Here is a 113,684-nt window from a genome sequence, read left to right on the forward strand (position 1 = left end):
ATGTCTTCGGGGACGCGGATACCCCGCTCGCGAAGCCGTTGGAGCATCCCGATCGCCAGCAGGTCATTGAACACAATGCACGCGGTGGCCCCGGTTCGCACCGCAGCATCTGCCGCCGCCGCACCGGACGTCGTCTTCGGAGTGAAGGGGCCGATGCGGTGCGTCTCCATGCCTCGATGCGCGGACTCCTCCTCAAAGACGTTCCAACGCATCCGATTGGACCAGGACGTTGGCGGACCACTGACATAGCAAACCCGGTGGTGGCCCAGTGAGGCCAGGTGCTCCAGGGCCTGTACAACGGCCGACGGTGTGTCTATCACCACTGTGGGAGCGCTGGTGGACGCCCGGTTGATTGTCACCAGCGGCTGGGTCTCAGACACCTCGGTCAGTTGCTGGTCCGTCAGGCGGGAAGCTGCAAGGATAAAGCCGTCGGCAGAACGTCGCATCTTGTGAAGAGCTTCAAGCTCCATCTCGTTGGACTCTTCCGTATCCACAAGGAGTTGTGTGTATCCCGCAGCCTTGAGCTGGTGCTGGGTGCCGCGGATGATGTCGAAGTAGAACGGGTTGGTGATGTCAGGCACGAGGACGGCGACCGCATTAGTGCGCCCTGAGCTGAGTCCCTGGGCCTGGGAGCTTGGCACGTAATTTAATTGTGCCGCTGCTTCTTCGATCCTTTCCCTGGTATGGCGGTTTACGCGGTCCGGTTTGGACAGTGCCCGGGAAACCGTCGACGTTGCTACCCCTGCGAGCTGGGCAACGTCCCGGATGGTGGGCACCTTTTCCTGGCCGGTGCGTCCAGGTGAATCCCGTGCCGCCCCCGATCCAGCTGTAGCCGAGGCCATGGCCCATTCCTTTCGCCCGGCCAGCGCCGGTCAGGGGGTGAGAGGCGTCCCGGAAGCGGAACGTGTCTTCAATAGAACATCTTTTGGCAACTTTTGGCAACCGCTTGCCGCAACCGTTGCCTTGTTCCTAGACTGAGTCCCGAATCGCCTGCAGTGATATGCGCCACTTGACGTTGTGGCCATGTGGGTGTCCAAGAGGAGAAAACAATGAGGTTTACATCGTCTTCAGGGCTCGCAGCAATCGTTACGGCTGCGGCATTGGCATTGACAGGCTGCGGTGGCGGCTCAGGAACCACTGGCACTGCCACAAACGCGGATGGGAAAGTGGACGGAACGGGCAAGACCCTGAACGTCCTCGTGAACGTGCTGAGCCAGTATCCCGAACAGCAGAAGCAGTGGCAGAGTGACATTGCCGCCAAGTTCAAGGCTGAAACCGGGGCCGACGTGAAGTTTGAAACCTTCGCGTCCGCCAACGATGAGCTCACCCGCATCCAGACCTCCGTAGTATCGGGCCAAGGCCCGGACGTCTACAGCCTCGGCACCACCTTTACCCCCACCGCCTATGCCACTAAGGCCTTTGTCACCCTTTCCGACGATGACTGGAAGGCTGTCGGCGGCAAAGACCGTTTCAACCCGGCCGCGCTGGGTATCTCCGGACCGGATAAGGATCACCAGGCCGGCATTCCCTTTGTCAGCCGTCCCTTCGTGATGGCCTATAACAAGGACCTGCTGGCAGCGGCCGGCATCGAGAAGCCCGCCACCAGCTGGGACGAGCTTGCCGAACAGGCCAAGAAAATGACCAAGGACGGCACCTTCGGCATCGCCACAGGCTACAAGGACAACTTCGACCCGTGGAAGTTCATCTGGGCCATGTCTGTCCAGGCCGGCAACCCCCTGGTGGACGGAAACAAGTTCAAGCTGGATGACCCCACCGTGAAGAAGGCCTACGAGACCTACTTCGGCTGGCTGACCGAAGACAAGGTGGTGGACCCGGCTTCGGTGGGCTGGAGCAACAGCAATGCCGTAGCAGCCTTCGCAAGCGGTAAGGCCGGCTACCTGATGATGACCACTTCCAGTTCCATTCCCACCCTGGACAAGTCGGAAGTGGCCGGCAAATACGAATACGCCCTGATGCCCACTATCGCCCCGGGTGAGACGAAGTCCAAGTCTGACGGCGATGCCGCAAGCATCCTCTCCGGCGACAACATCGTGGTTGCCGATTACTCAAAGCAAAAGGACCTCGCCTTCGCCTACATCAAGCTGATCACCTCCAAGGACGAGCAGCTGAACTACCAGAAGATTTTCGGCGACCTTCCCGCCAACGCAGAAGCTCTTGCAACTCTGACCGACCCGAAGCTCAAGCCGCTGGCCGAGGCTGCCGGGAAGTCCAAGGCGACGCCTTTCACCGGTGCATGGGGTGACATGCAACTTGGCCTCCTCAACGTCACGGTCCAGTCCGTTCCGGACCTGGCCGCCGGGAAGGTGGACGAAGCGGCCCTCGAGTCAAGGATCAAGGACTCACAGAACAAGGGCCAGGCCTCCCTGGACCGGGCCTCCAAGGGATAAGTCCCATGTCAACTGACGCCTCCAACGAAGTCCGGCTTGCGGCGGAGTCCGCCGCAAGCCGGGCGGCCCGCTCGGCCGCTGACGTTTCCAGCCAGGAGCCCAACGGGCAGAGCAGCCCGCGCCGCAAAGGCCTGAGCGAACGCAACCGGCCACTCTGGATGCTGATCCCTGGCGGGGTCCTGATGATCATCATCATCGTGGTGCCCCTCCTGCTGGGCATCTTCATGTCCGCCCTCAACCTGGACCAGTACACGTTGCGCAAATGGGTCAGCGCGCCGTTCATCGGAGTTGAAAACTTCGTTGAAGCAATGACCAGTTCTCCGCTCCTGCACTCTGTCTGGCTGAGTGTCAGCTACTCACTGCTCGCTATGGTGGTCACGCTTCCGCTGGGCATCGCTGCGGCTGTAGCAACCCAGAACGCCTTCAAGGGACGGGCCGTCATCAGGTCAATTTTCCTGATTCCGTACGTCCTGCCTTCGTTCGTTGTGGCAACGGTGTGGCGCACCATGTTGCAGCCTGACGGCATCGTGGACAGGGCCCTCGGAACGGTGGGGATCGACGTCGGACTCTGGCTGAACGGGCCACAGACATTCTGGACCCTGGTACTGGTCCAGATCTGGGCATCGTGGCCGTTCATTTACCTGCTGGCGCTCTCAGGACTCCAGGCCGTGGACCATGAGGTGCACGAGGCCTCGGCTCTAGACGGCGCCCTGTGGTGGAACAAGCTCCGGTATGTCGTGTTCCCCTACCTGAAGGGGCCCCTGTCGCTCGCCTTCCTGATTGGAATGCTGCACCACATCAACAACTTCACGCTGCCATTCGTCCTGTTCGGTGTCCCGGCCCCGGCTGACGTGGAAGTCCTGCCCATCCTTACGTATGTCACCAGTTTCCAGAGCTTCCGGTTCGGCTTGAGCGCGGCCATGGCCTTCATCTCCCTGGTACTGATTGCCATCCCGCTGTTCGTCTACCTCCGTGCTGTCAAACTCGACGACGCAGAAACACCAGGAGCCAAGAAATGAGCACCTCGACAGCCACCCGGCGGAGTACGGCAACCGCGGACCTTCCCCGTCCGGGTTCAAGGCGCCAGCACGAAGTCCTGCGGTTGCTCCCGGGACCCTTGCTTGCCATCATCCTGGTCTTCCTGGGCGCCCTGGTCCTGATTCCCGTCCTGTACATTTTCCTGGCGTCGGTGAACTCGGACATCGGCGTCGCCAACGGCGAATTCTGGCCGTCAAGCTTCACCCTTGAGAACTACTCGAAGATCTGGACCAGCGTCGGCCTTGCTACCGGGCTGGCCAACAGCGTTTTGGTGGCAGGTACGACGGCGGTTGTCTCGGCAGCCCTGTCGGTTTCGACCGCGTTCGTCCTGGTCCGCTACAGTTTCCGGGGCCGGCTCACTATCCTGCGCGGGCTCCTTGCACTGCAGTCAGTGCCAGGGACCCTGATGGTCCTTCCCGTTTTCGTGCTGTTCTCGTCGGCGTCAACATATCTGGGCATCCAGGTCATCGGGACGCAGTGGGGACTCTTCGTGACCTACCTGACGTTCGCCATGCCGTTCTCCACCTGGGTGATGGTCACCTACCTGCGCGGGCTTCCCAAGGAACTTGAAGAAGCGGCCAAGATCGACGGCGCCAGCAACCTCGGTGTCCTGTTCAAGATCGTCCTGCCCCTGAGCTGGCCCGGCATCGTGGTCTCCGGCATCTTCGCTTTCCTCCTGGGATGGAACGACGTCCTGTTTGCCTCCGTCATGACCCGGCCGGAAAGCCAGACCGCCGCCGTAGCCCTGCAAATCTTCGGTGCCTCCCAGGAGGGCGGCGCCATCCCGTTCTACGGCCAGATGATGGCGTCAGCACTGGTATGCGCCGCTCCCGTGGTCATTCTTTACCTGATTTTCCAGCGTTATCTAGTTGGCGGGCTCACCGCCGGAGGAGTTAAATAACCATGGTTTCAGCCACCCAAACCTCGTGGGCCCTGTCCGGGTTCGGCGACGAGATCGACGACGACCCTGCCGTGCAGATCGCCGTCCTGCAGGCGCTCGGCGCGAGCTACATTGAGGTGCGCAGCGCGTGGGGCACGAACATCGTGGACCTGTCCGAAGACCAGCTCGCCGCCCTGGCCAAGTTGCTCGACGAGAAAGCCATGCGGGTTTCCGCGATCGCTTCGCCGATCGGGAAGGTGGATGTCAGCCTTCCCGTGGAGCATGAAGTGGAGCGCCTGCGCCGTGCGGTCAATGCCGCCAAGGTCCTGGATGCAAAATACATCCGCATTTTCTCCTTCTACTACGGCGAATCCGTTCCTGTGGACAGCATCCGCGATGCAGTCATCGAACGTATGCGCGCGCTCGCCGCCGTCGCCGAACAGGAAGGTGTGGTTCTGCTGCACGAAAACGAAAAGGATATCTTCGGGGATGTCCCGGACCGTGTGCTGGACATCATCGAAAGCGTCAATTCGCCGGCCTTGAAAGTGGCATGGGACGCAGCCAACTTCGTGCAGGTGGGCGTCAAGCCGTTTGATGAGGCCTATGAAAAGCTGCGCCCGCACCTGGAGTACCTGCAGGTCAAGGACGCGCTCTTTTCCAATGGACATGTCGTTCCCGCAGGGGAGGGCGACGGCGATGTCCAGCGGACCGTGGAAGCGCTCAAGGCGGACGGCTTCACCGGCTTCGCCTCCCTGGAGCCGCACCTCGCGGGAGCCCACGGCCTCGGCGGATTCTCCGGCCCCACAGCGTTCGGCATCGCTGCCCGCGCATTTGCAAAAGTCACATCAGAAGCAGGAGTCCAGACAGTATGAGTGAGATATTGAAGGTCGCCATCACGGGTTGTGGCGTCATTGGCCGAACCCATGCGGCCGCCCTGCATGAGTTTCCTGGAGCCACCATCGTCGCGCTCGTGGACGCGATCCCGGATGCCGCTGAATCCCTTGCTGACTTCATCCAAAAGAGCGGCCGCCCGAGGCCCTCGGTGCATGCGTCCCTGCAAGAGGCTTTTGCTGCCACCGACATTGACCTGGTGGCTTTGGCCACCCCCAGCGGATTGCACATCCAGCAGGGTCTTGAAGTCCTTGCGGCCGGCAAGCACGTCGTCATCGAAAAGCCGCTGGATGTAGACCTGAGCCGGGCACAGGAAATTGAGGCTGCCGCAAACGAGGCCGCGAGCCGGGGAATCGTCGCCTCGGTGATCAGCCAGCACCGGTTTGACCAAGCCAGCGTTGCTGTGGCAGACGCTGTCGCCAAAGGACGGTTTGGGAGGCTGACCTCGGCCATAGCCTCGGTCGCGTGGTGGCGCGGCCAGGCGTACTACGATTCCGGTGACTGGCGCGGCACGTGGTCCATGGACGGCGGCGGAGCCCTGATGAACCAGGGCGTCCACACGGTTGACCTGCTGCTGTGGTTCATGGGCCGGCCGGTGGAGATCCACGCACACACCGCGCGTTTGGCACACGAACGCATCGAGGTGGAGGACACCGCCGTGGCTACCGTAACCTTCGAGAACGGCGGCATGGCCGTGCTGCACGCCACGACAGCCGCCTACCCCGGCCTGACCGTTCGGGTCCAGCTGATGGGGTCGGAAGGCTCCGCAGTGGTGGACAACGATCAGCTGCACTATTTCCACACCAGGGACGCCGGCGGCGTTTCCGCAGACATGGGGCTGCAGGGCGGGGGAAACCAGGCCTCGGAAGAACTGGCAAAGTACCCCGCAGAGGATTACGAGGCCAAAGATCCCACCGTGTATCCCGCGGGGCATATACGCCAGTACCGCGACATCATCACCGCCATCACCGAAGGCCGCCAGCCCGGAGTCACCGTCAGCGACGCCGTCAATGCCCTCGCCACCGTGCGGGCGGTCTACGTGTCAGCGACGCTCAACCAGGCAGTACTTTTCGACGATGTCCTGGCCGGCAAGTACAACGACCTCGAAGTCCGCACGGGCAACACTGCGGCAGAAAGCGCCTGAAGCCATGAAATTCTCAGTTTTCACAGCCTCCACACCTGACTGGACTCCCGAAGAAGCGGTCAGCCACCTTTCGGCCCAGGGCTGGGACGGAATAGAGTGGCGGATCACGGACCAGGCCGAGGCGGCTGAGGCCGGTTTCTGGGCCGGAAACAAGGCGACCGTCCCCCTGACAGGCCTTGAAGACAACCTTCAGCGGGTAGCCACTATCACCCGCGACGCCGGCTTGGAGTTCTCCGGTCTGGGCGGCTATGCGCGGTGCGACAACCATGCCGACGTCGATCGCATGTTGGCCGCAACGGCAGCACTGGGAGCGGGCCAGGTACGTGTCACCACCCTTCCGCTGGGGACGGCGGAATGGGGAGGCGAAAAGCCCAGCGGGATTGCCTATCCTGTCCTGTTCGAGGCGGCCCGACGTGACTTCGAATGGGTGGCTGAACGCGCCGCCCACCATGGCGTCAAAGCGCTGGTGGAACTGCACCACCGCACCATCACTGCGTCTGCTTCTTCTGCCCGGCGCCTGGTGGAAGGCCTGGACCCCAAGCACGTCGGGGTCATCCACGACCTCGGCAATCTGCTGATCGAGGGCCAGGAAGACTACCTTCCGGCCTTCGAACTTCTGGGGGAGTACCTGGCCCACATCCACGTCAAGAACGCCGTGTGGACACGTCAGGATGCGACTGACGAATCCGGCGCCGCAGTGTTCCGGAACGAGTGGGCGCCGCTGCAATCCGGACAGGGGAGCGTCCTGGAATACTTCAAGGCGCTGGCTGCCCATGGCTACGACGGCTGGGTCACAGTGGAAGACTTTTCCACAGAGCTTCCCTTGGCCGAACGGACGGCCGGCAATCTTGATTACCTGCGGCGTACGGCGGCTCTCGCCGGGCTCACCGCAGGCGCCGGAGCGCGTTGAGACCATGGCGCAGTCGATAGCAGCACACCCCGACCGGCTCCTGCCGGCAGAACCTGGCGTGCGGGAGATAGCCCGTTCCCTTTACAACCTCGTAGCCGGCCTGCCCATCATCTCTCCGCATGGTCACGTGGATGCAGGGGTCATCGAAAACAACCTGCCGTTTCCCGACCCGGCCGCGCTCCTGGTCACACCGGACCACTACGTGACCCGGTTGATCCACGCCGGCGGTGTCCCGATGGAGGAGTTGGGGCTCGGCGATTCGCCGGCCGGCTCGCGCCAGGTCTGGCACAACTTTTGTGCCGCATGGCCTGCCTTTGAGGGCACAGCCTCCGGGTACTGGATACGGCAGGAATTCGAGCATGTGTTCGGGCTTCACGAAGAGCCCACGGCGGAGAACGCGGACAGGATCTACGACGCAATCTCGGCCAGGCTCGCCGAGCCCGGCTTCCGGCCACGGCAACTGTTCAAGGAATTCAACATCGAGGTGCTGGCCACCACGGACGATCCGCTGGACGCCCTGGACAGCCACGCAGCGCTGGCGCAGGACCCGGCCTTCGCCGGCCGCGTCCTGCCCACCTTCCGGCCGGACAAGTACCTCGACATTGCCCATCCAGCCTGGCTGGACAATGTGGAACGCCTCATCGCCGCCGGTTCGAGTGGTTCGGGATACGCCGGTTACATCAGTGCACTGGAGGCCCGGCGGCGCCATTTCGTAGCAAACGGCGCTGTGTCTGCCGACCATGGGGTCCGCTCGCCTGCCACGCTGAAGCTGGATCAGTCAGACGCAGAGCGGCTCTTCGACCGTGCCCGCGCGGGCAAAGCCACCCCGGAGGACCGTGAAGCCTTCGAAGCCCACATGATGTACCAGATGGCCCGGATGTCAGTGGAGGACGGGTTGGTCATGACGATCCACCCCGGTTCGTACCGAAATCATCACGGTCCCACTTTCGAGGCTTTTGGGGCGGATACCGGCCACGACATCCCCTTCGCCGTGAACTACACGGAGGCCATCCGGCCGCTGCTGCAGGACTTCGGCACGGCCAAGGATTTCCACCTGGTGCTGTTCACGCTGGACGAAACGGTGTTCTCGCGCGAACTGGCGCCTTTGGCCGGCTTCTACCCGTCGGTCTACATAGGCGCCCCCTGGTGGTTCCTGGATGCGCCGGACGCGATGCTCCGTTTCCGTTCCGCAGTCACGGAAACGGCCGGCTTCTCACGGTCCTCGGGATTCATCGATGACACCCGGGCGTTCTGCTCCATCCCCGCACGGCACGATACGTCGCGCCGGATCGAGTCAGCCTTCCTGGCACGACTGGTAGCAGAACACCGGATCAGCGAAGAACGGGCGCACGAACTGATCGTGGACATAGTGGATTCTTCCCCGAGAAGGGTCTTTAAGCTGTGAGCGCCAACAAGGTACCCGGGCTGAACCGGGCCCAGGTCGGCCTGCCAAAGGCTCCGGTTCGGATCGTCCACCTTGGACTTGGAGCATTCCACCGGTCACACGAAGCCTGGTATACACAACACGCCGGCGACGGCGGGGAGTGGGGAATCGCCGCTTTCACGGGGAGGCGGCCGGATGCAGCCCTGGCGCTGGCCGCCCAGGACGGTCTGTTCACTCTCATTGAGCGCTCCGGCGACGGGGACGCTTTCGAAGTCATTGGAAGCATTGTCGAAGCGGTTGACGGCGCCGACGTCCGGCGCCTGCAGGAACTTGTTTCAGCCCCGGAAACCGTGATGGTCACCCTGACCATCACGGAAGCGGCTTACGGGCTGGACTCCACCGGTTCCTTTGACGCATCAGGCTTTGCCGGCGACCTTGCGGTCCTGGCAAGCGCAGCCGGTGCCGGCGGAACGCTGACGACGCCGCTGGGCCGGCTCGTTTCTGCCCTCGCCGCCCGCAGGGAGTCCGCTGCCGGACCGATCGCCGTCGTTAGTTGCGACAACCTGTCCGGTAACGGAGAGGTTGCCCGGCGCGCCATCACAGGACTGGCGGAAGCTTGGGACGCGGGGCTTGCACGATGGATCGAGAAGAACGTCAGCTTCGTCAGCACGTCCGTGGACCGGATCACCCCGCGGACCACCGAAGCCGACATCGCCGAGGTGGAGGAGTCCTGCGGATACCGTGACAGCTCGCCCGTGGTGGCAGAACCCTTCCGTGACTGGGTCATCAGTGGGAATTTCCCGAAGGGCAGGCCCCGCTGGGAGGACGCCGGCGCCGTAGTGGTGGACGACCTCGAACCGTATGAGAACCGCAAGCTGTGGTTGCTCAACGGCGCCCATTCGCTTCTCGCCTACGCGGGCCAGTTGCGGGGACACACCACCGTGGCGCAGGCGTTGGAGGATCCGTCCTGCAGGAATGCTGTGGAGGCCTTCTGGGGCGAAGCCGCGGAGCACCTGCACGGACAGGACCTGCGCATCCCCGAATACCTGGAAGCACTCCGCGCCCGTTTTGCCAACGGACGGATCGCTCACAATTTGTCCCAGATCGCCGCGGATGGTTCCACGAAGCTCCGGATGAGGGCCGTGCCGGTCCTCGCAGCTGAAAGGTCACAGGGCCGGTCTGGTGCCGGCAGTTCCCTGATGCTTGCCGCGTGGATCGACTACGTGGCCGAACAGAAAGAACTTAAGGATCCGAGGTCCGATTCAATCGCCGCTGCGAATCGGGCACAAGGAGCCGAAAGGATTGCCGCACTCCTCAATCTTGTCAGCGAGGGGCTTGGGGAAGATCCCCGGATCGTCGCCCTCGTCGCCCGCCAAAGCAGTACCTTCGCCAAAGACTCAACCACCGCCGCCGCCACGGCCGGACCCGCCCACTTGGTTCCTGAAAGGAACAGCTGAATTTCATGAAGATTGTCGCAGCAGACGTTTTTGTCACCAGTCCCTCCCGGAATTTCGTGACGCTCCGGATCACTACCGAGGATGGTGTGACCGGTATTGGTGACGCCACCCTGAACGGGCGTGAGCTGGCTGTGGCCGCGTATTTGAAGGAGCACGTGGCGCAGTTGCTGATCGGCAAGGACCCGCACCGGATTGAGGACACGTGGCAGTTCCTGTACCGGTCCTCGTACTGGCGGCGTGGCCCGGTGACGATGGCGGCGATTGCCGCGGTGGACATGGCGTTGTGGGATATCAAGGGCAAGATGGCGGGCATGCCGGTGTACCAGCTGTTGGGCGGGGCGTCCCGGAACGGGTTGCGCGCGTACGGGCACGCCTCAGGCGCGGACCTGCCGTCACTGTTTGACTCCGTGCGGGGGCACCTGGAGCTCGGGTACAAGTCGATCCGGATCCAGACCGCCGTCCCCGGGATCAAGGCCGTGTACGGGGTGGCCGCGCAGGCCCAGGCGTCGGGGGAGCGGTACGACTACGAGCCCGCCGGGCGCGGCGCATTCCCGGTGGAGGAGGACTGGGACACCCGCGCCTACCTGCGTCACTTGCCGACGGTGTTTGAGGCGGTCCGGAACGAGTTCGGCCCGGAGATCCCGCTGCTGCACGACGGGCACCACCGCATGACGCCCATCCAGGCCGCCAAGCTGGGCAAAGCCTTGGAACCGTATGACCTGTTCTGGCTGGAGGACTGCACCCCGGCCGAAAACCAGGAGGGCCTGCGCCTGGTCCGCCAGCACACCACGACCCCGCTGGCCATCGGGGAGATCTTCAACACCGTGTACGACTACCAGACCCTGATCAAGGAACAGCTGATCGACTACGTCCGGGCAGCGTCCACGCACTTCGGCGGAATCAGCCCGTTGAAGAAGGTCATGGACTTCGCCGCGCAGTACCAGATCAAGTCCGGCTTCCACGGCCCCACCGACATCTCGCCCGTGGGCTTCGCCGCGCAACTGCATGTGGGCCTGGCCATCCATAACTACGGCATCCAGGAATACATGCAGCACTCGGACAAGACCAACGAGGTCTTCCACCAGTCCATGACCTTCGTGGACGGCTACCTGCACCCGGGCAACGAACCGGGCATCGGCGTCGAATTCAACGCAGAAGCCGCAGCCGCCTACCCCTACCAGCAGGCCTACCTGCCCTACAACCGCCTCATCGACGGAACGGTCCACGACTGGTGAGCACTTCCAAGACAGCAGCAACCGGCAAGCTCCGCATCGTCGTGATGGGAGTGTCCGGCTGCGGCAAGACCACCATCGGCGACCTTGTGGCACGGGAGCTCGGCGTCCCGTTCCTCGACGGCGACTCCCTCCACCCGGTAGAAAACGTCGCCAAAATGGCGGCGGGCACACCCCTGACGGATGAAGACCGCTGGCCCTGGCTCGCCACAGTCGGCGCCCAGCTGGCCAACGCGGGCGACGGCGGCATAGTCCTCGCCTGCTCAGCCCTGCGCCGCAGCTACCGCGACGCCATCCGCGCCCAGGCCCCGGACACCATCTTCCTGCACCTGCACGGCACCAGAGAGGTCCTGCGGGCGCGTACTGAAGGGCGCACCGGCCACTTCATGCCGCCTGCCCTCCTCGAATCCCAGCTCGCCACGCTGGAACCGCTGGACGCAAGTGAAACCGGCGTTATCGTCGACATTTCTGCCCCGGTCAGGCAGGTGGTCCGGGAGGCACTCGCCGGGATTGCCGCCGTCGGGGGTCCTGCTGACGTTTCCGGCACTGCCGGTGCCGCCAGCACCCGGCCGCGGCAGTTCGACGTCGACCTTCAGGCCGCGCCGTTCAATCTCGACGGCGACGCTGTCACCTGGGTGGAATCCACCATCGCCGGCATGACCCTCGAGGAAAAGATCGGCCAGCTGTTCATCAACCACAACAACGACTACTCCCCGGAGTACCTCGATGCTGTGCTGGAGGACTTCCACGTGGGCGGCATGCGGTACCGGCCCGGGCCCTCGGCCGCGGTGCAGGAGCATATCCGCTACGCGCAGTCCAAGACCCGGATCCCGCTGCTGGTGGCTTCCAACCCGGAAATGGGGGGAGCCGGAAGCTGCGACGACGGAACGTTTGTGTCCACACACCTGCAGGCCGGCTCGCATCCGGACAAGTCCATCGCCCGGCAGATGGGGCAGGTAGCCGGGGTGGAAACCGCCGCGCTGGGCTGCAACTGGGCCTTCGCCCCGATCGTGGACATCCACTACAACTGGCGGAACACGGTCATCTCCACCCGCGCCTTCGGCAACACCCCGGAAATTGTGGTGGAGCGGGCCAAGGAATACTTCGAAGGCATCAGCGAATCACCCACGGTATGCGCCATGAAGCACTTCCCCGGCGACGGCGTGGACGAGCGTGACCAGCACGTGGTCACTTCCTACAACACCTTCACCTATGAGGAATGGAACCGGACCTACGGGCACGTGTACCGCGAGATGATCGGCCACGGCGTGCAGTCCATCATGGTGGGGCACATCGGGGCGCCTGACCTGTCCCGGCACTTCCGGCCCGGCCTGGCGGACAGGGAGATCCTTCCCGCGACGCTGGCGCCCGAACTGCTGCAGGACCTGCTCCGCGGCGAACTCGGCTTCAACGGGCTGGTGCTCACCGACGCGTCGCAGATGGTGGGCCTCACCCAGGCCAGAAAGCGCAAGGACCTGGTGCCGGCCACCATCGCGGCCGGCTGTGACATGTTCCTGTTCTTCCGCAACCCCGCGGAGGACTTCGGGTACATGCTGGACGGCTACAAGTCCGGCGTCATCACCGAACAGCGCCTGCACGACGCACTGCGCAGGATCCTTGGGCTGAAGGCTTCCCTGGGGCTGCACCGTAAGTCCGCGGACCAGCTGGTTCCGCCTGCTGAGGCGCTCGCCGTGATCGGCAGCGACGCGCACCGGGCTATTGCGGCGCAGATCGCGGACAAGACCGTCACCTTGGTCAAGGACACTGCGAACAACCTCCCCATCACTCCACAGATGCATCCCCGGATCCGCCTGTACGGGATTTCCGGCGGTTCAGATTTCACCCGCGCCGACCCGCTGGCCTACCTGGAGACTGTCAAGGAAGAGCTCGAAGCCGCCGGCTTTGAAGTACACGTTTTCAAGACTGCGGAGCAGCGCGAAGCGGCGGGCGAGACCGGCATGAACTTCATGCGGGTCCTGTCGGAGGAAGCCACCGGCGATTACGCAGCGAAGTACGACGCCGCGTTTGTGTTCGCCAACGTAAAGGGCTTTGCCCAGGAGGCAGCCATCCGGATCAAGTGGTCCTCGCCAATGGCCGCGGAGATCCCGTGGTACGTCACTGAAGTGCCTACGGTGTTTGTTTCGCTCAACCAGCCCAACCACCTGATTGATGTGCCCATGGTCAAGACGGCGATCCATGCGCACGCCGGGTCCCGGGAAGCCATCCGGGCCACCGTTGCCAAGATCCAGGGCAAGTCTGAGTTCCAGGGCACGTTCAACGACAACGTGTTCTGCGGTTCGTTCGACACCCGGCTCTAGGCGGAACCTTTAGCGGCCAACACAACAATGGCGGCCAGCGAGATTCGCTGGCCGCCATTGTTGTGTCCTGTCTGGTTGGCTGTGCTTAGCCTGCCTGCCCTTGCGCCGCGCGGGTGGTGAACGGGAGGACGAGCCGGGACGGGTGGCCGGCGTCGCGGTAGATCTTGTGGACGAACGCTGACAAACCCGTTTCTGCAACCGCAGGGAGACGGTGCATTAACAAAGAAGGCCCCTCAGCGAGGGGCCTTCCTGTGGTTCGCCTACTGCTGCCCACCCTGGTGGCCTAAATCCACTTCGGCGGAGCCGGGACCTGGTTCTGTTCCTGGGTGCTTTCTGCTGTGCCGGGTCCGGTAGCCGTGACTCCGTGGGTGCCGCGGCCTGCTGCCCATTGGACGACGGCGGGGAGGGGTCCGGTGATGATCGTCGGGTTGGTGGCGGTGGTGTCGCCGAACGTCAGGCCGGTGCCGGTGACTTTGATGAGGAGCCCGGTGTCGGTGCCGCGGGTGTGCCAGGCGCCGGTGATGTCCTTGAGCAGGCGTTCCAGCACGGGGGCCGGGAGGTCGCTGAAGGTGGCGCCGTTGGCCAGGTCCACGGCGTGGAGCCAGACTTCCCGGGTGCGCATCCACACGGTTTCCTCGGCCGGGATGGTCCGGCCCTGTGCGGTCTTGACCTTGTGGTGCCAGGCCTCGGCGGGCAGGTCGCGCCATTCAACGTTCAGGTGCACGGCGGAGTGGTCGAAGAGGTGCCGCAGGGCAATTGGGGAGAGGGTGGCGCCGAATTCGATCTCGTGGTTCCGCGCCTCCGGGGAGGAATACATGGGGGTTTCTATGCCGGTTGCGGCCCATTCGATCAGGCGGGCGATGGCGCGGGCGTTGTAGCCCACGTGTGCCACGACGTGCCGGCGGGTCCAGCCGGGCAGCAGCGAGTCCCCGTCGAGCCCTGCGTCGGGGAGTTCGTTCAGCTTGCGGGCGAAGAACGCGGTGCCCCGGCGCGCCTGCAGCAGGGACTGCAGGAGCACCGGGTCGGTGGTTTGGTCGGTGCGGGCAACCATCAGGCTTCCTTGATGACGCGGTTCTTCAGCTGGCCGAGGCCCTCGATGGTGGTGACCAGGACCTGGCCGTCCTGCAGGTAGCGTTTAGGGTCCTGCGCGTGGCCCACGCCGCCGGGGGTGCCGGTGGCGATCACGTCGCCGGGGTTCAGCGTGATGATGGTGGAGATGTAGGAGACCAGGAACTCCGGGGTGAACACCAGGTCCGAGGTGGGGGTGGCCTGCTGAACGTCCCCGTCCACGGCCGAGGTCATCAGCGGGCCGGGGGTGAATTCGTCCCGGGTGACCAGGGCCGGTCCGAACGGCGTGGACTTCTCCCAGGTTTTGCCCTGCAGCCACTGGATGGTGCGGAACTGGTAGTCCCGCATGGATACGTCGTTCAGGACGGCGTAGCCGGCGATGTGCGCGGGCGCGTCTGCTTCACTGATACGGCGGCCCTGCTTGCCAATCACGACGGCGAGTTCGGCTTCCCAGTCCACGGTGTCGGATTCCTGCGGCAGGGCCAGGTCATCGTTCGGGCCGATCAGGGACTCGGCGTACTTGGCGAACAGGGTGGGGTGGTCGGGGACTTCCCGGCCCATTTCCTTGATGTGGTTGCGGTAGTTGTGGCCCACGCAGATGATCTTCCCCGGGGCGGGGACGACGGCGGCGAGGTCCGCGCCGTCCACGGCGTGGGTTGCGCCGCTGGCTGCCTTCGCGGTGGTTTCCCAGTTGGGGTCCTGCAGCAGGGCGCCGACGTCGGCGAACCCGGGGATCTCGGTGAGCGTGTCCCCGTCCTGACGGACCGCCACCGTGCTCTTGCCGTTGCCGGTGCTGTCGTTCAGGCGGAGGGTGAGGAGTTTCATTACTTGGTGCGTCCTTCGGTGTAGGTGCGGTTGAAGTTCAGACGCTCGAAGATCGGGGCGTCGCTGAAACGGAAGAGATCAAACCCGGTGTCGGCCTGGAGGGACCAGGCGGCCCAGGAGGGAACGACGAAGAGGTCGCCCTTGGCCAGGTGCTTTGTTTCGCCGTTCAGGACCACGGACCCCGTGCCTTCGAAGACCTGCCAGACGCTGGAGCCCACCTCGTGAATGGTGTCCGTGGTGGCGCCGGCGCGGAGGCGGTGGAACTCGGCCCGGATGGTGGGCATCACGTCCCCGCCGGTGGTCGGGTTGGTGAACCGGACGGCGGCGTGGCCTTGGGAGACGGTGGCGGGGTGGCCCTCGTCCTCCAGGAGCAGCTGCTCGGTCAGGGCGGCGTCGGTGTGCTTCCAGCGGTACGCGGCGATGGGGGAGCTGGTGGTGTCATCCAGGCCCGAGAGGGGGCGCAGGCCGGGGTGGGCCCAGAGCCGTTCGGAGCGGGAGATGTCCGGGGTCGCTTCGTCGGTGACGCGTTCGGTGCCGAACTCGAAGAACCCGGCGTCGGCGTAGTGGACGAACGGGATGTCCAGCCCGTCGATCCAGGCCATCGGCTCATCGGTGTCGTTGTGGTGGCCGTGGAAGTTCCAGCCCGGGGTCAGCAGGAAATCCCCGCGGGACATCCGCACGGGGTCCCCGTTCACCACGGTCCACACACCCTCGCCTTCGACCACGAACCGGAACGCGTTCTGTGAGTGCCGGTGCTCGGGGGCGGTTTCCCGACCGCCCAGGTACTGGATCGCGGCCCACAATGTCGGGGTGGCGTAGGGGGTGCCGGCCAGGCCGGGGTTCGCCAGGGCGATGGCCCGGCGTTCCCCGCCGCGGCCCACCGGCACCAGGTCACCGGCCCGGGCAGCCAACGGGTACAGGTCATTCCACCGCCACACATGCGGCACGGCCTTCGGGCTTGGGACCATCGGCATCAAATCGCCGATTTCCGTCCACAACGGAACCAGGTTCTCCTTGCCGAAATCCTTGTACAGCTGCTCCAGCTGTACAGCCTCCTCCGGTGTGGGCTCCGGCAGGGCATGGCTCGCGGCCACTGACTCATGGGTCGCGTTCTCGGCGCTGATCGACACGAAAGGCCTCCTGGATAGGTCCGAACAGTTTTGGCGTAGTTCGACCCTATGGAGGGACGGCATGTGATCGCGAGCATATTCTGCTCTACAGAATTAGCGGGGTTGGAAGTAATCAGTCCGGCTCGGCCGGGTTTGCTGCAATGTCGATCTCCAGCTGCCGGCAGGTCTCGTGCAGGGCGGCCACCAGGCCGCGGTCGAACACTGTGCGGAACCGGGTGGCAGGAGTGGCGACGCTGATCGCCCCCACCACGTTGCCGTGCCGGTTGTGCAGTGCGATGCCGAGGGCGCTCACGCCGTCCTCGGTGCCTTCGAAATTGGCGGCGAAGCCGTTGCTGCGGACGGAATCAAGTTCGCGCAGGAAGGCCGGATAGTCCTCCTCGGCAATGGTGTCGCCGCTGATCTCGGCATTGTTGCTGCGAAAGAGCTGCTGGATCATGGACGGATCCAGCTCGGCGAGGATCGCCTTGCCGCCGGAGGTCCTGCTGGCTGGCAGCACCGTCCCCTGCCGGTCGCCTACCCGCAGCACGTTGTTTCCTTCCACCGTGGCGAGGAAACGCACTTTGGTGCCCACGCGCACCATGAGGTTGACGGTTTCGTTGAGCTGCGCCGAGAGCAGTTCCATGTGGGGCTGGGCCAGCGAACGCAGCAGCCGGGTCCAGCTCAATCCGGCCGGACCCACGCCCATGGCGGGGCCGGGGACGTAGCGCCGGGTTTCATCCTGGACTGCAAAACCCCGGTAGACCAGCATCGCCAGGAGCCGGTGGGCGGTGGAAGGCGCAACCTCCAGTTCCTCCGCCGCGTCCTTCAGCCGCAGCGTCCCGCCGTCGCGCAGCAGCTGGAGGAGTTGCAGCGCGTTGTCCACGGCCTCGATGGAGTACGTGGGCCGCTTCTGTACGGGCTTTTTCTCCGCAGGCTTCCGCCGCGGACCCGCAGGAGGGGCGGGACTGGACTTTTTCTGCACATCAGAATTGTATTGTGGTTCACCTTGCGCGGCCACGACAGTGGTGGGATGAATCACACACTTCCCGCTGCAGAGACGCAATGGTCTTCACCCGGAGCACCTGGCACCCCGTCTGGCGACAGGCACGGCCGGTTCCCCAAAGCTTCGGCCCTGGCGGTCCTGGTCTGCTGGCTGCTGGTCGTCTTCGACGGCTATGACCTCATCGTCTACGGCACGGTCCAGTCCTCACTTATTTCCGAGACCGGTTGGGGGCTGACCAAGGCCACTGCCGGAACCATTGGGTCGATGGCGTTCCTGGGCATGATGATTGGCGCCATCTTCGCCGGCCGCATGGCCGACTCGTGGGGCCGCCGCCGCACCATCCTCGGTTGTGCCGTCGTCTTCTCCGTCTTCACTGTCCTGTGCGCCTTCGCCCCCAGCGCCGCCATTTTCGGCGTCCTTCGGCTCCTGGCAGGAATCGGGCTCGGCGGGCTGGTTCCCTCCGCGAACGCCCTGGTGGCTGAACTGGTTCCCACGAAGTGGCGGTCCACCATTGCCACCTTGATGATGTCCGGTGTCCCGATCGGCGGCTCCATCGCTGCCCTCGTGGGTATCCAGCTGATCCCGGCCTTCGGCTGGCAGGCAATGTTCCTGGTGGCCGTGCTGGCACTGGTGGTTGTGGTGCCGCTCGGGCTGAAATTCCTGCCGGAGACGCTGGCTTCGGAACAGGACGCCCGGAAGCCGGAACAGGACGCCCGTGATCGGCCCGCTGCCGCTGAACCCAGGGCCCGTGCCGGCTTCTCCTCGCTGCTCCGCGCCCCCTACCTCGGCATCAGTATGCTCTTCGCAGTTGCCACCATCGCCACGCTGTTCGCCTGGTATGGCCTGGGCACCTGGCTGCCCAACCTGATGCAGTTGGCCGGCTACAACCTCGGCTCCGCACTGACCTTCGCGCTGGCACTGAACCTGGGCGCGGTGGCAGGTTCGGTCATCACGGCATGGGCCGGCACCCGCTTTGGACCCGTTCCCACCGCCATCGCTGCGGCCGCCGTCGCCGCTGGTGCACTGGTGGTCCTCGTGACCGGACCCGCCGTGACGGTGGTGTACCTCATGCTGGTGCTTGCCGGGGTCGGAACCCACGGAACGCAGTGCCTCATCATCGCCGCCGTCGCCAACCACTATCCCGCGCACCTGCGGGGCACAGCGCTGGGCTGGGCACTGGGCACGGGACGGATCGGCGCCGTCATGGCACCCCAGGCGGGAGGCCTGCTACTGGCCGCTGGGCTGGGAGTCAGCTCCAATTTCCTGGCCTTCGCCGGGGCCGCCGCCATCGCCGCGGTGCTGCTGGCCGCCGTCGGCCTTCACCTCAAAGCCAAAACCACTTTCCCAACACCAACAACCACAGGAGCACACAATGTCTGAGCACGCCACGTCCACCGATGTCCTGGTGATCGGAGGGGGCATGGCCGGACTGGCCGGAGCCCTCGCACTGCGGGAAAACGGCGCCAACGTGACCCTGGTGGAGCGGGCGCCGGAATTCGGCGAGGTGGGTGCCGGACTGCAGATGGCCCCCAATGCCTCCCGCGTGCTGAAGCGCTGGGGCCTGCTGGAAAAGGCGCTGGAGATCGGGGTGCAGCCCAAGCACCTTGTGTTCCGCGACGCCGTCACCGGCGAGGAGCTCACCCGTCAGACGCTTGGCGGGGAGTTCGCTGAGCGGTACGGCGCGCCCTACGTTGTGATCCACCGCAGCGACCTGCACCGGGTCCTGCTCGAAGGCTGCGAAGCCGCTGGCGTCAAACTCGTCAACGACGTGATGGTCGAGAGCGTGGAAACCGTCAACGGCCGCGGTGTCGCACACACCGCCGCCGGCGTGGACTACGAGGCCGACGTGGTGATCGGTGCCGACGGACTCAAGTCCACGCTCCGCCCGCTCGTGGCCAAGGACGAGCCCGTTTCCTCCGCCTACGTGGCCTACCGCGGCACCGTCCCCATCACTGAAAACACCCCCAAGGCGGACCTCGAGGACGTCATCGTCTACCTGGGCCCGGACTGCCACCTGGTCCAGTACCCGCTGCGCAAGGGGGAACTGCTCAACACCGTGGCCGTCTTCAAGTCCGCCTCCTTTGAACGCGGCGAGGAGCAGTACGGGGGAGTGGACGAGCTCCAGGCCGCCTACAAGGACTGTGTCCCCGCGGTCCAGGAGGCGCTCAAGAACCTCGCCACCGGCATCCGCTGGCCCATGTACGACCGCGACCCCATCGAGAACTGGGTTGCCGGCAGGATGGTGCTGATGGGCGACGCCGCACATCCCATGCTGCAGTACCTCGCCCAGGGCGCATGCCAGGCACTTGAGGACGCCGCCGCACTGCAGGACTCTTCGACCGGTACTGTGTTTACCGCCGAGGGAATTAATCCCGAGGCATGGGATGAGGCCATTCGCGAGTTCAACAGCGACCGCGCCGCCCGTACCGCGCGTGTCCAGCGCACCGCACGTGTATGGGGTGAATCCTGGCACGTTTCGGGCCTGGCCCGGACGCTGCGGAACCTCCTGTTCAAGAGCCGTAAGGACAACAACTTCCAGTACAACGACTGGCTGTACGGGCAGGATGGCGACGGCGTCCCTGCCGTCACGCCCAAGAAGGTTACGGAGAGCGTGCCGGCGTAGTCAGTCCCCACCCAACTACAGCGGGCGACGGCGGGACCTCCCGCCGTCGTCCGCTGCTGTCTGTTACTGCCCTGCTGAGTCCGCGCGGCTGCGGCGCGCCTCTTTTCCCTTAGTAGGCCTTCACGCGTTGCTCGACGATGAGGTGGATCAGGGCGAAGACGCCGTCCTGGTCGATGGCGGCGAACGCGGCATCAAGTGCGGCCGGAATCTCAGTGTCCTCAGTGACAGTGATGCCAAGACCGCCGAAGGCCCTGGCCATCAGGCCGAAGTCGGGATTCTTCAGCTGGGTGCCGGAGACGCGCGACGGATAGTGCCGCTCCTGGTGGGTTCGGATGGTGCCGTATTCCTGGTTGTCCATCACCACCACCAGGGGAGTGGCGCCGTACTGGGCAGCGGTGGCCAGCTCCTGCCCGTTCATCAGGAACTCCCCGTCGCCGGCGATGGTGACCACCCGGCGTGCGGGATCGGCCAGGGAAGCCGCGATGGCCGACGGCACTGAGTACCCCATGGAGCCGTTGCGGGCGCTGATCATGGAAGCGTAGCGGCGGGTGGGGAAGTAGCGGTGGGCCCAGTTGGTGTGTTCGCCTGCGCCGAAGGTCACCATGGCATCCTCGGGCAGCCTTGGCACAAGGTTCGCCATCAGGGTGTCCATCCTGGCCTGCCCCGCTGCCGGTGCGGCCGGGGGCAGCGCGGCGAACTCCTCCTGCTCGCCCCGCATCCGCGCCGTCCATGCCTTCCACTCTTCCTTCACCGGCAGGTCAATGCCGGCCAGGTCCCGCACAAAGGCCTCGGGCTTGGCCAGGATCTGCCGCGACACCGGACCCGACCGGCCGCGAAGCGAGGGGTCCACAGTGACCAGGAAGTTCTTTTTGTTCCAGTCCTGCCGGCAAACGAAGCCGTCTGTGATGACGTCCCCCGGGACTGTTCCCACGAATACCAGCAGGTCGGTTTCTTCAAGCAGGTCGTAGGTGGGCCGGGGCCGGCCGTAGCCAATGGGGCCCACGTAGGACGGTGAATCGAAGGACACCGTTCCCTGCGTCCGCCATTCAGCTGCTGCCGGTATCTGGTGGCGTTCCAGCCAGCCGGTGAGCTGGTCCGCTGCTGCCTGGGTCCAGTCATTGCCCCCGGTGACGAACAGCGGCTTGCTGGATTCTGCCAGTGCCGCCTGGAGTGCGGCTGCGTCCGTGCTGCTCATGCCGCCGGCTGCCACAGGAATGGCGGGATGCAGCGCGGGGTCGATCTGCTGGCGGATGATGTCCTCCGGCAGGCCCACTACCACCGGGCCGGGCCGTCCGCTCATGGCGGCAAATACCGCCTCGGCCACAATTTCGGACGCCCGCTCCGCATGGTCCAGGACCATCACGCGCTTGGCGCCGGTGTCGAACCAGGCTTTGATGTCGAACTCCTGGAATGCCTCGCGGTCCCGGTGGGCGAAGGGGATCAGGCCCACAAACAGCAGCATGGGAGTGGAGTCCTGCCATGCCGTGTGCAGGCCCACGTGGGCGTTGGCGGCACCGGGGCCGCGGGTCACCATGGCCACTCCGGGGCGCTGGTTCATCTTGCCGTCGGCTTCGGCCATGTAGGCGGCACCGCCCTCATGCCTGCAGACAATGGTTTCGATATCAGAGGCGTGCAGGCCATCCAGCACGTCCAGGAAGCTCTCGCCCGGCACCACATACGTGCGTTCCACGCCATGGGCCGCCAGCGAGTCAACAATGACGTGCCCCGCGGACCTGGTTGCTGGTTGGGGCTTCTGCGTATGGTTCGCCTGCGGGTTGTCCTGCTGGGAAAGTTCGACGGCGGCGGGCCGGGTGTGTGATGCGGTCAGGGTTGCTGCGGGTTCCGTTGTCATGGTCTTTCTTTGTTGTTCGGGCGTGCGTGGCGGTTGTTATCGGGAATACCTGATGGGTGTCCGGTTGGCGATGACCGGGGAGAGGCCGGTGTGGCCTTCGCGGGTTTCGGCGATTTCGTGGATGCGTTTGCGGCAGGCGTACCAGCCGAAGACCATGAGGACGGAGGCGATGGCGGTGACGAGCATGGTGAGGGGGGATTCGATGAACACCATGACCAGCACGCCGATGAGGAAGAGGAGGGAGAGGTAGCCGGTGTAGGGGGCGCCGAACATCCGGAAGGACGGGCGGGCCAGCCAGCCTTTGTCGGCCCAGCGTTTGAGCTGGATTTGGCAGAGGACGATGGTGGCCCAGGTCATGATGATGCCGACGGAGGCGACGTTGAGGACGATTTCGAAGGCCTCGGCCGGGACGAGGTAGTTCAGCGGGACGCCCAGGAGGGACACGCCGGCGGTGATGGCGATGCCGCCGTAGGGGACGCCGGCTTTGTTCATGCGGGAGGCGAATTTTGGTGCGGAGCCGTTGACGGACATGGAGCGGAGGATCCGGCCGGTGGAGTAGAGCCCGGCGTTCAGGGAGGACAGGGCGGCGGTGAGGACGACGAGGTTCATGATGACGTCCACGCCCTGGATGCCGATGGAGCCGAAGAAGGTCACGAAGGGGCTGACGCCTTTGACGTAGGAGGTGTAGGGCAGGAGCAGGGCCAGGAGGATGACGGAGCCGACGTAGAACACGGCGATGCGGAAGACCACGGAGTTGATGGCTTTGGGCATGATCTTTTCGGGGTTTTCGGTTTCGCCGGCGGCGGTGCCGACCAGTTCGATGGAGGCGTAGGCGAACAGGACGCCCTGCATGAGGATGATCATGGGCAGCAGGCCGTTGGGGAAGATCCCGCCGTTGTCGGTCAGGAGGCTGATACCGACCGGTTGGCCGTCCACGGGGGTGCCGAAGATGACGAAGTAGGTGCCGGCGATGAGGAAGATGACCAGGGCGGCGACCTTGATCAGGGCGAACCAGAATTCCATTTCGCCGAAGACCTTGACCGAGACGAGGTTCAGGGCGAGGACGACGACGAGGGCGGTCAGGGCCCAGGCCCACTGCGGGACGTCGGCCATCCAGGGGATGTAGTTGCCGAAGAAGTGCATGTAGAGGGCCGCGGCGGTGATGTCCACGATGGTGGTGGTGGCCCAGTTGATCCAGTAGAACCAGCCGGAGACGAACGCGGCTTTTTCGCCGAAGAATTCGCGGGCGTAGGAGACGAAGGAGCCTGAGGAGGGGCGGTGGAGGACGAGTTCGCCCAGGGCGCGGAGGATCAGGAACGCGAAGAATCCGCAGACGGCGTAGGCGATGACCAGGGACGGTCCGGCGGCGTTGAGCCGGCCGCCGGCGCCCAGGAACAGGCCGGTGCCGATCGCACCGCCGATCGCGATCATCTGGATCTGCCGGGGCTTGAGGTTCTTGTGGTAGCCCTTGTCCTCCGCGTGCAGGGAAGTCTCGGACGCGTGCGCGTGCCCGCCGTCAATTTGGTCTGCTGCAACCTCGTCATTGGGGTTGTTGGGCATGGTTGATCCTTTCGATCCGGGGAAGATCTAACTGGGGTTGGGGGAAGTTGGGGATTCGGGAAATCCGGCAGCTTTAGAAGACGGACCAGCCGGTGCGGTCGGAAAGGTCAGCGAGCGCGGCAGTTCCTGCAACGGAATTACCTTTGGCGTCCAGCCGGGGGCTCCAGACGCAAATGGCGCACTCACCGGGCACAATGACCAGGATGCCGCCGCCCACACCGCTTTTACCGGGAAGGCCCACCCGGTACGCGAACTCTCCGGCGGCGTCGTACATGCCGCACGTCAGCATGATGGAACCGACGCGTTTGGCAGCGCTGGGCGACAGGACGGGGCCCAGCCTTCCGTGGCCTTCCCGGGCCAGGAAGAGCCCGGCTTTGGCGAGTTCAACGCAAGTCATCATGATGGAGCATTGGCGGACGTAGTTTTCCACCACTGATTCCGCCGGGCGCTTCAGGTTGCCAAAATCCTTGAGGAAGTGTGCCAGAGCCAGGTTCCGGCTGCTGCCCGAAAGCTCGCTGGACGCTGCCGCCTCATCGACGTACAACCCGCTGCTGCCCGCTTGTTCGGTCAGGAACCGCAAAACCCGAGTGGCGGCGTCGGACGTTTCTTCCATGAGGTGGTCCGTGACCACCAGGGCGCCGGCGTTGATGAAGGGGTTCCGCGGGATCCCGTGTTCCACCTCCAGCTGGACCAGCGAGTTGAACGCGGTCCCGGAGGGTTCACGGAGGACGCGGGTCCACAGTGTTCCCGCGGTGTCGCCTTGGAGCGCCATGGCCAGCGTGAACACCTTGGAAATGCTCTGGATGGAGAAGGGGATGTCGGCGTCACCGGAACTGAAGACCTGGCCTGACGTGGTGGCAACGGCTATCCCGAACTTGTCGAAGGGGACTTTTGCCAGGAACGGGATGTTCGCCGGCACGGACCCGGTTTCCCGCTGCGGCCGGTGGCTGCCGACGAGGTCGTCGAGGAGGGGACCGAGTGGTGGTGCCTCGAGTGTTGTGGTCATTTCCCGTCCGATTGTTGTATGGATGTTCCGGCCCGTTCCTGGATATGGAGCAAGGCCACCAGCGAGTCGCGGGGGTTGCCGAAGTCCAGGCCGGTCACCCTGGATGCCTTGCTGATCCGGTAGTAGACCGTGTTCTTGTGCAGCTTCATCCGCTGGGCGCATTCGGCAACGTCAAGGGAAGATTCGAAGTAAATCCGCAGGGTTTCCGCGAGCTCAGCGTCCTCCTGCAGGAGGATCGAGAGGCCGCGGTGCCGGAAGGTCGAGGATGAGAAATTCTGGACTGCCTCGCGGAAGAGGATCTCTCCTTCGAAGTCGTCGACGGTGGCCACGGAGGTTTGCGACGACCTGCCCAGGCAGCTCAGGAGTGCTTCGGTGATGCGGGTGATGGAGTGGATGGACAGCAGGTCCGGGACTACCGGGCCTACGGCCGCAAACGGGGTAATGCCCAGGTGCTTGCGCGCATCCCGGGCGATGGATTCGGCCAGTCCACGGAGTCCCGGCTCTGCTGCTGCGGACTGCAGGCCGGGGACGATCACGGCGGTGTCCCCTTTGAATTGCCCCACGATTGCCGAGGCTTTGTAGGCGGCGGCATGGATGGAAGCCAGGTTGGCAAGCTCGCCATGCTTCAGCGCGGCGTCGTCGGCCTGTGCTTCGACGTCGGAAATTCCGATCAGGATCAGCGCGGCCGGGCGGTCTGCGGGAATCTTTTCGCTGTGCGCGCTGGCTGCGGCCTCGGCCGGGCCGGAGAGGATCCGGGCAATGCGGTCTTCGCGCATGTGCACGGACTGCTGGTTGCGGTAACGGATCAGCTCGGCTGAGGTGCGGGCGGCCGAACCTTTCAACACGTGGTCAACGTCGGGGCCGAAGCCGTCGCCGGTTTCCTGCAGCCAGATGTAGCCCATGATCCGGTCCCCGGCGAAGAGGGTGATGGCCACCCGTTCCCGCAGCCCGTCCTGGGGCCTGGCCGGTACGCGCACCGGGAGCCGTGTTCCGTGGAGTTCGCGGTAGGCGCCCAGGTCCTTCAACAGCAGCTCGTATTTCCGTGGACCCCGGCGGGCCAGAATGGAGGCTTTCCGAAGCTCGTCAATGTCGTTGGAGACGGTGGAGTAGGCCAGGACCTTGTTGGCAGCGTCCTCGATCACCACATGGCTCGACGTGAGCCGGGCCGTGGTTTGCGCGACGGCAAAGAGATCTTCTTCCAGTAGGGTGAGGACTTCACTCTGGTAGCTGCGCGGTTGGATCCTGTCCTTGGCGATGGACAACAGGCGGTCCCAGTCGGCGGCCGGGTTCACGAGGAGCAGGCCGGTCCCGGCGCCGCGGAGCAGCTCTTCGGCCTCGGAGAGCTCGTCGCGGCTGCCTTTAACTGCGACCACGGGCGGCGGGTTCTGCAGGAGCCGCCGCAACGCGGGCAAAGCCGACCTCCCGCGGACGCCTATCAACAGGACAAAGGCGCCGTCGCCGTCGGGCGTCTCATCCTCAGCATCGGCGATAAGGAAGCGTTCGATCGTGGAACCGTTCGCCGGCCGGAGGATCAGGCTTGCGAACCCCAGGGGGAGATCCGAGAGGATGTCGTCCACCGTCACGGCAGTCATGGGTTCCTTCTGGGTAGATCGGGCCGGACGGCTCTGTCCGGTCAGATCATGGTATCCAGCCTTGATTCCGCAAAATTTGTGAGGGAACCCCAATTCGATGGCGGTTTTTCGGGTCGTTGTCCAAGCCGGGAAGCTGGATCATCCCCTATGCCACCGGCGCCGGTGGCATAGGGGAGCCGATTGAATGAGTGAGCGTCAGCGCCAGAACTCCGCGAGCTGGCCTGCAAGGGCTTTGCCCTGCTCGAAGCCTGCCCGGGCGGCGCGCGGACGCAGCGAAAAATCCATCGCGTTGGCACCAAACATGTGCTCCGCGCTACTGTCCGGGAAGATCGTCTCCACTTTGCTGCCGTAGGCCCGCAGCTCGTCGACCTGCGCCGCGAGCTGTACGCCCCAATCCAGCGGCGCCAGTGATCTCCCACCGAACGGGGACAGCACCAGCACCCTCCCGTAGCCGGCTGCCAGATCCGCATTCTCGGCATTGGAGCGGTAGCCGCCGTCGATATATTTGTTGTCCCCGATCCTGTAGGGGAGCCCGCTTGAGCAGCTGGCGGCTACGGCGTCCGCCAGGTCGATTCCGCTGCAGCGGTCGAATACTGCCGGTTGGCCGGTACGGGCGTCGACCGCCGTGATGAGCACTGTCCGCTGCGGCCAGTCTTGGTTGGGCAGCCGCGACGCGACGGTGGCGCGCCACTGTGTTTGCCAGGAGCCGTCCGACGCCGCCTCCATGTCCAGTGCCGCTGCGCCCATTCTCCGGCGCATGTCAGCCGCATCCTCGGAGGAGGCGATGATTTTGTTGATCCTTTCCAGATGGTCCACCACCGGCTTGGTGCGCACGCCTCCGCGGTCGGATCCAACTGGAACGGGCCGCTGTTGGGGCGCAGCGGCAAGGATGGCGGCCAGCAGCTCCGTTGGTGTTGCGCCGGCTATCTGGGCTGCGGCGGTGGAGCCGGCCGACGTTCCGATGGTGAGGTCGGCTGTGGTGACGTCCAGCCCGGCGTCGTAGAGCCCGGCCACGACGCCGATCAGCCAGGCATTGCCTGTCGAGCCGCCGCCTCCGAGGACCAGCGCCCGTCCGCACGCGGCGTGCGCCTGCTTTGCGGCGTCCGCCCGCGGCTGATCCTGGCCGGAGCCCGGCGGCTCGGAGGCCGTCGTCGAAATGGAGTGCAGGGGTGAAGAAGATGATGAGTTCATGGGAGTCGCCTTTCGCGAATTGCCTGTCGCGGCGCTCCCGGTCGCGACTAGTTCTGTCGCGCGATCGTGGACTGCAGGGGAGCGCCCATTGCGGGTACTGCGTTCATGGGACTCACCTCCTGCCGATAGGTCACGATCACCCGAAAAGTACCACGCCGACGAAGGGTGCACAACGGCATCCTGCCGGGGCCGCCATGCGGCGATAAAATGTGGGCACGTCATGCGCGTCATCACGCAAAGGTCTCGGCGGCTTTTCTGCGGTGATCGGAGCAAATCATGAGGACCAGGCCAGCCCGCCTTGAGCACGTGGCCGGATTCAACATTGACGTCGTGGCTGCGGCTGCGGACCGGAACCCTGACATGCTCCGGCTTGAGAACCTCGACACGGACCTTCGGCCGCCCGCACCTGCCATTGCGGCGTCACGCGCCGCCGTCGGCCTCGACTCCGCCAATTCGTACCTGCCGTTCACCGGCCAGCTGGCTGCGAAGAAGGCGATCGCCAGCCGGGTTGCTGCACGGAGCGGTATCAACTATGACCCCGAAACGGAGGTCGTGGTCACAGCGAGCGACGGCGACTGCCTCCTGGACGCGCTCCTGGCACTCAGCGATCCCGGCGACGAAGTCATCCTCACGGATCCCACCTACGCAGGCATGCTCAACCGTGTACGCCTGGCCGGTGGCGTGCCGCGGCTGGTCCCCATGGCGGTTCGGGACGGCGAATGGCGCATGGATCTCGATGCCCTGCGGAGGTCCGTCTCACCGCGCACGCGGGCCGTCTTCCTGCAGAACCCGTCTTTCCCTTCCGGCTACGTCCTCAGTCACGAAGAATGGTCCGCTGTCACATCCCTCTGCATCGAGAATGACCTGTGGCTGCTGTACTGGTCGTATATGGAGGGCATCCTGTACGACGGGCGGAAGGTGATCAGCCCGGCGTCGTTTCCGGGGATGCGGGAGCGGACAGTGATCATGGGAACTGCGTCGGTGGAGCAGCGGATGATCGGGTGGCGGGTTGGATGGATCGTGGCGCCTGCCGCCGTCATGCCCGACCTTTCAGTGGTGCATATCTACAACGGCATCACTGCGGGTGGAATTGCGCAGGCAGGACTGATCGCAGCGCTTGAGGCGGCCGACGACGGCCTGGCCGAATGCGTCCTTGAATGGCAGCATCGCCGAGACGCCGTCACTGCTGCCCTTGAGGGCTATGCAATGGTCCCGGCGGCCGGTGGCTGGTCCCAGATCGTGGATACGGTGCAGCACGGCGTGGAGCCGGCGGACGTTTCGCGGTCCCTGCTGCAGCACGGCGTCGCGGCGACAGCCATGACGGGCTGGGGCGGGGAAATCGCGAACCGTCACCTCCGTCTGGTTTTCAGCAATGAGCCGGTGGAACGGCTGGAGCTGCTGGGTGACAGGTTCCGCGCCGCAATGACCGACCTCGGCGCCCGCGTCTAAGCAGATCAGGGTCAAAGGTGCCGTCCATGTCTGCTGGGGGACATGGCAGAAGGCCCCTGTTTCCTTGTAAACAAGGGAACAGGGGCCTTCTTATTTGGCGGTGACGGTGGGATTTGAACCCTGCCTGCAGCCCGCGTCAATGCGGCAAAAGTCGCGGAATATAGCGGATTTTCATGGCCTGAGATAGCGCAATTTAACGCCTCTTCCGGGGTCAGTGTTGCCAAGATGTTGCCACGGAATCTGCCACACGTTATGGCATTCTGCTGACACAGGGTTAGATAAGGGCAATGGGGAGAATCTGGGGGACATTGGCGGTTGCCGCTTTGGCGTTGACGAGTTGCGGGACAGCGGCGTCGGATGCCACGCCAGCGCAAAGTTCGGGGCCACCTGCGGCGGCGGCATCACCGGCGCCCACGGCCAAAGCGAAAATCGGCGAGTCCGTCTGCAAGGACGTTGCAGGCGACTCCGCATCAAAAACCGTCGACCTGGACCAAGTGCGGCTGCTCAGTGACGGCAGCCTCATGTTCGTGACCTTCACGACGGCCGCTAACGTTCCCACCACCGGCACCGTTCTCTACTCCGTGACCGCCTGGTCCTCGGAGGGGAAGACCGGCTACCAGCTTGGCTCCAAGTTCCAGAACGGCAAGGAAATCGCCAACTTTGTCTACAACCTCACGACGAACAAACAGGAGAACATCACCAACGGGGCCGTCGCCGCCGACAAGACGGTCAGCACCCGGTACCCGCTGGCCAAGCTCGCTGGACTGGGGGACACGTTCGGATGGTCCGGGACCGTGACGGTGGACGGCACGGACGTCGACCGCTGCCCTGACGGAAATGCGAAGACTCAGTTCCCCAGCAGCTAACCACCAGCGATTCCAACCTGGAAGGACGGGAAGGATAGCCTTTGAACACGCCGATGCTTCCACTCGCTCTCCAAGGTTTCCGCGAAGCGCACGCACGGCACGCGAGCCTTCGCCTGACCGGCGATCCCACGAGTTTGTATGTCTCGGCGGCTGAATGCGTCTACTGGGCCGCGACCATTGACGAGCAAATCCGGGGGCGGAAGGGCTACATGAAGTTCAAGGCCAACCACCCCTGCGGCCAGTTGCTGCCCGGAGTGCGATATGTGCGGAACGCCAAGACCCATAGCCTGCCGATGACCATGCAGAAGATCGCAGGCAAGATCTACCCCATCGTGTATCCGCTGCCGGGCTTTGAGGTCGTTTGGCTTCCCCTTGATTCTTTGCCAAGGCCCAAAGCAAACCAACACACGCAAGAGCAAGCCGATTCCTACGCCCAGCTCATGGCGGGACAACCCACACGGCTGACTTTCCAGCGCCTAGCCGAGGGCTTCGCGTACTTGGAGACGGTTGAAGGCTCTCCGTTATCGGCGCTCATTCCTCCCACGTAGACGTGCAACGGCCCGTCTACATGGCGGGGACGGACCGTTGCCTCGTGTCGGACATTCCTCCGCCGCCATGACCCTGGACATCTACGCCGACCTCTTCGACGAGGACCTGGACGCTGTTGCCGACGCCCTCGATGCTGTGGTTTCACAGATGAGTGTTGCCAAAGTGTTGCCACGGGAACAAGAAAGGCCCGTAATTCCGCGAAAACTAGCGGAATTACGGGCCTTCTTATTTGGCGGTGACGGTGGGATTTGAACCCACGTTGGCTTTTACACCAAACAACATTTCGAGTGTTGCACCTTCGGCCGCTCGGACACGTCACCAACCTCAATAGGGTACCGGAGCGAGACGCCCATTCCCAAAACGGGACGGATGGCAGAGGACCCTATCCGATCTTCAGTCTTGCTCATGTTGCCTTTGCTGCTGGATTTTGACGGCTGTGAAGTGCCGCCGGCGCACCCATCACATATGTCTGGTGTGGCTGGCTATGTGGTTGAAAGAGCCGCCAAAAAAAGTTTGAAGAAATTTTGCAAGGGCTGGTTCAGGGACCCTGTTTTGTCAGACCCCCTCACGATGATGGAGGTATGGAAAAGAACCCGGCGGTGGTGCAGGCGGAGGAAGCGGTTGAGGCTGCTGTTGCTGCGTTCATGGCTGCGCTGGCGGGTAGTGAATCTGCCGGTTCCGGTGCTGCAGGCGCTGGTTCTGGCGAGCTGGATGATGATCCGGTGCAGCGGGTTGCTGATAGGGCGTTGGATGTTCTTGCCGTGGTGCGGCGGTCTGAAGCGAAAATCGCGGCGGTGAAGGCGGAGGCGGTGGCGGTGTTTGCTGCGGCCACTGCGGTTTTGAATGGTGCGGCTTCGTCGCCACAGGAGGCTACGGCGCAGGACCGGTCCCTGGTGGCTGAGGTCGGGTGTGTGCTGGCGATCGGCGACCGGGCCGCGGGGGCGCTGCTGGCCGAATCGCATGCTTTGACCACGTCGCTGCCGCGGTGCCTGGCGGCGCTGCAGTCCGGGACGATGTCCTGGGCGCATGCACGGACGATGGTGGAGCAGACCGCGAGCCTTGACCGGGCGGCAGCTGCCATCATGGAGGCGCATTTCCTGGACGCGGACGCGCCGGACGCGGCTCGCGGGTGCCCGGTGGGGGAGATGCCGGCGTACCGGTTCAAGGCCAAGGCCCGGGGATGGCGGGAACGCCACCACCCGGAGAGCCTGGAGAAGCGGCATGCCAAGGGTGTGGCGGACCGGCGGGTGGAGTTCTGGCCGGACAGTGACGGGATGGCCTGGGTCGCCGGGTACCTGCCCGCGGCCCAGGCCTCCGCGATCCGCAACCGGCTCAGCGCGATCGCCCGGGGGATGCAGGGCCCGAACGAGCCCCGCACCATGCCCGAGTTGTGCGCCGACATCTTCTCCGACGGACTCCTGAACAGCGGGGCCGGGATCAACCCTGGAAACAGTTCCAAAAGCGGCGAGCCACACAGTCCCGACGGCGGGGAGGGACCAGCGTCCGGTCCGTCTTCGTCGGGGATTCGGGCGCAGGTGCTGGTGACCGTGCCCGTGTTCTCGCTGATGGGTCTGACGGAGGAGCCGGCGGTGCTGGACGGGTTCGGTCCGATCCCGCCGTCGATGGCACGCAAACTCCTCGCTGAAGGTGCTGATTCGTTTTACCGCGTGCTGGTTGACCCCAGGGACGGGGCGCCGCTGGAAATCGGACGCACCAGCTACCGGGTGGGCAAGGCGATGCGGAACTGGCTCAGGTTGCGGGACGGCAAATGCCCGTTCCCGGGCTGCAACAACAGCTCCCTGGACAACGACGCAGACCACATCCTCGCCTGGCATCAGGGCGGCACCACCGGGGTATCGAACCTGGGACAGCCCTGCCCGAAACACCACAAGCTCCGGCACACCAGCGGCTGGAAACCCACCCCCGCCACCAAAACGGAACCACCCGGCTGGACCTCACCCACCGGACGGCACTACAAAAGCGAACACCAGGACTGGGAACCACCACACTGGCCAGACTCCGCCGTGCCCGAGAGCATCCGCGCCTTTGATGATCTCCTGGAATTGTGGCCATCGCCCGATGACCCTTCCGAGCTGTCGCTCCCGCACGGAGACGTTCCTGATGGTTGGGCTCCGGCGGACGATTCGTCTCTTCAGGACCTATTCCCGCATGACGAGGTTCCCGAAGACACCTTTGCTGACTGGTTCGTGCCAGGATACCGCCAGCCCGAGGACCCACTTCCAGAAGAGCTCTGGCGGGAGGCGCCGTTCGACGCAAACGCCGGCATCACTTGATGAAGCCCCTGATGACAGATGGAGACTGAGCGTGACGTGGGGGATCGATCGTGCCGCGGGAAACCTTTGTGGTGCCGATAGAACCTGCCGTGCGGATCAGTCTGACGGTGGGGGTCAAGCTTGCCGGACAGATGAAGTGCCGCAGCGCGCCAAGAACCGCTCCCCAACTTTCCTCAGCGCACGCGGGCCGCTAGATTCATCAGCAAGATGACTAATTCACGTGCGCCAATTCATGCAACGGCTTACTGGACCACAGCCCGGGAGCACGGCGAGCTCCGGCCCGAGGAACTGCCCCTGCCCGGCAAGGGTGAGGCCCTGGTTCGCACCCTGTACTCCGGCATCAGCAAAGGGACCGAGATGGTGGTCCACCACGGCTCGGTTCCGCCCCGGGTTGCCGAAGAGATGCGGGCCCCGCACCAGGAGGGACACTTCCCGGGCCCGGTGAAGTTCGGCTACCTTTCCGTAGGCGTTGTGGAACAGGGACCGGCGGAGTGGATAGGCCAGCGCGTGTTCTGCCTGAACCCGCATCAGGACCGGTACGTGGTGGAGTTGGCTGGGCTGACCAGAATTCCGGATGACGTACCTTCTCCGCGTGCAGTTCTCACCGGGACCGTGGAAACAGCGGTCAATGCGCTCTGGGAGGCCGGCCCGCGCCTTGGTGATCGCGTCGCCGTTGTTGGTGCTGGCCTCGTTGGCGGCATGGTTGCCACCCTGCTGAGGACCTTCCCGCTGCAGCGCCTTCAACTCGTGGACCTGGATCCGGGACGGAAACAGCTGGCGGACACCGTGGGTGTTGAGTTCAGCCACCCGGATGACGCCCTCGCCGATTGCGACATCGTGTTTCACTGTTCGGCTTCGCAGGAGGGGCTGGAGCGCAGCTTGCAGCTCGTCGGCGATGAGGGAGACGTTATTGAGATGTCGTGGTACGCCAACCGGGAGGTCACGCTGCCGCTGGGTGAGGACTTCCACGCCCGCCGCCTGTCCATCAGGGCCAGTCAGGTAGGGGTAGTGGCGCGGGCGCGGCGGCATCGCAGGACCAACGCCGACCGCCTGGACCTGGCCGTGTCGCTCCTGGCGGATCCGGTGTTCGATGCGTTCCTGACCGGATCCTCACCGTTCTCCGCACTGCCGCACGTGGTGCAGGAACTGGCAGACGGCAGCCTGGACGCACTGTGCCACGTCATTGAGTATCCCCAGGACGAAAACTCCCAGGAATCCAACCCCCAAAACCAGAGCCGCAAAGCAGCCCCCGAAGACCAGAGGTAGCCAAATGTTCAGCCTGACCGTCCGCCGCCATTTTATGATCGCCCACAGCCTTCCCCGGGAGGCTTTCGGCCCGGCCCAGGCCCTGCACGGGGCCACGTTTGTCGCGGAGGTCGCGTTCCGCCGTCGGACCCTCAATGACAACGCGATTGTCCTGGACATCGGCGCCGCGGGAACCATCATCGAGGAGGTGTTGGCCGGCCTGAACTACCGCAACCTGGACGAACACCCGGATTTCGAAGGCAAGCTCAGCACCACCGAGGCGCTGGCGGAGTACATTGCACGGTCCGTGGCGGAAAAGGTGAAGGATGACCACGACGGCGGCCACTTGGCCGGTATCGACGTCACCTTGCGGGAGAACCCCGACGCCTGGGCAACATACTCGTTGGACCTTACCGCCGCCTGATCCATGCGCCACCTTCGGCTGCTTGTGCCCGCCAACATCCGCCATAACTCCGGCGGCAATGCCTACAACGCGCAGCTGGTGGCGGGACTGCGGGCTTTGGGTGCCGAAGTGGAAGTGCTTCCCGTCGAAGGTTCCTGGCCGGAGTCCACTGCAAAAGAACGACGGCGGCTGGGCAGCCTCATCGGCGCCTGGGGACCGGAAGCGGGACCAGAGGCCGCAGTGGCCATGGTGGACGGGCTCGTCGCCGTGGCCGTCCCCGACGAGCTGGAATTTGCGGCAAAGGCGGGGCAGGAAACGTGGGTGCTGGTCCACATGCCCGTGCCTGAAGAGTCGGGTGCCGAATCCTTGGAACGCGAGGCCCGGGCCCTTCGCGCGGCAGCGGGAGTGATCTGCACCAGCAGTTGGGCGGCCGACATCCTGGCAGCACGGCACGGGCTGCGGGGGCTTCGCGTCGCCCTGCCCGGGACTGACAGCGCGCGGCTGGCGCAAGGCTCGGCTCCGCCGCACATCCTTACCGTGGCCGCGCTCCTGCCGAACAAGGAGCAGGTGCTTGTGGTCGAAGCTTTGGCCCGCATCCAGGAACTCGCATGGTCGGCATCGCTGGTTGGATCAGACGAGGCGGACCCCGAATATGCAGGGCTTGTGCGCGCAGCTGTGGCCGCCCACGGGCTGGAAGGCCGGGTGCGCATAACCGGTGAACTGAAGGGCCAGGCTCTCGAAGACGAGTGGAACCGCGCAGACCTCAGCGTTCTGGTTTCCAGGGCTGAGGCCTTCGGCATGGTGGTCACGGAATCGCTGGCACACGGGATTCCGGTGGCGGTGCGGGCAGGGACCGGCGCTGTCGAGGCCCTGAGCTTTGCAGCACCGGACAAAGGCAACAGCGGACGGCTGCCCGGAACGGCAGTGCATTTTGCGGGAAGTGATGACCCGGAAAACCCCGCCTTGCTGGCTGGGGTGCTGCGGGACTGGCTGCAGGACGGCGGCACCAGGGACACGTGGCGGGCGGCAGCCCTACAAACAAGGAACAGACTGCCGGGGTGGGACCAGACGGCCGCGCTTGTGCTCGACGCAGTATCCAAACCCGCAAGCTCTAAGGACCCGGCGCAGGAGTGATAACAGCGGGATGCCCGTGCCCGCACAGGAAGACAAGAGCAGCACGCACTCAGTAACAGCGTGCGGAAAGCCAGCCCGACAAACAGCAGAGGCCTAAATCTGCGTGCGGTGCCCCATAAAAAAGTCCCGCAGCAGCCCGCCGCATTCGGCTTCGCGCACCCCGGCGTAAACCTCAACCCAGTGATTGAGCCGCCGCTCACGGAGGACGTCGAACACCGAGCCCGCGGCGCCGGCCTTCTCGTCCCAGGCCCCAAAAATTACGCGGGGGATCCTCGCCAGGACTATCGCGCCGGCACACATGGCGCATGGTTCCAGCGTCACCACCAAGGTACAGTCCGCCAGCCGCCAGCCGTCTCCGCTGCCGCCCTCGGCCATCCGCGTCTCCCGCAGCCGGGCAGCCGCCTCTCGGATGGCAACCACCTCGGCATGGGCGGTAGGGTCTCCCAGTTCCTCGCGCTGGTTCCGTCCCGAACCCAGCACGCCGCCGTCGGGCCCGATCACGACGGCGCCGATCGGCACATCCTCGGTCATCAGGGCACGGCGTGCCTCCGCCAGGGCAAGGCCCATCCACGCATCTTGATCCTTTTCTGCGGAGACCATGGCTCAATGATAGTTTCGAAGGATACCTTGAGCCCGTGACGTACATCCGCCGGGAGGCATAATGAGCTCCGTCCGAGACCGCGTGGACCTGTGGATCAAGCCTTATGCCGCGCTGTGGCTGACCATGATCATCGGCGGGGCAGTGGTTCTCACCCTGGCCCTGCTGGGCGCCGAGGTGTATTCCAACGTGGTGGATGACGAAGGGCTGGCCAACCTGGATATTCCTGCCCTGGAATACTCACAAACCCTGCGGAGTCCGGACGTGGATGCCTTCGTCACCGGGTTCACCAACGTGGGCGGCGGAATCGGAATGCCCATCTTCGCCAGTATCCTCACCGCGTGGCTGACATTCCTGAGCCGGACCTGGCGCCCCATCGTCCTGGTGGGCGGTGCAGCGCTGGTTTCCACCCTCGCCACGACGCTCGGCAAGCGGCTGGTAGGCAGGACCCGTCCCGACCACTCAGAAGCAGTCCCGCCGTACGAGTCAACGCCATCCTTCCCGAGCGGCCACACCCTGAATACCACCGTGGTGATTGGTGTCCTGGTCTACATCACGTGCCTGCAGTTCCAGATCCTCTGGGCCAGGATCACGGCCATCACCGCCGGCGTCATCTTCATCATCGCGATGGGATTGAGCCGCGTCTTCCTGGGGCACCACTGGCTCACAGACGTGATGGCCGGGTGGTTCCTCGGGCTCGCCTGGGTGTGCATGGTGATCCTGGCCCACCGGCTGTTCCATCTCATCCGGAGGCGGGAGCACGCCGGGCCGGCCCCCACGTTCGAGCATCCCGTCATCCGCGAGGACCATACCGGCGAGACCCAGCAGGGCACGGACACTAGGGCAGGGTACGACGGCGGCACCTCAGGAAGGAGCGACGGCGGCACCTCAGGAAGGAGCGACGGCGGCACCTCAGGAAGGAGCGACGGCGGCACCTCAGGAAGGAGCGACGGCGGCACCTCAGGAAGGAGCGACGGCGGCACCTCCCGGTCCGGCACAGGCGGTTGACGGGCAGGCAAGTGCCCAACAACCGGGTGATAGTTTTGACCCATGCGCACTCTCGTTGTGGACCACCCCCTGGTCGCCCATAAGCTCACCGTCCTCCGGGACAAAAACACTCCGTCCCCGGTCTTCCGGCAGTTGACGGAAGAGCTGGTCACCCTGCTCGCTTATGAGGCCACCCGCGAGGTCCGCACCGAACCCGTCACCATCGAAACTCCGGTCAGCACCACCGTGGGTACCGCATTCACCAAGCCCACACCGCTGGTGGTCCCCATCCTGCGGGCCGGGCTGGGCATGCTCGAGGGCATGACCAAACTCGTTCCCACCGCGGAGGTCGGCTTTCTTGGCATGGCCCGGGACGAGGAGACCCTGGACATCATCACCTACGCCGAACGCCTTCCGGAGAACCTCACGGACCGGCAGATCTTCGTCCTGGACCCGATGCTGGCCACCGGCGGGACCCTGCGCGAAGCCATCAAGTTCCTCTTCAAGCGCGGCGCCTCCGACGTGACCTGCATCTGCCTCCTGGCCGCCCCGGAAGGCCTGGCCAAGCTGGAGGAAGAACTGTCCGGCGCGAACGTCACCATCGTCCTGGCTTCCATCGACGAAAAGCTGAACGAGAAGTCGTACATCGTTCCCGGCCTCGGGGACGCCGGCGACAGGCTTTACGGCATCGCAGGGTAGCGCTCAAGCCTTTTCCATTCCGCGTCCCGCCGCTAGCCTGTGCGGATGGACTGGAAACTGGAACTTGTGTTTGTCCCTGTGTCGGACGTGGACCGCGCCAAGGATTTCTACGTCAACAAGGTGGGATTCAATGCGGACTTCGATGAGCGTCCCTCTGACTCCATCCGCTTTGTCCAGCTGACGCCCCGCGGCTCAGCCTGCTCGATCTGCATCGGGGAAGGGCTCACGGACGCGCCTCCCGGCACCGGTTCGAATCTCCAGCTGGTGGTCAGCGACATCCACGCCGCGCACCAGTACCTGAAAAACAACGGGGTGGACGTCAGCGACGTGGACGTGCAGGCCTGGGGCCACTTCGTGTACTTTGCTGATCCCGACGGGAACAGATGGGCGGTCCAGTACATCCCGGGCCGCGAAAGCTGACCCACAGCGGGCCAGTACGGCTCAGGGGCGGCCTCCGGGATCCACGGCCTAAGCTGGGACCCCCGGAGCCTGGGGCAGAATGTAAACCATGGATGCTTCCACCCCTGCAGCAAATCGGACACTGACTTGCGGGGCCGTCCTCTTTGACATGGACGGCACCCTGGTCGATTCCACTGCAGTGGTGGAGCAGGTGTGGGGTGAGTTCGCGGCGCGCTACGGACTGGACCTCGGGGAAATTCTGCGGACCTCGCACGGCGTCCAGGCGCGCGATACAGTCACCCGGTTTGCGCCGGCCGGTGCCGACGTGACGGCCCTGACGGCGGAACTCGGGGCGATGGAGCGCGTCCGGACTCAAGGCATCGTGCCCTTGCCCGGCGCCGCGAGCCTGCTCGCAGCCCTGCCGCCGGACGCCGTCGCCCTGGTCACGTCCGCTGACCGCATCCTGGCCGACATCCGCATGAACGCCGCCGGCCTGCCGATGCCTGCCATTGCAGTGACAGCTGAACTGGTGACGCGCGGCAAGCCGGATCCCGAGGGATACCTGAAGGCGGCGGCCAACCTTGGCGTGGATCCTGCGGACGCAGTGGTGTTCGAAGACGCTCCGGCGGGAATCGCTGCAGGGGTGGCCGCTTGCATCCGGACGGTGGCCGTGGGGCCGAACACCGGCCCGCTGCCCGCCGGCGTGCTGCACATCCAGGACTACAGCGCAGTCGTCGTCGAAACCGGCAAGGACGACGACGGCAGGACGGTTATTTCTTTCCGGCTTTGAGGTCCGCCACTACCTTGGCAATGCGGCGCGACCGGGTTTCGGGCGTCTTGGCATCGCCCAGCGGCTCAACGTACCGGCGCTGGGCGCTGAAGCTCAGCGTCGCGTAGAACTTTTGGGCTGCCGGTTCGGCGGCCATCGCTGTCGCGAGGTCCTCGGGAACTTCCACAATCCGGGGTTGGGTTTCCAGTTCCACGTCCACGTCCACGGTGTCGCCAGCGGCTGCCCCGACGAAGTCCCGGTTGGCTGCGCTCAGCGAGATGAGGTTCTGCCCGCCCATCACCGCAATGCTGCTGCGATAGCTCTTGCCGTTGATGGTCACCACCACAGGCGGCGCTTGCCCGCATCCAAGGCCGCAAGAACCTCTTCGGGAACTTCGATGCCGGTCTTGTTTCCGCTGCCCTGGATGGTGGTGGTGAACCTCATGGATGACAGTATGCCGGGCAGCCCGCCGCTCCAAAAGGTTTTGTGTGCTCAGTACCAGTTGTTGGACAGGTGGAAGTTCAGGGCGCCACAAGGTGACTGGTAGCGCTCCTGGATGTAATTCAGGCCCCAGTTGATCTGCGTGCGGTAGTTGGTGAGATAGTCCGGGCCGGCGCTCGCCATCTTTTCAGCAGGCAGGGACTGGACGATGCCGTAGGCGCCGCTGCTTGAGTTGGTGGCCGTGGTGGTCCAGTCGGACTCCTTGGTCCACAGGGTCTGCAGGCACTGCATCTGGTCCGGAGCCCAGCCGTAGCTGGCAAGCTGGCCAGCGGCGTAAGCCTGGGCGCCGGCGGGGTCGTTGACCGCGACGACGAGTGCCGGCTCAGGAGCGGCGGTAGGCGCCGGGGCGGGCTCGGGAGCCGGGGCCGGTGCTGCTTCGGGGACGGGGACTGGTGCCGGTTCAGGGGCTGCCGCCGGTGCCGGCTCTGCCGCCTGCGGGGCCACTGCAATCTCCTCGGCCGCCGGGGCAGGCGCCGGGTTGGCCCGGATTTCGCTCTTCTCAATGCTGAGGTTGGACTGCGCTTCAGCGGCCTTGGTTTCGGTGGCAGCGACCCGGATGCTGGATTCGGTAGCCTGTCCGGCCGCTCCCACTCCTACGAGGAGTGCAGCGGATGCGGCAAGTACAGCCGCGCGCTTGCCGATGAAGGGGATTTTGCCGGCTTCGCGTCCGGCGTGCGGTGCAGACCCGGATTTCGGGCGCGGTTTAACCAGGAATTTGGACATGATGAATCGCCTCTCACACCTGCGGAGTTAGCTGTCGGGTTCGGATGAGGGCATCCGGCCACACGGAAAGAATCACGTGTTGGCTTAACCCCAAGGGCAATAGTGCCCGGGACGGTGGGTCCCCCGCCTCTGCCTTGGTTCAAGAGAAATCCGGGAAGTGGCAGAGCTTGGCGTCATCCGGATATACGGCCCGAACGGGAACCGTACCTAAACGACGGTACAGGAATTCGGAGCACAAGTCACATTTTGGTAACAGAGATCACGACGGCGGCGCGTCGCCTTGCTACGCCTGCGGAAGTGGGAGTTGCAGGGCGAACTGCGTGCGTCCCGGCTGTGACGTCACCGTTACCCTTCCGCCGTGCGCCTCAACAATGGATTCCACGATGGAGAGGCCCAGACCGCTGGTACCTTCGGCAACGGAGGCTCCAGCCTGGTCTCCCGCTCCCTTTCGTGCCGCGTCTGCGCGGGCGAAGCGTGAGAAGACATGGTCCACGAACTCGGCAGGGATGCCGCCGCCGTCGTCCGTTACGGTTACTACCGCCGCCCCTTCAGGTGACTTTCCAACCCCTGTGACCACTGTGGTCCCCGGGGGAGTGTGCTTGCGTGCGTTCGAGAGCAGGTTCATCAGGACCTGGCGCAGCTGGGAGGCGTCGCCGTTGACCACGACGGGCTCGTCCGGAAGCTCCAGCCGCCAGTTATGGCCCGGCGCCATCACCTTTTCGTCGCTGACTCCCTCAATCACCAGTTGCGTAAGGTCCACCTCGGTGAGCTTGAGCGGCTGGCCCTCATCGAGCCGGGCCAGCAGCAGCAGGTCTTCCACCAGGGCGGTCATCCGCTCAGACTGGCTCTGCACGCGGGCCAACGATTTTTCGCCGTCGGGAGTGAAATTCTCCGTCATCCGCATCAGCTCCGTGTAGCCCCGGATGGCGGTCAGGGGAGTGCGCAGCTCGTGCGAGGCGTCGGCCACAAACTGCCGCACCTTGGTTTCGCTCCTCTGCCGCGCCTGCAGCGCGTTGGCCACGTTGTCCAGCATGAGGTTGAGCGCGTGGCCTACGCTGCCCACTTCCGTTCCCGGATTTGAGTTCGACGGCGGCACCCGCACCGCAAGTGCCACTTCACCGGCGTCCAACGGCAGCTGTGAAACGCGGGTTGCCACCTCTGACAGCTGCTCCAGGGGCTTCATGGTGCGGCGGATCAGCACCGTTCCCACCAGCCCGATGAGCAGCAGGCCGCCCAAGGAGACGAACACAAAAGTCCACACCAGGGACGTAAGCGTGCTCTCCTTGGTGGCGAGGGGGAGTCCGGTCACCAGCACATCCCCGTAATTCGTTTTCACGGCTATCAACCGGTAATCACCGTTGGAGAGGGTGCGGTCCACCGGCTGCGCGTCCGTGGCAAGGTCCAGCAGCGCCTGCTTGTCCTCGGCGGACAGCGGCGAGCGGGTGGTGTCCGAGGCGAGGAAGCCGGCGCTGTTGACCTGCCCGTTGAGCACGCGGGCGTTCAGGGTTCCCACGCTCTGGCCACGGGCGTCCAGCGGGTCCCTTCCATTGAAGCCGCCCATGGGCGGGCGGCCCGGATCGTTCGACCGGTCCGCGGCCTGGCTGAGCTGTTCGTCGAGCTGCCGGGTGAGGAAGGCGTCCATCGAGGCATAGCTGGCCACGCCCACTGCACCGCAGATGGCGATCAGCAGAGTCATGGCAAGGAGGATGAGGCGGGTCCGCAAATGCCAGGTATTGGGCTTGAGCCAGCTCCGGCGGTGCGGCGCAGCCTGTTGCGAGGCCATGGTGCGCCTACTCGGCAGGCTTGATGACGTATCCGGCCCCGCGCACGGTGTGGATCATGGGCGGGTGCACGGCATCCACCTTCTTGCGCAGGTAGGAGATGTACAGCTCCACGATGTTGGCCTGGCCGCCGAAGTCGTAGTCCCAGACGCGGTCCAGGATCTGCGCCTTGCTGATTACCCGCTTGGGGTTCTCCATGAGGTAGCGGAGCAATTCGAACTGGGTAGCCGTGAGCTGGAGTTCCTCGCCCGCCCGGGTCACCTCGCGGGTATCGACGTTCAGGACCAGGTCACCCACCACCAGCTCAGCCGTATCCATGGCGGCCACCCCCGATCGCTGGACCAGGCGGTGCAGCCGCAGGAGGACTTCCTCCATGCTGAACGGCTTGGTGACGTAATCGTCGCCGCCGGCCGCCAGGCCCACGATCCGGTCCTGCACAGCGTCCTTGGCTGTCAGGAACAACGCCGGGACCTCGGGCGCGAAGGCGCGGATCCTTCCCAGCAGCTCAACGCCGTCGAACCCGGGCAGCATGACGTCGAGAACCAGGACGTCCGGGCGGAAGTCCTTGGCGAGCTTCACAGCCTCCGGCCCGTCGGCCGCTACGGCGACAGACCAGCCGGCCATCCGCAGGCCCATGCTCATGAGTTCTGAGAGGCTTGGCTCGTCGTCCACCACCAGGGCGCGGATGGGGGATCCGTCCGGGTGGGTGAGCTGGGGAAGGTTGTTTGTCATGGAGTGCGGTGTGGCCATGGAACAACTCTCCGATCACTCGTTTAGCCCGGGCTTTGGGATTCCTGTGTCCCGGCTGTGAGTCCCAGCCGAGCCAGCTGGATGCGAAAAGCGGATGTGGCGCAAGGCAGCGGGTGCGGCGGAGGGAAAGCCTAGCGCCCTTCCTGCCCCCGCTGCTGCTCATCGGGTGCAAAACCGGGGCTGAATTCTCGCTGTGACGTCGGCGTGCCGCTGGACAGCGACGCACTCCGGGAAGGGGATTTTGGTATTCCACACGCATTTGAAGAAAAAGACGCAAAGCAAGCCCCTGGCCGAATTAAGTTCCCTTTGCGGGCTTTCTGGGCCCCAGAAGCAGGATAATGAACGCCGTTCTGGCCGCACTCAAGAATCGTGATCTACACCACAAAAGCTGATTTTGTCTCATTATGCGGACTAAATGGTCCATTGTTACTTGCAAGTTAGCATTGTTACGCTGCACACTTCCATTGTGAACAAGAACTCAACAGCACCTGCAGCCGCAGACTATTGGCCCAGCACATCCGCTGCTGCCGACATGCGCTGTTGTCGAATGTACGCCTGATCTTCCCACCCCTCGAAGTTCTCCAGGCATTCGCCCCCAGCCCAGCGTCGGGCGTCCCTCCCCAGTTTTCCATTGCGGGGAACCCAGCATTCGAGCCGCGATGACGGCCATTCACATTGAGGTAACCAAACATGACAGTTGCATCCGGATACGTCCACATTTCGGTCCGTAACGCCGCCAAGGCTGGACAGCCTTCCGGCCTCCGCCCCGGCTTCGCGCCGCGCCCGTCGCTTGCGCCCTCCGCTCCCGGAAGCAGCTTCCCCGCCTCTGGATACGCACCCCAGGGCTACAACCCCAACTCTTACGGCCAGCTCCGTGCCGTCACTCCGGCTGAATCCGCGCCCGTGACTGCTCCCACGCCCGTCGTGGCCGGGCCCAGCACTGTCCGCCCGGTGGCCAACGACAACGTGGCGCGCGGCTTTGTCCTCTACATGGGCATCGATGAGGAAACTGCGGCTGCCGCAGGGACCTCCATCGCCAAGCTCGCCCAGGAGATCCGCGCCTACGCCCAGTCCCTGGTGACGGGCGCCGAGAGCTACGCCGCTGTGGCAGTGGCTCCCGCCGGCACGCCCGGCTCAGCGCTCGACGTCGTCCGGTCCACCTTCGGGGACCCCACCGTCAACACCCGGCAGCGCACTGAGACCCCCCGGCCGCAGCAGCCGCAGGAACCGCGCCCCTCCGGCGTCCTGATCGACCTTGCACGCCGCGAAGTGCACCTCGACGGCGAATCCCTGAACCTGACCTTCAAAGAGTTCGAACTGCTGAACTACCTCGTGGAAAACGGCACCCGCACTGTGGGCCGCGACGAACTGCTCGAAGGCCTGTGGCGCAACGCCGAAGAAGTGCCCAACGAGCGCACCATCGACGTCCACATCCGCCGCCTCCGCTCCAAGCTTGGCCGCCTCGCCAACACCGTGCGCACCGTCCGCGGCCAGGGCTACCGCTTCTACGAGCACCCCGAAGTCGTTGTCTGGGCCGCTCCGGAATACTCGATCTAGCACTTAGCGAAGGCGCCTATCCCATTCGGGGCGGGCGCTTTCGCTTTCGCGGGCCATCCTTCGGCGCCTGCGCTCGTACCTCCCCACCGCCGCCCTCGCCTCGCAAGCTCGGCCAGGGAACCCTGGCGGCGTGGGCCCAGCGACAACGGCGCTTTCGGGATGTGCCGCCTTTGGCGTTTACCCAGCCTCTCCGAGCATTTGCCTCCGCGGCTGGTTGAAGGCCGGGGCTGCGTCACTCGGAGCTTGCTTTTGGAGTCTTGGACTTGGCAGAGGCCTGATACGCCCGGTTCTTGCTCTCCTTCGCTCGCGAATGCATGCTGGGCGTGACGCTCTTGGCCGCGCCTGCGTTCCTTTCGCGGGTTATAGGCTTGGGCCATGAGTGAGCACCATCTTCGACGCCTTGTGATCATGCGCCATTCAAAGGCGGATTGGCCGGGTGGGGTGGCTGACCATGATCGTCCGCTGGAAGAACGCGGCCACCGTGAGGCACCGTTGGCCGGGCGGTGGCTCCTCAAACACAAGATCGTGCCCGACTTCATCCTGTGCTCCAGCGCCCTTCGCACCCGGCAGACCTGCACCTGGGTGTGCTCGGAACTGGGGGATAAAGCGCCCACGCCCAAGCTGGAAGACGGCCTTTACGCAGCCTCCGCGCTCCGCATGCTCGCCGTGGTCAACCACGTCCCGGACACGGTCACAACACTCATGCTGATTGCGCACCTGCCCGGCGTGCAGGATCTTGCCATGCACCTGGCCTCACGCGACTCCGACCACGACGCCTACATGGACGCCGCCACGAGATACCCCACCAGCGCCCTCACCGTCCTCGAAACCGAGAAATCGTGGGCGGAACTGGACGGACAGGACGCTCGGATCACCAAATTCAAGGTCCCGCGGGCGCACTAAGGCCGGTTACTTCTTCGGCGCCGGACCCTACTTCTTCGGGGCCGGACCCTACTTCTTCGGGGCCGGACGCCGCGGAGGCTGCTGTGCATTCTGCCCTGCCGCGCTCTGCCGCAAGGAACTCTGGCCTGCCGCGCTCTGCCGCGGGGGAGTCTGCCGGGCGGCACTTTGTGTTTGGGGCACCTGCCGGGCGGACGACGTCGGCTGCCGCACCTGCGCGCGTCCGGCCGAGGAGGTGCGCTGCTGCGAAGTTCCCGCCCCGCCCTGGCGCCGCACGGGCGCCTCTCCACGCGCACCGTTTCCGCTCCGGGAGGAGGCCCGCGCAAGAGCAGCCCGCCCAGGAGCAGCACGTCCAGGAGCAACCCGCGCGATCGGGCGCTGGCGGCCCGGCCAGGCGGCGCCGAGGAAGAGCGAGGTGAGCGCAGCCAGCAGCGAGAGTGCGGCCAGGAAGAAGTAGTTATCGGGGTCGTCGGTGGGCAGCGGCGTGCCGAAGAGCGACGACTGGTCGGTGAACGCCAGCTCCCAGGTACTCAGGAACGCCAGCGATCCCGCAAGGGCGAGGCTTGTGGAAATGCCGGCGATCGCCAGCATCACATACCGCCGCCGCCGCAGGACCTCCACGATGCAGGCAACATAGGCCAGCGCCAGCACACCCAGGAACGCCACGAATACAGGCTCTGCGAGCGTCATGCCCGTGAGGATCAGGAGCCCCGCAGCCACCATGCCGGTGATGACGGCAAACTTTCCGCTGTTCCCCATATGACGCATGTGCACAATCATCCCCGAGGAGGGGCATCCTTCAGGACGTAGCCGCGCATGATCGCCATGATTGCTGCAACACTTTGGTCACGGGTCCGCTCGGGGTTGTACGTCTGCCGGTCCAGCCCCACCACAAAGCAGGCGCCAAAGATCGCTGTCTCCAGGCTGCCGCGCGCGACGGACTGGTCCACCGGGTAAGCCCTGGCAACCTTTTCAACAGCATCCCCGATGACTTCCAGGAGCTCTGCGCGCAGGAGGGTGAACGTTCCCTGCCATTCGCTGGGCGTCCGCCAGTTCTCGCTCATCCACAGCCGGGCGAAGGAAGGGTATTCCGCCATGAAGTCCATGGCCTGCCCAATCATGCCTTCCATGGCCAGCAAGGGATCGGCGGCAGGGGCTGCAGTGCCGGCCTCATCCGGTGCATCCAGCAGCCGCCCTTTGAGGATATCGACGCCGTGCCGCAGCAGCTGCGCAATCAGGTCCGATTTGCTGCCGAAGTTGTAGTAGACAGTCCCCTTGGATACGCCTGCAGCTGCCGCAATCTCATCAACGGTCACACCGGCCGCGCCCCGCTCACCAATCAGCTCCATGGAAGCGTCGAACAGCTTCTGCCGGGTGGCTGTGGTCCGGGCAGGGCGCAGTTTTTTAGCCTGCTCCGGATCCGCGGGGTCCGGCTGGGTGGAAGTCATACTGCGATCTCCGGCTGCAGCGTCTTCAGCGTCCAGAACTTCCCCTTGCGGACCGCGAGTGTGGACATCGCCAGCCCCAGGGCCGTGTAACCCAGGAGACCGACCACTGTGGGGACGATCATGGACAGGTCCGCGCCATAGATCAGATGCCGCATCCCGGTGACCACGTAGCCCATCGGCAGGATCTCGTGGACTACATGCAAGGGCTGCGGCGTGGTCTGCCAGGGGAACGTGCCGCCGGAGGAAACCAGTTGCAAGACCAGCAGGATCAGCACCACCAGCTTGCCGGGGGAGCCCAGCAGCGCCACGATTCCCTGGATGATGGCGCTGAAGGCCATGGCCGCGGCCAGCATAAAGAGCCACATCAGGACCGGATGGGCGGCATCCAGGCCCAACGCGAGGTTAACCACCAGGGTGAGGAGGGTCGCCTGTGCCACGGAGACCGCGAAGAAGGGTAACCAGCCTCCGGCGGCGATCTTCCAGGACCGGGCATTGGAGGACAGAGCCCGCTGCGTAAGGGGCCGCATGGCCTGGACCAGCATAAAGACGCCGATCCACAGCGCGAGGGTGAGGAAGAACGGTGCCAGTCCGGCGCCGTAGGAGCCGGCTTTTGCCTGCGAAACGTTGCTGACCGCCACCGGATCGGCCATCACCCGTGACAGGTTGCTCTTCTGGGCGTCGTCCGGGTTCGGAACCTGCCCCGCGCCCTTGCCGATCTCGTCCGCCAGCGTCCGTGAACCTTCGGCAGCCGTGCCCGCACCCTGTTCGAGCTGGGCCGTGCCGTCGTCCACCTGGTGTGCCCCCTGGGCCAGGGCGGCGGCGCCGTCCACGGCTGCCTGCTCGCCGGTGGCCAGCGTTGCCGCACCCGTATGAAGCTGGTCAGCGCCCCCGGAAGCCTGCACAATGGCTTCCTTCAGTGCAGGGGTGCTGGCGGCAACCTGGGCCGCGCCCACGCTGACGGCCTCGGAGCCGTCCGCCAGTTGCTGGATCTGGGCAGAGTCGGTCTGGATCTTCGTTTTGGCGGCTGCTAAGGGGCTTGAGGCAGCCACTGCGTCGAAGTCAGCCAGGATGCTGTCCGCCTGGGCCTGGGTGAGGACGCCGCTGGCGATGAGCCTGGCGTTTGACTCCACCACGCGCGTGCGGAGGCCCTGGTCGGCTGCCTCCAGTTGGGCAGCCACGTCCTGGACTTTGGTGTTCAGCTGGGCGTTGCCGGCAGCCACCTGCGCGGCGCCTGCTGCCAGGGTCTGCGAATCGCTGGGCAGGGTGGCAGTCTTGTCCTTCAGGACGGACAGCCCGCTGCTCAGCTGGCCCGCGCCGCCGGTCAGCTGGTTGGCGCCATCCCGCAGCTTCAGTTGCCCGGCGTAGAGCTCGTCGGCGCCGCCGGCCACGCTGGTGGTTCCGACATGCAGGGTGGCTGTCCCGTCCCGAAGCGCGGCCACTCCCTCGGCAACCTTGCCGGCGCCGTCGGCTGCCTTGACCATCTGCGTGTGGACGGTGCCAAAGCCGGTGAGCAGCTGGTTGGCGGTCTCTTCGCCCACGTCTGCGGCGACGGTGCTGTGTACGGCGGTGGTCAGCTTGTCCACAATGGTGCTCAGGAGGTAGTTGTTCGCGTCGTTGGTGGTCACGTTGAGCATCGCCTGGCTGGCGGAGTCAAAGCTGCCGGGGGAGACAAGGTGGGCGGAAAAGTCCTCCGGGATCTTCAATGCGAAGGCGTACTTGCCGCTGCTGACCCCCTCGTCGGCCTCCTGCCCGCTGGCCACCGGGATCCAGTGAAAGACGTTGCCCTCCACCAGGCTGTCGGCAACCTTCGAGCCGGCCTGGAGTCCGGTGCCGTCGCTGGCGGTGGCCCCGGCGTCATCAACCACCAGGGCTGCGTCGATCTGGTCCAGGTTGCCGTAGGGATCCCAGTTGGCGTAGAGGTACACCGCGCCGTACAGCAGGGGGACCATGGCGAGTGCGATGATGGTCAGCTTCGGCAGCAGCCCGCCGGTCATCCGCTTGAGTTCTGAGCGGGCCAGCCGCAGTACAGTCACTTGGCATCCTCGGTCTCGACTTCAAATTCCTGGGCATCCACGGGGCTCTCCGGCACGGCGCGGGCTTCGGTGGGGGCTTCCGCATTGCCAATGTTGGCGAAGGAGCCTGACCACGACGGCGGCAGGGAACCCACGGTGGCCACGACGGCGAGCGGCCTCCCGGCGTCGGACGCAAGCTGCTCCAGAAGGGGCAGCCAATTGGCGGCGTCGGCGCTGTGCCGGTCGGGGGAGTCCACCACCAGCAGGTCCGTGTGCGGGTTGGCCAGCGCCAGGGCCGCCAGGAGCTCCAGCCTGCGCAAGGGGTCCAGCTGCTCGATCCACTGGTCCGCGATGTCCTCGAAGCTGTTCACCTTGAGCCACGGGTTGCTGAGCAGGGCTCCACGGTAACGGCGGGGAATCAGGGCCAGGTCCTCCGTTACCAGATCCCGGACGCTGAGGTGCCGCTCGGGCTCATTGACGCCGGGAGCATCCACGAGGGCACTGGCCATCCGTACCCTCCTGATCCCGCGGTTGCCGTCCCAGCTGACGGATCCACTGGTGGCCTTCATCCGGCCGCTGAGAACCAGTGCCAGCGCTGTGCGGTGCTCCTGGCGTTCCCCGGCTACCAGCATCAGTTCGCCCCGGCTGACCTGGAGCGAAGTGCCCGGTAGCAGGGGGTCGCGGCGGCCGCGGACATGGAGCTGCTGAGCTAAGAGCAAGAAGGTCCTTTCGCGGAAGATTGCTCCACCCAGTGTATCTAAACTGACCAGTCAGTTCAAATAACGCTACAATCCATACTTCTCGAGGAGGCGGAGCCAGACTTCGCTGATGGTGGGATACGAAGGAACGGCATGCCACAGCCGGTCCAGTGGCACTTCGCCCACCACTGCAATGGTCGCTGCATGCAGCAGTTCTGCCACATCCGGCCCGGCGAAGGTGGCTCCCAGCAGGACTCTGCGGTCCTCATCGATAACCAGCTGCGCCCAGCCCTCGTAATTCTCGGAATGAAGTGAGGACCCCGATACCTGGATAGGCAGTTCCACGGAGGAGGCGTTGTAGCCGTCCTTTTGCGCAGTCTCCAGCGTGCGGCCCACCGCGGCGAGTTCGGGATCTGTGAAAACAACACCCGGCACGGCGTGCTCGTTGGCGGTCTGGGCGAAGCGGCTCCAATCCTGCGCGACGCCGGCCAGTTCCCCCTTGGCGCGGGCGGCGATAGCGTCTCCGGTGGCCCGTGCCTCGTACTTTCCCTGGTGCGTGTACAGGTTCTTGCCGGCTGCATCGCCCACGGCATAGAGCCAGGGTTCCTCTCCCCAGGCCCCTTCGACCAGGCCAGAATTATCCGCCGTGAGTGTCAGGTGCCCTGCCTCGTCCGGCTCGAAGCCCACGCTCTCCAGCCCGAGCCCTTCCAGCGCGGGATGGCGGCCTGTGGCGACCAGGACTTTGTCCGCTGCCACGCTCGTACCGTCACCAAGCTGCAGGCTGAAGGTGCCGTCGTCGTTCTCGCTGATGCTGTCCGTGACCGTGTGGAGCCGGAGCTCCACGCCGTCCGCGCGCAGGCCTGCCGCGACGAGCCCGGCAGCCTCCGCCGGGAAGCTTCGCAGCAGCCCGCTGCGCGCCACGAGCGTCACGGTGGAACCCAGCCGGGCGAAGGCCTGAGCCAGTTCCGTCCCGGCGACGCCGCCGCCGAGTACCACCAGGCGGTCCGGAACCTCCTTTGCGGAAGTGGCCTCGCGGGTACTCCATACCTGGACGTCCTGAAGTCCCTCAATGGGGGGAGTGTTGGGGGCGGAACCGGTGGCCAGCACCACCGCGTGCCGGGCCTGGAGCTGGTAGGAGTTGCCGTCCAGCCCGGTTACCTCCACTGACTTGGGCGCCGTGAGCCAGGCATGGCCGCGGATGAGTTCGATGCCCGTATCCTCCAGCCACTTCACCTGGCCGTCGTCCTGCCAGTTGGACGTCATGTAGTCCCGGAACTTCAGGACCGCTGCAGCATCGAGGGTACGGGTCACTGCTTCCTTGGCCCCTGGCAACGTCTGCGCCCCATGGAGGGCCGTGCCGGGGCGGAGGAGGGCCTTTGACGGCATGCAGGCCCAGTAGGAGCACTCGCCGCCCACCAGTTCCGCTTCCACCACCACCGCTGTAAGCCCGCCCTGGACCACCCTGTCTGCTACGTTTTCCCCTACGGCGCCTGCGCCGATCACCACAACATCAAATTCACGCAAAACTGCCTCGGGCATCATGGGGAAAGCCTACGCCGGGCGGGCGGCGGGAAACGTGCGGTGAGGCAGGGCGGCGGGCAGGCCACGGCAGGGCAATCTGGCGGCGGGCAAGTCGGGGCTGAACCTAAACCAGGCCGGAGCGCACCCCGATCCCGTGGTGCAACGCAAAAGGTCCGCACCGGCGAACCGGTGCGGACCTTGTTTGTGCGCCCAAAGGGATTCGAACCCCTGACCTTCTGTTCCGTAGACAGACGCTCTATCCAGCTGAGCTATGGGCGCATCTTGTGTTCCGGGGGAAGAACCGCTCTCCCTGAACCTCGAATTACTTTACGCGAGGGTTGGCGGTGATGCCAAATCGGGAGGCATGTAATCTCTGCAACTAGACCGGTATAGGTGACCTTCGTCACTTATTGACGGATAATTGGAGTGAAATTCCTTGATTTGGCGCGGAACTGCGTTTCGGCGGTCCTAAAACGTCAGCATACGTTCAAAAAACTCCAGTGGTCCGGACCATAGCATTTAGCTCACACCGATGAACCCGAGGAAGGGAACCGAAATGGGCGATCTGGCGCAGAAGCCGCTGCTTGACAACGCACCCACCACACATGCCGGCCTGCTGGCATGGGTCGAAGAGGTTGCTGAGCTTACGCAGCCGGACCGTATCTACTGGGTCGACGGCTCCGAAGAGGAGAACACCCGCCTCACGGACGAACTGGTGGCTGCGGGAACGCTGACCCGGCTCAACCAGGACCTTTTCCCCAACTCCTTTGCCGCCTTCTCTGATCCCGCGGACGTAGCCCGGGTGGAGGAGCAGACCTTCATCTGCTCCGAAAACAAGCACGACGCCGGTTTCACGAACAACTGGATGGCGCCGGCCGAGATGAAGGAGAAGCTCCGCGGCCTGTTCGCCGGCTCCATGCGCGGCCGCACCATGTACGTCATTCCCTTCGTCATGGGCCACCTTGACGCCGAGGACCCGAAGTTCGGCGTCGAGATCACGGACAGCGCCTACGTCGTCGCCTCGATGCGCATCATGGCCCGCATTGGCACCGATGTCCTGAACCGCATCACTGAAACAAATGCCTTCTTCGTTCCCGCCCTGCACTCCCTGGGCGCCCCGCTGGAAGCCGGCCAGGCCGATGTCTCCTGGCCCTGCAACCCGGACAAGTGGATTGTCCACTTCCCCGAAGAGCGGTCCATCTGGTCCTTCGGCTCGGGCTACGGCGGCAACGCCCTCCTGGGCAAGAAGTGCTACGCCCTCCGTATCGCGTCCGTCATGGCACGCGATGAGGGCTGGCTGGCCGAGCACATGCTCATCCTCAAGCTCACCTCGCCGGAACAGAAGACGTACTACGTCTCCGCCGCGTTCCCGTCCGCCTGCGGCAAGACCAACCTTGCCTTGCTTGATCCCACCATCAAGGGCTGGAAGGTCGAAACCCTTGGCGACGACATCACCTGGATGCGGTTCGGCAAGGAAGGCGAGCTGCGCGCCGTCAACCCGGAAGCAGGCCTCTTCGGCGTCGCTCCCGGCACGGGCTGGGGAACCAACCCCAACGCCATGCGTGCCATCGCCAAGGGCAACAGCATCTTCACCAACGTGGCATTGACCGATGACGGCGGTGTCTGGTGGGAGGGCATGACGGAGGAAACCCCGGCACACCTGACCGACTGGCAGGGCAACTCCTGGACGCCGGATTCGGACAAGCCGGCTGCCCACCCGAACTCCCGCTTCTGCACGCCTATCGACCAGATCGACATGCTGGCCGAGGAGTACCACAGCCCCAACGGTGTTGAACTGTCCGCCATCCTGTTCGGCGGCCGGCGCAAGACCACCATCCCGCTGGTCACCGAGGCCCGCAGCTGGTCCAACGGCATCTTCATGGGCGCCACCCTTTCCTCGGAAACCACTGCTGCCGCAGCGGGTGCCGTGGGTGTGGTCCGCCGCGATCCCATGGCCATGCTGCCCTTCATCGGGTACGACGCCGGCGACTACCTGAACCACTGGGTCAACCTGTCCGCGAAGGCCAACCCGGAGCGGCTGCCCAAGATCTTCCTGGTCAACTGGTTCCGCCGGAACTCCGAGGGCGGCTTCGCGTGGCCTGGATTCGGCGACAACGCCCGCGTCCTGAAGTGGGCCATCGAGCGCCTCGAGGGCAAGGCTGATGCCGTGGAGACCCCTATCGGCTTCGTCCCCACCGGCGACTCCATCGACCTCGAAGGCCTGGACATGACCCCGGCCCAGGTGGAGGAAGCCGTCAAGGTGGACCCCACCGAATGGGCTGCGGAACTCGCCTCCATCGAGGACTGGTTCGCCAACTTCGGCGGCTCACTGCCAGACGCGCTCCAGTCGGAGCTCGCCACCCTGAAGTCCCGGCTGGGCTAACCCTCATAGGTACAACGGCGTATTAAGAACAGCGGCGGCCCCGCACCTTTCAATCGAAAGGTGCGGGGCCGTGGTCGTTGTGTCTCCTACTAAATCATCAGGAAGCCAGCCAGATGTCCGGGCCGAATACCTCGTAGTGGATCCGCGTAGCCGGGATGCCGGCGTTGATGGCCTCATTGCGGATGTTCTTCATAAACGGCAACGGGCCGCACAGGTACAGGGACGCATTGGCCGGAAGGTCCACCTCGCGCAGCGACATGAATCCTTCCCGCGCGCCCGCCTCCGGCTGTTCCAGCCAGAGCTGCAGCTCGGCACCGTCCAGGCTTTCGACGTCGTCCGTCATCTGGCTGCGCAGCGCCCAGTTGTCCAGGGTGCTTTCCGCGTGGAGCACCAGCACCTGCCGGTCAGAACCGGCCTCCGCCAGTGCGCGAAGGATCGAGGCCGTGGGAGTGCATCCGATGCCTGCGGAGGCAAGCACCACCGGGCCGTCGCCGTCCTTGAGGGCGATTTCACCGTACGGGTTGGAAATCTCCAGGATGTCGCCCACCTGCACGTCGTTGTGAAGTACAGGCGACACTTCACCGCCGTCGTCCAGTTTGGTGGTGAAGCTGCGGCTGGTCCCGGCCTCCCCGGACAGGGAGTACTGGCGCACCTGGCGCAGGCCCTCGGGCAGGACCACCTTGACGCTGATGTACTGGCCCGGGAGGGCCGGCGTCACCGGGGTCCCGTCCGCCGGCTCAAGGGTGAAGGTCATGGATCCGGCCCCGGCGGCGGTCTTTGCGGCCACGCGCCACGGCATCCACATCTTGTCGTTCGCCTGGCCTGCGTAGAGGGCCTTTTCGAGCTTGATCAAGGCGTCGGCCATGAGCCAGTACACCTCAGTCCACGCTTCGGCGATCTCGGCCGTGATGACCTCCGCCAGGTCTTCGGCGATGGCCGCGAACAGGTGCTCGTACACCACCTGGTACTGCGGCTCCGCGATACCCAGCGAGGCGTGGCGGTGGGCGATGCGCGACAGGACCGTCTCGGGGAGGGTGCCCGGGTTGTTGACGAGGTGCGTGGCGAAGGCCGCGATGCTGCCTGCCAGCGCCTGCTGCTGGTTGCCTGAGCGCTGGTTGGAACGGCTGAAGACACCGTCCAGGAGTTCGGGGTGCGCGGCGAAGAGCCGCTGGTAGAACTTGGGCGTGATGGCGCCGATGCGGGAACCGACGAGCGGCAGCGTGGCCTCGATGACAGGGCGGGATTTGTCCGAGAGCATAGGAACTCCTGAGGTAGCGGCCGGGGCCTTCGTCCGGCCTTATTGAATACCTGCATTAGAAATGCGTGTATTCATATCCAATGTTCTACACGTTGTAGAAGTTGCAATCAAATCACGCGGCGGCGCGGCGACATTCGGGTTCTGTGCAGGGAATTCTGCGGACAGGAGCCTGTGGGACCAGAGGCTACAGCCCGGGCCGGAGGCCGATCATTTCGAAGACGGGTTCCATTTGCCGGGAGACCGGAAGGTCCGCGATCATCACGCTGTCGAGCTCGCGGTAGAAGGCCTCGCGCGCCCGTGACAGGGCGGAGCGGAGCTTGCATTCATTGATGAGCGGGCAGTTGCCGCCCGGGGCCATGCACTCTGCCGCGTCCGTCCTGGTGTCGAGCTGCCGGAGGATTTGTCCCACGGTGGCAACCCGGCCGGCATGGCTTAGCCGGGAGCCGCCGGTCCGACCGCGCTCCACCTCAATCAGCCCGAGGTTCCTCAGCTTTGCCATCGCCTTGCTGACGTGGTTGTAAGGGGTTCCCACGGTATCGGCGATGTTTTGTGTGGTGAGCAGCGTGCCGCCGGGAGCGGCGGCCAGCACCATTAGCGCCCTCAGACTCACGTCGGCAAAAGCGTTGATTTTCATGGGCAGTCCGGTCTAGTCCACCCAGATGGTTGGCTCGCTGGCATCAGCCGCAAGCTCGCCGAACTCCCACGCCCGGGTCACCGCGTCCGCTGAGTAGGGCAGCACCGCCGCGAAGACTTGGCCTTCGCGGTGCTCCGTTGCCACATGGATGGCATCCGACTCTTCCTCCACAAGGAGGATGTCACAGACCACGGCCGCAGCCCGGAAGTCATTCCGGTTCTGCCGCAGCAGGGCGGTGAGGTCGCTGATCATGCCATCGGCGTCGAAATCGCCGTCCGAGCCTTCTTCCGCATCCGCGGGCGTCACGGCAACCAGGCGGACTTCGCCGTCGTTTTGCACCGTCAGGGCAAAGGGCAGGAAGCCGCCGTTGCGTTGGAGCTGCTCCTGGGCGGCACTGATACCCGTCCCCAGCAGGTTCTCAAGATCGGTGGCAGTGCTTTCCGGGACGGAATCCCGCCAGGACCCCGTCCCGCCGGCAGCTGATCCGGAGTCCAGCCTGTTGTCCTCAGCCATGCGGGGGCTAGGCCCGCACGAGGGACAGGACGCTGTCGCGGACCCGCTCCATGCTCGTACGGTTCGTGGCTTCAACGTTGAGGCGGAGGAATGGTTCGGTGTTTGACGGGCGCAGGTTGAACCAGTAGCTGCCGTCGTTGGCTGTGAAGGTGCTGCCGTCCATCTTGTCAATGGTCAGGTCTTCGCCGGCAAAAGCGACGCGCACGCGCTCCACGGCTGCTGCCTTGTCCTCCACCTCGGAATTGATTTCGCCGGACGATACGTACGGTTCGTACTCGCGGCCCAGCTCTGACAACGGCCCGTCCTGCTCGCCCAAGGCTGCCAGGACGTGCATCGCCGCCAGCATGCCCGTGTCCGCGTTCCAGAAGTCGCGGAAGTAGAAGTGGGCTGAGTGCTCGCCGCCGAACACCGCTCCTTCGTCCGCCATGACTGCCTTGATGAAGGAGTGGCCAACGCGCGTGCGTACGGCCCGGCCGCCGTCGTTCTCCACCAGCTCGGGCACGGCACGCGAAGTGAGGAGGTTGTGGATGATCGTTGGCCTTGCTTCGCCCATCGCCTTGGCGCGGGCAATTTCGCGGCGGGCAACCATGCCGGTGATTGCCGACGGCGAGACGGGCTCGCCCTTCTCGTCAATCACGAAGCAGCGGTCGGCGTCGCCGTCGAAGGCAAGGCCGATGTCCGCACCATGCTGGAGTACCGCGGCCTGCAGGTCGCGAAGGTTTTCCGGCTCCAGCGGGTTGGCCGGGTGGTTGGGGAACGAGCCGTCCAGCTCGAAATACAGCGGAACGATGTCCAGGGGCAGCTTGGGCAGCAGGGCGTCACCAAGGACTGCCGGGGTGGTCAGGCCGGCCATGCCGTTGCCGGCATCCACCACCACCTTCAACGGGCGTGAGCCGGACAGGTCCACGAGTTTGCGGAGGTACTCGGCGTAATCCTGGAGCACGTCGCGGACGCTGATCTGCCCGCGCTGGCCCACCTCCGGGATGGAGCCCGTGTTGAGATACTGCTCGGCAAGGGCCTGAATATCTTTAAGGCCGGTTTCGGAAGAGATGGGGACGGCGCCGGCTTTGGACATCTTGATGCCGTTGTAACCGGCAGGGTTGTGACTGGCGGTGAAGGTGGCACCGGCGCGGTTCAGGAAACCGCAGGCGAAGTAGAGCTCGTCGGTGGAGATCAGGTCCAGGAGTTCGACGTCGGCACCGCGGGCTGCCGCACCGCTGGCGAACGCTTTGCTGAACTCGGGGGAGGAGGGGCGCATGTCCCCGCCCACCAGGATCGTCTGGCCCTGGAGCTGCAGGACATCCACGAACGCTGCACCCACGGCTTCGACGATCTCGGCTGTTATCGACTCGCCCACGATGCCGCGGACGTCGTACGCCTTGAAGGAAGCCGACAGGTCAAAAGTCGTTGTCTTTTCGCTAGTCACGGGCTTTATCTTACGTGGACCGTCGAAATGGCGGTGGATGAGGCGCCTAAGCCCTGTGCGTTTCCACATAGCAGCTGCTCGTGTGGGCGGGTGTCAGGGGCGGCTGGGATACTGAATCAATGGTCGATAACCAGTACGCCACAGCAACTTCTGAGCCTGCCCGTGATTTTGAAGAGCCCTTGCCGGGCGCGGCGCGGTCCGGCGGCCCCGTCTCTGCCACTGCAACCTCCCGGGAGGCACTTGAGGTTCTCCGCGAACTCGTGGGGCATCCGGAGGCTGCCTTCCATGAGGGTCAGTTCGAGGCCATTGAGGCACTGGTCGACGGCGGCCGGCGGGCTTTGGTGGTCCAGCGCACCGGCTGGGGCAAGTCCGCCGTCTATTTTGTGGCCTCCCTGCTGTTGCGCCGCCGGGGTGCCGGGCCCACGCTCATCGTCTCACCCCTCCTGGCATTGATGCGGGACCAGGTGGCTGCCGCTGCCCGTGCGGGGGTCCGTGCCGTTGCCATCAACTCCGCCAACCAGCTGGAGTGGGACACCGTCCGTGAACAGCTCGCCGCGGACCAGGTGGACGTCCTGCTGGTTTCCCCGGAGCGGCTCACCAATCCGTCCTTCCGGGAAACCCAGTTGCCGGAGCTCATCCGGCGGACCGGCCTGCTGGTGATCGACGAAGCGCACTGCATCTCCGACTGGGGCCACGACTTCCGCCCTGATTACCGCCGCATCGCGGACCTGATCACCCAGCTGCCGGATACCGTTCCGGTGCTGGCCACCACGGCCACGGCCAACTCCCGGGTGGTGCATGACATCGAGGAGCAGCTCGGGGACGCGGTGCTCACCATCCGCGGTGCCCTGGGGCGTGATTCCCTGCGGCTGGGCGTCCTGTCTTTGCCCGACTCGAAGCAGCGCCTGGGCTGGCTCCTGACGCATCTGGCCGATCTTCCCGGCAGCGGCATCATCTATACCTTGACCGTGTCTGCTGCCGAGGACACTGCACGGCTCCTCGCGGAAGCCGGCCACCACGTGCTGGCCTATACCGGCCGTACGGACCCGGCGGACAGGGAGCGTGCCGAGCAGCTGCTGAAGGACAACCAGGTCAAGGCCCTGGTGGCCACCTCCGCACTCGGCATGGGCTTCGACAAACCGGACCTGGGCTTTGTGGTCCACCTTGGGGCGCCGTCGTCCCCGGTGGCGTACTACCAGCAGGTGGGCCGTGCCGGCCGAGGCGCAGCCAATGCGGACGTCCTGCTGCTCCCCGGCGCGGAGGACCGGGACATCTGGCAGTACTTTGCCACCGCCTCCATGCCCTCTGAAGAGAAGGCCGCGGCGGTCCTTAATGTCTTGGGTGAGGCCGGAACAGCGCTCTCCACTGTCGCCCTGGAAGCGCGGGTTGACCTGCGCCGCACCCCTCTGGAACTGCTGCTCAAAGTCCTGTCCGTTGACGGTGCCGTGGAACGGGTGGGGGGCGGATGGCTGGCCACCGGGCAGCCATGGATCTATGACGCCGAGCGGTACCGGCGAATCGCCGAGGCACGGGTGGACGAACAGGACTCCATGGTGATCTACCAGGACACCGCGGGCTGCCGGATGGAATACATTACCTCCGTCCTCGATGACGAAACCGCCAGGCCCTGCGGCCGGTGCGACAACTGCGCCGGCCGGTGGTTCCCGTCCGAAATCGCGGATGCTGCCACACAGGCGGCCAGCCAGACGCTCAGCAGGGCCGGCGGTGTCCTGGAGGCCCGCCTGCAGTGGCCCAGCGGCATGGACCGGCTGGGCGTTCCGGTCAAGGGAAAGCTCAAGCCGGGGGAGGGTCTCGCCGAGGGTCGCGTCCTGGCCAGGCTGACCGACCTTGGCTGGGGCGGCGCGCTGCGTGAACTCTTCGCCGCCGGAGCGGAGGACCGGTCCGTGGATCCGGGCATGCTGCAGGCCTGCGTGCAGGTCCTGCGCGAATGGGGTACCGGCGACGCCCGCACGCCGGGCTGGAGCGGAGCCGGGAGGCCGGCTGCCATCGTCAGTATCCCGTCCCGAAGCAAACCGCAACTGGTGGAGTCCCTGGCCCGGGGAATCTCAGAGATCGGGCGAATCCCCTACCTCGGCGGGCTGCAGCTGGCGCACGGCGGCCCCACCGGGAGCCGCGGAGGCAACAGCGCCTACCGGCTGGCGGGAGTCTGGGACCGGCTGGTGGTGGGGCCTGAGCTCGATGCTGCACTGGAAGGCCTCAACGGCCAGTCCGTGATGCTGATTGATGACCTGGCGGACAGCCGGTGGACCCTGACGGTCGCCGGGCGTGCCCTTCGGCAGGCCGGTGCGGGAGCCGTCCTGCCGCTGGTGCTGGCCCAGGCAGGCTGACACGCGGCCGGCTGACGCAACGGCAGCGGACGCAAGGGCAGCGGACGCGCTGGGCGTGCTGACACGCGGCCGGCTGACACGAGGCAGGCTGGCCAAGGCGCGCTGACGCAAGGGCAGCGGACGCGCCGGGCGTGCTGACACGAGGCGGCTGACATGAGCCGGCTGACGCAGCGGATGCGCCGGGCGGGCTGAGACGGGAGGGGCGGTGAGGCGGGAGCCCTGCCGATACAGCCTGGCTTAGGCCCGCTGGCCCTTGCGCTGGCTGACTTCGGCCCCGGCGTGGCGCGGCAGGAAGAGGCTGTCCGCCGTGCTGGCGAGCATCAGCACCGCCATCGCGAGGAAAGCCCCGCGGAAAGGTCCGGCAGTGTCGTCAGGAAACGTGCCCAGTCCGTCGAACACCCGGATCAGCAGGGCGCCCACCGCAATGCCGGTGCCCGTGGCGAGCTGAACCAGGGTGGCAGACACTGTATTCGCCGAGGTCATCTGCGCCGGCGCGATGTCGGCGTACTGCACGGAGGCGTAGGCCGAGAATCCGATGGAGCGGAACGCTCCGCTGCAAACCAGCAGGGCAAACGTCAGCGCCTGTGGCGTTTCCGCCGTGAGCAGGGCGCAGACTGCGAAGGTAACTGCCGAAGCAAGCGAAGCGAATACCAGCATCGCCCGGAAGCCGAAGCGCCGGATCAGCGGTGTTGTGGCCGGTTTGATGCCGATGTTGCCGATAAAGACTGCCGCCACCATCGCACCCGCGTGCAGCGGTGACCAGCCGAACCCGGCCTGGAACATCAGCGGCAGCAGGAAGGGAACCGAGCTGATGGTCAACCGGTAAACGAACCCGCCTGTTGCCATGGCCCGGAACGTGCGGGTGCTGAACACCCCGAGGTCAAAAAGCGGTCGGCGGGCCCGGCGCATCCACAGGACGGCGCAGACCAGGAACACCGCACCGGATCCGGCGCTCAGGGCAGCCCAGGGGGCCGCAGGGTGGGTGCTCACCAGTTCGAGTCCCACCACCAAAGCACCCACGCCAAGCGTGGTGAGGGACAGCCCCAGCCAGTCCAGCCGCCGGCCGGGATCACCGGCCGCTGCCGGAACCAGCCGCAGGGCGGCAATGAACGCGGCAGCTCCCAGCGGAAGATTGATCAGGAAGATCCAGTGCCAGGACAAGTAGGTGGTCAGTGCCCCGCCCACCAGCGGGGCCAGGACAGGTGCCAGGAGGCCGGGCCACACCAGGAATGCCGTTGCGCGGAGCAGGTCCGCCTTGGGTGTCCCGCGAAGGACCAAGAGGGTGCCGACAGGCACCATCATGGCGCCGCCGAGCCCCTGGGCCACCCGGCTGAGGGTGAGCGTGGTCAGGTCCTGGCTCAATGAACATGCCAGGGACGCCACGGTGAAAATGGCGATGGCCAGGCAGAAAACGCGGCGGGCGCCGAAGCGCTCCGCCAGCCAGCCGCTGAGCGGGATGCCCATGGCAACGGTCAGAAGGTAGGCAGTCATGGTGATGTTGACGTTCGGGGCCGGGACGCGAAAGTCCGCCGCGATGTTGGGGATGGCCGTGGTGAGGACCGTGCCGTCCAGGAACTCCATAAAGAACGTGGCGGCCACCAGCAGTGCCAGGCGCGGACTCCATGCCGGCTTGGTGACTGCCGCTGAATCCACGGTGTTGCTTGCTGCCATCTTTCCATCCTGCCATCGGGCGGCCTGTGGAACTTCAGGTGTCCGTACCCCGGACGGGAGCGGGCCGCAATCCCTGGGACCAAGCGGGCCCCTAACCCCGGGATCACAGGGCAGGCGCTAACCCCGGGATCACGGGCAGGCGCTAACCCCGGGATCAAAGGGAAGGGGGTTAGTGGGTTAGTGGCCCTACCCCCGGGTACGCAAAAGGCCCCGGTCCAGGACCGGGGCCAAACGCGGAGACGGGGGGATTTGAACCCCCGGTGGAGTTGTGCCCCACACTTCATTAGCAGTGAAGCCCATTCGGCCGCTCTGGCACGTCTCCAATTGCTATTCCTAGCCCACCAAGGATACGCAGAAGCAGGCACGCAGTGCAAAACGGGTCCCCGGGACTGCACCGCACCCGCCACGGCGCGCCGACGGACGCCGTGGGGACTAGCGAAGCGCAGCCTGCTCTGGCCGGACCATCCTGATTTCACGAAGGTTTTCCCACTCGGGGATGACATCCGCGGCGCCGTCGGGAGCAAAACCGAAGTGCCCGTAAAAACCGATGGCCCGCGCATTGTGCGCTGCCACCCACAGGCTCGCCGCTTCACCACCCAGCGCGGCTTCAAGGAGCCGGCGCCCCAGGCCCAGCCCCTGGTGCGAGGCCAGCAGGTACAGCCCCCACAGCTCCAGGTCGCCGGAGGACGGCGGCTCGAAGCCATGCGAGGAAGCGCCTGGCTCCCTGCGGATGCCGGCAAATCCCACTATGGTGCCGCCGTCGGAGGCCACCCAGGCCTCAGCCGGTTCAGCAGACTCCAGCAAGTGGCGCCAAAGCGGCAGCCGGCTGCCGGAACTCTGTGCCGCGAGGAACTCCTGCGACAGCATTCCCCGGTAGGTCTCCTGCCAGCAGCGCACATGCACTTCCGCCAGGGCTTCCACGTCGCCCGGCACAGCCCGCCGCACCGTCAGGGCCAAGGCTACGCGGCCCCGCCGGCCAGCGCCTTCCACAGGAAATGTTGGCTCCGGGCCTGAAGCGCCGCGGCCTGACGGTTATCCGATGCCCCTGCGTGGCCGCCCTCAAGCGCCTCGTGGAACCAGACATTGGGAATCCCCATGGCGAGCATCCGGGCAGCCATCTTCCGCGCCTGCACCGGGCCCACCCTGTCGTCCGAAGTGGCCGTCCAGATAAACGTCTCGGGGTACTCCACCCCGTCCTTGAGCAGGTGGTACGGAGAAAAGGTGCGGATGTACTCCCACTGCTCCGGCACGTCCGGATCACCGTACTCGGCAATCCAGGAGTGGCCGGCCGAAAGCCTGGTGTAGCGGCGCATGTCCAGCAGCGGCACGCCGCAGGAGACGGCTCCGAACAGTTCCGGGTACTGCGTCAGCATGTTTCCCACCAGCAGGCCGCCGTTGGACCCGCCCACGCAGCCGAGCCGCTCGGGGGAGCTGACTCCCCGGGAGATGAGGTGCCGTGCCACGGCCGCGAAGTCCTGGTACGCCTTGTGCCGGTTTTCCTGCAGCGCCGCCCGGTGCCATGCCGGCCCGTATTCACCACCGCCCCGGATGTTCGCCACCACGTACACTCCGCCCCGGGAATGGGGCGTGTCTCCGTTGGCGCCGGCGGACAGGGACGTGCGGCGTTCCAGCCAGGCCCTGCCCACGGTGCCGCTGTAGGCCGGAGTGCGGGAGACCTCGAAACCGCCGTAGCCGGACAGCTGCGTCGGGTTCTGCCCGTCCAGGGCCAGGTCCCGCGAGGCCACCTGGAAGTAGGGAACCCGGGTGCCGTCGTCGGATACGGCGAAGTGCTGCTGCACTTCATAGTCTTCGTCGGCAAAGAACGACGGCGACGTCTTCACCACCTCGTGCCGGCTCACCACGCCGCCGGTACCGTCAGCCGCGCGCTCCAGAGTGCCCCGCATCAGCGTGCTGGGGGTGGTGAAACCGGTGGCGACGAGCCAGAAGTCGTCGCCGGCACCGCCGCCGGCCTCGTCGTCATCGGCCTCGTCTTCATCGTCCACGGCATAAGCGTTGACGTCGTGCAGCGGCGGGCAGGCGTCCAGGAGGGAAGATGCCCAAGCCGCCTCCCCGGCCCCGCCGGGACGCGAAGGGTCGAGCACCCGGATCTCGGAGGACACGTCCTTCAGGAGGTTCAGGAGCAGGAAGTTCCGGGTCCAGCTCCAGGACTGCAAGGAGGTATGGGCGTCCGGGGTGAACAGCACGGAAACCTTCCGCGAGCCCGCCAGGTAGTCCTCGAACGGCGCGGCAAGGAGTGAGCCCGCCGGATACGTTGACCCGTTGAGTGCCCAGTCCTGCTGGGGCCGGAACAGCAGCCACTCGCGGTGTGCGCTGACGTTGACGTCGGTGGGAACATCAATCCCTACCCAGGAGCCATCCCGCAGGACGGCGTTGCTGCGGTTGTAGAAATCGATGTAGTCAACGGCGAACGTCCGTTCGAAGCCGGGCGTTGAATCGTGCGCCACCACGGCCATCATGTGGTTCTCGGGCACCTCAAACAGGAGGGGCGCCGCCGGCAGGGACCCGCCCCGCTTGAGGGTGACGGCGGTTCGGGCGTAAGAGGAGGCCGTCCGCGGAAGCCCCTCGGCGGTGGAAGCCACCAACAGGGTGTCCTCATCCAGCCACGAAACGTGACCCTTCGCCGTCGGCAGGTCAAAGCCGCCCTGCGCCGGGTCCACGAAGGTCCGCGTTTCGACGTCGAATTCCCGGTACCGGTTGGCGTCGCCGCCGTCCGGGGACAGTGCCAGCAGCGCGTGCCGGTAAGGCTTGCCGGCGGCCGGGCGGAGGAAAGTTGCGCCGTGGAAGACCCATTCGGCGCCTTCAGCGGTGGACAGGGCGTCGACGTCCAGCAGGACATCCCAGTCCGGCGTCCCGGTGCAGTAGCTCTCCCACGTGGTGCGGCGCCAGAGGCCCTTGGGGTTCTGCTGGTCTTTCCAGAAGTTGTAGTACCACTCGCCGCGCTTGCCCACCATGGCGATCCGGTCCGTGGAGTCGAGCACCTCCAGGATGCTGCCCTCGAGCTGCACGTAATCGGCGTCCTCCAGCAGGTCCTCCGTGCGGGAGTTCTGCTCCTTCACCCAGGCAAGCTGCTCCTCGCCGTAGATGTCCTCAAGCCAGACGTTCTCGTCGGTGGGCTCGGGCGCGATGCCCTGCGGGCCGGTGCCGGGGGTGTTGCCGAAACCGGGGGCGGGGGCTGGATCAGCTGCAGTGGTGGTCATGCGCCCCATCCAAACAACATCCGCGGACGGCTGGCAAGTCAAGCGCCCGGCGCACACTTTGTTTTCAGCCCGTACGCTGGATGCCGTGGAAATAACGCAAAGCATCCGGACCGCCATCATCGGGGCAGGTCCGCGGGGCACCAGCGTCCTGGAACGACTGCTCGCCCGCTGTGCCGCGCAGATCGCTTCCGGTTCCGGCCCGGTGCGTCTCCACATCGATGTGATCGATCCCTATCCCGCCGGCCCCGGCCACGTATGGCAGCCGCAGCAGTCCCGGCTGTTCCTGATGAACACGCAGTCCTTCTATCCCACCCTGATTCCCGAGGACCCTGCCCTGGCGCCGCCAATCGCCGGCAGCACCTTTGACCAGTGGCGGGCCCGGCAGCAGCACAACCCGTCGCCGTCCCTGACCGGGGAGGAACGCGCAGAGCTTGCCGTCCTGGCAGCCACCGATTTCCCCAGCCGTGCCCTGTACGGCCGCTACCTTGGAAACATCGTGGAGGAGCTGACCTGCAATATGCCCGACGGCGTCACGATCGACTTCCACGAAACGTCCGCACTGTCGGTGCGCCCCTCAGGGGACGGAACGTTCGACGTCGGCCTGGCCACCGGAGCGACGCTGCGCACCGGATCCGTGGTGCTGGCGCTGGGCCACATCCCGTCCCGGCTGAACCCCGAACAACGGGAGCTGCAGGCTTCGGCGGAGCAGCTGGACCTGCAATACCTGCCGCCCGCGGTGCCGGCGGACGTGGACTGGTCCCGGATACCGGCCGGGGAACCCGTCCTGGTCCGGGGCATGGGCCTGAACTTCTTCGACACCATGGTCCAGCTGACCGAGGGCCGGGGCGGCAAGTTCATCAGCAACGGCACGGCGTTGCGCTACGAACCGTCGGGCCAGGAACCCCACATCATTGCGGCCTCCCGGCGGGGAACGCCCTACCGCGCCAAAGCGGCGCTGAACGGCTACTATCCGGCGTCGGTCACGCTGCGCTACTTCACCGAGGCTGCGCTGGAACGCTTCCGCACCGCCGGCATCCGGCCGGCGTTCGACCACGACTTCTGGCCGCTCCTGCACCGCGACGCGCTCTGGGCGTACTACTCCACCCTGGTGCGCTCGCAGCCGAACGCCGTCCCTGACCCCGCGGCCTTCCTCGCCGCACTGGACGAGGCCCTTCATCCGCACGCCCACAGCGCGGCGAACTGGGAGGACAGCGTGGAAAGCGTGCTCGCCGTCCATGTCGGCCCCCGGCACCGGCTGGACCTGCCGGGGCTGGCGGGGCCGCTGGCCGGGCGCTCCTTTTCCTCGCGCACCGAACTCGACGCCGCCGTCGTGGACTACTTGCTGGATGATGCCCGCCGGTCCGGGCTCGGCGAGGACGATCCCGTGAAGATGGCCATCGGGGCACTCCACCACGGCCGCGCCGTCCTGAAAACAGCAGTGGCCGACGGCGGCATCACCGATGAATCCTGGGTGGCGGGACTGCGTGGCTGGTTCGAATCGTTTGTGGAAGGACTCGCCAGCGGGCCGCCCGCGCTGCGCGCGGAGCAGTTGGCGGCACTGGCCACGGCAGGCGTTGTGAGCTTCGTGGGGCCCGATCCGAAGTTCGCGGTGGACCGCCGCAACCGCGTTTTCACCGCTGCCTCGCCCTGGGTGGATGATGCCCCGGTGACGGCAAGGACCATGGTGGAGGCGTTGGCGCCCGGCAACAGGATCTCCGCCAACGATTCTCCAGTCCTGGGGCAACTGCTGGCGGACGGGTTGGTTCGTCCGCGCCTCATGATGACCGTGGAGGGCGCCCCGGTGCAGTCCACCGGCCTGGATGTGGAGCCGCACCCTTACCGCCCCCTGGCAGCCAACGGTTCCGTGACCGAAGGACTGTACGTGTTGGGACTGCAGCTTTCCTCCGTCCAGTGGGGGACGGCCATCGCAGCGGAGGCCTTACAGCCCGGCGGCCCGAACTACCACAGCGGCCAGCGGACCCTGCGCGACGCCGACGAGATTGCCGGCGCCATCCTGGGAGCCTGACTTTCCCCGGTGATCGGCGGCCGCCCACCGAAATATTCAGACGTTTAGCGCAGAAATATTCGGGCCTTTCGGCAGGGTCGCTGGCGCCACGCTCAACGTGACTTGCGCTGCCGGCGTACGGCGAGGAAACGCTGATCGCATCGTCTGCCGGCCCCTACCAGGACCTGCTTCGATGAGCTGCGCAACTTCGCTGACACCCTCTGGGCCATCCACACCAACGGCTACGACTACTCCGTACCGAAAAACCTGGAGCACACTAACGCCGAGGAGCGGCGCAAGGAGTTCACCCGGATCCACTTCGAAACCGCCCACCCCGTGGTCCGCGTACACCCGCTGACGGGGGAGCGTGGGCTCTTCATTGGCGGCTTCGCCCAGCGGCTGAGGATCGCAGGGGTCTCCAACACCGAGTCCAAGGACATCCTCCGCATCCTGCAGGCCTACATCACCCGCCCGGAAAACGTGGTGCGCGTGAACTGGGAGCCGGACCAGCTGGTGCTGTTCGACAACCGCATCAACCAGCACTACGCCCCGGACAACTACGACCGCCAGCCCCGCAAGCTGAACCGGGTGACCATCGCCGGCGACGTCCCGCTGGGTGTGGGAAGGGTCACCTTTTTGCTGATACTGCATTACCAGCCGCGCAGGCAGTGCTGGTACTGCAGCCAGGCGATGCCGTAGCGGAGCCAGCCGAGGGCGTCGGTTCCACGTGGCCGGCGGCCCGGGAGCGGCGGATCAGGCGGACGGGCTTGAGATCACCTTGAAGACGCCACCCATGGGATCGGCCAGCTGCGCCACCCGGCCGAAGTCGCTGTCCGCCGGTCCGTCAAGGAGGCTGCCACCCATGGTCAGGGCGCCCTCCACTGCGGCATCGGTGTCCTCCACCGCGAAGTACACCTGCCAGTGGGAAGGGACTTCGTTGGGCAGGTAGCCGGAAGCGTCCATGATCCCGGCCTGCGCCGTTTCACCCGAGCCCAGGGTGGTGTACCGGAATTCGGGAGCATCACTCATAACGCTCGTCTGCCAGCCGAAGACCTTTTCGTAGAACGTCACGGCGCCCTGGTAATCCTTGGCGTGCAGCTCGTGCCAGGCGGGTGTCCCCGGTTCTCCCGCGACTTCGTACCCGCGCATCTCCCGGCGCTGCCACGCACCAACGGACGCGCCGCTGGGGTCGCCGAACATGGCCATGATTCCCTGCGCGGGGACGTCCATGGGCTCCATGTAAACCTGGCCGCCATTCGCGGCCACCGAAGCTGCCGTGGCGGCGGCATCGTCGGTACACAGGTAGGTGGACCACATGTCCGGGAATCCGGCCTGGTCCTCCTGCTTCTGCATGATGCCGGCCACCATCTTTCCGTTGCGTGACGCCGTGGTGTAGCCGCCATAGAGCTCCTGGTCGCCGGACTGGAACTGCCAGCCAAAGAGCCCGCCATAGAATTCGCGGGCTTTGGCGGCATCCGAGGTGATCAGGTCAATCCAGCAGGGGGAACCGGGCTTGATGTCGGGACTGGGCATAGGAATCTCCTGGTGAGGTGAGTGCTCTTTGCGGCGGCGGGCCGGAGCGGTCGGCGTTCCGGACGGGACACCACGAGGCTATGCGCCGGGTCTGACAGTTTCAACGGTTCCCGCAGTTCCTGGCCGGTGGAGGGCGTTTCGGGCCGTTGCAGGAGGAAAACGAAGGACCCCCGCCCGGCCAGCATGCTGGCGGACAGGGGTCCCAATCGCGGAAGGTAAGAGATTCGAACTCTTGGTACGGGGTTACCGCACACTAGTTTTCAAGACTAGCTCCTTCGGCCGCTCGGACAACCTTCCTCGACTAGTAGTGTTTCATAGGCACTTGCCTGCAACAAAACAGAGACCGGAAGGTGCCCGGTGCACACTGGTTGCAACGAGTATTCAGTCAGAAACGGGAGTGTTCCATGAAAGCCGTCTACATTTCGGAACCAGGCGGCCCGGAGGTGCTGGAGGTCCGCGAGGCGGACGCCCCGGTACCCGGACCGGGGGAGGTGCTGATCGACGTCGTCGCCGCCGGCCTGAACCGGGCGGACGTGCAGCAGCGCAGGGGCTTCTACCCGCCGCCGCCCGGCGCCTCGGAAATCCCCGGGCTGGAAGTGTCCGGCCGGATCGCCGGATTTGGCCCGGGCGTCAGCAAACCTTTCTCCCTTGGTGACAAAGTGGTGGCGCTGCTGGCCGGCGGAGGGTACGCCCAGCAGGTGGCCGTGCCGGCCGAACAGGTCCTCCGGGTGCCCGAGGGCGTGGACCTGGTCACGGCGGCGTCCCTGCCGGAGGTGGCCGCCACGGTGTATTCCAACCTGGTGATGACCGCCCAGCTCCAGCCGGGCGAAACCGTCCTGATCCACGGTGCCACCGGCGGGATCGGCACCATGGCCATCCAGCTGGCCAAGGCCCTGGGCGCGAAAGTGGCCACCACGGCGGGGACGGACGAAAAAGTGGGAACGGCGAAGGCCTTCCTCGGCGCGGATATCGCCATCAACTACACCGAGGAGGATTTCCCCGCGAGCCTTCGCGAGCAGAACGGCGGCCGCGGCGCAGACGTGATCCTCGACGTCGTGGGCGCCAAGTACCTCGCGCAGAACGTGGATGCCCTCGCCGATTACGGCCGGCTGGTGGTGATCGGCCTGCAGGGCGGCACCAAAGGTGAACTGGACCTCGGCCAACTGCTGAGGAAGCGCGCCGCAGTTGTGGCGACGGCATTGCGTCCCAGGCCGGTCGAGGAAAAAGGCGCCATCATGAACGCCGTCCGCGACGCCGTCTGGCCCATGGTCACCGACGGGCGGATCCGCCCGCTCGTGGCGAAAACCTTCCCGCTCGAGCAGGTCCAGGCCGCCCACACCTACTTCGACAGCGGGGACCACGTAGGAAAGATCCTCCTGTTGCTCTAGCCGCGCGCCTGCAAAGAAGCGGTAGATACTCAGTATTGCCAGCGGGGGATTACTCCACTAGGCTCAGGGCTATACGCGGTATGCACGGGCCGTTGGGGGACCGTGCATACCAATGCCCTAGCGCAAGGAGCACCATGTCCATCCGCCACAGCCTCCTGGCCCTGCTGCAGGACCAGCCGCGGTATGGCTACCAGCTGCGGGTCGAATTCGAGAGCCGCACCGGGGCCACCTGGCCGCTGAACATCGGGCAGGTGTACACCACCCTGGACCGGCTGGAGCGCGACGCCCTGGTCACCAAGGAAGGCGACGACGGCGACGGCCACGTGGTCTACAGCATCACCGCCGCCGGAAAAACCGAGGTAAAAAACTGGTTCGCGGCCCCGGTGGAACGGAACAACCCGCCCCGGAACGAGCTCGCCATCAAGCTGGCGCTCGCCGTCACGTTGCCGGGCGTGGACGTCCAGGCGATCATCCAGGACCAGCGTGCAGCGTCGATGCGGGCGCTGCAGGACTACACGAAGGCACGCCGGGACACTACCGGCAATCAGCGTTCAGGCGATACTGCCTGGCTGCTGGTCCTTGATTCCCTGATCTTCCAGACCGAAGCGGAGGTCCGGTGGCTGGACCTCTGTGAGGCCAGGATGGTCCAGCAGGCGCAGTCCGCCGGCCCGGGCCAGGCACGCAAAACGTCCAACGGGGTCACGGAAGATGCCACCCCGCTCAACGCGGACAGCCGCCGGTGAGCGTCCAGGGGCCGCAACAGGTCCTCGAACTTTCCAAGGTCAGCAAAACGTTCGGGGAAGGCGCGACGGCGGTCGCCGCCCTCCGTGACATTGACCTCACCGTGGCGGCAGGTGAGTTTGTTGCGGTGATGGGGCCGTCCGGGTCCGGTAAGTCATCCCTCCTGGCGCTGGCCGGGGGACTGGACCGCCCGACGTCCGGCGGTGTCTTTGTGGAATCCACGCCCCTGGCGGGATTGGGGCTGAACGAACTTGCGCGCCTGCGCCGCCGGGCCGTGGGCTACGTCTTCCAGGACTTCAACCTCGTGCCTACCCTGACGGCGGCCGAGAATGTGGCGCTGCCGCTTGAACTGGACGGCACAGCGTGGAAAAAGGCCCGCCGGCAGGCGCTGGATGCCCTCCGGCAGGTGGGGATCCCGGAACTCGCGGACCGCTTTATGGACCAGATGTCCGGCGGCCAGCAGCAGCGGGTGGCCATCGCCCGGGCGGTAGTGGGGCAGCGGCGCCTGATCCTCGCCGACGAGCCCACGGGGGCACTTGACTCCACCACCGGCCAAGGGGTGATGGAAGTACTGCGTTCCCGGGCTGATGCCGGCGCCGCCGTGATGCTCGTGACCCACGAGGCGCGGCACGCAGCCTGGGCGGACCGGGTGGTGTTCCTGCGCGACGGCCGGATTGTGGACCAGGCAACTGCCCTGCATGATCCTGCGGTGCTCCTGGCCCAGGCAGGGCTTTGATGCGGCTCGATCTCACTCCGGCCCCCAACGGGCGCCGGAGCAGCTTCCGGGTGGCACTGCGCATGGCCCGCCGCGATATCGGGCGGCACAAAGGCCGCTCGCTGCTCATCGTCCTGCTGATCATGCTTCCGGTTGCCGGCATGACCGGGGCTGCCACCCTGTTCCAGAGCAGCCAAAGGACGCCCGAAGAAATTGTCGAACACGAGCTGGGCGGAACGCAGGCCCTGGTTCAGCGTACTGCCGGCTCCCAACGGCGATTCGGTCCAGGACCCGCTCAATGACGCCATGGTGGCTTCCAGTACGGGCATCCATGATCCTGGCTTTGTTCCTGCCGACCCGCAGGAGCTGCTCCCGCCTGGTTATGAGGTCCTGCCGTTGCGGCAGCTCAACCTGTCCACCGGGATCGGGGCGGCGCTGGTGTCCCTGGAGGGCAGAATCGCGGACGCGCTCCATCCGGCCTTCGCCGGGAAGTTCACCCTCCTTGCGGGAAGGGCTCCACGCTCTCCCGGAGAAGCCCTGGTTTCACCGGGGCTTCTCGAGCGGTTCAGCCTTCGGCTCGGCGACGCAATCACGACGTCGGCCGGCACCTTTGTGCCCGTGGGCACCATGCGGGATGCGGACGCCTCGGACCGGAGCTCCGTCATCTTCCTGCAGCAGGCACAGGTGCCGGAGGCAGTCCTGCATCAAGGACCCCCGCACTCGGTCTCCTACTACCTTGTTGGCCCTGAACCTGTGACGTGGCAGCAGATCCGGGAGGCCAACCGGCAGGGCGTCAGTGTGCTCTCCCGCAGCGTAGTCCTTAATCCGCCGTCCCTGGCGGAGCGCACCTTCGACGGGGTCCCGCCTCAGCAGCCACCGCAGAATTCCCTGGCCCTCTTCGCTACGTTCGGCCTGGTCGCTGCCCTTGCGCTCCTGGAGGTGGGCCTCCTGGCGGGAGCCGCTTTCGCCGTCGGCGCCAAAAGGCAGGTCCGTGAACTGGCCCTGCTGGCAGCCTCAGGAGCCGATGCTCCCACTGTCCGCTCGGTGGTGACCTCAGCCGGACTCTGGCTCGGCAGCATTGCTGTCCTCTCGGGCGCAGCCCTGGGCCTCTGCTCGGCGGCAGCGGTGGTCCACTGGGTCCGCTCCATCGGCTCGGCCCGCTTTCCCGGCATCCACCCGGATGTGCCGTTGACGCTGGTGGCCATGGTCCTTGGCCTGGTGTGCTGCCTGCTCGCAGCCATGGCTCCGGCGAATCATGTCGCCAGGCAGTCCGCCCTGGGCGCCCTTAAGTCCGGCCGGGCACCTGCGGGCAAGGGGAAGAGGACCACCGTGGCCGGTGCTGCGCTGCTGCTGGTGGCCGGGGCGCTGCTGGCCGGGGGCTGGTTGCTGGGGGAGTCGGCCACCGACCCCGACCGGAAGGCCGGGCAACTGCCGCTGGTTACCTCGTTGCTGATTGCCGGCGCCGTGCTCGCCGTCGTCGCGCTCGTGCTGCTGGCCGGATACGTCGTTAACCTCCTGACAGCCCGGACGGGGACGCTGCCACTGTCCCTGCGGATGGCTGCGCGGGATTCGGCCAGGAACCGTGGCCGGACGGTCCCGGCGGTGGCAGCCGTTCTCGCTGCCGCTACCCTGGCCAGCGCCGCCCTGGTCCTTTCGGCCAGCCAGCAAGCAGTGATGCGGGAGAACCACCCATGGAATGCCCTGGAAAACCAGGCCTTCCTGCCGCTGTCCCTGGAACAGCCCCTCCTGCCGGACGGCAGCACCCAGCCGGCGGTCGACGTCGATCCCGCCGAACTCACTTCGGCTTTGGAAGTCGGACTCGGCAATGTTGCCTGGACCCAGGTGGTTACCGCGCCGGCGTATGTTGAAAACTGTGCTTTTGGGCCGGGCGTCGAGCTGTCAGGGCCGGCGCGCACTGCCACCTCCAACTGCCTCCAATACTCGCTGGCCAGGCCCGCGGGCAACGAGTGTCCGGTGACACCGGAGCGGAGGGTGGTGGATCCCGAGGACTGGCGTTGCCGGGGTTCGCTGGCCCAGTCGCCTGCCTCCCAGCGTGGCATCCTGGTGGGCGGCGCGAACGAGATCAGTGCCGTACTCGGCCGTGAAGCCGGTCCCGAAGCCCTGGCAGTGCTGGAAGCCGGCGGGATGGTGGTGACCAACCCTGTCTTCGTCCGGGACGGGATGGCGGTGCTCGAGGGCCAGGATGTGCGCACGCAGACCCAGGACCCGGCAGAGCCTTTCCGCATGCACGAGACGGTGACCAGCAGCACGCTGCCCGCGGTGGTGGTTGAACCGGCCGAAGCCCTTCCTTACTACGGAGTCATTTCGCCGGACACGGCCCGGCGCCTGGACCTGCGTCCGGAGGCGGCCGAACTCCTGGTGCAGCTCAGCAGGTTCCCCTCGGCGGCTGAGAGGGATGCGGCGTCGGGAGCGATCGCCGCCGTCTACCAGCGGCCCGACGTCGGTTTTTGGGCCGAACCCGGCATCACGCAGGGCGACTCGTGGATGTCCTGGTCCATCGTGGCCGTCAGCGCACTGATCACCTTCAGCGCCGCAGGCATCACCACAGGCCTGTCCCTCGCGGATGCCCGTGCGGACCACACAACGCTCGCCGAAATTGGCGCATCACCCCGGCTGCGGAAGAGCCTGGCCGGCTCCCAGGCGCTTCTGACCGCCGGGCTGGGGACCGTGCTCGGAAGCCTCGCGGGGACTGTGCCGGCGGTGCTCATTGCAGGTTCCACCGAGCTGCGCACCGCCGTCGATGTGCCTTGGCTGCACCTCGTGGCACTCCTGGTTGCGGTACCCCTGGCCGGCGCCCTCCTGGCCTGGTTCTTCACCCGCGCCCGGCTGCCGGCCTCCCGCCGCACGCTCGGTACCTGAGCCTTCCGTCCCGCACCTTGAGCTGGGCCCTTGAACGTAGCGCGGGGGTCTTTCTGAATGGCGCCGACAGGCTTACCGTGGGGATAAGGAGCTGCCCTCCGGGCAGCCGCGCAAGGGACCCGCAGCACCTTCGACGGCGGCGCGGCCCGACGCTCGTCGACGAGTGCCGGCCGTTCGGCGCAGGCGGGTCCTCCAGGCGGCCAAATCCAGTCCGGTGCCGGTTCCTCATTGGTAGGGTGCCTGTCAGCAGATGCGAAAGACTCTCAAGGAGGAGACATGGCCGGAACGCCTGATCATCGACGAAGCACAGCCCGGGGCGAAGGCGCGGTGGCCACCGCTACGGAACTCCCGCCGTCGGCTGTGGACCGCAACGTCCGTGAGGCCGAAGAGAAGAAGTGGACACCCGGAAAAATCGCCCTCTGGGCAGCGATTGCCCTGCTGGGTGGCGTGGCCTGGTTCATGCTCGCGATCATCCGCGGCGAAACGGTGAATGCGATCTGGTTCGTTTTTGCTTCGGTCTGTACCTATCTCATCGGTTACCGCTTCTACTCCAAGGTCATCGAGCGCTACATCACCAAACCGGATGACCTCCGGGCCACCCCGGCCGAGTACAAAGCGGACGGCAAGGACTACGTGCGGACGGACCGGAATGTCCTGTTCGGCCACCACTTTGCCGCCATCGCCGGCGCTGGCCCGCTGGTGGGCCCCGTCCTTGCCGCCCAGATGGGCTACCTGCCGGGCACTATCTGGATCATCATCGGCGTCGTGCTTGCAGGCGCCGTGCAGGACTACCTGGTGATGTTCTTCTCGATGCGGCGCGGCGGGCGTTCGCTCGGACAGATGGCACGCGAGGAGCTCGGAGTCATCGGGGGCACGGCGGCCCTCGTCGCCACCCTGCTCATCATGGTCATCATCGTGGCAATCCTCGCCCTGGTGGTGGTCAATGCTTTGGCTGAAAGCCCGTGGGGCGTCTTCTCGGTAGGCATGACCATCCCCATCGCGCTGTTCATGGGCGTCTACCTCCGGTTCCTGCGGCCCGGCAAGGTCATGGAAGTCTCGGTGATTGGTTTTGTCCTGCTGCTCGCGGCCATCATCGGCGGCGGCATGGTGGCTGACACCCCGTGGGGCACCGACATCTTCACGCTGGACAAGGTGACCATCGCCTGGGGGCTCATCGTTTACGGCTTCATCGCGGCGATCCTGCCGGTCTGGCTGCTCCTGGCACCCCGGGACTACCTCTCCACGTTTATGAAGATCGGCGTGATCGTGATGCTCGCGCTGGCCATCATTGTGGTCCGCCCGGAGATCAGTGTTCCGGCGTTCAGCGAATTCGCCAGCAGGGAGAACGGGCCTGTGTTCCCCGGCGCGCTGTTCCCCTTCCTGTTCGTTACCATCGCGTGCGGCGCCCTGTCCGGCTTCCACGCGCTGATTTCCTCAGGCACCACCCCCAAAATGGTGGAAAAGGAACGGCAAACCCGCTACATCGGCTACGGCGGCATGCTGATGGAGTCCTTCGTGGCCATCATGGCCCTCCTGGCAGCAATCTCCATCGACCGCGGCCTGTACTTCGCCATGAACGCTCCCGCGGCCCTGACCGGCGGAACAGCCGAAACAGCCGCCACCTGGGTCAACAGCCTTGGCCTGTCCGGCGTCAACCTCAGCCCCGGCGTGCTCTCGGAAACTGCGGCGAACGTGGGCGAGGCGAGCATCGTCTCCCGTACCGGCGGCGCGCCTACGCTGGCGGTGGGCCTCGCCCACATCATGCAGCAGTTCATCGGCGGCACAGCCATGATGGCCTTCTGGTACCACTTCGCCATCATGTTTGAGGCCCTCTTTATCCTCACGGCCGTTGACGCCGGAACCCGCGTTGCCCGGTTCATGCTGCAGGATTCCATCGGCAACTTCATTCCGAAGTTCAAGGAAGCTTCCTGGCGGCCCGGCGCCTGGCTCTGCACAGCGGTCATGGTGGGAGCCTGGGGCGCGGTGCTGTTGATGGGTGTGACTGATCCGCTGGGCGGCATCAACACGCTGTTCCCGCTGTTCGGCATCGCCAACCAGCTGCTGGCGGCCATAGCCCTGGCTGTCTGCCTGGCCATCGTGGCAAAGCAAGGCACGTTCAAGTACCTCTGGATCGTGGCGCTGCCGCTGGCGTTTGCCGCCGTTGTCACCATCACCGCGAGCTACCAGAAGATCTTCTCGCCCACCCCGGCTGTGGGGTACTTCGCCAACAACGCGGCCTTCAGTAAAGCACTCGCTGACGGGAAGACGGAGTTTGGCACGGCGAAATCCGTGGCAGCAATGGAAGCCGTGGTGCGCAACACCGCCATCCAGGGCTGGCTCTCAGTGATCTTTGTGGTGCTCAGCATCATCGTGATCGCGACGGCGGTGCTCGCCACCGTCAATGCGTTCCGTAACCACGCAGACGGGAAAGCTGTGGAGGACAACGAGGACCCCGCGCATCCTTCGCGGGTCTTTGCCCCGGCAGGGCTGATTCCCACTCCGGCGGAGCGGGAGCTGATGGCTGCGTGGGACAAAGTCCCGGCCGAGCTGAGGTTCGAGCGGGCAGGGCATCACTGATGAGCGCCGGACTCGCTGCCGTCACCCGGGGCTTCCGGGGGTTTGCGCGCTACCTGGGAGGTGTCCTGGGAGCCGATGCCTACACGAAGTACCTGGAGCACCACCAGGCCGCGGGCCACAGCACGCCGCCGTTGAGTGAGCGGGAGTTCTGGCGGGACCGGGCGGACCGCCAGGACTCCAATCCGCAGGGCCGGTGCTGCTGATTGAGCCTGTAGCGTACAGGGCGTCAGCTGGGTTCATGGAGTGGACCTCGGGCGGATCGCTCATGAGAGTATGAACCCATGAGCGATCCGAACGACACTCAGGCACCTGAGGACCTCCCGGTAGAGGGCACCACCATCGATGACAGCCAGCCGGCGCCTGCCCAGGCTGGTCCGGGCAACGATGGCAAACCCAAAGGCAGCAAGCTCCAGGACCTGGTGGATGAGCCGGCCAAGGTGATGCGGATCGGCACCATGATCAGGCAGCTCCTCGAGGAGGTGAAGTCTGCCCCGCTGGATGATGCTGCACGGGGGAGGCTCGCCGAAATCCACGAGCGCTCCATCAAAGAGCTGGAGGACGGGCTGGCGCCTGAACTGGTGGAGGAACTGGACAGGATCAGCCTGCCGTTCTCCGATAACACCACCCCCTCCGACGCCGAACTGCGCATAGCCCAGGCCCAGCTGGTGGGTTGGCTGGAGGGGCTGTTCCACGGCATCCAGACCGCCATCGCCGCCCAGCACGCCGCCCGCGAGCACGCCGCCGCGCAGATGCAGCTCCGCCAGCTTCCGCCCGGCACCGTCATCGCCCCCGGCGTAGTGATTGGGGAAAACGGCGAGCCGCAACGGGCCCCGGCCGGCCCCCGCCCCGGTGCTCCGGCGCGCCCGGGCCAGCCGAACGACCCGGACCACGGTCCCGGACAGTACCTCTAGGTTCATTGGGCTTTTTCAGCGCCGCCAGGCAGGGGCGCAAAGACGACGCGGAATTGGGGCAGGGGTTGTGGCGCCGCGCCCACGACCGTTTCCACCGGGGGCTGGACCGGTTCCACCAGGTCCTCGAGGGCGTGGAGGACGACCAGCTCTACGGCGAACTGGTGGAGATCGCCAATGAGCTCGCCGGCCTGCTGGAACGCGTCAGGGCCGTCTGCATGGAAGCGCAGCGGCGGTCGCCCAGCGAAGGATTGGACATTCCGGTGGGCCTGGCAGGGGTCCACCGTGCACTGTCCAAAGCGGGCAATTCCCTGGCCACCACCTCGGAAGCCGCGGCCATGCTCCGCCTTGCCGTTGGTCCGGTCCCCGTGGGCGCCGTGTCCGTACGACGGCGCGCCGAGGCGGTGTTCCAGCAGGTGGCCGACGCCGAGAGGCACCTCGCGGAGGAACGTACTGGTTCCGGGCGGGAAGATATTCCCGGTTAAGCGTGTGGCTTACCGCTGGTATTTCTGCTTGCCTGCGCCGGTTCGTTTGGCAGGATAAAAGGATGACTCTTTCACCCACATTGACTTTCAACGACGGAAACCAGGTCCCCCAGCTCGGCTATGGTGTGTGGCAAGTTGAGGACGGAGTGGCGGAAAAGGTTGTCCGCCAGGCCTTCGAAGCGGGCTACCGCCACATCGACACTGCCAAGATCTATGGCAACGAGGCCGGCGTTGGCCGGGCCATCGCCAGCTCCGGGCTGTCACCGGAGCAGCTTTTTATCACCACCAAGCTGTGGAATGCCGACCAGGGCTACGAGTCCACCCTCGCCGCATTCGAGGAGTCGATGGACCGGCTCGGCCTTGAGACGCTGGACCTGTACCTGATCCACTGGATGCAGCCCAAGCAGGACAAGTACGTGGACACCTGGAAGGCACTGATCGAGCTGCAGAAGCGCGGCCGGGTCAAGTCCATCGGTGTTTCAAACTTTACGGTTGATGGCCTGCAGCGGCTCATCGACGAAACGGGCGTAGTCCCGGCCATCCACCAGATCGAGCTGCACCCGTACTTCAGCCAGCGGGAACTGCGCGAGTTCGGTGCCTCGAAGGGGATCCTGACCCAGGCCTGGTCCCCGCTGGGCCAGGGCGGCGAGCTCCTCGAGGATCCGGCAGTGGCCGCCATTGCTGCCAAGCACGGCGCTACGCCTGCCCAGGTTGTTATCGCCTGGCACCTTGCCATTGGCAACGTGGTGATCCCCAAGTCCGTCACCGAGTCCCGGATCCGCGAGAACTTCGCAGCGCTGGAGGTCTCCCTGGCCGCCGACGACGTCGAGGCCATCAATGCGCTGGACCGCACCGCGAACGGCGAAGGCCGGATCGGGCCCGACCCCGCAGTTTCCGACTTCGCGTAGTTCCGGCGGAGCTTCCAACCCGTGCTGCCAGGGCTTTTGCCCGGGCGGCGCGGGTTGCTGCTTTAAGCCGCTTTGAGCAGCGCCAGAGACTTAGGCGGCGATGCGGACCTGCTGGACGGGAACGGCGTCCACAACCGCCCAGCTGTCCTCGCCGTGGCAGTGCCGGCTGGCGAAGCGCTCTGCCTCTGCGAGGGTGTCAAAGACTTCGGCCCGGGCACGGCCGCAGTCAGCGTCGAAGTAGGTGACCTGAAATTCCTGTACGGGCTGATTTTCCATAAATCCAGTGTGCAACCGGGGTCTGACATTCTTTGGAATCAGGACGGCGTGTCTGTGCTGCCCAGCCGGAGGACCCGTTCCTGCGCCAGCCTGGCCGCCCGCTCGGCCTTGTCCGCAGCCCGCATGGCCTGCTTTGCCTCGGCGGTTGTGGCGGCCACGCTTCTCCGCGAGCGCTCCAGCCGGTCCTCGGCCGCTTTGAGGCGTGCCCGGAGGTCTGCCGTCTCCTCGAGGAGCTCAGTGATCTGGGTGCGTGTCTCATCCGCCTGGTCCTGCAGGTCCCGGGCCAGCCGTGCGGTTTCTGCATGTGCCGCCTCCGCTTCTGCGAAGGCGGCTTTTGCTTTCTCCAGGGCGGGCGGTGACGCTGGCCGGGGGGCCTGCCGGACTGCCTGGAGCCGTGGCCTGTCCGGCTGCGCGCGGGACGTACGCTCCGTCGTCGTACCCGCCTTCTGTGGCTTGACCGGCGCCGGCTTGGCAGGAGCGGGAGCTGTCCGGGGCGTCGCCGGCAGTGCGGCGGCCACCGCGACTGAGCCGTCCAGGTCGACGGCGTTGACGCCATCCGCCGAGAGCGTCTTGAGCAGGCGGCCGCTTTGGACAGCGGCCGCCGCCCCTGCATCGGCGGTCAGGGCGCGCAGGGTCTCCTCGACGTCGGTAGCCATGGCGTCGCTGATGGACCGGCCCTCCTCCTGCGCCACTGCGCGGGCGGTGTGGACGGCGGCGGCCAGCACCGTGCGGCGCTCCCGCCCCAGTTCACGCAGGGCCGTGGCGTCCAGTGAGGCTTGTGCTTCGCGCATCCGGCCGCCGAGGTCCGCCAGCCTGGCGAGGACCTCAGGCTGGTGCAGGGCCAACATGTTGACGGCCCACGCGGCAACCGACGGCTTGGGCAACCCGCGCACGGCCGCCCCCAGTTCCTTGTCGGACCCGGCGGCTTCCTTCGCCGCGGCTGCGCGGGCGGCGATAAAGTCCTCCAACGGCTTGGCGTAGAGCTCGTTTGCAATCTCCGCCAGCGCCTCGTCATCCATGCACGCCATCTTAGGGGCCAGCGTTGCTCCAGGCTGGCACCGGGCAGCGGGTGGGCGCAGCCCTTCCTACGTGTTGTCCTGCCGCCGCACCATTTCCGCGATCCATGTTGGCGCAAAGGGAGACGTACAGCCCGGGGGAGTGGGGTAGTCCTTGAGCACCGCCAGGCGCTCGCCGATGCTGACTGCCCTGCTGCGCTGGTCGGGGTGCCAGATGCCGATGGTGGCCAGGCAGGTATTCATCGCCCACTGCAGCCGCTCCGGAGCGTCCTTCATTTCAGCTTCAACGACGTCCAGGAGCCCTGCGAGGTCCAGTCCTTCGGGCTGCTTCGCCACGCGTTCACTGGTCAGCGCCCAGCCCGCGCTCGCAACCAACGGATCGCGGTCAGCCAACCATGTGGTTCGAAGCTCTTCCGAGTGCGGGCTTTTCTTCACCACGTAACTCACGAGCCAGTCGTGCACCTTGGGTGTGCGGGCCTCGCGCAGCATGGCATCCAACTCGTCGGGCGCGAACGCCTTCGGGCGGCAGATCAGGAGCGCCAGCAGCCTCGCCGCCGTGTCACCAGTTGCCCAGAGCTCATTGGCGAGTTCCTGTTGCGTCTTGAGCCGCTTGGCGACAGCGCGGAGTTTGCCGAGGTTTACCCCGTGATCGTCACCGTGCTTTTCGTTAACCTCGCGTGCACGCGGTTCCTCAAGGCCCGCCAGCTCGGCCATCACTCCGGCCATATCCGCCCCGGCCAACGCTGTCTTGTTCAATGCTGCCCCGGCCACCTCGGGCTCCTCTCCGCCGCCTGCGAGGTCCAGCCTACGACGGAAGCCGGCCGGCCGCATGCGGTCGTGCTCCGGCAGGCTTGCACCTATGCTGATCGGTTCCTCCGCCTTACAGCCGGCGCACCAGCCAACTTGCCAGCCACCTGCTCTCACGATCGCCGTCGTTCGCCCATTCCACCAGGACGTGCGTCACCGTATAGGCAACGGCGTGCCCTATGGCGGAACCGACCCTGACGGGTGCTGGCCGGAGCATCAGGATAGGTCTGCCCGGCGCTTGCCGGAGGGCGTCATCGCGTATGGCTGACTGCGCCATACAGCCCGGCAACTGCTTGGAAAGCCGATCCAGAACTTCGTGCCGATCGGCGGGATCTGGAGATAGCGGCATCGGAGGTCCTGAGAAAAGTGCGATTAGCACCAGTACCGTCGTCATCGGCTGGAGCCAGGTTCACCGGGCAAGCCCCGAGTGCGGCGGCTCCGTGTGAGCGTGCCGCCGTACAACAAGATTAGGAGCGGCCCCCACACTATTCATCGGTAGGAAGTACTCGACTCTCGCGGCGTCCACTACTTGCCGCGCCAGGGCGCCTGCAAGTCACCTGTGGGCGCAGGAGTGACACAAGCAGCGTCACCAGAAGAGTCCCGCGAAGTGCCTCCGCCGGAGTCTTCCCGGTTTTGTTTCAGCGCCCGTGTGCCCGGCCCTGTCCTCCTGTCTCCGTAGACGTGATGTTGAAGTTCTCATCGAAGTGGACGGTTGCACGGGTTCCGTCGGACTTCACGATGTGGGCCTCGTAGGCTGCGCCCTCGGCGTCCGTCTCAACCCGCTGAATGGTGGCACCGGGATTGGCGGCCAGGGCTGCATCCGTGACCTTGGTGGCCGTCCCGCCCGTCAGGAGGCTTTCGGTGATTCCGTTGGCCTGGTGTCCGCCCTTGGACTCATCGCGGGCCTGGGCGGTGGAGGACTGGCTGGAGTCCGGGGAAGGCGGCGCTGTGGCGGCGTTGGCAGCGATCGCCCCGCCTCCCACGACTGTTGCAAGGGCAAGACCGGCGAAAGCTGACTTTTTGCTGGTCTCCATGTCACATCTCCTTACTTCGAACGGACCCCTTTGCTTGAAGGGGATCCCTATATCATGCGCGCGCCGGTTCCCGCGGTTCCTTAGACAGGGCTGTGAATCTCCTGTGCATCCCGGCGGTCGACCGCGCCCAGTGTTGGTCGTAGTGGATCTGTTGTGACCTGGGCACACGGATCTACACTGGACTATTCCGCAATGGTGCGGGCCGGGCCGGCTGGGGGCACGAGCCAATAAAAGGTAAATATCGGGAAGGGCCGGTCATGGTCAGTGCCTCGGGGAAAGCTAATCGGGCGGTATCCGAAGCTGCATCAGCGAGCCGAAGCCCGGCCTTGCGCGCCTTGGCTCGAGCCGGATACGTCTTCATCGGACTGGTCCACATCCTGATCGGCGTCATCGCCCTTCAGGTTGACCGGGGACAGGGCGGCCAGGCAGATCAATCCGGCGCGATAGCATCTATCGCTTCCAAACCTGGTGGCCCCGCACTGCTTTGGGCGGGGCTCGTGGCGTGCGCGGCGTTGGCGCTCTGGATGTTCAGCGAGGCGTTCTTCAATGCCCGCACCGAAACCGAGTCAAAAGAGAAACTGAAGAAGGCCGGGTCCGCCGTTGGAAAAGCCGTGGTGTTTGCTTTCCTGGCCTTTACCTTTGCGGTCTTCGCCTCCGGCGGAAGCAAGAACTCCAGCCAGTCTGCGAGCGACTTTACGGCCAAGTTAATGGGGGTACCCGCCGGCATGGTGCTGCTGGTCGCGGCCGGTCTGGCGATCATCGCAGCCGGTGCTTTCTATGCCTATCGCGGCGTTTCACGGAAGTTTATGGAGGACCTGCAGGACCCCGGCAACGGCCGGGCGGCTATCAAGTGGATCGGGACCATCGGCTACGCCGCAAAAGGCGTTGTTCTCGCCGTGGTGGGGGTTCTGATCATTGTTGCCGCGGCAACCGCGGACCCCTCGAAATCCTCAGGCCTGGACGGCGGGCTGAAAACTCTGGGTTCCCAGCCGTACGGGGTGTTCCTGCTGGCCGGCATCGCGGCAGGACTGATCTGCTACGGCGTGTACTCGATGGCCCGTGCGCGGTACGGGAAGTTTTAGGAGTGCTGCCCCTGCAACAGTCAGTGGCGGAGCGTTGACGCCTGCGGTGCCCGGTCCCAGGTTCTACACGCACTACAGCACCTCCACCCAATTTGAAGTGGAGCGGTCATGATTCTCATTGTCGGTGCCACCGGTGATCTCGGCGGACGTGTTACCAGCCGGCTGCGCCTCGAGGGACAATCCGTCCGCTGCCTGGTAAGGACCAGCACCGACGACGCCGGGTTGCGCGGGATCGGTGCGGAGGTGGTGCGCGGGGACCTCACAATGCCGGCCAGCCTCAGGGCTGCATGCGGGGGCGCCGACGTCCTGATCGCGACCGCCACGGCGATGACCCGGCGCCTGGCAGGGGCCAGAAGTCCAAGCATCCGGGAGGTGGATGAGGAGGGCATGGTCGCATTGGTTGCGGCCGCCGAGGCCGCCGGCGTGCAGCGCTTCGTCTATCTTTCCTTCGCAGGGGTTGAGGCCTCTATCGGTACACCGCTTGAACACGCCAAGCTTGCAGTCGAGAGGCGCCTCAACGACTCAACTATGCAGACGGTCATCGTCCGCGCGGACGCCTTCCAGGAAGTCCACCTGGCCCCGATGGCCCGCTTTGACATGGCCACAGGAAAGGCAGCCATCATCGGCAAAGGCAACACCAGGAGGCGGTGGGTGGCCACGGAGGATGTTGCCTCTCTCCTTTGCGCGGTAGCACTCGAGACTGACCCTCCTGCGCTGATCGAGTTCGGAGGCCCGGAGCCCCTGACCAAGAACGAGGCCATCGCGGTTGCTCAGGACCTCACTCATCGCAGGATGAAGGTCCAGCGGATGCCCCGCCCCGTAGCCCGTCTTTTGGTGCGTTTGCTCAAACGCCGTAACGACGCACTGGCCTCCGCCTTCGGCGCGGGGGTACACCAAGACCTGAACGAGGCCACCTGGGACGATGAGCCCCTGCGCCGGCGTGGTATCAAGCCGAAGGCGGCCACGGACTTTCTCCGCGAACAGGCAAGCCGGCTCCCTACCCAAACCTAATGGGGTGGCCAGGCTTAACCAGCGAAAAACCCCGGAAACCCCCGTTTCCAGGGCTGTCCGGGGTTTCCCGAGCTTCCTATCAGAATCGAACTGATGACCTTTTCATTACGAGTGAAGGTATCCCGAACCTTCACGGCCACTCCCGCCACTGCCTTGAGACCCGTCATCTAGCTGTTTTTGCTAGACGAAGCATTCACGAGCGCTCCCGTGAATCACTTTTCAAAGTTGGTGGCCAGCCTTGAGCCCTACCTGGATAGGAGCAGGTCAAGCAGAGCAGGCAGGCTTGTGACGCCGTCTTCCGTCATGAAGTGTCCTGCTCGCGGGTGAATCTGCACCCGGGCGCTTAGGCGCCTGGCGATGTCATCGGATGCTTCCGGCGGCACGAAGGGATCCGTATCGGAGCGAAGGACTGTTCGTTCCCCGATGCTCATTGCCACCCGCTCAACGTCAACGTCAGTGGCGAGGAAACCATCGAGCTCCGGCAATGCTTCCAGGGGTTCAGTGAACCCGGCCACCAACACGAGACCGCCAAGCTCCCATGGCTCCGGCAACGCCGCGAGTACTCGCAGGACTGTGACCACACCGAGGGAATGGGCCACAACCACCGTTGCCGCATCGGGCACTCCGAGTGCCGCACTGACCGCGTTATCCCAAGCTGCCTTGTCAGGCTCGTCCGGATCGGGGAGGGAAACGACCGTGACTGCTATGCCTTCAGCTTCGAGGGCACTTTGAAGCCAAGGGAACCAGTTTGCATCCGGAGACGATTCGTACCCGTGGACGATGACGCACTGTTGGACGGGTCGAACCGGGACTCTGCTGCCTTTTACCTTCATAGGTAAAGACTCTAAGGGCCAGCTCGCGGAGCATCAGCTGTCACCGCCCCGCGCGGCCCGCTTCAGCTCGGCGATCCTCAGCCGTAGGAAGATGATGGCCAGGACCAGGGCGTACACCGCCAGGACGGCCACCGCGATCATGAAGACGGCGTACAGGATGCCCATAATGCCGAATGCTGGACTTGAAAACATTTGCTACCCCCAAATAGTCGCTGGACCTAGGCTACGTGAGGGTGGCAGCTCAAGTTGCTGGATAGGGTGAGCGGATGAACTTCTCGTCCGAACTTTTCGACGGCGTTGTCCTCCGACCGGTCCGGAAGATGGACGCCCGCGCGCTGACGGAAGCGTTTCAGAAGAACCGAACCTATCTCGCGCCGTGGGAGCCGATCCGGCCCGACAGGTTCTACACCGTTCAGGGCCAGCAAGAAGTAATCGCGCGGCAACGGACCGAGCTGGGCGCGGGAACAGCTCTTCCTATGGTGCTGGCGAAAGAAGGAACCATCCTCGGTCTGCTGACCCTCAGCTCGATTGTGCGCGGCGCCTTCCAGAATGCTCATCTTGGCTACTGGATCGACCAGGCCGCCCAAGGTGCGGGACTGATGACCGCAGCCGTCGGCGCTGCCGTGAATATCGCCAAGCATGACTTGGGATTGCACCGTCTGGAAGCGGCAACCCTTGTGCACAACACCGCATCGCAGCTGGTCCTGGAGAAGAACGGGTTCGCGTCATATGGCATGGCTCCCGCTTATCTGCAAATTGCTGGCCAGTGGCAGGACCACCGGATGTTCCAGCGGATTCTCTAACTGCACGGTCCAGTTCCAGGGCAAAGAGGAGCGGGCCCAGTTCGCCGGGCCCGCCTAGTTTGCTGCCAGTCACTGTTCGGCAGGTTCTGCATGCACTTGAGTCTCAACCTCCCGAAGGGTTTTCCTTGGGTGTCCCATCAGGGTCCTCGGTTATAGGACGGTCTTCCTCGGGCTTCGTCTTCGGGCTTTCGGTCTGCGGGTCCTTTGGCTCGCCGACTGGCTGTTCCCTGGTTTCGGAGTCGCTCACAATAGTCCTCCTGTTGAGTAAATTTGAGTGCGAAAAGGGGTGCGCCCCGTTCGCTGAGCGCACCCTTCTCGATTACCCCTCGCACCGGATCCCCATCCGACTGAGAACATAATAAGCATGCTTAGCAATGTGTGCGCAAGCCCATTTCGTATTCATAGCGGAAGCACAACCAGCATGTAGTCGGACCTTGCTGACGGCCAGATGCCCATGCAGAACCTAGACGACTGCTCCGTCGTTGAGCTGCTTCCGCCTGGAACGCCGGGTAAGTCCACTCGCCCAGAAGGCGATCATGAGTCCTGCCGTCGCTGCCCCGCCGGCATGTATCCAGGGCGACGCCCATGCTCCTTCAGGAGTAGGAATTGCCACGGCCACCATCACTGCGGACACTGCCAGGAGTACCTCCACGGCCGCCTGCGCCGGTCTGGCCCGATAATCAGGGCTGGCCAGCCGGGTCAGAGGAATGGCCGGCAAGAGGAACAGGCCGACGCTGAAGATCACGAAGATGGCATTGAAGGTGAAGATCACCAGCCCCAGCACCAGCAGACCGACGAACTTCAGCAGCTGGCCAACCCGAAGCGGGTTATCCGGTGCCCACCGGCTCAGCAACAGCCCCCATGCAGGAAGCCCCAACAGCCAGCCGCCGGCCCAGAACCCAAGATCCAGGAGCGCCAGGGGAGCGAGCAGCGCCCCGGGAAGCAGGAACGCCACGGCCTGCCGAAGCGACGGGAGCTTGCCGGTGGGGCCGAAGATGCAGGCGCCGATCAGCAGGTAGGTCACCTCGTACCAGGGGAGCAGCTGGATTATGGGGTCGGCCAGGCTGAACACAAGGAGGGTCAGAGCGGGAACCATGACGCAGACCGAGGCGAACGTCCACGGCTGGCGGGCAGTCGTCAGTTCATGGTGGTCCGAATTCATGTTCCGACGAAGGAGCGGTTGAACAATTCAGGAGCCGCGACAAGGTCGGCCGGCTCGATGTTGAATTCCCCGGTAGTCACGACATCACTGCCGTCCTCAGTCAAAACCCAGGTCACAGCTACAGCTTCCGCATGAGGATCACGCGTCACGAGGACGTAGTCGTCCTCGTCGCTTGTCCAGGGCACATTGGGACGGAATGATTCTGGCGTGAGGACGACTACGACGTTGTTCCCTCTGTTGTTCCACTGGACCGGGTAGCCACGGACTGCGACGTGCAGGTCTGCGGGATCGAATGCCGGTCCGTATGGACTAATTCGACGCATAACCGGCTCGACTACCTTCGCGAAATTCGCGTCGGCGGTCTCCCGATGATCGAACACCTCACAGTCGTGGAACGTAACTATGAGATGGGGCTTGGCCACAAACCGATCACGGCTCACAACCCGAATGCCGGCGCCCGGAAGTGCAACGCCGAGGAAATGGCGCCGGCCGTTTTGTAGGTGTTCTGGTCTTTCTTGACGCCATGTTGCCAGGCTGCCGGCACGATTTTCATCACTCGCTGGCTCTGTACCGCCGAGGATGGCTGGCATGAAGACTGGGATGGTTGCCGTGGAGGAGGTCGGAGGCTTAGCAAAGCGTTCCTCCTCGCGCTTGTACAGGTACTCCAGTACCTCGTCCACACGAGCGACTCGATTAATGGGTCCAAGGACCTGAACGTCCAGTGTGATTGCTGACCTGCCTGCCGCGCGTGCCCTTTCTACAAGGGCAAGTACTTCTCCTGCCCTTGCAGGGCGCGTGTTGCTGGCACCTCGCAGGTAGATTGCGCCGTCGTCCAAGTTGTCCTGCCTTTTGAATCCCTGGAAAGACTTGTGGCAGGGAAATATAGTCTGGCCGTCTACAGGGGGCGGGGAGATGACGAAGAGAACTTCACTTTCGGCGTCGATAGGGAGTCGGCCTAGTTCGAATGCCGGGAACTGTGGCCCAAGGTAAGGGCGCAACCGATCTTCTAGCTCGTGGGCTTCAGTACCTCGGGGGATGCCACCGGCCTTCCCCTTCTCCACCCCCACAACCAACACCGCATATCCATGGAAGTGCTTAGCCGCGTCATTCGGTCGACGATTTGCAGCTCCCAGGAGAAACTTCGCTACCTTCGCGATTCCTTCGGCTTTGGAAAAGTCGAGTTGGCTCTTCACCTCCAGATACCCTGCTTCTGCTTCATCGCCCACCGAAATTACGTGGTCCAAAATGTTGCGCAGTGCTCGCTCGCCTAGTGGGATCGTCCCTGTATCCACGCGCTACTCTCCAGCCATCTAGTCCTGCCTTAACGGTAGCTGCCGTCTATGGATAGCTTCGGCGATGCTTGTACGGGGCATGTCGGACTCTGAAGCCTTGGATAGCCAAGATCGTGCCCAAGCGTGTTTCCGACGCCGAAACCGACACGAACTCTTTCCGCCTGTTCCACAACAGGTGGAGGATTAGCAGTCGGTGCCCAGATGCAAGTGAGCAGGGGAGCCCTAGCAGGACCGCTTACTGGAGCGGGACTAAAATCGCTTCACACCTACATAAGTGCTGCTGAAGGAGCGCGAAAGTGTGCCATAAATGTGCCCCGAACCTAAAGAGGGCTTCAGGATTAACCAGCGAAAAACCCCGGAAACCCCTAAATTTAGGGGCTGTCCGGGGTTTATCCCGAGCTTCCTATCAGAATCGAACTGATGACCTTTTCATTACGAGTGAAACGCTCTACCGACTGAGCTAAGGAAGCACCGCATTCCTGCCCGGAAGAACCGGGCCCTTCATGCAAGAGTCAACTGTAATAGAGTCCCGGCGCCCGGGTCAAAATGGCCGGGGGTAGGGGGCTGAGGCCTTTAGCACACTGTGTTGTCGGCCGGGACCTGACCGCTCACCAGGTAGCGGTCAACAGGGTCCTCGATGCAGCTGTTGGACCGACCGTAGGCAGTGTGGCCTTCGCCGTTCCAGGTCAGCAGGGAGGCATTGCCCAGCTGCTTCCGGAGCGAGGCGGCCCACTCCACCGGTGTGGCGGGGTCACCCGTAGTACCGATGACCACAATGGGGGTTTCGCCCCTGTACTCCATGGGTGCCGGGGTGCGGAGGTTCTTGTACGGCCAGCCGGCACAGTTGGTGCCGCCGTAGGCGAAAAAGTACCCGAATGTGGGGGACTCCTGCACCAGCTGCTGCTTTTCGGCCCGCATGCTGGCCGTGTCGGACGCCGTGGGATAGTCCAGGCAGTTGATGGCGCTAAATGCGAACGATGAATTGGAGGTGTACGTCCCGTTGGAGGCGCGGTCGGCACTCAGGTCTGCGAGTCGAAGCATCAGGCTCACGTCCCCTGCCATGGCCGCATCGAGGGCCTGCGTGAGCGCAGGCCAGCTCTGATCGTTGTACAGCGGGGTAATCAGGCCGCTGACGAACATGGTGGCGTTAACCATCCGGCCGTCCTTGGCGGTGCGGGGCGTCTGCTGTACAGCGTTGATGAGGTCCCGGATCTGCTGCACGCCGGAATCGACATTTCCGCTCAGCGGGCACTTCTCCTGCTCAAGGCAGCTCTCAACATAAGCCCCGAGGGACTTTTCAAAGGCGCGTGCCTGGCCGCGGGTCAGTTCCTCGCTGCTGATGGAGGGATCAAGGGCACCATCGAGCACCATACGGCCCACATTGTCCGGGAACAGCGAAGCGTAGGTGGACCCCAGGAACGTGCCGTAGGAGTACCCGAGGTAGTTCAGCTTTGCGTCGTTGACCACGGCACGGAGGATGTCCAGGTCCTTCGCGGAGCTCACAGTATCGATATGGGCCAGCACGGGCCCGGTCTGCTCAGAGCACTTGGCGGCGACGGCCTTATTGTCTGTCAGCGCCTCCTGCAGGCCGGCGTCCGTGTCCAGGTTGTAGATCTTGGCACGGGCCGCGTCGCGTTCGGCATCCGTCATGCAGGCAACGGGCGCGGAGCGCTTTACACCCCGGGGGTCGAAGCCCACCAGGTCGTAGGCGTTCCGCACCGCCTGCGAAAAGTGCGTTCCCGCTGCGTCCTTGACGAAGTCGTACCCGGACGCGCCGGGGCCGCCGGGGTTGACGAGCAGGCTGCCCGTTTTGTTGCCCGTGCTCGGGGCCCGCAACGCCGCCAGTTCAATGGTTTCGCCGCCGGGATTACCGTAATCCATGGGCACTTCGACCTTGGCGCACTGGAAGTTGTTTTCGCACGGCTCCCACACCACTTCCTGCGAGTAGAACTGTTCAAGCCCGGCCGGAGCGGACGCCACAATCGAGGGGTCAGCCTTCGCCGTGGCTGCCTCCTGGCTGCGGTCTCCGCCGTTCAGGAGGCTGCAGCTGGCCAGGACCATGGCAAGGGCCATGGCCCCGGCGGCACGTGCCGCAATCGCCCAGGATGCGGGGCGTGCAGGCAGGGGGCGGGCAGTCATCGGGTCTCCTTGGAGGGGGCTAGATCAGGCTGGCTGCCATGGACTCAATGGTCAACAGCGGGGCAACGTTGGTGGTGGTGATGCGTTCACGGGCTTTGTTGATGGCGTCCATCCGGGCAAGGGTGGCTTCTGGGGTGGAGCGGCTGGCGAACTCCTCCAATTCACCCCTGATCTCAACGTTTACGAGCTCCACAGCATTCCCGAGCTGGATAATCATCACATCCCGGTAGAAGGACAGCAGGTCTGTGAGGGTACGGTCCAGGGAATCGGTGACGGACCGTTTGGCACGGCGTTTCTGGTCTTCCTCCAGTTGCTTCACCTGGCTCCGCATGGCCGGCGGAAGCGTGCCCGACTCGGGTGCTCCAAGCGTGGCCAGCAACGCGGCCTTCTCGGCGGCGTCGCGTTCCTCGTTGGAACTCGTGGCCTCGGCGGTGGCAATTTTAACCAGCTTTTCCGCCATCATCACCGCGGCTGTGACCCCGCGCAGGCCCAGCGGGAACCTCACCGTCTCCAGCCGGCGCTCCCGGGCCGCAGGATCCCGCGCGAGCCGCCGGGCGATGCCCACATGGCTTTGTGCCGCCCGGGCCGCGCGCTCCGCCAAGGCCGGCTCCACGCCGTCGCGCTTTACCAGCAAAGCAGCCACATCAGCGGCGGGCGGCAGACGCAGCGCCACGCTGCGGCAGCGCGAGCGGATGGTCACCAGTACATCGGCGGGGGACGGCGCGCACAGCATCCACACCGTCCGCGGGGTTGGCTCCTCGATCGCCTTGAGGAGGACGTTCGTGGTCCGCTCGGCCATCCGGTCCGCGTCCTCCACCACGATGATCCGCCAACGGCCGGCTGATGGCCGGTTCCCTGCTGCGGCCACCAGTTCCCGGGCCTCGTCAATGGTGATGGTCACTTTTTCAGTCCGGACGAACGTGACGTCCGAATGGGTTTCGCCCAGGATGGTCAGGCACGCGGGGCACTGCCCGCAACCGCGCCGGGTGACGTCCTCCTGGTCGCAGTTCAACGCGGCCGCAAAAGCCTTGGCCGCATTCGAACGGCCCGAGCCCGGCGGCCCGGTGAAGAGCCAAGCGTGCGTCAGGTTTTCGCCGCTCGAGGCCTGGCGCAATTGTTCGACGACGGCGGCCTGGCCCTGCAGGTCTTCCCATACGCTCATGCGCTGCCCACTTCCGCGGCGGCCAGCAGGGCGTCCACGCGCTGGAGGATGTGCGCTGCCAGCTCATCGACGGGAAGGTGAGCCGGAAGCACCAGGTAGGAACCGGCACGGCTGGCTGCCAGTTCCAGGAAGGCGTCCCGGATCCGCACGTGGAAGTCGTCAGCTTCGGATTCCAGCCGGTCTTCGGCAGCATCGCCAGCGGTCCTGCGGCTGCGGCCCACTTCTGGGTCAACGTCCAGCAGCACGGTGAGGTGGGGCTCCAGGCCGGAGGTGGCCCAGGCATTAATGGACCGCACGGCGTCCTTGCCGAGGTCCCGCCCGGCGCCCTGGTAGGCAACCGATGAATCGATGTAGCGGTCCGTCAAAACCACCTCGCCGCGGTCAAGGGCGGGCCGGATGACCTGGGTTGCATGCGCCGCACGCGAGGCGGCAAAGATCAGCGCTTCGGTGTGGGCATCGATGTGCCCCTGGCCATGGTCCAGGACCAGGGACCGCAGTTTCTCGCCAATCGGGGTACCGCCGGGCTCCCGCGTACGCAGGACAGTGAGTCCGCGCGATTCGAGGGCGTCCGCGAGCCGGGCCGCCTGGGTGGACTTACCGGCGCCGTCCCCGCCCTCAAAAGCGATGAAAAGGCCCGCCCGTTGTTTGCTCACTGCATAAGCCTACCGATCCGCACCGTCAAGTGCAGTTTGAAGGCGGTGCCATGTGGACAGTGCAGTAACGGCTTTCAGGGGCCTGCACAGCGGACAGTACGCTTTTCACCATGAGTCTTTCCGAACATCAAGCGGTGTCCCTGGCAGCTGAGACGGTAGTGGTGGCCGCCGGACGCCCCCCAAGGGAGAGGGACCAGCCGGTCAACCCGCCCATCGTCCTGTCCTCCACATACTTTGGCACCGGACCGCTTGCTGACGGCGACCGCGGCTATGGCCGGTACTCCAACCCCACCTGGGATCCCTTTGAAGAAGCGCTCGGCCAGCTCGAAGGCTCGGAACTGCCCGGCCTCCTCTATGCATCCGGCCTGGCCGCCGTCAGTTCGGCGCTCTCCCTCATCCCGGCCGGGGGAGTGCTCGTGATGCCGGCGCACAGCTATTCCGGATCCCTGGTGATGGCCGCAGAGCTGGCCCAAAAGGGTTTCATCGAACTCCGGACCGTAGACATTGCGGAAACGGACGCCGTCAGGGAAGCACTCTCGCCCAGCGGTCCGGCAGCGCGCTCCGCCGCCATGCTGTGGCTGGAGAGTCCCACGAATCCCATGCTGGGCATTGCCGACGTGCCTGCCCTCGCTGACGCCGCGCACGCTGCCGGAGCCATCGTGGTCACAGACAACACCTTTTCCACTCCCTTGGTCCAGCAGCCCCTGCTGCTGGGATCCGACGTCGTCCTGCACTCGGTGACCAAATACCTGGCGGGCCACTCCGACGTCGTCCTCGGAGCCCTGGTGACGTCCAACCCTGACATCCGTTCGGCACTGCTTCATCACCGGATCATCCACGGCGGGATCGCAGGCCCGTTCGAAGCCTGGCTCGCACTGCGCGGGCTGCGGACACTCGCGCTGAGGATCGAGCGGTCCCAGGCCTCTGCCCTGGTCCTGGCGGACAGGCTAGGGTCCCATCCCCTGGTCGAATCCCTCCGGTTCCCGGGCCTTCCCACGGACCCCGGGCACGAGCGGGCGAAGGCGCAGATGAAGGGCTTCGGCTCGATCATCTGCATCCAGGTGGCACCAGCGGGAGGGCTCAGCGGAGCCGAAGCCGCGGACGCGCTGGTGCAGGCGCTGGAACTGTGGCTTCCGGCGACGTCACTGGGCGGGGTTGAATCGCTGATCGAACGCCGCCGCCGGCATACGGCCGAACCGGCCAGTGTTCCCGAAAACCTGGTCCGCCTCAGCGTCGGCATCGAAAACGTCGAGGACCTCTGGGCTGACCTGAAGCAGGCGCTGGACGCGTTGGGCGGCTAGGCTGGGCTTGTGGACGGTGAACTTCTTATTCGGCCTGTAGAACAGGCAATTTTCTTCATTCTTGCCCTGGTGGCGCTGGGACTGGAGCTGTGGGCCGTGGTGGACTGCGCCCGCCACCGCGCGAATGCGTTCGAGGCTACCGGAAAGAGGACCAAGACTTTCTGGCTGGCATTGACCGGCGGCGCCGCCCTGGTAGGCGTCATCTCCTTTTTCGGCAGCGGCGGTGGCTTTTTCGGCACGCTGGGGCTGTTCGGGCTCGCGGCCGTGGTGGCGGCGTCCGTCTACCTCGCCGACGTCCGCCCGGCTGTCAAGGATGCCGGCCGCGGCGGCAGCCGCAACACCGGCCCTTACGGGCCCTGGTAATCCCCACCGGCCCCCTAGCCTCGCAAGCTCGCCCAGGGAACCCTGCCGGCGTGGGCCCACCACCGGGCCCCTAGCCTCGCAAGCTCGCCCAGGGAACCCCCCGGCGTGGGCCCACCACGGCCCCCTGCGTCGCAGAGTTGGATTAGCCGCGCGGGGCCACCGCTTCCCAACCCACCGTCAACTCTCCCAGCCGCCACCGCCCCGGCCCGTCCTGCACCGGCCACCCGGCGTCGCGCAAAAGGCGGCACATGGACTGCCAGCGCTGCCGGTTGCCGAACGCTGCCAGCGGGGCAGACTCCAGCCAGAACCGGTCCATGGCCTGCATCAGGGCATGGACCGGTTCGCCGGGGACGTTGCGGTGGATCAGCGCCTTGGGCAGCCGCTCGGCTGCGTCTGAGGGCAGGGTAAAGCTGCCGAACCGCATGGATATGCTGAGCGAGAGCGGCCGCTCGGCGTCCAGTGCCACCCACGTCACCCGCCGCCCGATCTCGTCGCAGGTGCCATCGATGAACAGTCCGTCCCGGGACAGCCGGTCCTGCACCAGCCGCCAGATGCCCGCCACATCCGCTTCCTCGTACTGCCGCAGCACATTAAAGGCGCGCACCAGCACCGGCCTGCCCGGAACAGGAATTTCAAAACCGCCCACATGGAAGCTCAGACCGGGCCGTTGAAGGGGCAGGGCTGCGCGGACGCGGTCAGGCTCGATCTCGATCCCGCACACCTGTACGTCCGGCCGCACAGCAGAGAGCCGCTCAAAAAGTTCGACGGCGGTGGCCGGGGTGGCGCCGTATCCCAGGTCCACCACCAGGGGGCTGGCGGCGGACCGGAGCCGCCAGGCCTGCGGCCCGGTCAACCAGCGGTCCAGCCGTCGCATGCGGTTGGGGTTGGTGGTGCCCCGGGTGACGTTGCCGACCGGCCGCCCCTGCCTGCCGGCCAGGTTCCTGCCGGTGATCTGCGGGGAAGTCACCCGTTCAGCTTTTTGCACCACCGCCCAACCTTATCGCTGCGGCTTGCCGTTGGTGACGGCCCCTTCGTGACGCTGGAGGGGTGCCGGCTGTAACGCTGGGCGGGCGGCAGCGGCGCTCGGCTAGGATGAAAATCATGACTTACAAGCTGATTCTGCTGCGCCACGGCCACAGCGAATGGAACGCCAAGAACCTTTTCACCGGCTGGGTGGACGTAGACCTTAACGACCAGGGCCGTACGGAAGCAGCACGGGGCGGGGAGCTCCTGGTTGAGAACGAAGTTCTCCCGGACATCCTCTACACCTCCTTGTTGAAGCGCGCCATCAACACCGCCAACATCGCGCTGGACAAGGCCGACCGCGGCTGGATCCCGGTCAAGCGGGACTGGCGCCTCAACGAACGCCACTACGGTGCCCTGCAGGGCAAGGACAAGGCCCAGACCCTGGCCGAATACGGCGAAGAGCAGTTCATGGAGTGGCGCCGTTCCTACGACACCCCGCCGCCGCCCCTTGACGACAACTCCGAGTTCTCCCAGGCACGGGACCCCCGCTATGCAGATCTCGGCGACGCCCTTCCGCGCACGGAATGCCTGAAGGATGTCCTGGTCCGCCTGCTGCCGTACTGGGAATCAGATATCAAGGAAGACCTGAAGGCCGGGAAGACCGTCCTGGTTACCGCCCACGGCAACTCGCTGCGCGCACTCGTCAAGCACCTCGACGGCGTCAGCGACGAAGCCATCGCAGGCCTCAACATTCCCACCGGCATCCCGCTGGTCTATGACCTGGACGAAGACTTCCAGCCGATCAAGCCGGGCGGCACGTACCTCGACCCGGAAGCCGCTGCCGAGGCGATCCTGGCAGTTGCCAACCAAGGCAAAAAATAGGCCTTCTTACGCGTACGACCGCGGGCCGGTCACTTTTGGTGACCGGCCCGCCGTCTTTGTTCGCAGCGTTTGCTGTCAGCTGTGCTCGATGCCGTTCGGCTGCCAGGCACCGGTCACCAGGTAGGTGACTTTCTGCGCCACGGAGACGCCGTGGTCCGCAAACCGCTCGAAGTAACGGCTGGCCAAGGCCACGTCCACGGTAGTGGCGGGCGTCTCGTCCCAGTCCGGGGCCGCGATGGCCTTAAAGACGCTCAGGTGCAGATCGTTGATGGCGGTGTTTGCCTTCAGGATGTCCCGGGCCACCTCAAGGTCGCGGGTTTCCAGGAGAACCGTGAGCTTGTCCGCAATTTCCTGGTCCAGGTCCGCCATGCTCTTGAACGTCGCCGTCATGGATTCCGGGATAACGATCGAGGGGAAGCGGAGGCGGGCCAGCTGGGCGATGTGCCGCGCAAGGTCACCCATGCGCTCCAGTGAGGCGCTCATCCGCAGGGACCCCACGATCATCCGGAGGTCGCTGGCAACAGGGCCCTGCAGCGCCAGGATGTCGATGGCCCGTTCGTCCAGGCTGTTCTGCAGGAAGTCGATGCGGGCGTCCGCAGCGATCACGTCCTGGGCAAGATCCACGTCCGCCACCTGGAACGAGGTGGTGGCCTTGACCATCGCCTCGCTGACCAGCCGGGAAATCTCCACCAGCTGGTCACCAACCTGGGTGAGCTCTTCCTGAAAAACCTTACGCACGTAGGCGTCCTTTCCTTGGAACTCCCGTGCCGCCCGCACCCGGACAGCAGGAATTCATGTCGCCGTTCGGCAGTCCAACTCGTTACTCTGCCAGTATCCGGTAAACGGTTGAGCCCCTGAAGATGAACGTTAGTTGAACCGTTGGCGCAGCAGGCCCGGACGTGCCGATGGCCGGTTACCAGCACATAAGGTGGAGCTGTGGATCCTATGCTCATCGGTCTCGTCGCCGGCCTCATTGGCCTGGCGCTCGGCACCTTCGGAGTGCTTGCCTCCAGGGTCAGCGAGAAGCAGCGGCAGCTACTGGACATCGACGCCGATGAGCTGGCACTGCCGGCCGGTGCGGCCGAGGTGCTCGCCGTCGTCGGACGCGCCTTTGTGGTGGTGGACGCGGTGGACGGTGTGGTCCGCGCCAGTCCCGCCGCCTACGCTTACGGGCTGGTCCGCGGGCACACGGTGGTCCACAAGGAACTGCTGGCCATGACGGCAGGAGTCCGGCGCGACGGCGTCATCCTTGAGAAGCAGCTGGAGCTGCCGCGGGGACCGCTGGGGCACGGCACCATCATTGTCCAGGTGCGCGCAGCCATGCTCGGTGAGGAATACATCCTCCTGCTGGCAGACGACCGCACGGAGATCACCCGCACCGAGGAAATCCGCAACGACTTTGTGGCCAACGTGTCCCACGAACTGAAGACTCCCGTTGGCGCCATTTCCCTGCTCGCCGAAGCACTGGAGTCCTCGGCCGATGACGAAGAGGCAGTGCGGCGGTTCGCCAAGCGCATGCATAAGGAGTCCGGCCGGCTCGCTGCCCTGGTCCAGGACATCATCGAACTGTCCCGGCTCCAGGGCGCCAGCGTCTCGCAGGAGGGCCGCCCCGTTGACGTCAATGCGGTGATTGCGGAGGCGGTGGACCGTTCCCAGCTCCCGGCCGAAAGCAAGAACATCCGCATCGAGGTTGGCGGCCGGACCGAGGGAATGGTCTTCGGCGACCAGGACCTCCTGGTGACCGCGCTGCGCAACCTGATCGACAACGCCATCCGCTACTCCCCGGCGAACACCCGGGTAGGCATCGGCGTCCGCTCCAGGGACGGGCTGGTGTCGATCTCTGTGACGGACCAGGGGGAGGGACTCAGCGCCGAGGACCAGGAGCGCGTTTTCGAGCGTTTCTACCGCGTTGATGCGGCCCGCTCCCGCCACACGGGCGGCACAGGCCTGGGACTGAGCATCGTCAAACATGTCGCTTCCAACCACGGAGGGGAAGTCACCCTCTGGTCCCAGCCCGGCCAGGGTTCCACGTTCACCCTCCGCCTTCCCGAGATGGAGGGCCAGGACGGCGAGGAAGTGCTTCCGCTGCCCGCAGTTCACAGTGCCTCAACGCAGGGGCCTGCACAGCCCAATGTCACCCAAGGATCACGCGCCGCAGGCGCAAAAGAACGAGGAGCCAACGCTTGAGCAGGATTTTGATTGTGGAGGACGAGGAATCGTTCAGCGATCCCTTGTCCTATTTGCTGGGTAAGGAAGGGTTCGAGGTGGAAGTGGTGGACAACGGACTGGACGCCATCACCGAATTCGACCGGAACGGAGCCGACCTTGTCCTGCTGGACCTCCAGCTTCCCGGACTGTCCGGCACGGAGGTCTGCCGCCAGTTGCGCCAGCGCTCCACGGTCCCTGTGATCATGCTGACGGCCAAGGATGCCGAAATCGACAAGGTAGTGGGCCTGGAACTGGGCGCGGACGACTACGTCACCAAGCCGTACTCGTCGCGTGAACTGGTGGCCAGGGTCAGGGCCGTACTGCGCCGCCAGGGCGAACCGGAGGAGCTGATCTCCTCCACTGTCCAGGCTGGGCCCGTGCGGATGGACATCGAACGGCACGTTGTGAGCGTGGGCGGCGAGCAGGTGCTGCTCCCGTTGAAGGAGTTCGAACTCCTGGAGATGCTCCTGCGCAACTCGGGTCGGGTGCTCACGCGCGGGCAGCTGATAGACCGCGTCTGGGGTTCGGACTACGTGGGCGACACCAAAACCCTCGATGTCCACGTCAAGCGGCTGCGCGGCAAGATTGAACCCGACCCCTCGGCGCCACGGTACCTGGTGACGGTCCGCGGGCTCGGTTACAAGTTCGAGCCGTAGCGCCTAAGGGCGCAGGCGGGACCGAAGGACAAACAAAAAGGGAGGGGCCGGCAGGCCCCTCCCTTTTCCATGCGTTGCCTGCAGGCCTTAGTGGCCGGTTCCGCTGGCGGAGGGCGAAGACGTTGCGCTTTCGGAAGCGGTCGATGACGTTGCGCTTTCGGTAGCGGTCGATGACGGGGAAGCTGAGGTGCTGGCCGAAGGGGAGCTGCCGGCCGGCAGGTATTCCTTGTACTCCGGAAGTGTTGCGTCCACCACCGGCACCTTCACGGTGTTGCTGACGTTGGTGCCGTCTTCGGTGACCTTCACGTCAACGAGGGAGCCAGGGGCGCCGCCGCTGGTGCTCAGGATGGCTTCGTCCGAGCTTTCGTTCAGCAGCGTGTACGAGTTCGCCTTGACCGGAACTTCAGTCTGGGAGCCTTCGGCCCCGTTGAGCTTCAGCGTTACATCTTTGGAGGACGAGTTGTAGACAGCACCGATCACCCGTCCGGGCTCATCCTTGCCGGAAGAAACAATGAGGATGTTGCGCAGCTGGAGCGGGCCGAGGTCGGCGCGGATGCCGTCCGAAGCGGAGTACTGCCGGTTTGTCTGCTGGGGTGTGATGTATCCGCAGCCCGCCGTCAGCAGGCCGACGCTAAGGGCGGCCCCCGTCAGTGCCAGTTTGGCGCGTTGGGCCCGGTTCATCGCAGTGAAACGCACGTCACGTACTCCTCGAGAGTTTTGAAAAATTATTCAGCCATAGCCTAGCCGCAATCCCGGGCAAAAGAGGATTCGGGAAGCGTCATAACACCCTTGGCAGCGCACCCGCGATGCACTATTATCCGCGTTCGTCAAGGGGTTGAAGGGGGTCGATTGTGCCGTTTTTCCGCGGATTTTCGCGGTTCCGGACCCTTTTGGCGGCCGGTCATATGCCTGAATCGTGATAAACTGGTCTGCGGGAAAGGGGAAATGTCCACATGGTATTTGAGGTCGGCGAGACAGTAGTTTACCCTCACCACGGTGCTGCGAAAATTGAAGAAATCAAGATGCGCACCATCAAGGGCGAAGAGAAGATGTATCTCAAGCTCAAGGTGGCTCAGGGTGATCTGACCATTGAAGTTCCAGCAGAGAATGTTGATCTTGTTGGCGTTCGGGACGTAGTGGGCAAGGAAGGCCTGGAGCACGTGTTTGATGTGCTTCGCGCCGAGTTCACCGAAGAGCCCACCAACTGGTCACGCAGGTACAAGGCAAATCTGGAGAAGCTTGCTTCCGGTGACGTCATCAAGGTAGCAGAGGTCGTCCGCGACCTGTGGCGCCGCGATCACGACCGGGGCCTTTCCGCAGGCGAAAAGCGAATGCTGGCCAAAGCCCGGCAGATTCTGATTTCAGAACTGGCCTTGGCTGAAAAGACCGACGAGGAGAAGGCTGCAAGCGTTCTCGACGAGGTTCTGGCTTCCTAAGAATTGAACCCCGGTGGCACCCAAGTGCCGCCGGGGCTTCTTTTTGCCCGGATTCAGGTCCGGGCGGGGCAGGCTGCCGGGACGTAGGCTAGTCGGCATGAGTGAATCTCCCACCCGCCTTGTCACTGCCGTGATCCTGGTGGCCGCCGGCTCCGGGCAGCGGCTTGGCTACGGCATGCCCAAAGCTGCGGTTCCGCTGGGCGGCGAACCTATTCTCCTGCACGCCCTCAGGGGCATCGTCGCGTCCGGAGTCGCCAGCCAGGTCTGCATCGCGCTTCCAGCCGGCGATGACGCGCTCCGGCAGCTGTGCGAGGACTTCAGGGAGGAACTGGCCGACGGCGGCCCCCTCCTTTCAATGGTCGACGGCGGCGCCACCCGTGCCGACTCCGTCCGGGCCGGCATTGCTGTCCTGATGGACGGGATTGAGGCCGTGCTGGTCCACGACGCCGCCCGCGCTCTGACCCCCGAATCCGTCTTCCACCGGGTAACGGATGCCCTTGCGGCCGGCGCAGCCGCGGTGATTCCAGCCGTCCCGGTTGTGGATACCGTCAAGACCGTGGCTGCCACCACGGGAGAGGACAGCGCACTGGCGCCGGAGATTGTTACCGGCACCGCGCCCCGGGAGGAGCTGCGCGCGGTGCAGACGCCCCAGGGTTTCCAGCTCGGCACCCTCCTGAAAGCGCACGAGGCCGCCGGGACGCTGGACCGGCAGCAGTCCGCCGCCGTCACCGACGACGCCATGCTCGTGGAAATGCTGGGTACGCCCGTCCACGCCGTCCGCGGCTCCAGCCAGTCACTGAAGATCACCACCCCGCTGGACCTGATCCTCGCCGAGGGACTGCTGGAAGGGCCCTTGGGCGCCCGCTGGGTGGAGGGCTAGCAGTGGATTTCACAATGGTGATTCTTCCCCGTACCGGAATCGGCCTCGACGTCCATGCCTACGCGGCCAATGACACACCCCGTCCGCTCTGGCTTGGCGGCCTCTATTGGGAGGGGGAGCGCGGCCTCGCCGGGCACTCCGACGGCGACCCTGTGGCCCACGCGGCGGCGGACGCCCTTTTTTCGGCAGCCGGCATCGGCGACCTCGGAACCCATTTTGGAACCAGCCGCCCCGAATTCGCCGGCGCGTCCGGGGTCGCGTTGCTCGCGGAAGCGGCACGGATCGTGCGGGCTGCCGGCTTTGAAATCGGCAATGTCGCAGTCCAGTTCGTGGCCAACCGGCCCAAGTTCGGCCCCCGCCGGGAGGAATCGCAACGGGTTCTCAGCGAGGCCGCCGGCGCGCCCGTTAGCGTCACGGCAACCACCAGCGACGGCCTGGGGTTCGCCGGCCGCGGGGAAGGCATCAGCGCAGTGGCCACCGCACTGGTGTATCCGAGCCAGTCCGGCGCCATCGGCTAATCTGGAGCGGTGACCCTGCGCTTCTATGACACTGCCTCCGCCGAAGTCCGGAACTTCGTCCCCCTCGTCGAGGGCAAGGCCAGCCTCTACTACTGCGGGGCCACGGTGCAGGGGATGCCCCACGTTGGCCATATCCGCTCCGCCATTGCGTTCGACCAGCTCACCCGCTGGCTCCAGTACCGCGGCCTCCGGGTCACCGTGGTCCGCAACGTCACTGACATCGACGACAAGATCCTGGCAAAGTCCGAGGCCTCGTTCGCGCCGGACTTCAGCCCGGAACCCGGCGAAGTGGCGGGGGAAGAATGGTGGGCCCTCGCCTACCGCTACGAGCAGGAATTCCTGAAGGCCTATGACGCCCTGGGCGTTTCCCGGCCCACGTACGAGCCCCGTGCCACGGGGCACATCCCGGAGATGCACGCGCTGATCCAGCAGCTGATCGACCGCGGGCACGCCTACCCGGCCCTGGACGACTCCGGGGACGTGTACTTTGACGTCCGTTCTTGGAGCAAATACGGCGCCCTCACCAGGCAGAACATCGACGACATGCAGGCAGCCCCGGACGCCGACCCGCGGGGGAAGAAGGATCCCCGCGATTTCGCGCTATGGAAGGGGTCGAAAGCCGGCGAACCGGCGACGGCGGGTTGGGCCTCCCCGTGGGGAACGGGACGGCCGGGCTGGCACCTTGAGTGCTCCGCCATGGTCACCAAGTACTTGGGCATCGAGTTTGATATCCATGGTGGCGGCCTGGACCTGCGGTTCCCGCACCATGAAAACGAGCTGGCCCAGTCCCAGGCGGCAGGCCACCCGTTCGCCAACTTCTGGATGCATAACGGCATGGTCACCTATGAGGGCGAAAAGATGTCCAAGTCCATCGGGAACACCGTCAGTCCTGCCGAGATGCTGGAGCTGGCCCCACCCCGGGTAGTCCGCTACTACCTCGGCCAGGCGCATTACCGCTCCGTCCTGGACTACCGCCCCACCTCCCTCCAGGAAGCCGCGGCCGCCGTCGAACGCATTGACGGGTTTATCGCCAAAGCTGCCGCCCGCTCCGGCGATGGCGCCGGGTCCGCGGGCAGCCCGGTGGCGGGGGCCTTTGGTTCGTCCGAGGAGGCAGTGCGTACGTTCTCCGAGGCGATGGACGACGACCTTAACGTTCCGCGCGCACTTGCGGCACTTCACGAGACCGTCCGCGCCGGGAACACGGCCCTCGCCGAAGGTGACGATGTCTCGGCCCGGGATGCGCTGAATGCTGTGACCACCATGACTGAGGTCCTCGGCCTCAATGCCGTGGCTGGTACCGATGCCGGCAACAGCAAGGAAGCAGCCGCCCTGGAGGTCCTGGTGCAGGCGCAGCTGGAAGCACGGGCTGCGGCGCGTGCGGACAAGAACTGGGCGGCATCGGACGCCATCCGGGACACGCTCAACCAGGCCGGCGTCGTGGTGGAGGACGGCCCGGACGGGGCAACCTGGACCCTGAAGCGGGACTAAGCCGCTGCACCGGCCGGGTACGTCAAAACCGTTGACCGCCGATTTTTCTTCGGTCAGTAGACTGGTAGGCAGACTCAGTCAGCACAATCAAGGGTGGAACACAATGGCCAACAATGGTCGCCGATCGGTTAAAGCGAAGAAGGGCCCAACCATCGGGACCGGTGGCCATGGCCGCAAGGCCCTGGAAGGCAAGGGACCCACGCCCAAGGCGGAGGACCGCCCGTACCACAAAGCACACAAGGCCAAGCAGCTCTCCGAGCGCTCCGCGGCCAAGCGCGGCACCGGGGCACGCAGCGCCGGTGCAGCAAAGTCCGGTCCCAAGGGGCGTGCCACCGAAGAAGTGGTCACGGGCCGGAACTCCGTGGTGGAGGCGCTCCGGGCAGGCATTCCCGCCAAAGCCCTGCACGTTGCCATCCGCATCGAAATGGACGACCGAGTTAAGGAATCCCTGAAGCTTGCCGCCGAGCGCGGCATCCCCCTGATGGAGACCGGCAAGCCTGAACTGGACCGGATGACGGACGACGCCGTCCACCAGGGCCTGGTGCTCCAGATTCCGCCCTACGAGTACCAGGACGCCTACGAGCTCGCCGAGGACACTGTGGCGAAGTGGAAGAAGGGCCACGTCGCCAACGCACCGCTCTTCGTCGCCCTGGACGGCATCACGGACCCCCGCAACCTGGGCGCGATCATCCGCTCCGTTTCCGCCTTCAGCGGCCACGGCGTGATCGTGCCGGAGCGCCGCTCAGTGGGCGTCACCGCCTCCGCCTGGAAGACCAGCGCCGGGGCGGCCGTGCGTGTTCCCGTGGCCCGCGCCTCCAACCTCAACAGCGCGTTGAAGCAGTTCAAGAACATGGGCATCTTTGTCCTGGGCCTGGACGGCGACGGCGACGTGTCACTTCCCGACCTGACGCTCGCCACCGAACCGGTGTGCATTGTGGTGGGTTCGGAAGGCAAGGGCCTCAGCCGGCTAGTCCGCGAAAACTGCGACCAGATCGTGTCGATCCCCATTGACTCGGCCATGGAATCCCTGAACGCCTCCATGGCCGTGGGCATCTCACTGTACGAAGTGTCCCGCCAGCGCGCGGCAAAATAGCAGGTCCGGTGGCGGCTAGGATTTAGATGATGGCCATGCCGCTTTTTGACACTGCTGCGTCCACCACGGACGCCTCTATGGCGCTTCCGCTCGGTGTCAGTGTCCCGCGCCCGGACGTGGCCCGGGTTGGTCTAACGAGCAACGGAAAGGCATCCGCGGCGCAGGCCAACGTGGCCTGCTACGCCCCGGGTGTCCGCAACCTGGAAATTGTCTACAAGGCTCCCGGCGGCGATTGGCGTGTCCAAGCACTGCCCAATGTGAGCCAGGGCGTCCATCACGGGTTGGTGGACAACCTGCCGTACGGCTCGCGGTATGGCTTCCGTGAAGCAGCGGCGGGGCATTCCCTGCCGGTGGCTGTGCCCGCCGGCGGCATTGACGACGACGGCCGGCAGCCGCTGCTGCTGGACCCCTATGGCCGTGCGGTGGACCAGTCTGACGGTTTCCTGACGAGCGTACGGATGGCCGGCGACTTCGACTGGGGGCAGGACGCGCGGCTGAAGCTGCCGTGGCGGGACACCATCGTTTATGAGGCGCATGTCCGCGGGCAGAGCATGCTCCACCCGGACGTGCCCGAAGAACTCCGCGGAACGTACGCCGGCCTGGCACACCCTGCCATCCTGGAGCACCTCAAAAGCCTCGGCATCACGTCCGTCCAGCTGCTGCCCGTGCACTTCCACCTGGATGAGCCGCACCTGCAGGACCTGGGCCTGACCAATTACTGGGGTTACAACACCGCCGCCTTTTTCGCCCCGCACCCCGGCTACGCCACCAAGGCTGCGCAGGAAGCCGGCCCCCAGGCTGTCCAGGATGAGTTCAAGGGCATGGTCAAGGCGCTGCATGGCGCCGGGCTGGAAGTCATCCTCGATGTGGTCTACAACCACACGGCTGAGGGCGGCGCCGATGGCCCGGCGATCAGCTTCCGCGGCCTGGGGGAGGACAAGTACTACCGCACCGACGGGCACGGCAAGTACGTGGACACCACCGGCTGCGGCAACAGCCTGGACTTTTCCCAGCCCCGTGTGGTCCAGCTGGTCCTGGACTCCTTGCGGCACTGGGTGGATGAGTTCCACATCGACGGCTTCCGGTTTGACCTGGCAGTGACGCTCTGCCGGAATGCGGCCAACGAGTTCGATCCGAAGCACCCGTTCCTGGTTGATATCGCAGCGGATCCGGTTTTGGCCGATGTGAAGCTTATTGCCGAACCTTGGGATGTGGGTTACGGCGGGTGGCAGACCGGGCGGTTCCCGGCGGGCTGGGCGGACTGGAATGATCATTTCCGGGACGCCGTACGCTCCTTCTGGCTGGCCGACCGGGCTGCCCTGGAGTCCGGCGGCCAGGGTGGTTCGGTTTCCAGGCTCGCGGACGTCCTGTCCGGTTCCGCAGCCCTCTTTGCCGCCTCCGGCCGTTCCCGCCTGGCCTCGCTGAATTACATCGCCTCCCACGACGGCTTCACCATGAATGATCTCGTTTCCTATGACCGGAAGCACAACGAGGCCAACGGCGAGCAGAACCGGGACGGGCACGGCGACAACCGCAGCTACAACCACGGTTTCGAAGGCCCCACCGAGGACGGCCTGGTCCTGGCCAGGCGTGCGCAGTCGCGCCGCAACCTCATGGCCTCGCTGATGGTTTCCCTGGGCGTCCCTATGATCACGGCCGGCGACGAACTGGCGCGGACGCAGCAGGGTAACAACAACGCCTATTGCCAGGACAACGCCATCGCCTGGCTGGACTGGACCAGGACGCCGGAATCGCATGAGATGCTCCGGAGCACCAAGCGGTACATCCGCCTGCGCAAGGAGTTCCTGGCCGCACAGCCCAGCGACTTCCCGGTGCGGGACGAACAGTCCTACCTCTACTGGTTCGACCAGGCCGGCCAGCCCATGTCCATGGAACGCTGGCACGATCCGCAGGACCGTGTCATGCAGCTCCTGCTCGGCTCCGACGACGGCACCCTGGCCGGCCTGGTGGTGGTGAACGGCAGTACGTCCGACGTGGAGATCACCCTGCCCCGGATCATTGCGGAGGGCGCTCCGCACCGGATGTTCGAGCTGCGTCTGACCACCTCGCCGCTGCATGAGCTCCGGCAGGGGATCCGGGTTTCGTCGGGGGAGAAGGACCTCGTCGAAGCCAACTCCATGAACATTTACCGCACGTAGTCCACCGGAGAACAACACCATGCGCAACCGCAACACCCTGTCCTTGCTGCTGGGTGCGCTCCTGGTGCTGGTGCTGCTGGCGTTCGGCGGCACCGGCGTCCTGGGCCAGCTGACGCAAAATACGACGCCGGGGGGCACCTCGAGCGCCGAGGCCCCGCCCTCGACCCTCACGTCTTCTGTGCCGGCGCCGCCTGTGTCCCAAGCGGCGCCACCTGAAGCGTCCGCGCGTGGGAACCCGTCGGACCTGTCGGAGGTGCGTGAGTCAGAGCTTCCTGCCGAAGGCCGCGGCACCCTCGCCCTGATCCGGGCCGGGGGTCCCTTCCGTTACAGTCAGGACGGCCAGCCGTTTGGGAACTTCGAGCGGATCCTGCCGCGGAAGGACCGGGGCTACTACCGGGAGTACACCGTGCCCACGCCGGACGAATCAGACCGTGGAGCCCGGCGCATCGTGGCCGGCAACGGCGGGGAGAAGTACTACACGGATGATCACTACGGGACATTTCGATTCATAGCGGAAGGCAGTTAGGCGAAACCATGAAGATCTATTCCGGTGAGACCTGGACCTTGGAAGAGCTGCAGGAACAGGTGGTGGACGCCGGGCGCCGCAGCCTGGTGGTCCCGGCCGCGGACAGCCGGAAGGCCGTCCTGGAAACCTTCGGGGAGGTCCTCAACTTCCCGGAACACTACGGGGTCAACCTGGATGCGCTGAACGATTCCCTGCACGACTTCGCGGACAGCATCACGGACAACGGCAACCCCCCGGTCACGGTCCTCTGGCAGGTGGCCGCGCCGTTCCGCGGCGACCGGTCCTTCGGGATCATCTGCGAGATCCTCCAGGACGCCGAGCGCTATGCCGGCAAGGACTTGGCCGTTACCGCGGTCCTGCTCTGAACCCAGCCTGCTCTGAACCGGTCCTGCTCTGAACCCAGCCTGCTCTGAACCGGTCCTGCTCTGAACCGGTCCTACTGTGAGCCCGGCTCTGAACCCTGCCCGCCTTTAGCCGCGTTCCTCTTGCCGGGTGTAGGTTTCCAGCAGATCCAAGGCACGGCCGCCGCCGTCCTCCCCGGCAAGGGCCTTGCGCATGCTCTCCGCCTTCTCCTTGCCGCCCGGGAAGGGCGGCAGCAGCGGGACCTCGGGGTCAGTCAGAACGTCAATCACCACCGGCCGGTCTGCCGCGAAAGCGCGCTCCCAGGCATCCGCAAGCAGCTCAGGATCTTCCACCCGGATCCCGGTAAAGCCCAGCAGTTCGGCGTATCCGGCGAACGGAAAGTCCGGAAGCTCCTGGCTGTCCTTGAACCGCGGTTCGCCCTCGGACTCGCGCTGCTCCCACGTGACTTCGGTAAGCTCCCGGTTGTTGAAGACGCAGACGATGAACCGGGGGTCCTGCCACTGCCGCCAGCGGTGGGCCACCGTCACCAGTTCGGCGATCCCCGCCATCTGCATCGCGCCGTCCCCGGCCAGCGCCACCAGCGGCCGGTCCGGGTGCGCAAGCTTCGCCGCGATGCCGTACGGGATGGAGCAGCCCATGCTGGCCAGCGTGCCGGACAGGTGGGCCGGAACACCGGGCGGAAGCACCAGTTGGCGGGCGTACCAGTAAACGCAGCTGCCGACGTCGACACTTATCTGGGCATTGGCCGGCAGCCTGCCATTTAGTTCCCGCACCACCCGCTCCGGGTTCACCGGACTGGCCGGCACGGCGGCGCGTTCCTCCGCCAGGGCGCGCCAGCGGACCACTTCCTGTTCGACGTCGTCCCGCCACTGTCCGCGCGAACGGGCCGTCAGCCGGGAGCTGAGCGCCTGGAGTGCGGCTGCCGCGTCGCCGGCAAGTCCCACTTCAACGGGGTACCGGTTGCCGATCTTCCGTTCGTCGATGTCGATCTGGACTGCGCGGGCGGCGCCAGGCGGGGGATAAAACTCCGTCCAGGGATCGTTCGATCCCACGATCAGCAGGGCGTCGCAGTTGCCCAGCAGGTGCGCGCTGGCCGTGGTGCCCAAATGTCCCATCGTGCCCACGGCGAACGGCAGGGTCTCGTCCACGTACGGCTTGCCCAAGAGGCTGGTGGCAATCCCGGCACCAAGCTGTTCCGCGATGGCCACCACTTCGGCGCCGGCATGCCGGGCGCCCTGGCCAACGAGAAGTGCCACCTTCTCCGCACCGTTAAGGATCGCGGCGGCGGCGTCCAGGTCTTCGGTGCGCGGGGTCTTGGCTGATGTGCTCCAGGACGGGGCGGTGACCACAACGCCGTGTTCCTGCTGCAGCTCCGGCGCGGGTGCGGACTGGATGTCGTGGGGCAGGATCACCACGCACGGGGATGAGGTGGCCTTTGCCGTCCGGAAGGCACGGTCCAGGACCATGGGCAGCTGCTCCGGGGCGTTGACCTGCTGCACGTACTGGGCGGCAACATCCTTGAAGAGAACGGTGAGCTCGATTTCCTGCATGTAGGCCGAGCCCAGCACTGTCCGGCTTTGCTGTCCCACGATTGCCACCACCGGCACACCGTCGAGCTTTGCGTCGTAGAGGCCGTTCAGCAGGTGGACGGCCCCAGGTCCCTGGGTGGAGGTGACTACTCCCACCCCGCCGGTGTACTTCGCGTGGCCCACCGCCATAAAGGCCGCGGTTTCCTCGTGCCGGGCCTGAACGAATTCCACGCGGCCTCCGGCCCGGCGGAGGGCGCCCATAAAACCGTTGATCCCGTCGCCGCTGTAACCGAAAACACGGCTGACGCCCCATGTTTCCAGCCGTTCCACAACCAGGTCTGCCACGGTGCGGTCGTTCATGGTTCCTCCTGCTGCGTTCAGCCCTGCGGGTCGGGCTTAGGTCTTACGCGTTGACGATCAGTCCCAGTTCGGCCTTGGACGCGAGCGCGTCATGCTGCGGCAGTACACGCACGGTGTAGCCGAAGGACCCTGAGCGGTCGATCACCAGCGAGCCGCTGAACAGGTGCCGGCCGCTGCCCAGGTCTTCCTGGACCTTGAGTTCCATCACGGTGATCTCTGCCAGCGTGTCGCTTTCCTCGGCCCGGCCGTAGGCTACTTCCACGCTCACGTCCTCGGGAGTGAGGCTGTGCAGGGCCACGTAGGCGTTGACCTGGAGCGTGTCGCCGATCTGCGGGTCTTCGGAAACACCCACCGAGTCAACGTGCTCCACATGCACGTGAGGCCAGGCGGAGCGGACGTTTGCCGTCCAGGTTGCGAGGCTGCGCGCCTGCGAGTACGAGTTCGCGCCGGCACTCCGGCCTGCCTCCGCCGCCGGGCGGTAGAGGATGTTCACATAGTCGCGCAGCATGCGCTCGGCCGAAACCTGCGGCCCAAGGTGCGAAAGCGTGTGCTTGATCATTGATACCCAGTGTGTGGGCACCTTCTCTGTGGCCGACGTCGTGGACGGACCTGCGGCCCCCGCGTCTTCGGACACCGTGTTGCCGTAGAAGCGCGGAGCAACCTGGGTCTCAAGGAGCTCGTAGAGGGCCGCGGCCTCGATATCGTCACGTTCGTCCGGCGACGCGCCGTTGTTGGCGGTGGGAATCGCCCAGCCGTTCTCGCCGTCGTACATCTCATCCCACCAGCCGTCCATGACGGAAAGGTTCAGCGAGCCGTTCAGGGCGGCCTTCATGCCGGACGTTCCGCAGGCCTCAAGCGGCCGGAGCGGGTTGTTCAACCACACGTCGCACCCCGGGAACAGGGTGCGTGCCATCGCGATGTCGTAATTTGGCAGGAAGGCGATGCGGTGGCGGACCTCAGGATCATCCGTGAAGCGGACCAGGTCCTGGATCATCTTCTTGCCCGCATCGTCAGCGGGGTGGGACTTGCCGGCAATGACCAGCTGGATGGGGTGTTCCTTGTGCAGGAGCAGTGCCTTGAGCCGTTTGGGCTCGCGCAACATCAGGGTGAGGCGCTTGTACGTGGGAACACGGCGGGCGAACCCGATGGTGAGCACGTCCGGGTCCAGCACGTTGTCCGTCCAGCCCAACTCGGCGTCGGCGGCGCCGCGCTTCTTCCAAGCGGCGCGCAGCCGCTTGCGGACGTCCTCCACCAGGGCGGCGCGCATTTCGCGGCGCAGCGCCCAGACATCGGCGTCGCTGACGTTATAGGCGAGGTCCCAGCGGCCGTGGGCTTCCGCTTCGCTGCCGAACTGGTCCCGGGCGAGCTTGGAAATCCGGCTGTCCACCCAGGTGGGCACGTGCACGCCGTTGGTCACGGACGTGATGGGCACCTCGGAGTGGTCGAACCCGGGCCACAGGGCCGAGAACATGCCGCGCGACACTTCACCGTGCAACTTCGCCACGCCGTTCGCCCGCTGGGCCAGCCGGAGGCCCATCACTGCCATGTTGAATACTGATGGGTTGCCGTCGGCGTAGTTTTCCCGGCCCAGTTCCAGGATCCGGTCCACGGGCACGGCCGGTGCCAGGCCAGCTTGGAAGAAATGGTGGATCTGGGCGATTTCGAACCGGTCAATGCCCGCGGGCACCGGCGTATGGGTGGTGAAGACGGTGGAGGCGCGGCCGGCCGCCAGTGCCTCATCAAAGGTGAGCTTCTCGTCCCCGGCCATCAGTTCCTGAATGCGTTCGATGCCCAGGAAACCGGCATGGCCCTCATTGGTGTGGAACACCTCCGGGGCTACAGTCCCCGTCAGCTTCTGGAATGCGCGGAGTGCCTTGACCCCGCCCATGCCCAGCAGGAGTTCCTGCTGCAGCCGGTGGTCCCCGCCGCCGCCGTAGAGGCGGTCGGTGATGCTGCGGGCCGCTTCGTCATTGCCAGGGACGTTGGAGTCCAGGAGCAACAGCGGGACACGCCCGACGTCGGCACGCCAGATGTGAGCCAGCAGGCGGCGGTTGTTGGGAAGGGGCAACGAGACCTGCAGCGGCCGGCCGTTGCCGTCCGGGGAAGGCTCGCGGAGGAGGGTCAGCGGCAATCCGTCCGGATCCAGGACCGGGTACGTTTCCTGCTGCCAGGCGTCGCGGGAGAGTGACTGCTTAAAGTATCCGGCCTGGTACAGCAGGCCAACACCGATCAGGGGCACGCCCAGGTCCGACGCCGCCTTCAGGTGGTCGCCGGCCAGGATGCCCAGGCCGCCGGAGTACTGCGGAAGGACTTCGGTGATGCCGAACTCGGGGGAGAAGTAGGCAATCGCAGCCGGCGCGTCCGGGCCCAGGCCCTGATACCAGCGCGGCTCCTCAAGGTACCGGTCAAGATCTTCTTCGGCGGCCCGGACGCGTTCCACCACGGACTGGTCCGCGGCAAGCTGCTGCAGCTCTTCGCGGCTGACCAGGCCCAGGAAGCCGACGGGATCCTCGCCGCTTTCGGTCCAGAGGCGGGGGTTCAGCCCGGCAAAGAGATCACGGGTGGGACGGTGCCATGACCAGCGTAAATTGCTGGCCAGCCGGGCCAGCGGGCGGATCGGCTCAGGGAGGACTGTACGGACCGTAAATCTGCGGATTGCCTTCACCTGCGTCACACTAACGGACAACATGCACAGCCGGAACCAGCTTTGGGTTTCTTTTGGGTAAATGACTGTTGGCGTCCAGGAAATGACGCGAACCGCAACAAAATTAGTGAGCAGGCTTAGCAATCTCCGTCATTTCTCGCTAACGTCGAGGCTGTGACGACTAACTCAGGAACCAGGGCCGCATTGGACAATAAGCCGAAGGGCCGCATCACTGACGGCCTGCGGTTTGGACGTTTTCCCATCACCGCCGTAGAGCCGGTGGTCGAGGGAGGAAAGTTCTCCGCGAAGGCCCTGCCGGGCGAGGGAATAGTCGTTGGAGCCACGGCATTCCGGGAAGGGCATGACCAGCTTGGGGTCAGCGCCGTGCTCCTGGATCCGGAAGGCAACGAACGCCAGCGCGTGCGGCTCGCAGCCCCCCGAGGGGAACGCGGCATGGGAACGGACCGCTGGGAAGGCATCCTCACGCCGTCGGACGTTGGCAACTGGTCCTTCGTCATCGAAGCCTGGCACGACCGCTACGGCACCTGGCACCACAACGCCGAGGTGAAGGTGGCCGCCGGAATTGACGTGGAGCTGATGCTCGCCGAGGGTGCGGCCCTGCTGGGTGAAGCGTCCGAGGACGGCTCCCGCAGCGAGGCGGACAGGGCAACGCTGCGCTGGGTCGCCGAGCGGCTGGCCGACGGCTCCCTCAGCCCGGAGGAGCGGCTCGCCGCCGGGTTCAGCCAGGGAGTGGCCGACATCGTGGGGCGCGAGCCCATCCGCGAACTGGTGACAGTCTCCGAGCAGTTCCCGCTGCTGGTGGAGCGCGACCTCGCCGGCCGCGGCGCCTGGTACGAATTCTTCCCCCGCTCCGAAGGCGCCGTCCGCGACCACGAAACGGGGACGTGGACCTCCGGCAACTTCCGCACCGCCGCCAACCGCCTTGACGCCGTTGCCGCCATGGGCTTCGACGTCCTGTACATGCCGCCCATCCACCCCATCGGCATCCAGCACCGCAAAGGTCCCAATAACACCCTGATCGCCGGTCCCAACGATCCCGGTTCGCCGTGGGCCATTGGCGCCAAGGAGGGCGGCCACGATGCCATCCATCCGGACCTGGGCACGTTCGAGGACTTTGACGCTTTTGTGGCCCGCGCCAACGAACTCGGCCTCGAGGTCGCCCTGGACCTGGCGCTGCAGGCCGCACCGGACCACCCCTGGGTGCAGTCGAACCCGGAATGGTTCACCACCCGCGTGGACGGCAGCATTGCCTATGCCGAAAACCCGCCCAAGAAGTACCAGGATATTTATCCGCTGAATTTCGATAATGATCCGGAAGGCCTCTCCAACGAAATTCTCCGCATTGTCCTGCTGTGGGTCAGCCACGGGGTCAAGATATTCCGCGTGGATAACCCGCATACCAAACCGGTGTGGTTCTGGGAATGGCTCATCGAACAGGTGAACAAAGAAGTTCAGGGCGTCGTCTTCCTCGCTGAAGCCTTCACCCGCCCGGCCATGATGCACGCGCTGGGCCGCGCGGGCTTCCAGCAGTCCTACACCTACTTCACCTGGCGCAATACCAAGAAGGAGATTACGGAGTACTTCACAGAAGTCAGCCATGAGTCGTCAGCCTTCTTCCGGCCCAACTTCTTTGTGAACACCCCGGACATCCTGACCGAATACCTCCAGTTCGGCGGCCCGGCGGCCTTCAAGATCAGGGCTGCGCTGGCTTCCACGGCAAGCCCGCTGTGGGGCGTGTACGCCGGCTACGAGCTGTACGAGCACGTGGCCCGGCCGGGCGCCGAGGAGTATATCGACAACGAAAAGTTCGAGTACAAAGCCCGCGACTGGGATGCCGCGGACCGTTCCGGGCGGACCCTGGCCCCGTACATCACCAGGCTGAACGCCGTGCGGCACGCGCACCCTGCCCTGCAGGACCTGCAGAACCTGACAGTGCATTACAGCACTGACGATTCCACCGTTGTCTACTCCAAGCACAAGACGCTCCCCGACGGATCCAAGGACACCATCATTGTGGTGGTGAACATCGATCCCCACGTCACCAAGGAGTGCAGCGTCTCGCTGGACCTCGCGGCCCTGGAACTGGACCCGGATGACCTCACGGCGAACGGCGGCTTCTATGTGGACGACCTCATTTCCGGGGAAAGCTGGGAATGGGGCGAGTTCAACTACGTCCGGCTCGACCCGCACATTGAGCCCGCGCACATCCTGAGTGTCAGGAGAGCGCATCAGTGAGTTTTAATCCGCAAAGCTCGGGCCAGCACTTCACGCCGAAGAGCACCTTCGAACTGAATGCGCCAGGCCTGCAGCACGATCCTCTGTGGTACCGGAAGGCCGTTTTCTACGAGGTCCTCGTCAGAGCTTTTGCGGATTCCAACGGTGACGGCTCCGGAGATTTCTCGGGCCTCATCGACAGGCTTGACTACCTGCAGTGGCTGGGCGTCGACTGCCTCTGGCTGCCCCCGTTCTTCCAGTCGCCGCTGCGCGACGGCGGCTACGACATTTCCGACTACAACTCGGTGCTGGACGAGTTTGGCACCATCACCGACTTCAAGCGGCTGGTGGCCGAAGCGCATGCCAGGGGTGTGCGGGTCATCATCGACCTGCCCCTGAACCACACCTCCGACCAGCACCCCTGGTTCCAGGAATCGCGGAA

The 113,684-nt window shown here is 65.3% G+C and carries 103 protein-coding genes, 5 tRNA genes, 1 pseudogene and 1 riboswitch (2 of these 110 running past the window's edge); of the genes and pseudogenes, 58 read left to right on the top strand and 51 right to left on the bottom strand.

Annotation, left to right across the window (positions count from 1 at the left end; translation table 11 throughout):
• On the bottom strand, positions 1-842 hold the 5' portion of the coding sequence (locus QFZ36_RS16460) for a LacI family DNA-binding transcriptional regulator (RefSeq protein ID WP_306638024.1). The gene continues 238 nt to the left of window position 1, outside the view; only the first 842 of its 1,080 coding nucleotides appear in the window; the start codon lies at positions 840-842; its stop codon lies beyond the left edge, outside the window.
• A 207-nt stretch (positions 843-1,049) separates the two neighbouring features.
• Between QFZ36_RS16460 and QFZ36_RS16465 the strand changes: the two genes are divergently transcribed.
• The 10 genes from QFZ36_RS16465 to QFZ36_RS16510 are packed head-to-tail and all read left to right on the top strand — an operon-like array spanning position 1,050 to position 13,662.
• Positions 1,050-2,408: an ABC transporter substrate-binding protein gene (locus tag QFZ36_RS16465; RefSeq protein WP_306638025.1), complete on the top strand. Its 1,359-nt coding sequence runs from the start codon at positions 1,050-1,052 to the stop codon at positions 2,406-2,408.
• A gap of 5 nt (positions 2,409-2,413) precedes the next feature.
• Positions 2,414-3,427 (top strand): carbohydrate ABC transporter permease, encoded by a 1,014-nt coding sequence (locus tag QFZ36_RS16470; RefSeq protein ID WP_306638026.1) that lies wholly within the window; start codon positions 2,414-2,416, stop codon positions 3,425-3,427.
• Positions 3,424-4,347, top strand: coding sequence for a carbohydrate ABC transporter permease (locus QFZ36_RS16475; protein WP_306638028.1), 924 nt, complete (start codon positions 3,424-3,426; stop codon positions 4,345-4,347). The genes QFZ36_RS16470 and QFZ36_RS16475 overlap by 4 nt, the downstream gene beginning before the upstream one ends.
• Before the next feature lie 2 nt (positions 4,348-4,349).
• A complete protein-coding gene (locus tag QFZ36_RS16480) occupies positions 4,350-5,198 on the top strand; it encodes a sugar phosphate isomerase/epimerase family protein (RefSeq protein WP_306638030.1) in 849 nt (282 codons plus the stop codon).
• Positions 5,195-6,361, top strand: coding sequence for a Gfo/Idh/MocA family protein (locus tag QFZ36_RS16485; protein ID WP_306638031.1), 1,167 nt, complete (start codon positions 5,195-5,197; stop codon positions 6,359-6,361). The genes QFZ36_RS16480 and QFZ36_RS16485 overlap by 4 nt, the downstream gene beginning before the upstream one ends.
• Before the next feature lie 4 nt (positions 6,362-6,365).
• Positions 6,366-7,271: a sugar phosphate isomerase/epimerase family protein gene (locus QFZ36_RS16490; RefSeq protein WP_306638033.1), complete on the top strand. Its 906-nt coding sequence runs from the start codon at positions 6,366-6,368 to the stop codon at positions 7,269-7,271.
• 4 nt (positions 7,272-7,275) lie between these two features.
• A complete protein-coding gene (gene uxaC / locus QFZ36_RS16495) occupies positions 7,276-8,676 on the top strand; it encodes a glucuronate isomerase (protein WP_306638035.1) in 1,401 nt (466 codons plus the stop codon).
• Positions 8,673-10,112 (top strand): mannitol dehydrogenase family protein, encoded by a 1,440-nt coding sequence (locus QFZ36_RS16500; protein ID WP_306638036.1) that lies wholly within the window; start codon positions 8,673-8,675, stop codon positions 10,110-10,112. The genes uxaC and QFZ36_RS16500 overlap by 4 nt, the downstream gene beginning before the upstream one ends.
• 5 nt (positions 10,113-10,117) lie before the next feature.
• Positions 10,118-11,347 carry a D-mannonate dehydratase ManD gene (gene manD / locus QFZ36_RS16505; protein WP_306638037.1) on the top strand — a complete coding sequence of 410 codons (1,230 nt, stop codon included), beginning with the start codon at positions 10,118-10,120 and terminating at the stop codon, positions 11,345-11,347.
• Between the two features lie 44 nt (positions 11,348-11,391).
• Complete coding sequence (locus QFZ36_RS16510; protein ID WP_306639252.1) at positions 11,392-13,662, top strand: gluconokinase, GntK/IdnK-type; 2,271 nt, start codon at positions 11,392-11,394, stop codon at positions 13,660-13,662.
• Between the two features lie 283 nt (positions 13,663-13,945).
• On the opposite strand, the gene QFZ36_RS16515 is transcribed toward QFZ36_RS16510, so the two are convergent.
• The 4 genes from QFZ36_RS16515 to QFZ36_RS16530 all read right to left on the bottom strand — a co-directional run bounded on the left by QFZ36_RS16515 (position 13,946) and on the right by QFZ36_RS16530 (position 17,646).
• Entirely contained in the window at positions 13,946-14,713 is a 768-nt protein-coding gene (locus QFZ36_RS16515) for a maleylpyruvate isomerase family mycothiol-dependent enzyme (RefSeq protein ID WP_306638038.1), read from the bottom strand.
• Entirely contained in the window at positions 14,713-15,555 is an 843-nt protein-coding gene (locus QFZ36_RS16520) for a fumarylacetoacetate hydrolase family protein (protein WP_306638039.1), read from the bottom strand. The genes QFZ36_RS16515 and QFZ36_RS16520 overlap by 1 nt, the downstream gene beginning before the upstream one ends.
• The gene (locus tag QFZ36_RS16525; protein ID WP_306638040.1) at positions 15,555-16,685 is read right to left on the bottom strand and encodes a cupin domain-containing protein; all 1,131 of its coding nucleotides are present in this window, start codon (positions 16,683-16,685) and stop codon (positions 15,555-15,557) included. The genes QFZ36_RS16520 and QFZ36_RS16525 overlap by 1 nt, the downstream gene beginning before the upstream one ends.
• A 112-nt stretch (positions 16,686-16,797) precedes the next feature.
• Positions 16,798-17,646 (bottom strand): IclR family transcriptional regulator, encoded by an 849-nt coding sequence (locus QFZ36_RS16530; RefSeq protein ID WP_373427052.1) that lies wholly within the window; start codon positions 17,644-17,646, stop codon positions 16,798-16,800.
• Positions 17,647-17,694: 48 nt separating this feature from the next.
• Between QFZ36_RS16530 and QFZ36_RS16535 the strand changes: the two genes are divergently transcribed.
• Both QFZ36_RS16535 and QFZ36_RS16540 read left to right on the top strand, forming a co-directional pair.
• A complete protein-coding gene (locus QFZ36_RS16535) occupies positions 17,695-19,047 on the top strand; it encodes an MFS transporter (protein WP_306638042.1) in 1,353 nt (450 codons plus the stop codon).
• Positions 19,040-20,290 (top strand): FAD-dependent oxidoreductase, encoded by a 1,251-nt coding sequence (locus QFZ36_RS16540; protein ID WP_306638044.1) that lies wholly within the window; start codon positions 19,040-19,042, stop codon positions 20,288-20,290. The genes QFZ36_RS16535 and QFZ36_RS16540 overlap by 8 nt, the downstream gene beginning before the upstream one ends.
• Before the next feature lie 109 nt (positions 20,291-20,399).
• Here the strand turns inward: QFZ36_RS16540 and QFZ36_RS16545 are convergent, their stop codons facing one another.
• The 5 genes from QFZ36_RS16545 to QFZ36_RS16565 all read right to left on the bottom strand — a co-directional run bounded on the left by QFZ36_RS16545 (position 20,400) and on the right by QFZ36_RS16565 (position 27,491).
• On the bottom strand, positions 20,400-22,142 hold the full coding sequence (locus QFZ36_RS16545; protein WP_306638045.1) for a thiamine pyrophosphate-dependent enzyme: 1,743 nt from the start codon (positions 22,140-22,142) through the stop codon (positions 20,400-20,402).
• A gap of 36 nt (positions 22,143-22,178) precedes the next feature.
• Positions 22,179-23,702, bottom strand: a complete 1,524-nt coding sequence (locus QFZ36_RS16550; protein ID WP_306638046.1) for an amino acid permease — start codon at positions 23,700-23,702, stop codon at positions 22,179-22,181.
• A gap of 73 nt (positions 23,703-23,775) precedes the next feature.
• A complete protein-coding gene (locus QFZ36_RS16555) occupies positions 23,776-24,708 on the bottom strand; it encodes a glutaminase (protein ID WP_306638047.1) in 933 nt (310 codons plus the stop codon).
• Positions 24,705-26,300, bottom strand: coding sequence for a PucR family transcriptional regulator (locus tag QFZ36_RS16560; RefSeq protein WP_306638048.1), 1,596 nt, complete (start codon positions 26,298-26,300; stop codon positions 24,705-24,707). Before QFZ36_RS16560 ends, QFZ36_RS16555 begins: the two co-directional genes overlap by 4 nt.
• 195 nt (positions 26,301-26,495) lie before the next feature.
• Positions 26,496-27,491, bottom strand: a complete 996-nt coding sequence (locus tag QFZ36_RS16565; protein ID WP_306638049.1) for a patatin-like phospholipase family protein — start codon at positions 27,489-27,491, stop codon at positions 26,496-26,498.
• A 276-nt stretch (positions 27,492-27,767) separates the two neighbouring features.
• Between QFZ36_RS16565 and QFZ36_RS16570 the strand changes: the two genes are divergently transcribed.
• On the top strand, positions 27,768-28,940 hold the full coding sequence (locus tag QFZ36_RS16570; RefSeq protein ID WP_306638050.1) for a pyridoxal phosphate-dependent aminotransferase: 1,173 nt from the start codon (positions 27,768-27,770) through the stop codon (positions 28,938-28,940).
• Positions 28,941-29,214: 274 nt separating this feature from the next.
• Here the strand turns inward: QFZ36_RS16570 and QFZ36_RS16575 are convergent, their stop codons facing one another.
• On the bottom strand, positions 29,215-29,463 hold the full coding sequence (locus QFZ36_RS16575) for a hypothetical protein (protein WP_306638051.1): 249 nt from the start codon (positions 29,461-29,463) through the stop codon (positions 29,215-29,217).
• A gap of 4 nt (positions 29,464-29,467) precedes the next feature.
• On the opposite strand from QFZ36_RS16575, the gene QFZ36_RS16580 reads away from it, so the two are divergent.
• The 3 genes from QFZ36_RS16580 to QFZ36_RS16590 all read left to right on the top strand — a co-directional run bounded on the left by QFZ36_RS16580 (position 29,468) and on the right by QFZ36_RS16590 (position 30,607).
• Positions 29,468-29,806, top strand: a complete 339-nt coding sequence (locus QFZ36_RS16580; RefSeq protein ID WP_306638052.1) for a hypothetical protein — start codon at positions 29,468-29,470, stop codon at positions 29,804-29,806.
• A gap of 41 nt (positions 29,807-29,847) precedes the next feature.
• Entirely contained in the window at positions 29,848-30,354 is a 507-nt protein-coding gene (locus tag QFZ36_RS16585) for a hypothetical protein (protein WP_306638053.1), read from the top strand.
• Positions 30,355-30,421: 67 nt separating this feature from the next.
• Complete coding sequence (locus QFZ36_RS16590; RefSeq protein WP_306638054.1) at positions 30,422-30,607, top strand: hypothetical protein; 186 nt, start codon at positions 30,422-30,424, stop codon at positions 30,605-30,607.
• Here QFZ36_RS16590 and QFZ36_RS16595 read toward each other — a convergent pair.
• A tRNA-Ser gene (locus QFZ36_RS16595) sits at positions 30,586-30,675 on the bottom strand. The two genes, QFZ36_RS16590 and QFZ36_RS16595, sit on opposite strands and share 22 nt — an antisense overlap.
• Before the next feature lie 261 nt (positions 30,676-30,936).
• Between QFZ36_RS16595 and QFZ36_RS16600 the strand changes: the two genes are divergently transcribed.
• From QFZ36_RS16600 to QFZ36_RS16615, 4 genes are all read left to right on the top strand, one after another.
• The gene (locus QFZ36_RS16600) at positions 30,937-32,649 is read left to right on the top strand and encodes an HNH endonuclease signature motif containing protein (protein ID WP_306638055.1); all 1,713 of its coding nucleotides are present in this window, start codon (positions 30,937-30,939) and stop codon (positions 32,647-32,649) included.
• 207 nt (positions 32,650-32,856) lie between these two features.
• On the top strand, positions 32,857-33,915 hold the full coding sequence (locus tag QFZ36_RS16605) for a zinc-dependent alcohol dehydrogenase (protein ID WP_306638056.1): 1,059 nt from the start codon (positions 32,857-32,859) through the stop codon (positions 33,913-33,915).
• Positions 33,916-33,919: 4 nt separating this feature from the next.
• Positions 33,920-34,318: a 6-pyruvoyl trahydropterin synthase family protein gene (locus QFZ36_RS16610; RefSeq protein ID WP_306638057.1), complete on the top strand. Its 399-nt coding sequence runs from the start codon at positions 33,920-33,922 to the stop codon at positions 34,316-34,318.
• Between the two features lie 24 nt (positions 34,319-34,342).
• Positions 34,343-35,431, top strand: a complete 1,089-nt coding sequence (locus tag QFZ36_RS16615; RefSeq protein WP_306638058.1) for a glycosyltransferase family 4 protein — start codon at positions 34,343-34,345, stop codon at positions 35,429-35,431.
• A 93-nt stretch (positions 35,432-35,524) separates the two neighbouring features.
• On the opposite strand, the gene QFZ36_RS16620 is transcribed toward QFZ36_RS16615, so the two are convergent.
• The gene (locus tag QFZ36_RS16620; protein ID WP_306638059.1) at positions 35,525-36,031 is read right to left on the bottom strand and encodes a nucleoside deaminase; all 507 of its coding nucleotides are present in this window, start codon (positions 36,029-36,031) and stop codon (positions 35,525-35,527) included.
• 61 nt (positions 36,032-36,092) lie between these two features.
• Between QFZ36_RS16620 and QFZ36_RS16625 the strand changes: the two genes are divergently transcribed.
• The 4 genes from QFZ36_RS16625 (at position 36,093) to QFZ36_RS16640 (ending at position 38,904) form a co-directional block, all read left to right on the top strand.
• Positions 36,093-37,037, top strand: a complete 945-nt coding sequence (locus QFZ36_RS16625) for a phosphatase PAP2 family protein (RefSeq protein ID WP_306638060.1) — start codon at positions 36,093-36,095, stop codon at positions 37,035-37,037.
• A gap of 42 nt (positions 37,038-37,079) precedes the next feature.
• A complete protein-coding gene (upp, locus tag QFZ36_RS16630) occupies positions 37,080-37,715 on the top strand; it encodes a uracil phosphoribosyltransferase (RefSeq protein ID WP_079598319.1) in 636 nt (211 codons plus the stop codon).
• Positions 37,716-37,760: 45 nt separating this feature from the next.
• The gene (locus QFZ36_RS16635; RefSeq protein WP_306638061.1) at positions 37,761-38,135 is read left to right on the top strand and encodes a glyoxalase superfamily protein; all 375 of its coding nucleotides are present in this window, start codon (positions 37,761-37,763) and stop codon (positions 38,133-38,135) included.
• Positions 38,136-38,223: 88 nt separating this feature from the next.
• A complete protein-coding gene (locus QFZ36_RS16640) occupies positions 38,224-38,904 on the top strand; it encodes an HAD-IA family hydrolase (RefSeq protein WP_306638062.1) in 681 nt (226 codons plus the stop codon).
• On the opposite strand, the gene QFZ36_RS16645 is transcribed toward QFZ36_RS16640, so the two are convergent.
• The 4 genes from QFZ36_RS16645 to QFZ36_RS16660 form a co-directional block, all read right to left on the bottom strand.
• Positions 38,885-39,223, bottom strand: coding sequence for a YdeI/OmpD-associated family protein (locus QFZ36_RS16645; protein WP_306638064.1), 339 nt, complete (start codon positions 39,221-39,223; stop codon positions 38,885-38,887). The two genes, QFZ36_RS16640 and QFZ36_RS16645, sit on opposite strands and share 20 nt — an antisense overlap.
• A gap of 152 nt (positions 39,224-39,375) precedes the next feature.
• Positions 39,376-40,107 carry a hypothetical protein gene (locus QFZ36_RS16650; protein ID WP_306638066.1) on the bottom strand — a complete coding sequence of 244 codons (732 nt, stop codon included), beginning with the start codon at positions 40,105-40,107 and terminating at the stop codon, positions 39,376-39,378.
• A 5-nt stretch (positions 40,108-40,112) separates the two neighbouring features.
• Positions 40,113-40,257, bottom strand: a riboswitch (cyclic di-AMP (ydaO/yuaA leader).
• Positions 40,258-40,390: 133 nt separating this feature from the next.
• The gene (locus QFZ36_RS16655; protein WP_306638068.1) at positions 40,391-41,890 is read right to left on the bottom strand and encodes a HAMP domain-containing sensor histidine kinase; all 1,500 of its coding nucleotides are present in this window, start codon (positions 41,888-41,890) and stop codon (positions 40,391-40,393) included.
• 7 nt (positions 41,891-41,897) lie between these two features.
• A complete protein-coding gene (locus QFZ36_RS16660) occupies positions 41,898-42,638 on the bottom strand; it encodes a response regulator transcription factor (protein ID WP_306638069.1) in 741 nt (246 codons plus the stop codon).
• 690 nt (positions 42,639-43,328) lie between these two features.
• On the opposite strand from QFZ36_RS16660, the gene QFZ36_RS16665 reads away from it, so the two are divergent.
• Positions 43,329-44,195 (top strand): winged helix-turn-helix domain-containing protein, encoded by an 867-nt coding sequence (locus tag QFZ36_RS16665; protein ID WP_306638070.1) that lies wholly within the window; start codon positions 43,329-43,331, stop codon positions 44,193-44,195.
• A gap of 375 nt (positions 44,196-44,570) precedes the next feature.
• The gene (locus tag QFZ36_RS16670; protein WP_306638071.1) at positions 44,571-45,098 is read left to right on the top strand and encodes a SixA phosphatase family protein; all 528 of its coding nucleotides are present in this window, start codon (positions 44,571-44,573) and stop codon (positions 45,096-45,098) included.
• A 48-nt stretch (positions 45,099-45,146) separates the two neighbouring features.
• Here QFZ36_RS16670 and QFZ36_RS16675 read toward each other — a convergent pair whose 3' ends face one another.
• The 6 genes from QFZ36_RS16675 to QFZ36_RS16700 all read right to left on the bottom strand — a co-directional run bounded on the left by QFZ36_RS16675 (position 45,147) and on the right by QFZ36_RS16700 (position 51,053).
• On the bottom strand, positions 45,147-45,854 hold the full coding sequence (locus QFZ36_RS16675; protein WP_306638072.1) for a hypothetical protein: 708 nt from the start codon (positions 45,852-45,854) through the stop codon (positions 45,147-45,149).
• 17 nt (positions 45,855-45,871) lie between these two features.
• The gene (locus QFZ36_RS16680; protein WP_306638074.1) at positions 45,872-46,543 is read right to left on the bottom strand and encodes a TetR/AcrR family transcriptional regulator; all 672 of its coding nucleotides are present in this window, start codon (positions 46,541-46,543) and stop codon (positions 45,872-45,874) included.
• A complete protein-coding gene (locus QFZ36_RS16685; protein WP_306638076.1) occupies positions 46,540-48,576 on the bottom strand; it encodes a YhgE/Pip family protein in 2,037 nt (678 codons plus the stop codon). The genes QFZ36_RS16680 and QFZ36_RS16685 overlap by 4 nt, the downstream gene beginning before the upstream one ends.
• Complete coding sequence (locus QFZ36_RS16690) at positions 48,573-49,274, bottom strand: ABC transporter ATP-binding protein (RefSeq protein WP_306638078.1); 702 nt, start codon at positions 49,272-49,274, stop codon at positions 48,573-48,575. Before QFZ36_RS16690 ends, QFZ36_RS16685 begins: the two co-directional genes overlap by 4 nt.
• A 66-nt stretch (positions 49,275-49,340) precedes the next feature.
• A complete protein-coding gene (locus QFZ36_RS16695; RefSeq protein WP_306638080.1) occupies positions 49,341-50,795 on the bottom strand; it encodes a dihydrolipoyl dehydrogenase family protein in 1,455 nt (484 codons plus the stop codon).
• Between the two features lie 184 nt (positions 50,796-50,979).
• Positions 50,980-51,053: transfer RNA gene (locus QFZ36_RS16700), tRNA-Arg, on the bottom strand.
• 277 nt (positions 51,054-51,330) lie between these two features.
• Here QFZ36_RS16700 and QFZ36_RS16705 point away from each other — a divergent pair.
• Positions 51,331-53,157 carry a phosphoenolpyruvate carboxykinase (GTP) gene (locus tag QFZ36_RS16705; protein WP_306639254.1) on the top strand — a complete coding sequence of 609 codons (1,827 nt, stop codon included), beginning with the start codon at positions 51,331-51,333 and terminating at the stop codon, positions 53,155-53,157.
• Between the two features lie 97 nt (positions 53,158-53,254).
• Here QFZ36_RS16705 and QFZ36_RS16710 read toward each other — a convergent pair whose 3' ends face one another.
• From QFZ36_RS16710 to QFZ36_RS16725, 4 genes are all read right to left on the bottom strand, one after another.
• Positions 53,255-54,415 (bottom strand): globin domain-containing protein, encoded by a 1,161-nt coding sequence (locus QFZ36_RS16710; RefSeq protein ID WP_306638081.1) that lies wholly within the window; start codon positions 54,413-54,415, stop codon positions 53,255-53,257.
• Positions 54,416-54,599: 184 nt separating this feature from the next.
• Entirely contained in the window at positions 54,600-55,049 is a 450-nt protein-coding gene (locus QFZ36_RS16715; protein ID WP_306638082.1) for an RrF2 family transcriptional regulator, read from the bottom strand.
• 12 nt (positions 55,050-55,061) lie between these two features.
• Positions 55,062-55,562 (bottom strand): hypothetical protein, encoded by a 501-nt coding sequence (locus QFZ36_RS16720; RefSeq protein ID WP_306638084.1) that lies wholly within the window; start codon positions 55,560-55,562, stop codon positions 55,062-55,064.
• Between the two features lie 7 nt (positions 55,563-55,569).
• Positions 55,570-56,988, bottom strand: a complete 1,419-nt coding sequence (locus QFZ36_RS16725) for a phosphomannomutase/phosphoglucomutase (protein WP_306638086.1) — start codon at positions 56,986-56,988, stop codon at positions 55,570-55,572.
• Between the two features lie 119 nt (positions 56,989-57,107).
• Here QFZ36_RS16725 and QFZ36_RS16730 point away from each other — a divergent pair, with 119 nt between their 5' ends.
• Entirely contained in the window at positions 57,108-59,336 is a 2,229-nt protein-coding gene (locus QFZ36_RS16730) for a RecQ family ATP-dependent DNA helicase (protein ID WP_306638088.1), read from the top strand.
• Positions 59,337-59,573: 237 nt separating this feature from the next.
• Here the strand turns inward: QFZ36_RS16730 and QFZ36_RS16735 are convergent, their stop codons facing one another.
• The 4 genes from QFZ36_RS16735 to QFZ36_RS16750 form a co-directional block, all read right to left on the bottom strand.
• Entirely contained in the window at positions 59,574-61,007 is a 1,434-nt protein-coding gene (locus tag QFZ36_RS16735; protein ID WP_306638089.1) for an MFS transporter, read from the bottom strand.
• A 234-nt stretch (positions 61,008-61,241) separates the two neighbouring features.
• Positions 61,242-61,329, bottom strand: a tRNA-Ser gene (locus tag QFZ36_RS16740).
• A 110-nt stretch (positions 61,330-61,439) separates the two neighbouring features.
• Entirely contained in the window at positions 61,440-61,997 is a 558-nt protein-coding gene (locus QFZ36_RS16745) for a GNAT family N-acetyltransferase (protein ID WP_306638090.1), read from the bottom strand.
• A complete protein-coding gene (locus QFZ36_RS16750) occupies positions 61,967-64,225 on the bottom strand; it encodes a prolyl oligopeptidase family serine peptidase (protein WP_306638091.1) in 2,259 nt (752 codons plus the stop codon). Before QFZ36_RS16750 ends, QFZ36_RS16745 begins: the two co-directional genes overlap by 31 nt.
• Before the next feature lie 85 nt (positions 64,226-64,310).
• On the opposite strand from QFZ36_RS16750, the gene QFZ36_RS16755 reads away from it, so the two are divergent.
• Both QFZ36_RS16755 and QFZ36_RS16760 read left to right on the top strand, forming a co-directional pair.
• Positions 64,311-66,251, top strand: a complete 1,941-nt coding sequence (locus QFZ36_RS16755; RefSeq protein ID WP_306638092.1) for an FAD/NAD(P)-binding protein — start codon at positions 64,311-64,313, stop codon at positions 66,249-66,251.
• Between the two features lie 107 nt (positions 66,252-66,358).
• Positions 66,359-66,929, top strand: a pseudogene (locus QFZ36_RS16760) (TauD/TfdA dioxygenase family protein); the annotation flags it as partial.
• Between the two features lie 54 nt (positions 66,930-66,983).
• On the opposite strand, the gene QFZ36_RS16765 reads toward QFZ36_RS16760, so the two are convergent.
• Together QFZ36_RS16765 and QFZ36_RS16770 are read right to left on the bottom strand one after the other, a co-directional pair.
• Entirely contained in the window at positions 66,984-67,763 is a 780-nt protein-coding gene (locus tag QFZ36_RS16765) for a VOC family protein (RefSeq protein WP_306638093.1), read from the bottom strand.
• A gap of 209 nt (positions 67,764-67,972) precedes the next feature.
• A tRNA-Ser gene (locus tag QFZ36_RS16770) sits at positions 67,973-68,060 on the bottom strand.
• Between the two features lie 107 nt (positions 68,061-68,167).
• Between QFZ36_RS16770 and QFZ36_RS16775 the strand changes: the two genes are divergently transcribed.
• The 10 genes from QFZ36_RS16775 (at position 68,168) to QFZ36_RS16820 (ending at position 78,365) form a co-directional block, all read left to right on the top strand.
• On the top strand, positions 68,168-69,151 hold the full coding sequence (locus QFZ36_RS16775; protein WP_306638094.1) for an NAD(P)H-quinone oxidoreductase: 984 nt from the start codon (positions 68,168-68,170) through the stop codon (positions 69,149-69,151).
• A 134-nt stretch (positions 69,152-69,285) separates the two neighbouring features.
• Complete coding sequence (locus tag QFZ36_RS16780) at positions 69,286-69,894, top strand: PadR family transcriptional regulator (protein ID WP_306638095.1); 609 nt, start codon at positions 69,286-69,288, stop codon at positions 69,892-69,894.
• Positions 69,891-70,628, top strand: a complete 738-nt coding sequence (locus QFZ36_RS16785) for an ABC transporter ATP-binding protein (RefSeq protein ID WP_306638096.1) — start codon at positions 69,891-69,893, stop codon at positions 70,626-70,628. Before QFZ36_RS16780 ends, QFZ36_RS16785 begins: the two co-directional genes overlap by 4 nt.
• Positions 70,628-70,909 (top strand): hypothetical protein, encoded by a 282-nt coding sequence (locus tag QFZ36_RS16790; RefSeq protein ID WP_306638097.1) that lies wholly within the window; start codon positions 70,628-70,630, stop codon positions 70,907-70,909. Before QFZ36_RS16785 ends, QFZ36_RS16790 begins: the two co-directional genes overlap by 1 nt.
• Positions 70,821-73,487, top strand: coding sequence for an FtsX-like permease family protein (locus QFZ36_RS16795; protein ID WP_306638098.1), 2,667 nt, complete (start codon positions 70,821-70,823; stop codon positions 73,485-73,487). The genes QFZ36_RS16790 and QFZ36_RS16795 overlap by 89 nt, the downstream gene beginning before the upstream one ends.
• 276 nt (positions 73,488-73,763) lie before the next feature.
• Positions 73,764-76,064 carry a carbon starvation CstA family protein gene (locus QFZ36_RS16800; RefSeq protein WP_306638099.1) on the top strand — a complete coding sequence of 767 codons (2,301 nt, stop codon included), beginning with the start codon at positions 73,764-73,766 and terminating at the stop codon, positions 76,062-76,064.
• On the top strand, positions 76,064-76,267 hold the full coding sequence (locus QFZ36_RS16805; protein ID WP_306638100.1) for a YbdD/YjiX family protein: 204 nt from the start codon (positions 76,064-76,066) through the stop codon (positions 76,265-76,267). Before QFZ36_RS16800 ends, QFZ36_RS16805 begins: the two co-directional genes overlap by 1 nt.
• A gap of 78 nt (positions 76,268-76,345) precedes the next feature.
• A complete protein-coding gene (locus QFZ36_RS16810) occupies positions 76,346-76,975 on the top strand; it encodes a bacterial proteasome activator family protein (RefSeq protein WP_306638101.1) in 630 nt (209 codons plus the stop codon).
• Positions 76,976-76,980: 5 nt separating this feature from the next.
• Positions 76,981-77,457 carry a hypothetical protein gene (locus tag QFZ36_RS16815; RefSeq protein WP_306638102.1) on the top strand — a complete coding sequence of 159 codons (477 nt, stop codon included), beginning with the start codon at positions 76,981-76,983 and terminating at the stop codon, positions 77,455-77,457.
• Positions 77,458-77,519: 62 nt separating this feature from the next.
• Positions 77,520-78,365 (top strand): aldo/keto reductase, encoded by an 846-nt coding sequence (locus tag QFZ36_RS16820; RefSeq protein WP_306638103.1) that lies wholly within the window; start codon positions 77,520-77,522, stop codon positions 78,363-78,365.
• Positions 78,366-78,455: 90 nt separating this feature from the next.
• Here QFZ36_RS16820 and QFZ36_RS16825 read toward each other — a convergent pair whose 3' ends face one another.
• The 5 genes from QFZ36_RS16825 to QFZ36_RS16845 all read right to left on the bottom strand — a co-directional run bounded on the left by QFZ36_RS16825 (position 78,456) and on the right by QFZ36_RS16845 (position 81,498).
• Positions 78,456-78,641 (bottom strand): hypothetical protein, encoded by a 186-nt coding sequence (locus QFZ36_RS16825; RefSeq protein ID WP_306638104.1) that lies wholly within the window; start codon positions 78,639-78,641, stop codon positions 78,456-78,458.
• A 38-nt stretch (positions 78,642-78,679) separates the two neighbouring features.
• Positions 78,680-79,660 (bottom strand): hypothetical protein, encoded by a 981-nt coding sequence (locus QFZ36_RS16830; RefSeq protein ID WP_306638105.1) that lies wholly within the window; start codon positions 79,658-79,660, stop codon positions 78,680-78,682.
• A 66-nt stretch (positions 79,661-79,726) separates the two neighbouring features.
• Positions 79,727-80,383 (bottom strand): DNA alkylation repair protein, encoded by a 657-nt coding sequence (locus tag QFZ36_RS16835; RefSeq protein ID WP_306639255.1) that lies wholly within the window; start codon positions 80,381-80,383, stop codon positions 79,727-79,729.
• A 154-nt stretch (positions 80,384-80,537) separates the two neighbouring features.
• Complete coding sequence (locus QFZ36_RS16840; protein ID WP_306638106.1) at positions 80,538-80,681, bottom strand: hypothetical protein; 144 nt, start codon at positions 80,679-80,681, stop codon at positions 80,538-80,540.
• Between the two features lie 421 nt (positions 80,682-81,102).
• Positions 81,103-81,498, bottom strand: coding sequence for a hypothetical protein (locus tag QFZ36_RS16845; protein ID WP_306638107.1), 396 nt, complete (start codon positions 81,496-81,498; stop codon positions 81,103-81,105).
• A 335-nt stretch (positions 81,499-81,833) separates the two neighbouring features.
• Here QFZ36_RS16845 and QFZ36_RS16850 point away from each other — a divergent pair, with 335 nt between their 5' ends.
• Entirely contained in the window at positions 81,834-82,580 is a 747-nt protein-coding gene (locus QFZ36_RS16850; protein ID WP_306638108.1) for a DUF1206 domain-containing protein, read from the top strand.
• 108 nt (positions 82,581-82,688) lie between these two features.
• A complete protein-coding gene (locus tag QFZ36_RS16855) occupies positions 82,689-83,591 on the top strand; it encodes an SDR family oxidoreductase (RefSeq protein ID WP_306638109.1) in 903 nt (300 codons plus the stop codon).
• A gap of 245 nt (positions 83,592-83,836) precedes the next feature.
• Here QFZ36_RS16855 and QFZ36_RS16860 read toward each other — a convergent pair whose 3' ends face one another.
• Positions 83,837-84,424 (bottom strand): RBBP9/YdeN family alpha/beta hydrolase, encoded by a 588-nt coding sequence (locus QFZ36_RS16860; protein ID WP_306638110.1) that lies wholly within the window; start codon positions 84,422-84,424, stop codon positions 83,837-83,839.
• Positions 84,425-84,457: 33 nt separating this feature from the next.
• On the bottom strand, positions 84,458-84,616 hold the full coding sequence (locus QFZ36_RS16865; protein WP_306638111.1) for a hypothetical protein: 159 nt from the start codon (positions 84,614-84,616) through the stop codon (positions 84,458-84,460).
• Between the two features lie 74 nt (positions 84,617-84,690).
• Here QFZ36_RS16865 and QFZ36_RS16870 point away from each other — a divergent pair, with 74 nt between their 5' ends.
• Entirely contained in the window at positions 84,691-85,227 is a 537-nt protein-coding gene (locus QFZ36_RS16870; protein WP_306638112.1) for a GNAT family N-acetyltransferase, read from the top strand.
• Between the two features lie 463 nt (positions 85,228-85,690).
• Here the strand turns inward: QFZ36_RS16870 and QFZ36_RS16875 are convergent, their stop codons facing one another.
• From QFZ36_RS16875 to tmk, 6 genes are all read right to left on the bottom strand, one after another.
• The gene (locus QFZ36_RS16875; protein ID WP_306638113.1) at positions 85,691-86,389 is read right to left on the bottom strand and encodes a hypothetical protein; all 699 of its coding nucleotides are present in this window, start codon (positions 86,387-86,389) and stop codon (positions 85,691-85,693) included.
• Complete coding sequence (locus QFZ36_RS16880) at positions 86,386-87,615, bottom strand: hypothetical protein (protein ID WP_306638114.1); 1,230 nt, start codon at positions 87,613-87,615, stop codon at positions 86,386-86,388. Before QFZ36_RS16880 ends, QFZ36_RS16875 begins: the two co-directional genes overlap by 4 nt.
• A 463-nt stretch (positions 87,616-88,078) precedes the next feature.
• A tRNA-Thr gene (locus QFZ36_RS16885) sits at positions 88,079-88,151 on the bottom strand.
• A 103-nt stretch (positions 88,152-88,254) separates the two neighbouring features.
• Positions 88,255-89,820, bottom strand: a complete 1,566-nt coding sequence (locus tag QFZ36_RS16890; RefSeq protein ID WP_306638115.1) for an alpha/beta hydrolase — start codon at positions 89,818-89,820, stop codon at positions 88,255-88,257.
• A 19-nt stretch (positions 89,821-89,839) separates the two neighbouring features.
• The gene (locus QFZ36_RS16895; RefSeq protein ID WP_306638116.1) at positions 89,840-90,982 is read right to left on the bottom strand and encodes a DNA polymerase III subunit delta'; all 1,143 of its coding nucleotides are present in this window, start codon (positions 90,980-90,982) and stop codon (positions 89,840-89,842) included.
• On the bottom strand, positions 90,979-91,635 hold the full coding sequence (gene tmk, locus QFZ36_RS16900; RefSeq protein WP_306638117.1) for a dTMP kinase: 657 nt from the start codon (positions 91,633-91,635) through the stop codon (positions 90,979-90,981). Before tmk ends, QFZ36_RS16895 begins: the two co-directional genes overlap by 4 nt.
• A 110-nt stretch (positions 91,636-91,745) precedes the next feature.
• Here tmk and QFZ36_RS16905 point away from each other — a divergent pair, with 110 nt between their 5' ends.
• Together QFZ36_RS16905 and QFZ36_RS16910 are read left to right on the top strand one after the other, a co-directional pair.
• Complete coding sequence (locus QFZ36_RS16905; protein ID WP_306638118.1) at positions 91,746-92,936, top strand: trans-sulfuration enzyme family protein; 1,191 nt, start codon at positions 91,746-91,748, stop codon at positions 92,934-92,936.
• A 9-nt stretch (positions 92,937-92,945) separates the two neighbouring features.
• Complete coding sequence (locus QFZ36_RS16910) at positions 92,946-93,299, top strand: DUF2516 family protein (protein ID WP_306638119.1); 354 nt, start codon at positions 92,946-92,948, stop codon at positions 93,297-93,299.
• A gap of 142 nt (positions 93,300-93,441) precedes the next feature.
• Here the strand turns inward: QFZ36_RS16910 and QFZ36_RS16915 are convergent, their stop codons facing one another.
• Complete coding sequence (locus QFZ36_RS16915) at positions 93,442-94,287, bottom strand: class I SAM-dependent methyltransferase (protein WP_373427053.1); 846 nt, start codon at positions 94,285-94,287, stop codon at positions 93,442-93,444.
• Positions 94,288-94,400: 113 nt separating this feature from the next.
• On the opposite strand from QFZ36_RS16915, the gene QFZ36_RS16920 reads away from it, so the two are divergent.
• Positions 94,401-95,147: a phosphoglyceromutase gene (locus QFZ36_RS16920; protein WP_306638121.1), complete on the top strand. Its 747-nt coding sequence runs from the start codon at positions 94,401-94,403 to the stop codon at positions 95,145-95,147.
• A 75-nt stretch (positions 95,148-95,222) separates the two neighbouring features.
• Here QFZ36_RS16920 and phoU read toward each other — a convergent pair whose 3' ends face one another.
• On the bottom strand, positions 95,223-95,885 hold the full coding sequence (phoU, locus tag QFZ36_RS16925) for a phosphate signaling complex protein PhoU (RefSeq protein WP_306638122.1): 663 nt from the start codon (positions 95,883-95,885) through the stop codon (positions 95,223-95,225).
• Positions 95,886-96,092: 207 nt separating this feature from the next.
• On the opposite strand from phoU, the gene QFZ36_RS16930 reads away from it, so the two are divergent.
• Positions 96,093-97,334, top strand: coding sequence for a sensor histidine kinase (locus QFZ36_RS16930; RefSeq protein WP_306639256.1), 1,242 nt, complete (start codon positions 96,093-96,095; stop codon positions 97,332-97,334).
• The gene (locus QFZ36_RS16935; protein ID WP_306638123.1) at positions 97,331-98,011 is read left to right on the top strand and encodes a response regulator transcription factor; all 681 of its coding nucleotides are present in this window, start codon (positions 97,331-97,333) and stop codon (positions 98,009-98,011) included. Before QFZ36_RS16930 ends, QFZ36_RS16935 begins: the two co-directional genes overlap by 4 nt.
• Positions 98,012-98,098: 87 nt before the next feature.
• Here the strand turns inward: QFZ36_RS16935 and QFZ36_RS16940 are convergent, their stop codons facing one another.
• The gene (locus tag QFZ36_RS16940) at positions 98,099-98,692 is read right to left on the bottom strand and encodes a hypothetical protein (protein ID WP_306639257.1); all 594 of its coding nucleotides are present in this window, start codon (positions 98,690-98,692) and stop codon (positions 98,099-98,101) included.
• Between the two features lie 272 nt (positions 98,693-98,964).
• Here QFZ36_RS16940 and QFZ36_RS16945 point away from each other — a divergent pair, with 272 nt between their 5' ends.
• The 8 genes from QFZ36_RS16945 (at position 98,965) to QFZ36_RS16980 (ending at position 106,476) form a co-directional block, all read left to right on the top strand.
• A complete protein-coding gene (locus QFZ36_RS16945) occupies positions 98,965-99,447 on the top strand; it encodes a CarD family transcriptional regulator (RefSeq protein WP_011690592.1) in 483 nt (160 codons plus the stop codon).
• 97 nt (positions 99,448-99,544) lie between these two features.
• Complete coding sequence (ispD, locus tag QFZ36_RS16950; RefSeq protein ID WP_306638124.1) at positions 99,545-100,327, top strand: 2-C-methyl-D-erythritol 4-phosphate cytidylyltransferase; 783 nt, start codon at positions 99,545-99,547, stop codon at positions 100,325-100,327.
• 14 nt (positions 100,328-100,341) lie between these two features.
• Entirely contained in the window at positions 100,342-100,845 is a 504-nt protein-coding gene (ispF, locus tag QFZ36_RS16955; RefSeq protein ID WP_306638125.1) for a 2-C-methyl-D-erythritol 2,4-cyclodiphosphate synthase, read from the top strand.
• Between the two features lie 9 nt (positions 100,846-100,854).
• Positions 100,855-102,333 (top strand): cysteine--tRNA ligase, encoded by a 1,479-nt coding sequence (gene cysS / locus QFZ36_RS16960; protein ID WP_306638126.1) that lies wholly within the window; start codon positions 100,855-100,857, stop codon positions 102,331-102,333.
• Between the two features lie 103 nt (positions 102,334-102,436).
• Positions 102,437-103,426 carry a 23S rRNA (guanosine(2251)-2'-O)-methyltransferase RlmB gene (gene rlmB, locus QFZ36_RS16965; RefSeq protein WP_306638127.1) on the top strand — a complete coding sequence of 330 codons (990 nt, stop codon included), beginning with the start codon at positions 102,437-102,439 and terminating at the stop codon, positions 103,424-103,426.
• A 29-nt stretch (positions 103,427-103,455) separates the two neighbouring features.
• Positions 103,456-105,585 (top strand): glycogen debranching protein GlgX, encoded by a 2,130-nt coding sequence (gene glgX, locus QFZ36_RS16970; protein ID WP_306638128.1) that lies wholly within the window; start codon positions 103,456-103,458, stop codon positions 105,583-105,585.
• A 19-nt stretch (positions 105,586-105,604) separates the two neighbouring features.
• A complete protein-coding gene (locus QFZ36_RS16975; RefSeq protein ID WP_306638129.1) occupies positions 105,605-106,111 on the top strand; it encodes a ribonuclease domain-containing protein in 507 nt (168 codons plus the stop codon).
• Between the two features lie 8 nt (positions 106,112-106,119).
• Positions 106,120-106,476, top strand: a complete 357-nt coding sequence (locus QFZ36_RS16980) for a barstar family protein (protein WP_306638130.1) — start codon at positions 106,120-106,122, stop codon at positions 106,474-106,476.
• Between the two features lie 105 nt (positions 106,477-106,581).
• On the opposite strand, the gene QFZ36_RS16985 is transcribed toward QFZ36_RS16980, so the two are convergent.
• Positions 106,582-108,363: a thiamine pyrophosphate-requiring protein gene (locus QFZ36_RS16985; RefSeq protein WP_306638131.1), complete on the bottom strand. Its 1,782-nt coding sequence runs from the start codon at positions 108,361-108,363 to the stop codon at positions 106,582-106,584.
• 43 nt (positions 108,364-108,406) lie between these two features.
• Entirely contained in the window at positions 108,407-111,028 is a 2,622-nt protein-coding gene (gene glgP, locus QFZ36_RS16990) for an alpha-glucan family phosphorylase (RefSeq protein WP_306638132.1), read from the bottom strand.
• A gap of 153 nt (positions 111,029-111,181) precedes the next feature.
• Between glgP and QFZ36_RS16995 the strand changes: the two genes are divergently transcribed.
• Both QFZ36_RS16995 and treS read left to right on the top strand, forming a co-directional pair.
• Complete coding sequence (locus QFZ36_RS16995) at positions 111,182-113,263, top strand: alpha-1,4-glucan--maltose-1-phosphate maltosyltransferase (RefSeq protein ID WP_306638133.1); 2,082 nt, start codon at positions 111,182-111,184, stop codon at positions 113,261-113,263.
• Positions 113,260-113,684 carry the 5' end (the start) of a maltose alpha-D-glucosyltransferase gene (gene treS / locus QFZ36_RS17000; RefSeq protein ID WP_306638134.1) on the top strand. It continues 1,372 nt past the right edge of the window, so 425 of the gene's 1,797 nt are visible here — the first part of the coding sequence; it begins with the start codon at positions 113,260-113,262; its stop codon lies off the right edge, out of view. Before QFZ36_RS16995 ends, treS begins: the two co-directional genes overlap by 4 nt.

The organism is Pseudarthrobacter siccitolerans (genome assembly GCF_030823375.1).
Classification (GTDB): Bacteria; Actinomycetota; Actinomycetes; order Actinomycetales; family Micrococcaceae; genus Arthrobacter; species Arthrobacter siccitolerans_A.

Excerpts from the sequence above, each read along its gene's own strand:
- QFZ36_RS16465 (WP_306638025.1), top strand. The coding sequence starts at position 1,050 with ATGAGGTTTACATCGTCTTCAGGGCTCGCAGCAATCGTTACGGCTGCG.
- QFZ36_RS16470 (WP_306638026.1), top strand. The coding sequence starts at position 2,414 with ATGTCAACTGACGCCTCCAACGAAGTCCGGCTTGCGGCGGAGTCCGCC.
- QFZ36_RS16475 (WP_306638028.1), top strand. The coding sequence starts at position 3,424 with ATGAGCACCTCGACAGCCACCCGGCGGAGTACGGCAACCGCGGACCTT.
- QFZ36_RS16480 (WP_306638030.1), top strand. The coding sequence starts at position 4,350 with ATGGTTTCAGCCACCCAAACCTCGTGGGCCCTGTCCGGGTTCGGCGAC.
- QFZ36_RS16485 (WP_306638031.1), top strand. The coding sequence starts at position 5,195 with ATGAGTGAGATATTGAAGGTCGCCATCACGGGTTGTGGCGTCATTGGC.
- QFZ36_RS16490 (WP_306638033.1), top strand. The coding sequence starts at position 6,366 with ATGAAATTCTCAGTTTTCACAGCCTCCACACCTGACTGGACTCCCGAA.
- uxaC (WP_306638035.1), top strand. The coding sequence starts at position 7,276 with ATGGCGCAGTCGATAGCAGCACACCCCGACCGGCTCCTGCCGGCAGAA.
- manD (WP_306638037.1), top strand. The coding sequence starts at position 10,118 with ATGAAGATTGTCGCAGCAGACGTTTTTGTCACCAGTCCCTCCCGGAAT.
- QFZ36_RS16510 (WP_306639252.1), top strand. The coding sequence starts at position 11,392 with ATGGGAGTGTCCGGCTGCGGCAAGACCACCATCGGCGACCTTGTGGCA.
- QFZ36_RS16515 (WP_306638038.1), bottom strand. The coding sequence starts at position 14,713 with ATGGTTGCCCGCACCGACCAAACCACCGACCCGGTGCTCCTGCAGTCC.
- QFZ36_RS16520 (WP_306638039.1), bottom strand. The coding sequence starts at position 15,555 with ATGAAACTCCTCACCCTCCGCCTGAACGACAGCACCGGCAACGGCAAG.
- QFZ36_RS16535 (WP_306638042.1), top strand. The coding sequence starts at position 17,695 with ATGAATCACACACTTCCCGCTGCAGAGACGCAATGGTCTTCACCCGGA.
- QFZ36_RS16540 (WP_306638044.1), top strand. The coding sequence starts at position 19,040 with ATGTCTGAGCACGCCACGTCCACCGATGTCCTGGTGATCGGAGGGGGC.
- QFZ36_RS16545 (WP_306638045.1), bottom strand. The coding sequence starts at position 22,142 with ATGACAACGGAACCCGCAGCAACCCTGACCGCATCACACACCCGGCCC.
- QFZ36_RS16550 (WP_306638046.1), bottom strand. The coding sequence starts at position 23,702 with ATGCCCAACAACCCCAATGACGAGGTTGCAGCAGACCAAATTGACGGC.
- QFZ36_RS16555 (WP_306638047.1), bottom strand. The coding sequence starts at position 24,708 with ATGACCACAACACTCGAGGCACCACCACTCGGTCCCCTCCTCGACGAC.
- QFZ36_RS16560 (WP_306638048.1), bottom strand. The coding sequence starts at position 26,300 with ATGACTGCCGTGACGGTGGACGACATCCTCTCGGATCTCCCCCTGGGG.
- QFZ36_RS16565 (WP_306638049.1), bottom strand. The coding sequence starts at position 27,491 with ATGAACTCATCATCTTCTTCACCCCTGCACTCCATTTCGACGACGGCC.
- QFZ36_RS16570 (WP_306638050.1), top strand. The coding sequence starts at position 27,768 with ATGAGGACCAGGCCAGCCCGCCTTGAGCACGTGGCCGGATTCAACATT.
- QFZ36_RS16575 (WP_306638051.1), bottom strand. The coding sequence starts at position 29,463 with ATGAGGCTGCCGTCACTGAGCAGCCGCACTTGGTCCAGGTCGACGGTT.
- QFZ36_RS16590 (WP_306638054.1), top strand. The coding sequence starts at position 30,422 with ATGACCCTGGACATCTACGCCGACCTCTTCGACGAGGACCTGGACGCT.
- QFZ36_RS16600 (WP_306638055.1), top strand. The coding sequence starts at position 30,937 with ATGGAAAAGAACCCGGCGGTGGTGCAGGCGGAGGAAGCGGTTGAGGCT.
- QFZ36_RS16605 (WP_306638056.1), top strand. The coding sequence starts at position 32,857 with ATGACTAATTCACGTGCGCCAATTCATGCAACGGCTTACTGGACCACA.
- QFZ36_RS16610 (WP_306638057.1), top strand. The coding sequence starts at position 33,920 with ATGTTCAGCCTGACCGTCCGCCGCCATTTTATGATCGCCCACAGCCTT.
- QFZ36_RS16620 (WP_306638059.1), bottom strand. The coding sequence starts at position 36,031 with ATGGTCTCCGCAGAAAAGGATCAAGATGCGTGGATGGGCCTTGCCCTG.
- QFZ36_RS16625 (WP_306638060.1), top strand. The coding sequence starts at position 36,093 with ATGAGCTCCGTCCGAGACCGCGTGGACCTGTGGATCAAGCCTTATGCC.
- upp (WP_079598319.1), top strand. The coding sequence starts at position 37,080 with ATGCGCACTCTCGTTGTGGACCACCCCCTGGTCGCCCATAAGCTCACC.
- QFZ36_RS16635 (WP_306638061.1), top strand. The coding sequence starts at position 37,761 with ATGGACTGGAAACTGGAACTTGTGTTTGTCCCTGTGTCGGACGTGGAC.
- QFZ36_RS16640 (WP_306638062.1), top strand. The coding sequence starts at position 38,224 with ATGGATGCTTCCACCCCTGCAGCAAATCGGACACTGACTTGCGGGGCC.
- QFZ36_RS16650 (WP_306638066.1), bottom strand. The coding sequence starts at position 40,107 with ATGTCCAAATTCCTGGTTAAACCGCGCCCGAAATCCGGGTCTGCACCG.
- QFZ36_RS16655 (WP_306638068.1), bottom strand. The coding sequence starts at position 41,890 with ATGGCCTCGCAACAGGCTGCGCCGCACCGCCGGAGCTGGCTCAAGCCC.
- QFZ36_RS16660 (WP_306638069.1), bottom strand. The coding sequence starts at position 42,638 with ATGGCCACACCGCACTCCATGACAAACAACCTTCCCCAGCTCACCCAC.
- QFZ36_RS16665 (WP_306638070.1), top strand. The coding sequence starts at position 43,329 with ATGACAGTTGCATCCGGATACGTCCACATTTCGGTCCGTAACGCCGCC.
- QFZ36_RS16670 (WP_306638071.1), top strand. The coding sequence starts at position 44,571 with ATGAGTGAGCACCATCTTCGACGCCTTGTGATCATGCGCCATTCAAAG.
- QFZ36_RS16675 (WP_306638072.1), bottom strand. The coding sequence starts at position 45,854 with ATGGGGAACAGCGGAAAGTTTGCCGTCATCACCGGCATGGTGGCTGCG.
- QFZ36_RS16680 (WP_306638074.1), bottom strand. The coding sequence starts at position 46,543 with ATGACTTCCACCCAGCCGGACCCCGCGGATCCGGAGCAGGCTAAAAAA.
- QFZ36_RS16695 (WP_306638080.1), bottom strand. The coding sequence starts at position 50,795 with ATGATGCCCGAGGCAGTTTTGCGTGAATTTGATGTTGTGGTGATCGGC.
- QFZ36_RS16705 (WP_306639254.1), top strand. The coding sequence starts at position 51,331 with ATGGGCGATCTGGCGCAGAAGCCGCTGCTTGACAACGCACCCACCACA.
- QFZ36_RS16710 (WP_306638081.1), bottom strand. The coding sequence starts at position 54,415 with ATGCTCTCGGACAAATCCCGCCCTGTCATCGAGGCCACGCTGCCGCTC.
- QFZ36_RS16715 (WP_306638082.1), bottom strand. The coding sequence starts at position 55,049 with ATGAAAATCAACGCTTTTGCCGACGTGAGTCTGAGGGCGCTAATGGTG.
- QFZ36_RS16720 (WP_306638084.1), bottom strand. The coding sequence starts at position 55,562 with ATGGCTGAGGACAACAGGCTGGACTCCGGATCAGCTGCCGGCGGGACG.
- QFZ36_RS16730 (WP_306638088.1), top strand. The coding sequence starts at position 57,108 with ATGGTCGATAACCAGTACGCCACAGCAACTTCTGAGCCTGCCCGTGAT.
- QFZ36_RS16735 (WP_306638089.1), bottom strand. The coding sequence starts at position 61,007 with ATGGCAGCAAGCAACACCGTGGATTCAGCGGCAGTCACCAAGCCGGCA.
- QFZ36_RS16750 (WP_306638091.1), bottom strand. The coding sequence starts at position 64,225 with ATGACCACCACTGCAGCTGATCCAGCCCCCGCCCCCGGTTTCGGCAAC.
- QFZ36_RS16765 (WP_306638093.1), bottom strand. The coding sequence starts at position 67,763 with ATGCCCAGTCCCGACATCAAGCCCGGTTCCCCCTGCTGGATTGACCTG.
- QFZ36_RS16775 (WP_306638094.1), top strand. The coding sequence starts at position 68,168 with ATGAAAGCCGTCTACATTTCGGAACCAGGCGGCCCGGAGGTGCTGGAG.
- QFZ36_RS16780 (WP_306638095.1), top strand. The coding sequence starts at position 69,286 with ATGTCCATCCGCCACAGCCTCCTGGCCCTGCTGCAGGACCAGCCGCGG.
- QFZ36_RS16790 (WP_306638097.1), top strand. The coding sequence starts at position 70,628 with ATGCGGCTCGATCTCACTCCGGCCCCCAACGGGCGCCGGAGCAGCTTC.
- QFZ36_RS16800 (WP_306638099.1), top strand. The coding sequence starts at position 73,764 with ATGGCCGGAACGCCTGATCATCGACGAAGCACAGCCCGGGGCGAAGGC.
- QFZ36_RS16805 (WP_306638100.1), top strand. The coding sequence starts at position 76,064 with ATGAGCGCCGGACTCGCTGCCGTCACCCGGGGCTTCCGGGGGTTTGCG.
- QFZ36_RS16810 (WP_306638101.1), top strand. The coding sequence starts at position 76,346 with ATGAGCGATCCGAACGACACTCAGGCACCTGAGGACCTCCCGGTAGAG.
- QFZ36_RS16820 (WP_306638103.1), top strand. The coding sequence starts at position 77,520 with ATGACTCTTTCACCCACATTGACTTTCAACGACGGAAACCAGGTCCCC.
- QFZ36_RS16825 (WP_306638104.1), bottom strand. The coding sequence starts at position 78,641 with ATGGAAAATCAGCCCGTACAGGAATTTCAGGTCACCTACTTCGACGCT.
- QFZ36_RS16830 (WP_306638105.1), bottom strand. The coding sequence starts at position 79,660 with ATGGATGACGAGGCGCTGGCGGAGATTGCAAACGAGCTCTACGCCAAG.
- QFZ36_RS16835 (WP_306639255.1), bottom strand. The coding sequence starts at position 80,383 with ATGGCCGGAGTGATGGCCGAGCTGGCGGGCCTTGAGGAACCGCGTGCA.
- QFZ36_RS16840 (WP_306638106.1), bottom strand. The coding sequence starts at position 80,681 with ATGCTCCGGCCAGCACCCGTCAGGGTCGGTTCCGCCATAGGGCACGCC.
- QFZ36_RS16845 (WP_306638107.1), bottom strand. The coding sequence starts at position 81,498 with ATGGAGACCAGCAAAAAGTCAGCTTTCGCCGGTCTTGCCCTTGCAACA.
- QFZ36_RS16855 (WP_306638109.1), top strand. The coding sequence starts at position 82,689 with ATGATTCTCATTGTCGGTGCCACCGGTGATCTCGGCGGACGTGTTACC.
- QFZ36_RS16860 (WP_306638110.1), bottom strand. The coding sequence starts at position 84,424 with ATGAAGGTAAAAGGCAGCAGAGTCCCGGTTCGACCCGTCCAACAGTGC.
- QFZ36_RS16865 (WP_306638111.1), bottom strand. The coding sequence starts at position 84,616 with ATGTTTTCAAGTCCAGCATTCGGCATTATGGGCATCCTGTACGCCGTC.
- QFZ36_RS16870 (WP_306638112.1), top strand. The coding sequence starts at position 84,691 with ATGAACTTCTCGTCCGAACTTTTCGACGGCGTTGTCCTCCGACCGGTC.
- QFZ36_RS16875 (WP_306638113.1), bottom strand. The coding sequence starts at position 86,389 with ATGAATTCGGACCACCATGAACTGACGACTGCCCGCCAGCCGTGGACG.
- QFZ36_RS16890 (WP_306638115.1), bottom strand. The coding sequence starts at position 89,820 with ATGACTGCCCGCCCCCTGCCTGCACGCCCCGCATCCTGGGCGATTGCG.
- QFZ36_RS16895 (WP_306638116.1), bottom strand. The coding sequence starts at position 90,982 with ATGAGCGTATGGGAAGACCTGCAGGGCCAGGCCGCCGTCGTCGAACAA.
- QFZ36_RS16905 (WP_306638118.1), top strand. The coding sequence starts at position 91,746 with ATGAGTCTTTCCGAACATCAAGCGGTGTCCCTGGCAGCTGAGACGGTA.
- QFZ36_RS16920 (WP_306638121.1), top strand. The coding sequence starts at position 94,401 with ATGACTTACAAGCTGATTCTGCTGCGCCACGGCCACAGCGAATGGAAC.
- QFZ36_RS16930 (WP_306639256.1), top strand. The coding sequence starts at position 96,093 with ATGCTCATCGGTCTCGTCGCCGGCCTCATTGGCCTGGCGCTCGGCACC.
- QFZ36_RS16940 (WP_306639257.1), bottom strand. The coding sequence starts at position 98,692 with ATGAACCGGGCCCAACGCGCCAAACTGGCACTGACGGGGGCCGCCCTT.
- QFZ36_RS16945 (WP_011690592.1), top strand. The coding sequence starts at position 98,965 with ATGGTATTTGAGGTCGGCGAGACAGTAGTTTACCCTCACCACGGTGCT.
- ispD (WP_306638124.1), top strand. The coding sequence starts at position 99,545 with ATGAGTGAATCTCCCACCCGCCTTGTCACTGCCGTGATCCTGGTGGCC.
- ispF (WP_306638125.1), top strand. The coding sequence starts at position 100,342 with ATGGTGATTCTTCCCCGTACCGGAATCGGCCTCGACGTCCATGCCTAC.
- rlmB (WP_306638127.1), top strand. The coding sequence starts at position 102,437 with ATGGCCAACAATGGTCGCCGATCGGTTAAAGCGAAGAAGGGCCCAACC.
- glgX (WP_306638128.1), top strand. The coding sequence starts at position 103,456 with ATGGCCATGCCGCTTTTTGACACTGCTGCGTCCACCACGGACGCCTCT.
- QFZ36_RS16975 (WP_306638129.1), top strand. The coding sequence starts at position 105,605 with ATGCGCAACCGCAACACCCTGTCCTTGCTGCTGGGTGCGCTCCTGGTG.
- QFZ36_RS16980 (WP_306638130.1), top strand. The coding sequence starts at position 106,120 with ATGAAGATCTATTCCGGTGAGACCTGGACCTTGGAAGAGCTGCAGGAA.
- QFZ36_RS16985 (WP_306638131.1), bottom strand. The coding sequence starts at position 108,363 with ATGAACGACCGCACCGTGGCAGACCTGGTTGTGGAACGGCTGGAAACA.